Source organism: Autumnicola aciditolerans, from assembly GCF_041679265.1.
Classification (GTDB): domain Bacteria; phylum Bacteroidota; class Bacteroidia; order Flavobacteriales; family Flavobacteriaceae; genus Autumnicola.
Window position 1 is genome coordinate 57,672 of sequence record NZ_JBGFSM010000007.1, and the last position, 114,279, is coordinate 171,950.

Here is a 114,279-nt window from a genome sequence, read left to right on the forward strand (position 1 = left end):
TTTATGTTTGCCACCGGGAAAATGCATGATCTAAATGTAAGCTCTTATGTAGATGAGCGTATGGATCCTGTTAAATCTACAGAGGCAGCCGCAAAGTACCTGGCCGCACTCTATAAAACTTTTGGAGACTGGGATCTGGTGCTGGCTTCATACAATTCGGGCCCTGGAAATGTTTCCAAAGCAATAAGAAGAAGCGGCGGATCTGTGGATTACTGGGATTTAAGAAGATATTTGCCTCGGGAAACGGCTGGTTATGTACCGGCATTCCTGGCCACGCTTTATATTTTTGAATATGCAAAGGAGCATAATTTTCAGCCTAACCGTCCGGAGGTGGCTTATTTTGAGACCGATACCATTAGAGTTAAAGATATGCTGGATTTTGATCATATTTCCAGAATCACAGGAACAGATAAGGAGATGCTTCAGTTTTTAAATCCCAGCTATAAATTAAATATTATTCCTTTTGTAAAAGGTGAAAATTATACATTAAGGCTTCCCAGGCCCGCCACCGGAGTTTTTGTAGCTAATGAAGCAGCCATTTATCAATTCGTGGAAAAAGAACTTGCCGAAAAAAAACAGGAACTTCCTAAATACGTGGAAGCAGAAGACAAGGTAAGATACAGGGTACGCAGCGGGGATTATCTTGGCAGGATTGCAGAGAAATATGGAGTGGGCATAAGTGAGCTTAAAAGATGGAATAACTTAAGGAGCAACAATCTTAGAATTGGGCAGTATCTTACGGTTTATCCAAGAAGGCCCGCAGTGGCAAATGCCAGTCCAACCAGTAAAACAAATTCTAATGAAAATAATCCCAAGACCTACACGGTAAAAAATGGAGATTCCCTTTGGAGCATCTCAAAAAAGTTTCCAGGAGTTACGGTACAGAATTTGAGGGTTTGGAATGAAGTGAGTGCTAACAACCTTCGGCCCGGTATGAAACTTAAGGTTTCTAAGGGATAGATTCTAAACCAAAACCAATAAAATGAAAAGCAATTTAATTCTTCTTTTTAGCTTCATCTTTCTTTTTTCCTGTAAAAACGATTCTAAAGAGAATGTGAGGGTATTAGCCGATTCTTCAGGGAATATCAACCAGGTAACGGTGGTAATGGACAACAGCTTATGGGAAGGCGAAGTAGGAGAAGTGGTAAGAGATGAGCTGGCCGCTCCTGTGGATGGTCTCCCCCAGGACGAGCCTTTATTTTCGCTAAGCCAGATTCCTCCCCAGACGTTTTCAGGATTTGTTCGTAAAAACCGCCTTTTCTTTTTAGTTGAAAAAGGAAAACAAAAAGAATTTCAGGTAATTAAAGAGGAATATGCCAAGCCCCAAACCGGGGTGGTAGTTCGCGGTGAGAATAATGAGGAAATAAAGGAGGTGGTACGTGCAAATTCAGATAGTATTATTAAAATCCTTAAAAATACAGAGCTTAAGGAAAAACAGAGAAGAATTGGAAAGTCATTGAAAAATGATGAGAAACTGGAGGAAAAATTAGAGGTATCCATGAAGTTTCCTTCGGCATATCGTTATGCCATGGAGGAAGATGATTTTATTTGGATAAGAAAAGAAATTCCAAAAGGTCTTATGGAAATTCTCGTTTATGAAGTGCCGCTTTCTACAATAGAAAAAGATACCAATGTAATTGGGAATATTATCAAAATGCGGGATTCTATTGGAGAAAAATATATTCCCGGCCCAGTGGAAGGTAGTTACATGCAAACGGAAGAAGCCTATGCACCTTATCTTTTTGAAACAGAAATAGACGGGCATTTTGCCTATGAAACCCGTGGCACCTGGGATGTAAAAAATGCTTTTATGGCCGGCCCTTTTGTAAACTATGCAGTTAGGGATGAAGAAAATAACCGTTATGTAATACTGGAAGGCTTTCTCTTTTATCCATCAATGTCTAAGCGGGACAATATGTTTGAGCTTGACGCCATTCTGCAGTCTGCGAAAATTAACTAAAAATAAAAAACCCAGGCTGCAAAGCCTGGGTTTTGAGTATCTTATAATTAAAAATTTTACTTACGGTCTTCAGGGACTTTGTTAGCTTCAGAAGCTCTGTGTGGCTCGTCCTCATCTTTGGAAGCATCTTTAAATTCTTTTATTCCACTTCCCAGTCCTCTCATCAATTCTGGAATTTTTCGTCCTCCAAATAAGAGCAAGATCACAATTACAATTAATATAATTTGTGGTGCTCCTATTACTAATGGTAATATGAATGCAGTCATGTTTATATATTTTAATGTTACAAACTTAACAAGAATAAAGCAATCTAAGCGTTAAGAAGAAACAAAATTGTATAATTTTAACTTGCAGGAAGGGTTCTTTAGGGTGAAACTGAAACAATTACAACAGGTAAACAGGAAATCACTTGGAGTTTTACCGGCAGGAAAGGCTTCTTTGATGAAGCCTTAAATTTTACCCTATCTTTGTATTATTATTTTAAATAATGGGAGAAAAGAAGAACAGGAAATTCGCTAAAAAGCTATTGCATAAATACAGGCTGGTAATCCTCAATGAAGATACCTTTGAGGAACGGCTTTCTTTCCGGTTAAATAAATTAAATGTTTTTGTAATTGTTACCCTTAGTGCCATTCTGCTAATTGCGGCTACTACTTATATCATTGCCTTTACTCCTTTAAAAGAATATATTCCGGGGTACTCTTCCGCAGAACTTAAGGAAAGGGCGGCAAACCTGGCTTACACTTCAGATTCCCTTCAAAACGTTATTAAGTTAAATAACCAGTATTTGGGATCGATAAAAGGCGTTTTAACAGGAGACCTTGATACAGATAATTTAAACAGAGATTCCCTGCTGCCACCTTCAGAATATGAAGAAGATTATGAGGAAGTAAGCCCTTCCAAAGCAGATTCGCTTTTAAGGGAGGAAGTGGCCCAGGAAGATAAATATAACATTTTGCCCAGTGCTACTGAAAATATCAATTTTTCGCTAATTGCTCCTGTAAAAGGATCCATTTCAGAAGGATTTGACCCTAAAGACAGGCATTTTGCTGTGGATATAGTAGTAGCCAGAAAATCCCCGGTGAAAGCTGTTGCAGATGGGAGGGTTATTTTTTCGGAATGGACGGCGGAGACTGGGTATGTTATTATTATTAAGCATGGTTATGATTTGCTATCGGTATATAAACACAATGCTTCCCTTACCAAAGAGCAGGGAGATATCGTTAGGGCAGGGGAGGTAATAGCAACAGCCGGTTCCACCGGGGAGTATAGTACCGGGCCTCACCTGCATTTTGAACTTTGGAATGAAGGAACCCCTGTGGATCCTACAGAATATATAGATTTCAAATAATTATGTCTTTAAAATCTCTGGGAGCAAAACTTTTTGCAAAACAAATTCAGCATAAAATAAGGCGCTGGTCTTCCCATCCTGAAGAAACTCAAATGAAGGTCTTTCAGCAGATCATTGCCAAAGGAAAATTTACGGCTTTTGGAAAAGATCATAATTTTCCTCGTATTGCCACTTATAGCGAGTTTGCAGATAATGTTCCCATTCGCGACTATGAGGAACTAAAACCCTATATAGAAAGAATGCTGGCGGGAGAAGAAAGTATCCTCTGGCCGGGAAGGCCTCTTTATTATGCCAAAACCAGCGGTACTACCAGCGGTGCAAAATATATTCCTATTACCAAAGATTCCATGCCTACCCATATTGAGGCTGCCCGCAACGCAATTTTGTGTTACATTGCCGAAACGGGTAATGCTTCTTTTGTGGACGGAAAAATGATATTTCTCCAGGGAAGCCCTCAACTGGAGGAGAAAAAAGGAGTTAAACTGGGGCGGCTTTCCGGCATAGCGGCACATTTTGTTCCGGCATATCTTCAAAAAAACCGCCTGCCAAGCTGGGAAACCAATTGTATTGAAGACTGGGAAAAAAAAGTAGATGCCATCATAGAAGAAACACGTGAAGAAAATATGACGGTAATTAGCGGGATACCTTCCTGGGTGCAAATGTATTTTGAACGTTTGCAGAAAAAAACAGGCAAAAAAGTAGGGGAGCTTTTTCCAGATTTTAATCTTTTTATTTACGGAGGGGTAAATTTTGAACCTTACAGGGGCAGCTTTGAGAACCTAATTGGCAGGAAGGTGGACAGTATTGAACTCTTTCCCGCTTCTGAAGGGTTTTTTGCATTTCAGGATAAACAGAAAGAAAAAGGCATGTTGCTTCAGCTGGATTCCGGCATCTTTTATGAATTTGTAAAAGCCGATGAGTTTTTTGATGAAGACCCTGCCAGACTTACTATTGCAGATGTCCGCACAGGCGTTAATTATGTAATGATCATTTCTACTACGGCAGGCTTATGGGCTTATAATGTTGGGGACACCGTACAGTTTACCTCGGTAAGGCCGTACCGCATCATTGTTACGGGAAGAATTAAGCATTATATTTCAGCATTTGGTGAGCACGTAATCGCAAAAGAAGTGGAAGAAGCTATGCATCAGGCGCTTAGCGATACCGGTACACGTATTAACGAATTTACCGTGGCCCCGCAAATTAATCCTGAAGGCGGGGAACTGCCTTACCATGAATGGTTTGTAGAATTTGAAAAAGAACCGCAGGATATGGAGCAGTTTATTTCAATTCTCGATAAAGCCATGCAAAAACAAAATTCTTATTATTTTGATTTGATTGAAGGAAAAATTCTTCAACCTTTGAAAATAACAAAAGTGCCGAATCAAAAATTTCAGCATTACATGAAATCTGAAGGTAAACTTGGCGGCCAGAACAAACTTCCGCGCTTGTCTAACGACAGGATAATTGCGGATAAACTTCAAAAATTGATTGAAAATTAATCTTTTATATGTCTAATTTAAAAATACAGGGCCGCACCCGTGCGCAGGAAAGTTCCAGTGCCATTGAGCGCATGTATATTACCATGCGCCATCTTTTTAACCGCGGCTTTTACAAACCTATGGGGGTTTCCGGAGAGACACTAAGAGAAGCCCTGCTCATTTTACGCCCCGAAATTTATGGTTCTGTTGCCGATGATAAAGCAGAATTAAACGGACTTTTATACGTGATAGACCGCCTTCCCAAAGGCATTGAAGAATGCCGGTATATAAACCTTACCAGTGATGAAGGTTACGGGAATTCGCATTTTAAACCAATTATTCCTCCAAAAAGGCGCAGGAACTGTTACCGCATAGATGAGGAGCAGATGAACATTGAAATTACCCGGGGCCGGTCTGAAATTTATGATATTTTAACCCACCTTACCTTTCTTTTTATCGAATCTCATAAGATCATGCGCCGGGTGGTGATAGATGAAGAAGGAAATGTTACACGGGACTGGCAAAAACTGGAAAAGGCTGTATTGCAAACAGAGGAACTCACCCAGGCAGAACGGGAAGTGGCTTTAACCCATACAGCAAATATCCTTGGAAGAACCTTTAATGAGGTGACCGGCATTTATCCAAAATTTGCCATTCCTGAGAACCAAGAGCGTTTCTTAAGCCTTATCTATTGGTTGGGGAAACTTGCCATTTCTGAAATAGTTGAGAACAATAAGCGCATTATCACCTTTAGCCAGGTGCTTCGGGAACGCCTAGGGCAACATATTCACGGAGAAATTTGGGCAGATAAGATAAAGGAATATTTGCTTAGCGAAAACCTTACGCACAGGCCCATCCACATTATTAGCGCCAACATGCATAGTGTGATGAACACCCTTTATACTCCAATTGCCCTTAAGGCTGAATTAAAAAAGAAATCGGCATTGGGTATTTACGAAGAGTTGAGTGACAGCGGGAACGGTGCTTTACGGAATAAAGTAACCAAAGTGGCACTGGGCAAAGGCATGAAATTTATTGAAGATGAAAGCGGTACCAACATAGATGTGCAGGTGTTTGATACTGCCAAAATGGAAGAAGGATTCCGGATAGAAAATTTTGCTGAAAAAGCCGAAGAGGAAAAACCTGTGATCCTGGTGATGGATTATGCCTTTGGGGAACAGGCTTATGAAACCATGGATGAGCTCTTAAAGCCTTACAATTTTGAAGAAAATGAGATTCACATGAATGTGAAATCTATCTCTATTATGGGAAAAGCGGGAATTCTGGAAGGCGCCAAAGGCGATATTATGATTCCCACTGCCCATCTGTTTGAAGGCACAGCAGATAATTATCCCTTCAAAAATGAACTTACCAAGAAATCCCTGGAAGGCCACGGAATAAGTGTGGTAGAGGGGAGTATGATTACGGTCCTGGGGACATCCCTTCAAAATAAGGATATCCTTAGATTTTTCCATGATTCCACATGGAATGTGAGCGGCCTTGAAATGGAAGGTGCCCATTACCAGAAGGCGATCCAGGCAGCAGCTAAATTGCGGGGCAATATAGACGAAGACGTGAAGGTAAGGTACGCCTATTATGCCTCAGATAATCCCCTGGAAACCGGCAGCACGCTGGCGTCAGGAGGGCTTGGCACCACCGGCGTAAAACCCACTTACCTCATTACAGAGAAAATTCTGGAACAAATCTTTAATTCATAATTACCTATGCAGGTAGAAGAAACTCCTCTAAAAGATTGCTACCTCTTAAAACCTTCTGTTTTTAAAGATAAACGGGGTATTTTCCTGGAGAGCTACAATAGAAAAGTTTTTGAAGAAGCCATCGGCATTAGAGATGAATTTGTACAGGACAATCAATCGGTGTCCCGTTATGGGGTGTTGCGCGGGCTGCATTTTCAAACAGGAGAATTTGCGCAGGCAAAGCTGGTGCGAGTGATCCACGGCAAAGTGCTGGATGTGGTGGTAGATTTACGTCCCGGGTCACCTACCTTTAAGAAGGTTTACAAAGTGGTGCTGGATGATGAGAATTTACTTCAGCTTTACATCCCCAAAGGTTTTGGTCATGGCTTCATCACCCTTTCAGATATTTCTGTATTTGCATACAAGTGTGACCGGTACTATACTCCCGGGGCAGAAGGGGGGATTATTTATAACGATCCAGATTTGGCTATTGACTGGCAGTTTCCTGAAGAGAAAATGATTATTTCAGATAAAGATTTACAGCAGCCAACCTTCAAAAAACTTTTTGAATGAAAACAATTTTAATCACCGGGGCTTCAGGCCAGTTGGGGAAATGTTTTGAAAAACTTTCCTCCCATTATCCTGAATTTGATTTTCTTTTTACTTCTTCTTCTGAATTAGATATCAGAAAAAAATGTGAGGTAAGCCAGCTTTTTGGGGCAAAGCATTTTGATTACTGTATTAATTGCGCGGCTTACACCAATGTTGAAAAAGCAGAATCTGAAGAAGAGAAAGCTTTTGCAATTAATGCCGAAGCGGTTAAAAATCTAGCTGAAGTTTGCCATTCTTCTAATACCATGCTCTTTCATTTTTCTACAGATTATGTGTTCAATGGAGAGGCTAAAATTCCTTATTCTGAAGGAGATAAGACAAATCCCATTAATGTTTATGGGGCTTCCAAGTTAAAGGGAGAAGAAAATATAAAGAAGTTGGCCGATAAATATTTTATCTTCCGGACTTCCTGGTTGTATTCTGAATTCGGACACAATTTTTTCAGGACTATCTTGAAAAAGGCTGAAGAAGGGGCACAGCTTAAGATCACTACCGCCCAAATAGGAACTCCAACCAATGCCAACGATCTGGCCCGGCTGGTGCTACAACTTATTGCTTCAGAAAATGATGAGGTTGGCCTTTATCACTTCAGCAATGAAGGCCAAGCTACGTGGTATGATTTTGCGGAAGAAATTTTAAAAATTTCAGGAAATTCTAAAACCGTGGAACTCGAAAAAAGCAATGAATACAGAACTGTGGCAAAACGACCAGGATATAGTGTATTAAGTAAAAAGAAAGTAAAAGAGAATTTAAATTTTGAAGTGCCGCATTGGAAAAAAAGCCTGCAAGGCCTTTATTTTTCTGCAGTTTCAGCTAAAGAATAACGCCTTTTTTCGCACATAAGGATAAATTATTTTATGAAGCAATCTGCTTTGGTTTCCATTATTATGCCCGCCTACAATGCAGCCCAATTTATCATGAAAGCCATTGCCTCTGTTCAGAAGCAAACCTATACCAACTGGGAACTGCTAATAATTGACGATAATTCTAAAGATTTTACCGTTGCCAATATTAAAAAACAGGCGCGGGAAGATTCCAGGATTAAAATTTTCAGGAATAGCACCAATAGGGGAGCCGGCTATAGCCGTAATAAAGGCATTAAAGCCGCTGAAGGGGATTTTATCGCATTTCTGGATGCAGATGACCTTTGGAAGCCTGAAAAGCTGGAAAAACAGCTGGAATTTATGATAAGCAATGATGTTGCAGTATGTTTTACCAGCTATGAGCTTATTTACGAGAATGGGCAGAAAAAGCATGAAGTGGTACAGGCACTGCCATTTCTCACCTACCAAAAGCTTCTAAAGGCAAATTATGTGGGAAACCTTACGGGAATCTATAAGGCTGCCAAAATTGGAAAAATTTATGCCCCGCAGATCCGCAAAAGACAAGACTGGGCATTATGGCTAAGTGCTGTAAAAAAAGCCGGCATAGCAAAGGGCATGCTGGAATCCCTCGCTTTTTACAGGGTAAGAAGAAACAGTGTCTCCGGCAATAAGCTGGAAATGCTTACCTACAACTTCAATATCTATTATAAATTTCTTGATTTAAGCTTCTGGAAGAGCCTTAAGTGTATGTTGATATTTCTACGGGAACAAATAATTATCAAAAAGAGGCAAATCAAACAGGTTAAATAAGAGAGGTAAATTGTTTAAGTTTCCCGCTTTTACTGCGTTTCAGGATCGCTTTTCTTTCAAAATTTACTTTCAGGTTTTTGCCCACATATTTTTCTATTGCAGCCAGTATTTTTTGCACCTGCTCTTCATTAAACGCCTTATCGCTTACATATTCAATCTTAAAAGCATCCAGGGCGGTTTGGGTAATCACGAATTCCTTTATACTTCCGGTATCGGCTATAATGGTTTTGGTGACATAGTAAAAGGTTAAGCCAGGCACTACTTTTCCATCGGCTAAGTGTGCAATATCATTGGTGCGCCCTATTAGCTTTTGCAGTTTTGGCCGTTTTAATGTTCCTTCTTCAGAAAAAGCCCCGGTATCACCAATATCATAACGTATCATTGGATGTGCTTTATTGTAAAGTGAAGTTACCACCACGCGGCCTTCCCTGCCTGCTGGCAGAATATTGTTTTCTTCATCCAGGATTTCCACATAGAGGTCTTCAGAATTCACGATCCATTCGTTACCGGCATTTTCAAAAGCAATAAGTCCAACCTCGCTGGCGCCGTATTCGTTTACAACGGGCACCCCAAGCGCTTCTTCCATAAGAATTTTGTCGTTTTCAAAGAGCCTTTCAGAAGTAACAATACAAATTTTCAAAGTAGGGCAAACATCTTTCAGCACCACATTTTTATTCCGCAGAAATTTGGCAAACATCAGGATAGCACTGGTGTAACCGTTTAAGTATTCAAAAGGGGAACGCTTAAACCGCTTTAAGAAATTTTCCATTTTCCTGTCGCTGAGGTCAAAAATATTGAATCTTCTCCTTAGGCTAATCCTGTCTTTTACCCGTTCCTGCAGGTTTCCGTAGAAATCTAACGGGATACCATAAAATCTTGCCTGTAGAGATTTATTCAGGTTAATGCCATGCCAATGGTAACGATCGTTAAAATTTGCCCAGCTAAGCGCGTGGGCAAGTCGGTCTTTGGCGAAGATAAAAGGATGGCCGCTGCTCCCCGAGGTTTTGCCTACATAGGTTCTTTTGCGGGTGTTGTAGCCCTTGCTTAAGCGTTTTTGTAGTGGCTGCTGGAGGTGGGATTTTGTCATAACCGGCACATCATTCCACTTCCGGCAATCTTCAGCCTTACAAAACTGCCTGTAAAAGGCATTGTGCTCTAAATGAAATTTTAAAATGGCATCGCGCTGGCCTTCCAGAAATTCCTCATATTCCTTTTCAGGAATTTCCTGGATCTGGCGCAATAAAGTTTCGGCCCGGGTAATGGGGAAATTATTAAGCTGCAAAGAAAGCCGGAACCATTCCAAATGATAAATTTCTTTTTTTAGTGAAATTATTGGTGCTTCAATTTACAAACAATTATTTTTGACTCCATAACTAAAATTCCTCCAGATGAAAATTTTAATTCTTGGTGCCGGCGGTCGTGAACACACTTTTGCCCATATGATTTCAAAAAGCCCTAAATGCGATAAATTATTTGTTGCTCCGGGCAATGCGGGCACCGGAAAAATTGCTGAAAATGTTGCTCTTAAAGTTACCGATTTTGAAGCGATTAAAAAATTTGTTCTGGAGAAAGACATAGCAATGATGGTGGTGGGGCCGGAAGATCCTTTAGTTGAAGGAATAGCCGATTTTTTCATGCATGATGAACAGCTTAAACATGTACAATTAATCGGGCCTTCAAAGCGTGGTGCTTTGCTGGAAGGCAGCAAGGAACGTGCAAAGGAATTTATGCTGATGTACAATATTCCCACAGCTGCCTATGAAAGTTTTACTGAAGCAAGCCTTGAAGCCGGCAAAAATTTCCTTGAGAAATTAAAATCTCCTTATGTATTAAAAGCAGACGGGCTTGCCGCAGGAAAGGGGGTACTTATTTTAAATGATCTGGATGAAGCCAAAGCAGAGCTGGAAACAATGCTTGCGGGGGAAAAATTTGGCGCGGCAAGCAAAAAAGTAGTAATAGAAGAATTTCTTGACGGGATAGAATTGAGTGTATTTGTTTTAACCGATGGCAAAAACTATAAAATACTGCCTACGGCCAAAGATTATAAGCGCATAGGTGAAGGAGATACCGGTTTAAATACGGGCGGAATGGGCGCCATTTCTCCGGTTCCGTTTGCAGACGAGGAATTTATGCAGAAGGTGGAGGAGCGCATTGTGAAACCAACTGTGGGCGGGCTTAAGGAAGAAAATATAGATTATAAGGGGTTTATTTTTATTGGGCTTATTAAAGTTAAAAATGAACCTTATGTAATTGAATATAATGTGAGGATGGGAGACCCTGAGACTGAAGTGGTACTGCCAAGAATAAAAACGGACCTGGTTGAGGTGCTGGAGAAAACTTATCATTCAAAATTAGATGAGGTAAACCTTGAAATTGATGAACGGGCGGCGGCTACGGTCATGCTGGTATCTGGCGGATATCCTGAAAATTACGAAAAGGGAAAAGAAATAACCGGGATAGAAAAAGTGGAGGATTCCCTGGTGTTCCATGCCGGCACAAAAATCGAAAATGGCAAACTTCTTACCAGTGGAGGGCGGGTAATCGCTATTACCTCCCTGGCGGAAGATTACAAAAAGGCACTAAAAAAATCTTATCAAAATGTAGAAAACCTACAGTTTGATAAGATGTACTATAGAAAGGATTTGGGATTTGACCTATCCTAAATATGGAGAATGTTTAGAAGATTTTTTCTCTTCTTCATCCCTGTCCTGAAATTTTTTAAGCTGCCCCAGCCAGTACCCAAACGCTGCAATTCCAATTAGTAAAAAGATAAAGTTTAGAGCATTGGCCAACCACCATGAATCCATTTGCAATTCACGTAAAGCATCAAGAGGGATAAAAAGAACTTCTTCAAAAAGCCATTCAATCCCTTCAAATAAATCTCGCATCATTTTTAACCTGGTATTAGTTAATATTACAAAAATATAAAAAACAGCCATGCTAACAAGCTTTTTTGGTAAATCAACTCCCGTAAATATTATAGCAGTAGTGCTTTTTATGGCGTCGTTTTTTGTATTTGCCAATTCTAACGAATGGATTTTAAGTTTTGCCTTGTTGCCGTTCCTGGAAAAACTTGGAGTTTTGCTTTGTTTTATCCTGAGTGTGCTGGTGCTTAACTTTATTGCCAAAAAGAACGAACTCACCAAAAGAAGTGCCTATAAAATACTTCTTTTTGCTATTTTTAGCAGTTCTTTTTTTGCCCTGCTGAAAAATGAACAGGCTATTCTGGCTAATTTTTTCATCCTGCTGGCCTTTAGAAGAATCATTAGCCTTAAATCCCGAAAAGTGGTTCAACAAAAGATCTTTGACGCCACGTTTTGGATTTGTATCGCCTCCTTATATTATTTCTGGTCTATTCTGTTTCTATCAGTAGTGTTTGTTGGAATTGTTTTTTATGCTTCTTACTTAAAAAACCTGCTTATTCCACTCGTAGCTATCCTGGGGGTGGTTTTGCTCACAGAATGCTTTCACCTGCTGGTGTACGATAATGTATATACTCTTGCCCAATGGTACCAGCCGGTAAACCTGGATTTTGATAGTTATCAGCAATTAAGACTGCTGGCACCCCTTAGTGTGATTCTCGCCTTGTTGCTCTGGACCCTTATTTCTTATTTTTCTGTGATTCAAAAAGCCAGTGTTACCCGCCGCCCGGTTTTAAACCTCGTGCTTTTTAGCCTTGCCGTAGCGCTTTGCGTCGCCTTGCTTTCCCATCAAAAAAATGGCAGTGAATTCATTTTCTTTTTTGTTCCTTTAAGCATTATCGCCTCCAATTATTTTGATGGCAAAAAAGACAGGATATTTAAGGAAGTACTGCTTATTCTGCTTATTTTAATGCCTTTCGCAGTGCCCCTGTTTTTATAAAATTTTCTCCTGAAAAACTCTGTTTCGGAGCGTGCTTCAACTTAAGCTACGTTAAATTATAATACCTTTGCGTTTTAAACTTCAATGTACAATAACAAGATTAAGAATTAGAATGTTTTCAGATAAAGCCAATAAGATATTTCAGAAAGTGATTGAAAAATATCATGAAAAAGATACTGTAGAGCAGCCTTTTGATAATCCTTATAGCAGAAATAAAGAGTTAATTGAGCACCTTCTTTACCGAAAATGTTGGATAGATACGGTACAATGGCATTATGAAGATATTATTCGCGATACCAATATAGATCCTGCCGATGCCCTGGAGTTAAAGCGAAAAATTGATGCTTCTAACCAGGACCGTACAGATACCGTGGAATATATTGACAGTTATTTCCTGGAAACTTTCAAGGACGTAAAACCAAAGGAGAATGCTACCATAAATTCTGAGAGTCCTGCCTGGGCCATAGACCGACTTTCTATTTTGGCACTAAAGATTTATCATATGCACGAAGAGGCCAACCGCAAAGACGCCACCCAGGAACATATGATGAAGTGCAGGAGCAAACTGGATGTTTTATTGGAGCAGCGGGTAGATCTTTCTTCAGCAATAAATCAATTGTTGGAAGATATTGCCAACGGTGATAAATACATGAAGGTGTACAGGCAAATGAAGATGTATAATGATGAAGAGCTAAATCCCGTATTAAGGAAGAAGTAAGCTAAAAGCAGAAGGATATGAAGCGGGGTTCAGCAAAAAAAGGAGCATCTTTTTCGGGGAAAGAATCCGCCGCCGGGGAGAAATTACCGCACATTTTGGTGATACGCCTGTCTGCTATGGGAGATGTTGCCATGGTGGTGCCTGTTATTCGCGTTTTAACATCTGCTTATCCCGGTCTCAAAATTACCGTTTTAACCCGGGCGTTCTTTGCGCCAATGTTTGCCGGTATTCCTAATGTTTTGGTTTATGAAGCCGATGTAAATGGCGTGCATAGCGGGATTATTGGTTTGGGCAGGCTTGCAAAGGAACTAAGGGATGAGGAAATAGATCTGGTGGCAGATCTTCATGATGTGCTGCGAAGCAATGTGCTGAATTCTGTTTTTTATCTTTTTGGGATCCCTGTAAAACAAATCGATAAAGGCCGAAGCGAAAAAAAGGCGCTTACACGTGCGGAAAATAAAATATTTAGACCTCTTAAATCTACCCACCAGCGCTATGCCGATGTTTTTGAAGCCCTGGGGTATCCCGTTAACCTTGAAGAACATCATTTTAAACAATCCCTTCCTCTTTCTGCTGAAGTAAAATCTTTTACCGGTGCACATGATATTAAATGGCTGGGAATAGCCCCTTTTGCCCAGCATGCTTCTAAAAGTTATCCTTCAGATTTAATGGAAGAAGTCTTAGAGAGTCTTCAAAATAAGCAGAATATCAGGATTTTCCTTTTTGGGGGTGGCGCTTCAGAACTTCCAAAATTACAGGAATGGGAAAAGAAATTCGCGGAAATTCATTCCGTAGCGGGAAAATTTTCTTTTGAAGAAGAGCTCGCGCTTATCTCTAATCTGGATGTCATGCTTTCTATGGACAGTGGCAACGGGCATATGGCCGCTATGTACGAGGTACCGGTGATCACGGTATGGGGATTAACCCATCCTTATGCGGGCTTTGTACCCTTTAATCAACCAATTGAGAATTCCATTTTGCCAGATTTGGAAAAATACCCGCTCATCCCTACCTCCATTTACGGTAAAACCGTTCCTGAAGGTTATAAAGATGCCATGCGCAGCATTCCCCCAGCAAACATTGTTAATAGCGTTATTGAGGTGCTGGATAATAACCGAATGTAAGCACGGATTATTAATTCTGTTCAATCACCACTTAAACATCATCATAATCCACTTTTAAAGTAGGGCTGGTGGGTTGTGCCTGGCAGGTTAAAATTAGCCCCTCTTCCAGTTCTTCATCTGTAAGGATCTGGTTTTTTCTCATCTTGGCACTACCTTCGGTTATTCTTGCAATACAGCTGCTGCAAATTCCGCCCTGGCAGGAGTAGGGCACATCCAGGTCGTTTTCCAGCGCGGCATCAAGCACTGTATCTCCCTGTTCCATGGTGAAAGTAGTTTCTTCATCATCTACCATTACTGTAAGTTGCGTTTGCCCTTCAAGATCTGCTTCAACCTCCCCTGTGTCTTTACTGGAAAAGAGTTCAAAATGTACCTTTTCCTCAGAGACCCCGTTTTCATTTAAAATTTTAATAACCTGGTTAATCATTTCTTCAGGCCCGCACAGAAAATAAGATTTAAAAGAGTGTTCTTTAAACCTGTTTTTAAGTACATAATTCACCGTGCTTTTTTCAATCCTTCCAAAGTGGGCATTTTCTTCCCTGCTGCGGCTGTACACAAATTCTATAAAAAGCCTGTCTGGATATTTTAGCTGAAGTTCGAGAAGCTCTTTAAAGAAAATGGTTTCTTCAGGAGATTTATTTCCATAGGTAAGCACAAACCGGCTTTTGTCTTCTTCATTTAAAACCGTCTTTATTATAGAGAGCACGGGGGTAATCCCGCTTCCTGCCGCAAAAGCCGCGTAATTATTAAGTCCTTCTTCAGGGTTAAGTACAAATTTTCCTTCCGGCGGATGTACCTCCAGCACGTCCCCGGCTTTTAATTTGTTATTGGCAATAACCGAAAATTTACCACCTTCAACTTCCTTTACGGTTACTTTAAACTCCCCACTTCCAGGTGCAGAACATAGGGAATAGGCTCTTCTTACCTCTTCATTATTCACAGAAGCTTTTATGGTAATATATTGCCCTGCTTTAAAGCTGAATTCTTCTTTTAAATCCTGCGGGATTTCAAAAGATATACTAACCGCACGGGGAGTCTCCCGAATAACTTCCTTAACTTTTAGCGGATAAAATTTACTCATCAAAAAATAATTTGTTTGCAAAAATACAAAGTATGACTGTTTTAAAAGTGTAACAAATCGCTAAATTTCGCTACTTGTAGATAAACACCATCCAAATTATGTTTAGGCTTTTTTTATCTCTTGAATGGAAATCGTTTTTTAGGTCAGCCAGTTTTGGTAAAAGCCTGGGGATTAGAATTTTGCTTATCTTCCTGGGGCTTTATTTTGCAGCAGTTTTCCTTGTAATGGGAATTGCTTTATACCCTGGAATTCAGGAGTTGTATCCAAACCGGGATCCGCTGGAGCTGGTGAACAGCTATGTTTTATTATGGCTGGGCCTGGAACTGCTTTACAGGTTTTTCCTGCAAACTCTCCCCGTTTTAGACATAAAACCTTTACTTATACTTCCCCTAAAGCGGCGTAAAGTGGTGAATTTTGTGCTGTTAAAATCTCTGTATTCATTTTACAATATTCTCCCCCTGTTTTTAATTCTGCCCTTCGGAATTTATTGCATGGTTAAAGGAGACTATCCAAATATAAAAATTATCGCCTGGATGCTGGCTATGTATTCTCTTGCCCTGTGCGTAAACTATATTAATTTTATTATCAAGAAAAAGTTTACAGATAACCTGAAGGCTTTAATTCCCATAGCCTTGGTGGTGATAACTTTGGCCGCACTGGAATATTTTGAAATTTTTAGTGTTACCCAATGGTTTGGAAGTATGCTGGATTTCCTGGTTTTACATCCTTACCTGGTAATTGTGCCCGTAATTCTGCTTGTTCTTCTTTATAAATGGAACCAGTTTAACCTGGAAAAGAAATTTTATCTGGATGCCGGCCTTAAAGGCAAAGCCAAAACAGCAGACACAAATGATTTTGTATGGACCAGGAAATTTGGCAGTATAGCACCTTTTCTTCAGCAGGATTTAAAGTTAATCTGGAGAAACAAAAGGCCAAAAACCACCATTTACCTCTCTTTCTTGTTCCTTTTGTACGGCCTTATTTTTTATCCTAACGATGCTTATGAAAATATGCCGGCTTTCTATGCTTTTGTAGGAATCTTTATCACAGGGGTTTTTATGATCAATTTCGGGCAGTTTATTCCAGCCTGGGACGCAGCCTATTATCCCATGATCATGGCACAAAACATTCCGCTGAAGCAATACCTGGCTTCAAAAGCGGGATTAATTACTTTTAGTGTGGTGGTGCTGGCCATTCTTTCTACTCCCTACGTTTACTTTGGCTGGAGAATTTTATTGCTGAATATGGTTTGCGCGCTTTACAATATTGGAGTAAATATTCCCGTGCTTTTATACGCCGGCTCCTTTAACAAGAAAAAAATAGACCTGGATAAAAGCCCGTTTATGAATTACCAGGGCACGGGAATCACCCAGTGGTTAGTGGCCATTCCCCTTATTGGAGTGCCCGTATTGGTTTTCTACATTTTCTATAAGTTTATAAGTTATGATGCCGCCCTTATCGCGCTGGCCGTTTTAGGAATTATTGGAGTTTCCCTGAGAGGAAAAATTCTTGATTTTCTAACCAGGATGTACAAAAAACGAAAATACCAGATGATTAGCGGATTTAAACAAAGCGGCGAATAAAATTTCAATTGATATGATAACAGCTACCAATCTTTCCAAAGTATATAACGGTACAAAAGTGCTGGAAATTGAACATCTTGATATCCCTTCCGGTCAAAATTTTGGCCTCGTGGGAAATAACGGGGCGGGAAAAACCACATTTTTCAGCCTTCTCCTGGATTTGATCCAGCCCACATCCGGCAATATTTTCAATAATGAAATTACCGTTAGCCAGAGTGAAGACTGGAAACCATTTACCGCTTCTTTTATAGATGAAAGTTTTTTAATTGGCTATCTTACTCCTGAAGAATACTTCTATTTTGTGGGGGAATTGCGCGGCCGGAATAAGGCCGATGTGGACAGTTTTGTCGCACAGTTCGAGGAATTTTTTAATGGTGAAATTATAGGGCGCAAAAAGTATTTGCGGGACCTTTCTAAAGGAAACCAGAAAAAGGTAGGTATAATTGCCGCGCTTATTGGCAATCCTGAAGTGGTGATTTTAGATGAGCCTTTTGCCAACCTGGACCCCACCACTCAAATCAGGCTAAAGAAAATTTTAAAGGAACTTTCTGAAATTTCCGGTACCACGGTGCTCATTTCAAGCCATGATCTTATTCATGTGACTGAAGTTTGCGAGAGAATTGTGGTGTTGGATAAAGGGATAATTGTAAAAGATATTCAAACTTCAGAAGCTACTTTAGCTGAATTGGAGTCGTATTTTTCCGGGGAGCAGGTTGAGGTAAAGTCTTCTGAAGATTTAAACCCGTTGCCGTAAACTTTGTGTTTCTAAAAAGAAGCGTATTTTTACACACTAAAATAGCTGTTATTCAGTTATTCAAGGAATTAAGAAAACGCTGATTTTGAAGATATTTACCAGAATACTTTTCCTTATTTTCATTGCCTGCCTTGGCCTAAGCTGTTCGCGCAAGAAGAACACTTTTCTTAGCCGTAACTGGCATGCCATGACTACCGAATACAACACGCTCTATAATGGCAATCTTGCCCTGGAGAAAGGCCGTGAGGAACTAAATAACAATTACGCCGATAATTACTGGGATATTCTGCCGGTGGAACGCATGCAGATTGATGAAAATATCACGCTGCCGGACAGTGTTAGAAACCAGAATTTTGGGTATGCTGAAGAAAAGGCCGTAAAAGCCATTCAGCGGCATTCCATGCTAATTAAAGGCAAGGAAAAAAATCCTCAAATAGACGAAGCTTACCTGCTGCTGGGCAAAGCACGTTATTTCGATCAGCGGTTTATTCCCGCGCTGGAAGCTTTCAACTATATTTTGCATAAATATCCTGCCAGCGATAATATTAATCATGCGCAGATATGGAGGGAAAAAACCAACATGCGCCTTGATAATAACCGGCTCGCTATTGACAATTTAAAGAATATCCTGGAAAACTTCAACCTTGAGGAACAGGATTATGCCGATGCCAATGCAGCGCTGGCACAGGCTTATATAAACATGAACCACCCCGATAGCGCTATGGTGCCGCTGGAACGCGCTGCGGAATTCACCGGGAAAAACAATGAAAAAGGAAGGTATTATTTTATACTGGGGCAGCTTCATAATCAATTAAATGAGCCGCAACTGGCAAATGCTGCTTTTGATGAGGTGATTGCCCTCAACCGAAAATCGCCTCGCGTATATACGATTAATGCTTACATCCAGAAAGCGCGTAATTTTGAGTATAACCAGGGTAATGATTACCAGTTAAGGGAAATGCTGGCAGAACTTGAAGAAAATCGTGAAAACAGGCCTTTCCTGGATAAAATTTATTTTCAGATTGGGGAATATTACAGCAGGCTCGATTCTACTGAAATTGCTACAAAATATTACAACAAATCGCTTAGGGCGCCCTCAAGTGATAAGTACCTGAAATCCATCAATTACGAGATTTTGGCTAATATGAATTTTGATAACTCCAATTATCGCGCGGCCAGCTTATATTTTGACAGCACTTTAGCCAATATGTCTCCGCGTTTGCGGGAATTCAGGAGCATCAGCAAAAAAAGGGACAACCTGGAAGACATTATTCAGTATGAAGATATTGCTGAAAAAAACGACAGTATTCTAAGTTTGGCAAATATGACCCAGGAAGAACGGATCGCTTATTTTAGCAGTTATACCAATAAATTAAAGGAAGCTTATACTGAAGAAGTGCTGGCCGGGCAGAATGATCTTGCATTATCTCAAAATAACTTTGGGCCCGCCATTCCTGTTGCCGATGCTGCCGGCCCTGTAAACACTTTCTACTTTTATAACCCCGCCAGGATTGCCAACGGGGCAAGGGAATTTTTGCGAATTTGGGGCAGGAGAACTTTAGCCGATAACTGGCGTTGGGGAGATAATACTATTAATGTGAGCCAGGAACAGGTGCAGCAGGAATTTTTAAATATAGATATTCAAACCGATCCTCGTTTTGATGCCATGACATATGTTAGCCAGATTCCTGATGATCGTTACACCCTGGACAGCCTTACCCGCGACCGTGATTTTGCCTATTATCAGCTGGGGATTATTTACAGCGAGAAATATCATGAATATGCACTTGCTGCCGAAAGGCTGGAGGCTTTACTTGAAAATGCTCCCGAAGAAAGGCTTATTTTGCCCGCAAAGTATAATTTGTATAAATCTTACCAGGCCACGGGAAGGCTTGTTGAAATGGAAGAAGTAAAACAGGATATTTTAAGGAATTATACGGATTCCCGTTATGCAGCTTACATCAGGAATCCACAAAGCCTTACAGTAGGAGGCAATTCACCCGATGCCGCCTACGATGAGGTTTATAAACTGTTTGAAAACCAGCAATATGCTGAAGTTATTGATGAAAGCAATGAGCTTATCACCCAATATACCGGGGACGAAATTGTGCCTAAATTTGAACTGCTAAAAGCAATGGCAACCGGCCGTCTCTATGGTTTAGAGGAATATAAAGCTGCATTGAACAAACTTGCCCTGGATTATCCCCAATCTGAAGAAGGGAAAAAGGCCCAGAATCTTTACAATACCGCCATTCCGCAGTTGCAGAAGCTGGAACTGGTTGCTGAAGATAGCGGTACCTATAAACTGTTGTATTCTTTTGGCACAGGCCAGCAGGAAGAAATTTTCGCTCTAAAAGAAAAAATTGACAAAGCACTGGAAGACCTGGAATATGATGAAATTTCAACGTCTGTAGACACTTACGATCCGGATATAAAATTTGTTACCGTGCATGGCCTTCAGAATAAAATGGCTGCTTTAGGTTTTGCTGAATTGCTGGGAAAAAATGATAATTATAGAGTAAAGCGTGAAGCAATTCCTATATCAGATCAAAATTACAGGATCATCCAAATAAAGAAGAATCTCCAAACCTACTTAGATAAGTTTAATTAAAACCCCAAACACCATGTTTTCAGACCAAAAAAGACTTAAATCTACATCAGAAGCAGGCAAAGACCAGAACCGTATTGCTGCAGGAACTTTAATAAAAGGCGAAATTACCGGAAAAGGAGCCTTTAGGATTGAAGGGACCTTAGAAGGAAATTTAACTACCCAGGGCAAGGTTGTAATTGGAAAAGGTGGAATAATTAACGGCAAACTGGAATGTGAGAATGCCGATGTGGAAGGAAGAATTACAGGTAACCTGCACGTAAAGGAAGTGCTGAGTTTAAGAAGTTCAGCCATAATAGATGGTGAAGTGACCACAGGAAAACTTGCCGTGGAGCCAGGCGCCAAATTCAATGCCAGCTGCGCCATGCATGCAGGGATAAAGTCCATAAGCAAGAATGATGAAAAACGATCAGCGTAAATACCTGGAATTTGTAAATATTGCTTTCCAGATGGGTATTATCATTGCAGCCGGTGTGTTTTTGGGAATATGGCTGGACGGGAAATTCCCCAATAAATATTCGGGTTTCACCATAGGAGTTTCATTGCTGGGAGTTTTTATAGCATTGTACCAGGTATATCGCGGCATTAGCAATATGAGTAAAGACGATTAGGATGAAGATAAAATTATTGCGGTTTTTAAAATATTTTCTTCCGTTTACTTTTCTGCTGATGCTTCTCCAGTATTTTATCATAAATTATTTTGTGGAAGAAGAGCTGTACTACAGCACGTGGTCTATTTATACTTTCCACTTCCTTTCCACTTTTATAATTTACCTGTTACTGCTCTGGATACATGAGAATTTTCCAGATAAAACCGGTTTTGTATTTATGGCTGCAGGCCTTGTAAAAATGTTTGCAGCAGTTTTGTTCCTTTTACCACTGCTGCTGGCTAAAGTTGCCCATCCGTTTAACAATATCCTGGCATTTTTTATTCCCTATTTTTTATTCCTGATCTTTGAAACCTTTTTCGCGGTAAGATTAATAAATTCAAAATAAGCGGCTGAATATCAATAACATTATCAAAAATTGCGATATTGTCAAAAAAATGAAGAGGGTACTTTCAGATAAAAATTAAAAGTATACCTTTGCACGGAAATTTAGAGGCCACAATTTTAAGTAGAACAGGTACTATGACAGCACATAAATCTTTAATGATTAGAGTGTATTTAACACTAGCTTTTGCCATAATTCCTTTATTCACCTTTGCACAGGAACATGAATCCTTAGAAGAAGCTGAAGAGGGTTTTGATGCCACAGAGATGATCATGCACCATATTGGTGATGCGCATGGGTGGCACTTTTTTGGAGAAGGTGAGAATTCCTTCACAATACCTCTGCCGGTTATTCTGTGGACTGAAGATGGCCTCGTAAGCTTTATGTCCAGCAGGTTTCATCATGATAACACCGGCCACCACGTGGTGGAAGCAAGCGGAATGCGATTTGTAAACCTTCATGAGGATATCTACCGTTTAGACGAAGGTGCCGAAACGGTAGAATTTGACGCGGAACACCATCCTGTAAATGCCAGCAAACCATGGGATATCTCTATCACCAAGAATGTGGCGGCAATGTTTTTAACGGTTATATTAATGTTGTTGTTTTTCCGCAGCCTTGCCAGCCATCATAAAAAGAATGCTCATGCGCCCAAAGGTTTTAATAACGTGCTGGAGAGCCTGGTATTGTTTGTGAGAGATGAAATCGCTATACCGCAAATTGGAGAGAAAAAGTATATGAAATTTATGCCTTTTCTACTCACGGTTTTTTTCTTTATCTGGATAGCAAACCTTTTAGGGCTATTGCCTGGTGCAGCTAATGTTACCGGGAACATTGCCGTAACCGTTTCACTGGGTCTTTTTACCTTAGCCCTTATTATTATTAACGGAAATAAAGATTACTGGAAACATACCTTCTGGATGCCGGGTATCCCAACATGGGTAAAACCTATCCTGGCTATAGTAGAAGGGCTTGGATTAATAATTAAGCCATTAGCGCTTATGATTCGTTTGTTTGCGAACATTACCGCAGGGCATATTGTTATCCTTAGCTTAATTGGATTAATATTTATATTGGAAAATGCAGGGGTTGCAGGAGTGTCTGTACCTTTTGCATTATTTATAACAGTACTGGAATTGCTTGTGGCATTCCTTCAGGCGTTTATTTTTACAATTCTGTCTGCCCTGTTCATCGGGATGGCAGTTGAGGAACATGAACATCATTAATTTTAATTTTTAATTTTTTCAACTATGGAATTATTGTATGTAGGTCTTGCAGCTTTAGGAGCTGGATTAGCGGTTCTTGGAGCCGGAGTTGGTGTAGGTAAAATCGGTGGTTCTGCCATGGATGCTATCGCCCGTCAACCGGAAGCTTCAGGAAAAATCCAAACAGCTATGATTATTGCTGCTGCACTTGTAGAAGGTGTTGCCCTTTTTGGGGTGGTTGCTTCTTTATTAGGTGTACTAAGATAATCAAATTGAAAAACCCATTCGTAACGGTTGGTTGCGAATGGGCTTTTACTAAAATGATGTTGTAAAATTACTATTTTTAAAAAATATGGACTTAATTACTCCTGAATTCGGTTTATTTTTCTGGCAGACTATCGTCTTCCTGATCCTGATTTTCTTAATGGCAAAATTTGCCTGGAATCCAATTTTAAATTCCGTAAGAAATAGGGAAGAATCCATTAATAACGCGCTTTCTTCAGCAGAAGATGCACGTAAGGAAATGCAAAACCTAAAGGCCGATAATGAGAAGCTTTTACAGGAAGCCCGTGCCGAGAGGGATGCGATTCTTAAAGAAGCACGCCAGCTAAAAGAAAAGGTTTTAGCCGATGCAGGCGAAGAGGCCCAGAAGAAAGCAGATAAAATTGTTTCCCAGGCCAAGGAAAGTATTGAGATGGAAAAAAGGGCGGCAATGGCCGATATCAAAAATCAGGTAGCCAGCCTTTCTATAGAAATCGCTGAGAAAGTGGTGCGAAAAGAATTATCAAGTAAGGAAAAACAACACCAGATGATTGATGATATGCTGGGTGATGTTACCACTTTAAATTAAGTTAGCAATGAAGGGAACAAGAGCTGCACAACGCTATGCGAAAGCCATAATTTCTTTGGCCAGAGACAAGAGAATGGCTGAAGAGGTGAAAAGCGATATGAGCGATATTTTAAAAACCATTGCGGGTAGTGACGATCTAAAAAATCTCCTAAGCAGCCCCGTTGTTAAAAATAGCATTAAAAAAAATGCGTTGAAGGAAATCTTTAAAAGCAGTAATGCGGTAACTCTTGGAGCTTTTGATATTCTGCTTGAAAATAACCGTATCAATATATTAAATGCTGTTGCAAAGGAGTATTTAAAAATATATTATGGTACCAGCGGAATGCAGGAAGCCATAGTAACCACTGCAGTTGCTCTTAATAAAGAACTGGAAGAAAAAATTCAGAAGAAAATAAAAGAATTAACAGGAGCCGGAGCTATCATTAAAAATGTTATTGATGATAGCATTATTGGCGGATTTATATTGAGAGTGGGAGATTTGCAATATGATGCAAGTATCGCGAGGAATCTCAATAACCTGAAAAGAGAATTTAAAGACAATACATTCGTTTCAAAAATTTAGAAAATTTACGCAATTGGGCGTGTTATTATATAACAAGTAATTATGGCAGAAGTAAATCCTGCTGAAGTATCAGCAATATTAAAGAAGCAATTATCGGGTTTTGAGGCAGAAGCCTCTCTGGACGAAGTTGGAACCGTGCTTACCATTGGGGATGGGATCGCAAACGTTTATGGCCTTGCTAACGCACAATATGGAGAACTGGTTCAGTTTGAAGAAGGACTGGAGGGAATTGTATTAAATCTTGAAGAAGATAATGTTGGGGTAGTACTTTTAGGTTCCTACAAGCATGTAAAAGAAGGTTCTGTAGTAAAAAGAACCCGGCGTATCGCCTCAATTAATGTTGGGGAAGGTATTGTTGGCCGCGTGGTAGATACCCTTGGTAATCCTATTGACGGGAAAGGTGCTATTGAAGGAGAAACTTTTGAGATGCCTTTGGAGCGTAAAGCTCCCGGGGTAATTTACCGGGAGCCGGTTACGGAGCCGCTTCAAACAGGGATCAAGTCTATAGATGCAATGGTGCCAGTGGGAAGGGGTCAGCGTGAGCTTGTAATTGGTGACCGCCAAACGGGTAAAACTACTGTTTGTATTGATACCATTCTAAACCAGAAAGAATTTTACGATGCCGGTGAGCCGGTATATTGTATATACGTGGCCATTGGGCAGAAGGCTTCTACAGTGGCAGGAATTGCCAAGGTACTTGAAGATAAGGGAGCTTTAGCTTACACCACAATAGTTGCGGCAAATGCATCAGATCCTGCGCCAATGCAAATTTATGCTCCGTTTGCCGGTGCTGCTATTGGTGAATATTTTAGAGATACCGGCCGTCCGGCACTTATTGTTTATGATGATTTGTCTAAACAGGCGGTAGCTTACCGTGAGGTTTCTCTTTTGCTTCGTCGTCCACCGGGGCGTGAGGCCTATCCTGGGGATGTTTTCTTCCTTCACTCAAGATTACTTGAGCGTGCGGCAAAAGTTATTGATAATGATAAAATTGCCAGCCAGATGAATGACCTTCCTGATGTGCTAAAGGACAAAGTAAAAGGAGGAGGTTCGTTAACCGCGCTTCCGCTTATTGAAACACAGGCAGGAGACGTTTCGGCATATATCCCTACCAACGTAATTTCGATTACTGACGGGCAGATTTTTCTTACTTCAGATTTATTTAACTCAGGGGTGCGTCCTGCCATTAACGTAGGTATTTCGGTATCCCGTGTGGGTGGTAACGCGCAGATTAAATCAATGAAAAAAGTTGCGGGTACCCTTAAACTGGACCAGGCACAGTTTCGGGAACTGGAGGCGTTTGCCAAATTCGGTTCAGATCTTGATCCGGCTACCATGAACGTGATTGAAAAAGGGAAAAGAAACGTGGAGATTCTTAAGCAGGGACAAAACGATCCTTATCCGGTAGAAAACCAGATCGCGATTATCTTTGCAGGTTCTAAAAACCTTCTTAGAGATGTTCCTGTGGATAAAGTAAAGGAGTTTGAAAGAGATTATCTGGAATATCTAAATGCAAAGCATAGAAATGTTTTAGACACGCTGAAGGCTGGAAAATTAACTGATGAAGTTACAGATACTTTAGCTTCAGTAGCAAAAGAGCTTTCAGCGAAATATAAGAACAATTAAGAGTTAGGAGTTCAGAGTTATAAGTTCTTATAAAATTGGTTGCTGATGTCTAAGATGAGCGAGAGCCCGATTAGGATTAAAAGTTTTGCTTTTGCTGTTGACATTGTACAATTTTCAAAAACTCTGAAGACTGATAAAGAGTATGAGTTGGCATCCCAGCTAATGCGGTCAGGTACTAGTATCGGTGCAAATGTTAGGGAAGCTCAAAGAGACGTAAGTCTTAAGATTTTAAAAATAAATTTGGAATTGCTCTTAAAGAAGCTGAAGAAACCCAGTATTGGCTGGAACTCATTGACGCTAGCATAAGAGAGGTTCCTGAAGATTTGAAAATGAAGTGTGAATAGTTAATCAAAATTTTAGTTGCAATAATTAAAAACTCTTAACTCATCACTCGGAATTCATAATTATTAAGAATGGCAAACTTAAAAGAATTACGTAGCAGGATTACCTCGGTTTCTTCAACCATGCAGATCACCAGCGCCATGAAAATGGTTTCTGCTGCAAAGTTGAGCAAAGCCCAGGACGCCATTGAGGCAATGCGTCCTTATTCTGAAAAGTTAACCCAGCTTTTGCAGGATCTTAGTGCCACACTGGATGATGATTCTAGCAGCAAATTTGCTGAAGAAAGAGAAGTGAAAAATGTATTAATTGTCGCCATTTCTTCCAACAGGGGGTTGGCCGGTGCATTTAACACTAATATTATCAAAGCGGTGAGGCAAAGGGCTAAAGAGAAACATCCTGGTAAAAATGTTGAATTTTACACTATTGGTAAAAAAGCCAATGATATTCTTAGGAAGAACTTCTCAATTTATAAGAATAATAATGGGATTTACGATGATTTAAATTTTGATCATGTTGCTGAAATTGCCGAAGAATTAATGCAGTTGTTCCTTGACGGCAAGTACGACAAAATAGAAATTGTTTACAATCAGTTTAAAAATGCGGCTACGCAAATTGTAACTGAAGAGCAGTTCCTGCCAATTCCAAAGTTTGAAGGAGAGACCAATAAACAGCTGGATTATATTTTTGAACCCTCCAAAATTGAAATTGTAAGGGAATTGATTCCGAAATCCCTGAAAATGCAGCTTTATAAAGCATTGCGCGATTCTTTTGCTTCTGAGCACGGAGCGAGAATGACCGCCATGCACAAAGCTACTGAGAATGCCACAGAGCTTCGGGATGATCTTAAACTTACCTACAACAAAGCGCGTCAGGCTTCCATCACCAACGAGATCTTAGAAATTGTTGGAGGTGCCGAGGCACTGAGCAATTAGACGCAGCGTAGCGGAGTCAAATTTCTCCATCGCGAGGCACTGAGCAATTAGACGCGGCGTAGCGGAGTCAAATTTCTCCATCGCGAGGCACTGAGCAATTAGACGCAGTATAACGGAGTCAAATTTCTCCAGCACTAATTCGCTCCTTCCCTTTCAAGGGAAGGTGGCCCGAGAGGGGCGGAAGGGTTAGAAGTAGCCAACCGTCAAATTCAATAATACAAAAGAAACCCGCGGCCAAAAGTTGTGGGTTTTTCTTTGGCATCTGTTTTGCTTTCTTAGTTTAAAATCAATAAGATTATATATCATGAAGCACGTTTACTTTCTTTTTAGCAGCATTTTTATTTTCAGCCTTTTCACTAATTGCGGCAGCAACAAAAATCTTCAGGAAAAGGCCCCGGCGCAGTTTGGTGATGCCTATACCATCTTAAACGGGCAGTCTTTATCGTTACATATTCCTGTGGTAAACATCCAGGAGAACCAGGTCTCTCTTGAAAGTGTTTACTTTCGAGGGATGAAGTCTCCGCTTAAACAAAATGAGCAAATCCCGGGAGAATATGTGGCCAGATTCAACACCAAAGACCCTGCTATGGTAATGAGCAGTGACCCAAAAGAAGAATACGGGAATAAGCCACCACAAAAACCGGAAAAAAGCCCGGTAAAGCTGGAAAATAATGAAGCCCTGCTGGTTTTTGTCCAAAATGCAGCTACAAAGTTCTACAAACTGGAAGGAATTGTGGAAAAGGATTAATTCCAGGCGCCATTACTTCTGATTTATTCAGATATTTGTAAGAAATCAAGGCATTCCCATTGGGTACTTTCAAAAAATTATTTCAACATACTTTTCTTTACGGGCTGGCCACGGTGCTGCCAAGAATGCTTAATTTTATATTAGTACCCCTGTATACCGATGTTTTACCGATGGAAGAATATGGGGAAATTTCGGTGATATTCGCTTATTTTGTACTCTTTAATGTGATCCTGGCTTATGGTATGGAAACCGCCTTTTTCAGGTTTTATAACAAATCTGAAAACCGGGAAAGCGTTTTAAGCACCTCTGCCTTGTCCCTGCTGGGAACTTCGGTTTTATTTCTGGCACTTGCATTTCTTGTCCGGTCTTATGTTTCACACCTCATAAATATTCCGCTTAAATATATAAATCTGGCGATCTGGATCTTATTCCTGGATGCGCTGGTTATTATTCCTTTTTCATGGCTTAGAGCTACAGAAAAGCCATTAAAATACGCGATCATTAAAATACTTAATGTCGCCATCAATCTGGGATTGAACGTTTTTTTTCTTATTTATCTGGAAGACCTGGCAAGGGAATCTTCCATTTTCGCATCGATATATCGTCCCAATTTCGAGATATCTTATGTTTTTATTTCAAATCTCATTGCCAGTGCGGTGACCTTAGTTTTAATGTTATCTTTTTATCTTAAGATTAGTTTTACCTTTAATAAGCTGTTGTGGAAAAAGATGCTGGCCTACGCCGTTCCGGTATTAATTGCCGGGATTGCTTTTTCAATTAATGAGGTTTTTGATCGGATTATTCTGGATAGAATGCTTCCGGCAGATATCGCCAAAGCAAAAATTGGAGCCTATTCTGCCTGCTATAAACTGGCACTTTTTATGACGCTTTTCTCCACGGCTTTCCGTTTGGGAATAGAACCTTTCTTTTTTAGCCATGCTTCTTCAAAAAATGCGCCTAAAACCTATGCTCAAATTACTAATTATTTTACCATCTTTGGCAGTATTATCTTAATAGCTGTGCTTGTTTTTTCAGATTTATTAAAGCGGCTGCTCATTCAAAATTCAGAGTATTGGGAGGCGATGAAAATCCTTCCGCTAATCCTGCTTGCCAACCTGTTTTTAGGGATTTACCATAACCTCTCTGTATGGTACAAAATTACCGACAGGACTAAATTTGGCGGATTCATTTCTATAGGAGGTGCCATTGTCACTATTCTTCTTAATGTGCTGCTCATCCCAGGGATTGGCTATATGGGTTCTGCCATCGCAACGCTTGCGGCTTATGGCGTGATGATGTTCCTTTCTTATTTCTACGGAAGAAAATATTATCCAATTCCATACAATCTCAAGAAAACATTAGGTTTCTTATGCCTGTCAATTTTATTATCTTCCGTATCATTTTATATATTTCCCGGAAATTATTTAGTGGGAATCCCGTTATTGATACTGTTTATAGGAATAGTGTATTTTTCAGAAAAAAATCAAATTCAACAAATCATTCAATCATAGTTTATGAAAATCAAAATTATCAACAAATCTGAACATAAACTGCCGCATTACGAGACCGAAGCTTCGGCGGGAATGGACCTTAGGGCAAATATTTCCGAAGAAATCACTTTAAAACCTTTGGAGAGAGCAATAGTAAAAACGGGGCTTTTTATAGAATTACCTGTGGGTTATGAAGCCCAGGTAAGGCCAAGAAGCGGCCTGGCTGCCAAAAAAGGAATTACCGTTCTAAACGCACCCGGTACCATAGATGCAGATTATCGTGGCGAGATTGGAGTAATTCTTGTGAACCTTTCCAATGAAGAATATACTATTGTAAATGGAGAGCGCGTGGCACAGATGGTTATTGCCAAACACGAACATATTTCCTGGGAAGAAGTAGATATTCTTGGAGAAACCTCCCGGGGTGCAGGAGGTTTTGGAAGCACAGGGCATCAATAGGCAAATTACAATACTTACTTGATGAAGTTTGATAAAGAGTTTAAAGAAGCTATTAGTCATCTTCCCGATAAGGAGAAAGATAAACTGATTTTGCGCTTGCTAAAAAAAGATTTGATGCTGGCTAACCGGCTGCATTTTAAATTGGTAAATACTGAAAGTGTAGAAGATCAGCGTGAAAAAATGGAGAACAGGATTATTGAAAGGGCTAAGCAGATGCAGAAATCTTTTTATTCTGTAGGATACCTTAATATGGATGTTCGATTTTTAAGTGGGGATATCACTGAACATGTAAAAATTACAAAAGATAAATTTGGGGAAGCCAGCCTAAACCTGTTAATGCTAATTGAAGTTTTAAAACAAAACAAGGAGAATATACTATCGGCAACTCCTGGAAAAGCAAGAAAATTTTGTGTTGCGGTAGTGGCCAGGGTTTTTAAAATAATGCTTCTTATTCAAAAATTGCATAGTGATTATATGCTGGAATTTAAAGAAGATCTTAAAGAGTTGGGTAATTTAATAGGAGATAACCCATATCTCATGAAAGCGGCAATTAATAACGGGCTCGATGTAAACTGGCTTATACAGAGCGAAATCCCGGAAGATATTGTAGCAATGCATAAAGACCTTAGAGCCAGGGGTTATTTAAAATAGAAATAGTAAATAAAAAAAATTAAAATGAAAATTATCGTACCAATGGCAGGCCGTGGATCAAGGCTTCGCCCTCATACTTTAACCGTTCCAAAACCATTAATTCCCATTGCGGGCAAACCTATTGTACACCGGCTGGTAGAAGATATTGCCGAAGTACTGGATGAGCAAATAGACGAAGTTGCCTTTATTATTGGTGAAGATTTTGGAGAGAAAGTGGAAAGCGATCTCAAAAATATAGCGGAAAGCCTTGGTGCAAAAAGCAGCATTTACTATCAGGATAAGCCGCTGGGCACCGGCCACGCGATTATGTGTGCCAAGGACTCGCTTGGCGGCCCTGCAGTGGTTGCTTATGCCGATACCCTTTTTAAAGCCGATTTTACGTTAGACAAAGAGGCCGACGGCGTGATTTGGGTAAAGCAGGTGGAAAATCCCAGTGCGTATGGGGTAGTGAAACTCAACGAAAAACGGGAAATTACAGATCTTGTGGAAAAACCCCAGGAGCAGGTTTCAGATCTGGCGGTAATTGGTATTTATTATTTTAAAGATGTTGCCGTGCTTAAAAAGGAGTTGCAGGGTGTGCTGGATAACAATATAATTCGCGGTGGCGAGTACCAAATAAACGATGGGATTGAAGCCATGAAACAAAAAGGCATGCGGTTTGTTCCTGGAAAAGTGGATGAATGGATGGACTGCGGAAACAAAAACGTAACCGTGGAAACCAACGGCAGGATGCTTAACTTTTTGCATCAGGATGGCAAAAAGCTGATGTCCGATTCAGTTAAAATTGTGGATTCTGAAATTACCGAACCATGCTACATTGGGGAAAATGTAGAGCTGAAAAATGCCAAAATTGGCCCTAATGTATCTATAGGGAACGGTACAAAAATTGAAAATTCAGAAATTAAAAACAGCCTTATCCAGACTTTTGCCGAAGTTAAAAATGCCAAACTGGATAACGCCATGATTGGAAATTTTGCCCGTTTTGACGGCGAATTTAAGGAGATAAGCATTGGGGATTATTCTGTGTTGGAATAATCTTCTGTTTTACATACACGCAGGCTTTCAAAAGCTGTAAGGAATATAGAGGAAGAGGAAGATTGGTTGGATAAAATGAAAAAGAGCATCATCATATTTGGCTTTTTGGCAGGTTTGCTTGTGAACCAGCAGCTGTGGTCACAGGAAGAGCAGATGGCCAAAGTGGTGGTTAATGATGATTTAGGCAATGTTTCAGATGAGTTTCAGGAGTATTTTTTTGAAGCGCTAAAGCAAAAAGCAATAGAAAACTATGAGAAAGCGATAACGGCTCTGGAAAAATGCGAGCAGTTGCAACCTCAAAATCCGGTGGTTTTCTTTGAAATGGCCAAAAATTATAAGGCGCTTAGAAATTTTGATTTAGCCGAAGAAAACTTCAGCAAAGCCATCAATCTTGCTCCAAAAAGGGAAGCGGTCCTGGCCGAATTGTACGATATGTACATGCTCACCAACAATTATGAAGAGGCCATTTCCGTAGTAAAAAAGCTTATTCCGCTGGAAGATTCGTATAACGAAGACCTGGCGAATTTGTATATGCTCAGTGGGCAGTATGAGAATGCGCTTCAGCTAATAGATGAGCTGGATAAAAAGCTGGGGAGTAGTTCTTACCGCGAAAAAATGCGGCGCCAGATTTTTGCGCTAACCAATAATACCGCGGCACAAATAAGCAATCTTGAAGAAGAAATTTCCGCAGATCCTGAAAATGAACAAAACTATCTTAACCTAATTTATGTTCATAGCCAGGAGGGAAACGATGAGGAAGCTTTTAAAATTGCCACGGAATTGCTTGAGGCCAACCCCGGCTCTACCCTGGTGCATCTCGCGCTGTATAAATTTTACCTGGAAAGAGAAGAAACTGAAGCCGCGGTGAATTCCATGAAAACCGTTTTCCGCAGTGAAGAGATCGATCCTGATTCAAAATATAAGGTTTTGAACGATTTTCTTCTTTTTGCTGAAGAAAATAAAGAATATGAAGAGGATGTAATGGAAATGGCGCAGCTGCTTTCTGAAGTTGAAGAGCGGCCGGAACTTTACCAGGAACTCGGGCAATTTTATTTGCGGAATGGCAGGAAAGAAGAGGCGCTGGATTATTTTGAAAAGGCACTGAAGCAAAATCCTGATAATTTTGAACTCACCAGGAGCACGTTGTTGTTGCAGATTGACTTTAATAGATTTGAGGCAGCCGCCAGGGTAAGTAAAGAAGCCCTTGAAATTTTCCCTGCGCAGCCCGTTTTTTACTTACTGCGTGGAGTTGCTTTAAATGCGTTAAAGCAGTTTAAGGAAGCAGAGGAAATTCTTACTTTTGGGCTTGACTTTTTAATTGATGATAAAAAAGTAGAATCAGATTTTTATAATCAGCTCGCTTTGGCAAATGCAGGATTGGGAAATAAAGAAGAAGCTGCCGGTTTTTCCAAAAAGGCAGAGTTAATATTAAAAGAAATAAACTAATGTTTAAAAATAGTATTGCCCTTTGTTTTTTAATGCTTGTGCTGGTTTCCTGTGGAGGGGGCAGGGCAGCTAAAGGCATCGCCACCAGGAATGCGAAAGCTGCCAATGTGATTGCCCGCCATTATGATAATGAGGTAGATTTTGAAACCGCTTCAGGCAAATTGCGGGCGGTTTATCAAACCGAAGACAGGACACAGTCGGTGAACCTTAGTTTTAGAATGGAAAAAGATAAAGCCATCTGGATGAGCGCGTCTGTGCTGGGTTTTCCTGTAGCCAAAGTTTATATTACGCCCACTTCAGTAAGTTACTATGAGAAAATAAGCAAGAGCTATTTTGACGGGGATTTTAGCCTGGTGAGTGACTGGCTGGGAACTCCGCTGGATTTCCAGAAGCTTCAGAATCTTTTAATTGGGCAGGCCATTTACGATCTTAGGGAAGAACCATATAAAATGGAACAATCTGCCCGCGGCTACCAGTTTTTACCGGAAGAAACCGGCGCGGTGGAAAAAATGTTCCTTATTAACCCTTCAAATTATAAAGCGACAGCACAGCAGCTTGCGCAGGCTTCGGAGAATCGTAGTGTGACCATTACTTATTCTGATTATCAAATGATTAACGGGCGCCTTTTTCCCGATAATATCAAGATTATTGCTAATGAAGGGGGAGAATCTACCAATATAGATATCACATACCGCTCTGTAGATTTTAATGAGGAAGTTAGTTTTCCGTTCGACATTCCTTCAGGATATGATGAAATTAGCGTGAAATGAAAATAAAGAAATTTGCATATATCTTTTGGTTTTTTACCATTTTCGGCCTAAGCCAGGCGGCATCTGCACAAACCAACAGGGAAGAGTTGGAGAAGAAACGCCTGGAACTGCGCAAGGAAATCAGTAAAATTAATGAACTGCGCTCCAGCAATAAACAAAAAGAGAAGTCTGTCCTTACCCAGGTAGAGGATTTAAACCAGCAAATTAAGCGCACCGAGAACCTTATAAAAGTCACCAACCAGCAGGCAAATTTGCTTACGCAGGAAATCAATGCCAACACGCAAAAAATTTCCAGCCTGCGTGAGGAGCTTCAGCAATTAAAAGACGATTACGCCAAAATGATAAGGAGGTCTTATAAAAGTAAATCCCAGCAAAGCCGGGTGATGTTCTTATTGTCTTCAGAAAGCTTTTTGCAGGCTTATAAGAGGCTTCAGTATATGAAGCAATATACAAACTACCGGAAGGAGCAGGGAGAGCAAATACGTTCCCGTACTGAAGATTTGCAGCGTTTAAATAAGAACCTGGCAGATCAAAAGGAAGAAAAGGAACAATTAATAGCTGAAAATCGCAAAACCCGGCAACAGCTTGAGGAGAACCGTAAATCCCAGCAGGCCTTAATGGCTACCATTAATAAGAAGGAAGGGCAGTTTGCAGCACAAATAAAAGAGCGGCAGCAGGAAATTAACAGGATAGACCAGCAAATTGAGGAGATGATCAGGGCTTCTATTGCTAAAGCCAATGAAGAAAGCGGTTCTACCTCTCGCGATGTATATAAGCTTACTCCCGCGGCTAAGGCCCTTGCAGCCGATTTTGCCAAAAATAAAGGAAAGCTGCCCTGGCCGGTAAAGTCTGGTGTGGTAACCATGTCTTTCGGGCAACATCCGCATCCAATAGTGCAAACTGCCATTATTAACAATAACGGAGTGAATATCGATACCGATCCCGGCGGGAAAGCGCGTGCGGTTTTTAATGGGACAGTAAGCGAAGTCCAGCTTTTAAAAGGAGCTAACAAAGCGGTTATGGTAAGGCACGGAGATTATATTACCATTTACGATAACCTGGATGAAGTTTATGTAAAAAGGGGGGATGTGGTAAGCACCGAGCAGGAGATAGGAGAGGTGGCCACAAACAGGACTACTGGTAAAACCACGCTTCATTTTCTAATCTTCAGGAATACTCAAAAGATGAATCCGGCAGACTGGATTTATCAAATGTAATTAGGTTAGACGCAACTTTTTAGCTTTCGTGCATCTGTATAATATATAATTATCCATCTGCTTATGTCCAAGGTTGTATTTCTCTGTGCTCTGTTTCTGGTTTTGTACAGCTGTACACCGGTTTCCATTGCAGATAATAAAAGGCTGCAGGTAAAGGGTAAAATCGGTAATATTGCCGGTGAAAATTTGCCGGATATGGGCGTGGAAACCAGAACTTATGTGGGGAGCAATTTTATTCTTGCTTCCTCTCATCTGGAAAGAATAAATGGATCTGCTACAAATTCTGAAGGGGATTAATTTTACTTCCCTGGATGTTGATGCGGGGAGGCTTTTTGTACAAATAAACTCCGGCATTGCGGGGAATGAATATCAAAGCCTTACCTTCCTGGATAACAGGTTTAGCCGTAAAGAAAGTCTCCTTGACCTGGGAAACATCAATTTGAAAAAACGAGTTAATGTAAGAATTATCTTTAATATTACTGAGCCAATGGGAGTAGAGGTGAATTACCTCAATCCGGAGCCGGTAATTACTATTGATAATTGGACAGAGATGCAGGAAGTTCCTGAAGAACCCGAATATTCCAAAAATATTACCAATTATCTTTTGGTAGAACCTAACGAAGAAGGAGACTACCAACTAAGCTTTGAAACCCTTGAAGATTCTGAAGTTCTTATCAAATATGCTGTAGATGGAATTACGCGAGAAGCGGTAATACCTATTTCTGGGGAAGAAGAAAATCCGTATGAGTTTAATCCTTAAACTATTTTTAATACTACTGCCGCTAAGCATGTTTACCTCTTTTGCCCAGGAGCAGGAAAATATTTATACCGCGCCTCACGCCGGAAAACTGCAGATTGAAGTAGGGATACATCAAAATTTTGCTTTAGGTAAAAATTTTCTTGGAGATGCTTATAATTTAAATACTGGTCTGGAGTATGGCCTGGATGTTTTTGTAGATCCAAACTGGCTCGTTGGATTTAAGATTGACCATGTTGGAGGGGAAGTTGAAAAACCCGAAAAACTGGGAAATGTGAAATCCACAATAATAAATACTGTTGCCCTTAACGGGGGGTATAGCTGCCAGGTGAATCCCAGAATTGACCTTTCTTTATTCGCGGCTTTTGGCTATGCTTCGTATGTAAACACCTCTTTTTTTGACACTAAGTTTCATGATAATGCCTTTGTTTTCTGGCTACAGCCAAAGATTGGGTATAGGATTACAAAAAATATGGGAATATTTGGAGCCGGGAAATGGCGAAAAGATTTTACCAGCATTAAAACTTCTCCTGAACTGGAAAAATATTTTGGCAGCGCTACTATTGCCAGCCTGTCTTTAGGGATTAGAATAACTACTAATTAGGGTATTTATTCAAATAGTGCCTTTAGTTCTGTAGCTTCATTCGGCTTCATTTTACCAGCTAAAACCAAACTGAGCTGTTTTCTTCTTAAAGCCGCAGCAAAACGTTCTTTTTCAAGATCGGTTTCCGGTTTTAGTGGCGGGATTTGGATTGGCGTGCCGGTTTCATCTACCGCAACAAAAGTATAGATGGCTTCATTGGCTTTACTACGCTGGCCGCTTTCCCGGTCTTCCACCCAAACATCAATAAAAATTTCCATAGAAGATTTAAACGCGCGGGAAACGGCTGCCTCTACAGTTACCACACTACCTAAGGGTACCGCCTTGTTAAAGGCCACGTGATTTACAGACGCAGTAACAACAATCCTCCGGCTGTGTCGGCGTGCAGCGATACTGGCGGCGCGATCCATACGAGCCAATAGTTCTCCTCCAAAAAGATTGTTTAGCGGATTTGTTTCACTTGGTAATACAAGATCGGTAAGGGTAGTTCTTGATTCTGCCGGAGTTTTAGCTTGCATATTTTAAATTTTCGGCAAAAATACGGTGCTTCTGGCTTTTTCCGGTTAAAGAAGTATTAAAGTTCCTGGACGAGCAACCATGCAGCATCATTGGTTTTTTTAACCTCCCGCAGCATATTAATCGCTTCCCTTCTTGTTTGTAAACTCGCATACACTACCTGGTGAAGGCCATATTTATTTTCACCAATAAGCCGCGCTTTATATCCTTCGGCTTTAAGTTCTTCTACCTTTTTTTCGGCATTTTCCGGCATTCTAAAAGCGCCTGCAACAATATGATAATCACCAGATTGCTTTTCAACATTAAGGGTTACCGCAGGCAGCGGATTATCTATAATAAAGGTTGCCTGTTGAATTTGCTGCTGAAGCTGGTTTTCAGCCTCCTGCTGTTCCGCAATATTATGTTCTGAAACCTGGTTGCTGTACAGGTTCAATCCTGCAAAACCTGAGATTCCAAGAGCCAGTAAGCCTATGGCTGCATATTTTAAATAAGTGGTACTTTTTCTTCTTTCCGGAGTAAAAAGGAAGGCTGTCTTTTCTTCCAGTTCCTGCACCTGTTTTTTATAAACTTCCCTGTTTACCACACTGCTCTGGAAAGATTGTAATCCAAAGGAATCGGTAAGGAAGTTTATATCGGCATACGGTTCGAACTGCAAATTATTTTCAGCAGAAAAACTGAGCTTCCCAATATTTTCCAGTTCCGCGTGTTTATCATCTTCAAGTGATTTTTCAAGGGAAGCTACAAATTCGCTGATTTTATAAACAGCATTGCTATAAGAAAGTTGCTCTGCTTCAGCCAGATAATTGGCTAATAGGCCATCATTTTTAACCAGTTGCCCGTTAAAGGAAACTACCTTTTTGGGCGGATAAAAAGTCTTGGTCTTTTGATCTATAAAAGCCGGTTGTTTTTGGGATAAAAAGGCCCCAAATCCGGGTACTATTACGCATTCGTAACGATATAGTAAATCCTGAATATGCTTTGCTATGTTCATCGGGACAAAAATAAGAGTTCCAGCCTTCTGATAAAGTTACCCAAAGAATTTTTATTAACAAATCTTTTTTTGTGTAATTTTAAAAGATGGATTTCTCTCAACTCATTTATGCCCTGGCCTTACAGCATGTTCCAAACCTGGGGGATAGCAATGCTAAAAAACTTATCCGGCATTGCGGTTCTGCGGAAGCGGTTTTTAAAGAAAAAAAGCAGCATTTACTTAAACTGGATGGAATTGGTAAAACCAGGATTGCCGATCTTCAGAATGCCGTACATTTTAAAGCTGCGGAAAATGAGCTGAAATTTATAGAAAGGAATAATATCCAGGTTTCTTATTTCCAGGAACAGGATTATCCGGATAAATTAAAGCATTGTTTTGACGGCCCGCTGCTGCTTTTTAGCAGGGGAAATATAAAGTTTGATCAGCAAAAGATGATCAGTATCGTTGGTACCCGTAATATTACAAACCATGGCGTTACATTTTGTGAAGAACTCGTGGCAGAACTTGCTCCTTTGAATCCGGTTATTGTTTCTGGTTTTGCCTATGGTGTAGACATTACGGCTCATCGGGCAGCTGCCAGAAACAAGCTTCAAACTATAGGTTGTCTTGCTCACGGATTAAACCAGATTTATCCCAAAGCGCACCGAAAGTACATGCAGGCAATAGAAGAAAATGGTGGTTTTTGCACCGACTTTTGGAGCACAGACAAATTCGACCGGAACAATTTTCTCAAGAGAAACAGGATTATTGCCGGATTAAGTGAAGCTACCATTGTGATAGAAAGTGCCGAAAAAGGGGGTTCCCTTGTTACGGCAGATCTGGCAAATTCTTATAACCGGGAAGTTTTTGCCGTTCCCGGGCGCCCCGGGGATAATTACAGCAAAGGCTGCAATAACCTTATAAAATTCCAGAATGCGCATGTACTAACTTCTGCAGCAGACCTTATCTATATTCTAAACTGGGATCTTCCTGCTTCACAAAAGGCAGTGCAAAAGCAACTGTTTGTAGAGCTGGAACCCGAAGAAGAAATTATAGCACAGTATCTTCAAAATATGGGCAAGGCCGAACTTGATCTTATAGCTCTTAATTGCAAATATCCCACTTTTAAGGCCGCTTCCGTTTTGCTGAATATGGAATTAAAAGGGCTGATAAGGCCCTTGCCGGGGAAGTTGTTTGAATTAATCTGAAATAGCGTTTTCCAAAACTTTTTTGAACTTAAAAACCTGAATTTCAGAAAAATGATTAAAAAAAAGTACAAAGTTGGAAGTTAGAAATTAGAATCCCATAACCAAAAGCTTTTTTATCCTGAATTCCGCATACCTAAGCTTTTATTGCAGAAGGAACTCATAACACATAACTCACAACAGCATACCTCTTATAAACTCCAACTTTAATATCCCATTTTCTCCCTCACTCTCTTAAGGACGGTATTCGCAACTTCCGAAGCTTTTTTAGCACCGTGGTCTAAAGCTTTGTCCAGTTCCGGAAGGTTGTTCATATAATACTCATATTTTTCCCTTGGTTCCCGGAATTTGTCTTTTAAAACTTCAAACAATGCCTGTTTGGCATGGCCGTAACCGTAATTTCCGCCTTCATAATTCTTGCGCATTTCGGCAATCTGCTCTTCACTGGCAACAAGTTTATATAATCCAAACACATTGCAGCTGTCCGGGTTTTTAGGCTCTTCCAGCGGAGTACTATCGGTCTGGATGCCCATCACCTGTTTTCTCAGCTTCTTGTCTGTTTGAAAAATATTGATGTAGTTGCCTTTAGATTTACTCATTTTCTCACCGTCTGTTCCCGGCACATACATGGTATTCTTCTCCACTCGGGCTTCAGGCAGCACAAAGGTTTCTCCTAGTTTGGCGTGAATACGGGAAGCCACATCGCGGGTAATTTCCAGGTGTTGCAGCTGGTCTTTTCCCACGGGCACAATTTCAGCATCATAAAGCAAAATATCTGCCGCCATGAGCATGGGATAATTAAACAACCCTGCATTTACGTCTTCCAGCCGGTCTGCCTTGTCCTTAAATGAATGAGCCAGCGTAAGGCGCTGGTAAGGAAAAAAACAGCTTAAATACCAGGTGAGCTCGGTCACCTGCGGGATATCGCTCTGGCGGTAAAAAACGCTTTTTTCAATATCCAGCCCACAGGCGAGCCAGGTAGCTGCTACAGAGTAGGTGTTGTTCCTTAGAGTCTCGGCATCCTTAATTTGAGTAAGGGAATGCATATCTGCAATAAATATAAACGAATCGTTCCCGGGTTGGTTGGCCATATTAACGGCTGGTAAAATTGCTCCCAATAAATTGCCTAAATGTGGTGTTCCCGTGCTTTGTACTCCTGTAAGTATTCTGGACATTTACTTTTTCAGTTTTTTTACAAAGTTAGCGTTTTTGTAGAATTCAGTCGAGTCATTTTAGTACTTTTGGATTCTATGGGCATACTTAAAAAGCTGGCAATACTGTTATGGCGCATCTGGTTCTACATCTTATTAGGATTGCCCATAATAATTATGCTGCCGGTGCTTCTGGTGGTTGCTTCTGCTGAACGTTTTTATCCCCAGTTCTACATATGCGCACGTATCTGGGCAAAATGCATCCTTTACGGCATGGGTTTTTATCCTAAAGTAAAATATGAGGAAAAGATGCAGAAAAGAAGAAGTTACATGATTGTGGCAAATCATACTTCTATTATCGATATTATGCTCATGATTGCGGTAAACAGGCATCCTTTTATTTTCATAGGAAAAATGGAACTCGCTAAAATTCCCCTTTTTGGACATTTTTATCGTAAAACTTCTATTCTTGTAGACCGGAAAAGCCAAAAAAGCAAGCAGGATGCTTTTAATGAAGCCCAGCGCCGTTTAAAGCAGGGAAATAGTATTTGCATTTTTCCGGAAGGTGGTGTGCCAGACAATCACTCCATTGTACTGGATGAGTTTAAAGACGGCGCCTTCAGGCTGGCCATAGAGCACCAGATACCTGTAGTGCCAATGACTTTCCATGACTGTAAAAAAAGGTTTTCCTATAAATTCTTCAGTGGAGGGCCGGGAAAACTTCGGGTAAAAGTTCATCATTTTCTTCCTACAAAAGGAAAGACCATTGCAGATAAAAGGGCGCTAAAGGAGGAAACGAGAAAAATTATTCTACAGGAACTGGAGAATCCTTCCGTGCGTTAGAATTTGTAGCTAAACCCGGAATAAATTCCGAAGAAGAAAGGCTGCACGCCGCTGGTGCCTTTAAAAGTATTGAGCTGGTATTTAAAGATAGGTTCTACATTTAGCCTGAAATCTGGCATAAGTTCATATCCCAATCCCAATCCAATATTGGTGCTAAAACTCACTTTATTAATATTATTGGCTTCTCCAAGTTCGGTACGCTGGTTATTTGCCAGAATACTCACCGAATTTTGATCTAGAAAGAGGCTGCTTCCCCCGCCAATAAGGTTTAAATCAAACTTTTTATCGATAAGGGCATATTCAATTTCCAGGGGAACTTCAATAAAACCATACTGCTGGTTAAGTTCTCCGGAAACGTAATTTGGAGCAATTGCAGAACTACTGTTGGAGAATTCTTCACCGGAAAGCCCGCCAAAATCTGGAATGCGGATGCCAGGGCTCTCATCCTGCACCTGTATGGCATTGTTAGAATTGTAATCTATGCTTTGAATGCTTTGCGCAAAGGCAGAAGGAGCATAGGAAATTTCCTGAATATCATAACTAATATTCACTTTGCTAATCCCGGTTCTAATGCTAATTTTCTCAGTTATGGGATAAGCGATATTAAGCCCGTAAGCTACTGTTACCTGCGCCTGGGAATTATTATCATTAAATTCCGGAGAAATAGCATTACCATTACCAAGATTATCGTAAAAAATAGGTGCCGCAAAGGTGCTTAGCCTTACTTTTTCCTTTGCAGGCTCTGCAACCGACTCCCGGTCGCCATTCTTTTGGTCAGCTAATTGGGCAAGGGCGTTTTGATTTTCTTCAATACTATTTTCATTAGGTTTTTCTTCAGAAGCGGACTTTTGTGTGTCTTCGTTTTCTATGGGTTCATTCCCTGCAATTGCTGAAGAATTGTTCTTCGCATCATTCAGATTGTTCTCCTCATTTTCTTCGGAAACCTGATTTGGATTATCCTGAATGGCAAGAATTTCTTCTTCTGCTTCAGTATTCTCTTCAGCCTGATTTGAGTAAGAATTTGATTGTTTTGAAGCAGGGCTTTTTCCGCGGGAAGAATTGTCAGAATTAAGGGTGTACTGGCTGTTTTGAGTATTTTTATCGCTTCGGGATCTTACAGAATCCAGAAGCCTGGAAGCTTCCTGAAGTCTTGTATTACTTAAAGGAACATCTATGGAAGGCCGTGCAGAATCTTCAATTTCAAAAACCACTTCGGTACCCGGATTTATGCTATCCTTGTTCATTAGATAAGCAAGGCCAAAAATTACGGCAACCGCAGCGGCTATGCCTCCCAGCTTGTACCATAGCGGAATGAGAAAGGGCTTTTTTTCCTCTTTCTTCTGAAGCCTGGCCGCAATATTTTGCCATGCTTCTTCCCGGGGAGTAGCTTCAAAATCTTTAAAGTTCTCCTGGTAAAGCCGGTCTATGTTTTTTCTTTCTTTCATCTTCATCAATTTGCGGCAGCAAAAAAATTAGCTGTCATAGGGATTGCACGGAATTATTGTTTTGATGATTTTCAATTTTTTCCTTTAGTATGTTCCTGGCGCGGGCAAGGTTAGATTTAGAGGTTCCCACAGAAATTTCCAGCATTGCAGCTATTTCTTTATGGGAATAACCATCCAGCGCGTAGAGGTTAAAAACCTGCCGGTAGCGATCTGGTAATTCCTGGACGGTTTGTAACAAAAAACTTTGTTCCAGGGTTTCCTCATCAACTTCTACCTCGGGTTCTTCAATTTGATTTTCGTTAATAATTTGTAATAACTTGGTCTTTCGGTGTTTTTGCAATGCGGTATTAATCATTATACGTTTCATCCAGCCTTCAAAAGAACCTTTGTTCTTGTACTGGGAAATTTTTTCAAAAATGGTAAGGAAGCCATCCTGAAGGTTGTCTTCAGCCTCATGATAACCTGAAGAATATTTAAGGCACAGGCCAAACAGCTTATCGGCATATAACCGGTAAAGCGCCTCCTGTGCCTTAATATCCTGTTTTTTGCAGTTTTTTATGAGCTTCTCTAGACTCACCAAGGTTTCTTATTAGTTGCTGCTTTCTTCGGTAGTTTCCTGGGTGTTATCACCTTCATCATCAGGAGCGCCAACAGGTATTTCTACCTCTGTATACTCGGCATCGCCGTCTTCATCCTGGCCTGATAAAAGGAAAAAGGTGTAAACGTCACCATCATCTGCTGTAGTTGGGATACGGAAATTTTCAATAGTCCTGTCTCTGCTTAGGTCGTCATCCTCTTCATCACATACTTCTAAATTTGGATTGTAAGTGGTAAGTGCTCCCAAATAAATTTCCACACCGCCTGATACTTCTTTAGAATTTCCGTCTATTCCTACAAAGTTATGACATGCGTCGGGAAGCTCGTATGTAACCTCAAGATCATAAGTTTCCCCGGCTTCAAAAAATTCAGGAAAATCATAAGCTGTAATTGGCGCATATTCATAAGCAATATTTACCCCATCATCATCATTGCAGCTTACAATTGTTAAAGCCAAGATCAATAATAAACCAAGTTTTTTCATTTTTATTTTCCTATTTAAAGTTAATGTTACTTTATAGATGCATAAAAAGGGGAAAGGTTGCGTAGGGCGCAAAAAAAATCCCTTAAAAAAGGGATTTAAATTTGGGTTTATTCGTTGGCGACTTTTATCGCCTCTTTTATTTTGGTTTCCAGCTCGTCCATGAGGTCCGGATTGTCTTTCAGGATGGTTTTAACGGCATCGCGCCCCTGGCCTAATTTAGTGTCTTCATAACTAAACCAGGAACCGCTTTTCTTGATGATCTCGTAATCTACTCCTATATCTATAATCTCCCCAATTTTAGAGACCCCTTCTCCGTACATAATATCAAATTCTGCAGTTTTAAAAGGTGGCGCAACTTTGTTTTTAACCACTTTTACACGGGTCTTGTTTCCGGTAACATTGCTGTTACTATCTTTAATTTGCGTAGACCTTCTAATGTCCAGCCTCACTGAAGCGTAAAATTTAAGGGCATTACCCCCGGTGGTGGTTTCCGGATTCCCAAACATTACCCCAATTTTCTCCCTTAGCTGGTTGATGAATATTACGGTGCAATTTGTTTTGCTAATGGAAGCGGTTAGCTTTCTTAAGGCTTGTGACATTAAGCGGGCGTGAAGCCCCATTTTTGAATCTCCCATTTCTCCCTCAATCTCACTTTTTGGAGTTAGTGCGGCAACCGAGTCAATTACGATAATATCTATCGCGCCGGAACGTATTAAATTATCGGTTATTTCCAGGGCCTGCTCCCCGTTATCGGGTTGGGAAATGATAAGATTTTCAATATCTACATTAAGTTTTTCAGCATAAAACCGGTCAAAAGCATGCTCCGCATCAATAAAAGCAGCAATGCCACCGGCTTTTTGAGCTTCAGCAATGGCATGAAGTGTAAGGGTGGTTTTACCAGAAGATTCCGGGCCGTAAATTTCGATCACCCTTCCTCTTGGATAACCTCCTACTCCCAAAGCCAGATCCAGCCCTAAAGAACCGGTAGAAATGGCATCAACATCTACAATAGCCTGGTCGCTCATCTTCATTACGGTACCCTTGCCATAGGTTTTATCCATTTTGTCAAGGGTAAGCTTTAGCGCCTTTAATTTGGCCTCTTTTTCTTTATCGTTGCTCATGATTTTTTCTGTTTTTAAGTGCCGCTAAAATACTATAAGTTTTGCTGCATCACAATTTTATAAAGGGAAAGAGTTTACCGCCAGGTGTATAAGTTCAGCATAAAATTTTGATACAGATTTCAGAAAACCTATAGATTCCTCAATAACTTTACAGAATTTATTTACCACCGGCAGAAAACTTTTTTAAGATTCCTTTAAATAGTATCTTTGCACAAATTTCTTTAACTCTTAAAAATTAGTATAGCATGCAACTGTACAATAAATTAAGCGCTAAAGAAAGGGAAGCTTTAATAGAAGAAGCCGGGGAAGACCGGTTGACGCTCTCTTTCTACGCCTACGCCAAAATAGGAAATCCGCATTTATTTAGGAATCACTTGTTTATTGCCTGGGACCAGATGGATGTACTCGGGAGAATTTATGTGGCACATGAAGGGATAAATGCCCAACTTTCAGTGCCTGCCAAAAATTTTGATCGTTTTAAGAATTTTATCGATAATATCTATTTTCTTGAAAATGTAAGGCTGAATATCGCTATTGAGCACGATGCTAAAGCATTTTTAAAACTGAAGGTAAAAGTGCGTAAAAAAATTGTGTCTGATGGCTTAAATGATGCCAGTTTTGATGTGACCAATAAGGGCATTCATGTTGATGCGGAACAGTTTAATAAACTGCTGGAAGATCCCGACACGGTTCTTGTGGATATGCGCAACCACTATGAAAGCGAAATTGGCCATTTTAAAGGAGCCATCACGCCAGATGTGGATACCTTCAGGGATTCATTGCCAATTATTGAAGAAGATCTGAAAGAACATAAAGAAGACAAAAACCTGGTAATGTATTGTACCGGTGGGATTCGTTGTGAAAAAGCCAGCGCTTATTACAAACATAAAGGCTTCAAAAAAGTTTTTCAGCTGGAAGGCGGTATAATAGAATACGCCCGGCAGGTGAAAAAGCAAAACCTTGAGAATAAATTTTTAGGCAAAAACTTTGTTTTTGACCATCGCCGTTCCGAGAGGATTTCAGAAGATATTATTGCGCACTGCCATCAATGTGGTAAACCTTGTGATACCCATGTAAATTGTGCAAACGAGGCCTGCCATTTACTGTTTATACAGTGTGAGGAATGTGCGATGGAGATGAACAATTGCTGTTCAGAAGCGTGTATGAAAATTAATTCCTTACCTTACGAAGAGCAGAAGGCGCTTAGAAAAGGCAAAGGGAACAGCAATAAGATATTCAAAAAAGGACGGTCTGAAGTTTTAAAATATAAAGTCTAACTTCCCGTTCTATAAACGGTAGTGCCAATTAATATTGGTATCTTTACGGTAGATTTTTTTATGAACCCAAAACTCCGCAAGGCAAATTGGCTTTGAAGGAGTTTCAACATATATAGTTTATGGCTTGCACTAGTTGCTCGACCGGTAAAGACGGTCAGCCAAAAGGATGTAAAAATAACGGAACCTGTGGAACAGATGGTTGTAACAAACTAACTGTTTTTGACTGGCTTTCCAATATGTCTCTTCCCAACGGCACAGAACCTTTTAATTTTGTGGAGGTCCGCTTCAAGAATGGGAGGAAACACTTTTTCCGGAATTCAGAAAACCTTAGCCTAAGCATGGGAGATGTGGTAGCCACAGAAGCCAGTGCCGGGCATGATGTTGGGATGGTAAGCCTTGCCGGGGAACTGGTAAGAGTACAAATGAAGAAGAAGAAAGTTTCTCCAGATAGTGATGAGGTATTAAAAGTGTACCGTAAAGCAACCCAAAAAGATATAGATGTCTGGCAGGAAGCACGGGACAGGGAAGAAAAAATGAAGGTACGTGCCCGGGAGATTGCCATAAGGCTTAACCTGAGCATGAAAATTAGCGATATCGAATTCCAGGGAGATGCCTCCAAAGCCACCTTTTATTATACTGCCGATGACCGCGTAGACTTCAGGGAATTGATAAAAGAATTTGCACGCGAATTCAACACACGCATTGAAATGCGCCAGATAGGATTGCGCCAGGAAGCCTCCAGGCTGGGAGGTATTGGTTCCTGCGGAAGGGAGCTTTGCTGTTCTACCTGGCTCACAGATTTCAGGTCTGTAAGCACTTCTGCAGCCAGATATCAGCAGCTTTCCTTAAATCCGCAGAAGCTGGCGGGACAATGCGGAAAACTGAAGTGTTGCCTTAATTATGAACTGGACACCTACCTGGAAGCATTAAAATCTTTCCCACGTACAGATACTAAACTGTACACCAAAAAAGGAACGGCCGTATGCCAGAAAATTGATATTTTTCAGGGTGTGTTATGGTACGCCTATGAAGGGGAGTGGATGAACTGGCATAAACTCACTGCAGAGCAGGCCAATAAAATCATTGCTTCCAATAAGAAAAAGGAGCCTGTGGGCAGCCTGGAAGAATTTGAAGCCGTACTGCAAATGGAAGAAACCAGGAAGCCAGATTTTAATAATGTAGTAGGGCAGGATAGTCTTACCCGTTTTGATAAACCAAAGGGATCTACAGGCAAAAGGAGAAGAAAAAAAAGGAAAGGTAAACCTTCAAAAAATGCGTAAAGCTTTTTTTTTACTGCTGGGATTTCTTACCATTTGCAGTCTCTTTTCCTGCGATAAGGAGCGGGTTTTTGATGAATATAAATCTGTCTCCACATGGAATAAAGATTCAGTTATCACGTTTAAACTTGAACACCTGGATTCTGTGAGGGCCTATAACCTTTTTATAAATATTAGGAATAATAATGATTACAAGTACAGCAACCTTTTTCTTATTACGCAGCTTGAATTTCCTCACGGAAAGGTTATAAGCGATACATTAGAATATGAGATGGCTGCCCCAGATGGAACCTGGCTTGGTACGGGTTTTGGTGACGTGAAGGAAAGCAAGCTCTGGTACAGGGAGAATGTAACATTCCCTGAACAGGGAGTATATGAGGTGCGTATAAAACAAGCCATGAGAAAAAATGGCGAGGTGGAAGGCATACAAAATCTTGAAGGTATTACCCATGTGGGCTTTCGTATAGAAAATAGCGCACAGCAATAGTAAAATAAATGGCAACTTCTAAAAAAAAGGAAACATCTCCAAAAAAGAGCAACAGGTCTTATATTCTTGGTTTTTGGACCCTCTTTGGACTTGGATTATTAATAGTAGTGGTGCTCTTTTTAATGGCCGGATGGGGAGCATTTGGTAAAATGCCCACTTTTGAAGAACTGGAAAATCCTGAAACTAACCTTGCAACTGAAGTTTTTTCTTCAGATGGGAAAACCCTGGGGAAATATTATAACGAGAACCGCACTCCGGTAAAATATGATGATTTGCCTGAAAATCTGGTTCACGCCCTGGTATCTACTGAAGATGAACGGTATTATCACCACTCCGGAATTGACGCAAGGGGGACCTTAAGGGCAATCGCTTATCTTGGTTCCAAGGGCGGTGCAAGCACCATTACCCAGCAATTGTCAAAACTTCTGTTTTCTGATGTGCCTGAGAGTAAAGTAGAAAGGGTATTTCAGAAAATGAAAGAATGGGTGATCGCGGTGAGGCTGGAAAGGCAGTACACCAAACAGGAAATTATTACCATGTACCTTAATAAGTATGATTTCTTGTACCAGGCCGTGGGAATTCGTTCCGCCTCCCGTATTTACTTTGGAAAAGAACCCAGAGAGCTTAAAACTGAAGAAGCCGCTGTACTGGTGGCTATGCTAAAGAATCCAATCTTATACAATCCCGCAAAAGAAGAGTTTAAAGAAAATGCCTTAACCCGAAGGAACCAGGTGCTTAAGCAGATGGAAAAAAACGGGTATTTAACGCCTTCCGAAAAAGATTCACTGCAATCCCTTCCTTTAAAACTCGATTTTTCTCCTGAAGGCCATGATGAAGGCATGGCCACATATTTTCGTGCCTACGTACAAAAGTTTTTGGGGGAATGGATAGATGAAAATCCAAAACCAGACGGTTCAGAATACAATATTTACCGCGATGGCTTAAAGGTTTATACCAGCATAGATTCAAAAATGCAGGAATATGCTGAAGACGCGGTGGAGAAACATATTTCCCATCTTCAGAAAGAATTCGCCAGGCAGAACAAAAATAATCCCACTGCTCCATTTAGAGATGTGGATAAGAGCGAGGTGGATCAGATTATAGAGAGTGCCATGAAACGTTCAGATCGCTGGAGGCAAATGAAGGCCAAAGACATGTCTGAAGAAAAAATAAAGGCTTCTTTTGATAAAGAACGTGAAATGAGAGTTTTTAGCTGGACAGGTCCCAATCATACAAAAGATACGGTCATGACGCCTCATGACTCTATTCTATATTACAAATCTTACCTTCAGGCGGGAATGATGTCTATGCGCCCACAAACCGGGGAAGTAAAAGCCTGGGTGGGCGGTACAGATTTTAAACATTTTAAATACGACCACGTTAAGCAGGGAAAACGCCAGGTGGGATCTACCTTTAAACCTTTTGTGTATGCAACCGCAATAGATCAGTTAAAGCTTTCGCCCTGTGATACGCTTCCCAAGAACCGATTTACTATTGAAGCCGGAAAATATGGGCTTTTGGAAGACTGGTCTCCTAAAAATGCCACAAATGACCCGGATGGGTACGTGGGAATGATGACGCTTAAGGATGCCTTGGCTAATTCTGTGAACACCATTACCGCCAGGCTTATAGATAAAACCGGCCCCCGCCCTGTGATAGATCTTATTGATAAACTGGGTGTAGACACACGAAATATTCCTGCCGTGCCTTCTATTGCCCTGGGAACAGCAGATTTAAGCCTCTTTGAAATGGTTTCTGCCTACAGCACATTCGCCAATGAAGGAGTTTATGTAAAACCCGTCATAGTTACCAGGATTGAAGATAAGAACGGTACGGTGCTTTATCAAAATGTGCCGCAAACCCGGGATGTCTTAAGCAAAGAAGCCGCTTATGTTACCATTAAATTAATGGAAGGGGTAACACAGTCAGGTTCAGGGGTAAGGCTTAGGGGAACATATGCTGCCAATTTAGATCATTATAAGCGTGCAGTTACCGGTTATCCTTACGATTTTAAAAATCCTATCGCCGGAAAAACCGGTACTACTCAAAACCAGAGTGACGGCTGGTTTATGGGAATGGTTCCCGATCTGGCTACAGGGGTCTGGGTTGGAGCGGAAGACCGTTCAGTGCATTTCCCAAATATCACGTATGGACAAGGGGCAACTATGGCGCTCCCAATCTGGGGAATGTATATGAAAAAAGTTTATGCCGATGATGATTTAAAAGTTTCACAGGAAGATTTTGAACGCCCTGAAAATCTTTCTATCGAGGTGAATTGTGCTGATTATGGGAAATCTCAAAACCCTGATACTACTGTACCAGACGAACTGGATTTTTAGAATAATTCAATTCTAAGATAATTTTTCTGAACAAATCTTAATTTGCACCGGTTTTTACGTTGTAACAGCTTTTTAATTTTCGTATTTTTCGGAATAAATCCTGAAAAATGATTCGAAAAACTGTAGAAAATGTACAGGAAGCCCTCCGCGGAGTTAAAGATGGAATGACCATGATGCTGGGCGGCTTTGGCCTTAGCGGTATTCCTGAAAATGCCATTTCAGAACTGGTGCGGCTTAATGTTAAAAATCTTACCTGTATTTCCAATAACGCAGGGGTAGACGATTTTGGCCTGGGGCTTCTCCTTCATAAAAAACAAATCGATAAAATGGTTTCCTCTTATGTGGGGGAAAATGCGGAATTTGAAAGGCAGATGCTTAGCGGAGAGTTGGACGTAGAGCTAATTCCGCAGGGAACACTTGCCGCCAGGTGCCAGGCTGCACAACAGGGTTACCCAGCCATATTTACTCCCGCGGGATACGGAACTGAAGTAGCCGAGGGTAAAGAAACCCGAGAATTCAACGGGAAACATTATGTGCTGGAAATGGCTTTTAAAGCAGATTTTTCTTTCGTAAAAGCATGGAAAGGTGACAAGGCCGGAAATCTTATTTTTAAAGGAACTGCCAGGAATTTCAATCCGCTAATGTGCGGTGCGGCAACAGTTACTGTTGCTGAGGTGGAAGAACTTGTTGAACCTGGAGAACTTGATCCTAACCAGATCCATATTCCCGGTATTTTCGTTCAGCGAATTTTCCAGGGAGAAAAGTATGAAAAGAGGATAGAGAAGAAAACGGTACGTTTATAAATTTGAAGATTAATTAATGTGTTAATGTGAAGATGAATCCTGCTAAGGAAAATCTTATTTTGAAGTTAAGTTTCGAGTTCTCTTTGGGAATAATTGCATTTTCCGAAAAGTTGAGAGAACATAAAAAATATGAAATGGCTTCTCAAATCTTTAGAAGTGGAACTTCTATTGGTGCTAATGTACATGAAGCGCAAAATGCTGAAAGTAGGGCAGATTTTATTCATAAGTGCAAAATAGCCGCAAAAGAAGCTGATGAAGTTTTGTACTGGCTGCTGCTCTGCGAAAAATCTGAATTTTATTCTAGACCAGGCCAGTTACTGTTTGATCAGTTAAAATCTATTACTCTCATTCTATCGAAAATAATTTCAAGTAGTAAAAAGAAATCAGCAAATTGACACATTTTCAAATCTCCTAATTAGAAAAAGATGTTAAACAAAGAAGGAATAGCAAAACGTATAGCAAAAGAAGTTAAGGACGGATATTATGTAAACCTCGGAATTGGCATTCCTACGCTGGTGGCTAATTTTGTTCGGGATGATATAGAAGTTGAATTCCAGAGCGAAAATGGCATTTTGGGAATGGGGCCTTTTCCTGTGGAGGGTACAGAGGATTCCGATTTAATTAATGCCGGAAAGCAAACCATTACCGCCTTGCCCGGCGCCAGCTTTTTTGATTCTGCCACAAGCTTCGGGATGATTCGCGGCCAGCATGTAGATTTAACCATTCTCGGCGCTATGGAAGTAGCCGAAAATGGGGACATCGCCAACTGGAAGATCCCGGGAAAAATGGTTAAAGGTATGGGCGGCGCTATGGATTTAGTGGCTTCCGCAGAAAATATTATCGTGGCCATGATGCATACCAACAGGGCAGGAGAATCAAAATTGCTGAAACGCTGCAGCCTTCCGCTCACCGGTGTGGGCTGTGTAACCAAAATTGTGACTAACCTTGCGGTAATAGAAGTAACTAAAGAAGGTTTCAAGTTACTTGAAAGGGCTCCCGGTGTTTCTGTGGAAGACATTAAAAAGGCTACAGAGGGCAAACTGATAGCAGAAGGGGAAATTCCTGAAATGCAGTTGTAAATTTTCCTGGTTGGAATGTTCAAAGAGGGCCTGCAAAGTTTTTTCAATTCAAAAGTAGCAAGGTAAAATTTTTAAGTCCAGCTTCAGGCGTTTAGATGCTGGTTATTTCTTCAGGAGAAAGTAGTTTTTCACGGCGGAATTTCAACACAATCTGGGCAATGGCAATTACATCTTTTTCGCAATAAGTAATGATTCGCGGCAATTCGTTATTGTAATAGCAGTTTCTAACCTGTTTTCCGTCAATATCATCTTTAGGGGTAGGGATGCCAAGAATATTGGTAAGCAATTTTAAGGAGGTAAAATGTTTATAATCACCAAATTTCCATAACTCCATCGTGTCTAAATGAGCAACTTCCCATGGCTTTTTGCCTGAAAGGTGCAGCTTTGGCGGTAAAGCAACCTCATTTATAATCATTCTCCTGGCAATGTAAGGGAAGTCGAATTCCTTGCCGTTATGGGCGCACATAACATGCTCCGGTTTATTGAAATGGGTGTTTAATAATGCTGAAAAATCCTGAAGCAGTTGTTTCTCATCTCCATGAAAAGTAGTGGTGCGGAAGTTTCTCTTACCTTCTTTTATTTTGAAGTGCCCTACAGAAATACAGATTATTTTTCCAAACTCTGCCCATATTCCCGCGCGTTCATAAAATTCTGCCGGAGTAAATTCTTCTTTCCGCTGGTAGCGGGTTTTTTCTTCCCACAACAACTGTTTTTCTTCCGGCAAATTCAGAAAAGATTCTTCTTCAGGAACGGTTTCTATGTCCAGGAAAAGTATATGTTCAAGATTGATTTTTTCCAGCACTTTTCAACATTTTGTACGTTTCATCAATATACATAAAGAAATCGGGGGAATGTATTGCGCCTTCTTCTTTTCTAATAAGATCCTGGCCAAGCCTCACAATAATCAAATCATCTTCAGGAATTACAATCACATACTGCCCGCGGATGCCGCGCATGTAAAAAATTTCTTTGTCCCGGTAATCGCTAAGCCAGAAGCCGTAGCCATACTGCGGGCTATCTGCAAACCTTGGGTGTATGGATTTGGATACAAAAGCAGAATCCAGCACTTGCTTTCCGTTCCACTTTCCATAATTTTTATATAGCTTCCCAAATCGGGCAAAATCCCTGGCGTTGGATGCAATGCAGCAATAGGCTTTTTCCATCCCGCTCTTCCTGCTATCAAGCTGCCATAAAGCATCATCTTTCATTCCTAATGTTTTCCAGTAGCTTTGGCTCAGGTATTCAGATAGGGACATTCCCGTGGCCTTTTCTATGACCATTCCTAAAAGCTCGATATTGCCACTGAGGTATTTAAATTCCTCTCCGGGTTTCTCCACTACCTTCAGGTTTAAAATAAGCTCCCTTATATTATCATCAAAATACGTCCTGGCGGTCATCCCAAAAGGGTTGTAGTAATCTTCTTTCCAGTTCAAACCGGAAGCCATAGAAGCCAGGTCTCCAACTTTTAAAGAGGAATCAAACTGAGGGAAAAAATCAGCCACCGGCTGGGAAAGGCTTTTAATATAACCTTCCATAATTGCTTTTCCCAATAAAGCCGAGACAATGCTTTTAGCCATTGAAAAGGAATTGGTTTTGGAAGAAGGGCCGTAATCCTGATAGTATTTCTCAAACCAGATGCTGTCATTTTTAATGATAAGAAAAGCAGCCGTACCCAATTCTTCATTTAGTTCTTCCAGTTTTTCAGTGGCTTCAACTTTGTTATAATTCTTATGCTCAGGCCAGGACTGCGGTTCATTGGAAGCTGCAATTTTTCTATTTTCAAATTCCGGGTAATCATCAATATATGCGGTTTTATGGCCCTGCAGGTAAGTTACCTGGATTCCCCTGAGCAAATAGTCATACCCAAGCAGGTGAAGAAGCAACACTGCTGCCAAAACAAATCCTACTATAAAAACTATAATTTTAAGAAGCTTTTTCATTTGAAAATTTTAAAAAAGCGATTGTTGCAAAGGTGGATTTTCATGTTCCAACAGCCATTTTTTCCTATGAAGGCCGCCCGCATATCCGGTTAGAGAACCATCGCTGCCAATTACGCGATGACACGGGATAACAATCCAGAGCGGATTTTTCCCGTTTGCTGAAGCGACCGCTCTTATTGCTTTTACATCGCCTAACTGTCTGGACAATTCCTGGTAAGACCATGTTTTTCCAAAAGGGATCTCTTGCAGCGCTTTCCACACTTTCCTCTGAAAACTGGTTCCGGAAGGATTCAGTTTGAGGCTGAAGTTTTTGCGTTTTCCCTCAAAATATTCATTTAGCTGAAGAATTGCAGGTAAAAGGACTTCAGGAATATTAGGAGTAAATTCTTTTTCTTCCTCAAGAATTTTAATTTCTGAAATACCATTTTCATCTCCTCTAACTTCAGCTAAACCAAGAGGAGTTTTAAGTATCGCTGTCTTCATTCTCTTTATCATCCTGTTTTTTCTGTTGCATGAGGCCAAGCCTTTCTGCACGCTTTTCCCAATTTTTCCTGGCCAGCACCTGCATATCTTCAATATTGTCACTCTCATCCATAATTTCAAGGCCCAGCAGGGTTTCAATGATATCTTCCATGGTAACAAGGCCCACAGTATTGCCATATTCATCTACCACCATAGAAATATGGGTTCTCTTCTGAACATAGATTTCAAAGAGCTCAGGAATAGGTGTGTGGGCATCGGTAACCGAAATATCTCGCTTTAAGGAGCTTAAAGGTTCCTGCCCTTTTTCTTCAATCATTTGCTCCAGCACATCATCTTTAAGGATAAACCCGGTAATGTTATTCGATTTTTCCTTGTACACCGGGATGCGTGAAAATTTGAGGTTTTTGTGATTATCGTGAAAAGCTTCAATGGTGGTGGCTTCATCTTCAGTAACCGCCACAGAAAAAGGCGTCATTACATCTTTGGCCTTGACCGATTTAAAGACGAGCAGGTTTTTAATTACCGTGGTTTCGCTTTCTTCAAAAACCCCTTCTTCTTCCGCTGCGTCTGTAATGGCGGCAAATTCTTCCTTGCTCATGGAATGTACATGGGCAGATTTGCCAATTAAGCGCGTGGTAAGCATCATAAGCCAGAGGATACCGGTATACTTCAGCGGGAATATCATTATTTTAAGTGCCTTTGCTGTAAAATTGCCGAGAGATTTCCAGTAGGTAGCACCAATAGTTTTCGGGATAATTTCAGAAAGGATAAGAATAGCAAGCGTCATAATCCCAGAAACTATTGCAACGGCGTTGCTGCCGTCTCCAAAAGTTTTTTCGGCCTGTACACCTACCAGGATTGCCCCCACGGTATGTGCAACAGTATTTACGGTAAGAATGGCAATAAGAGGTTTATCGATATCCTGTTTAAAATTGGAAAGGGTATTCGCATACTTCTTGCCTTCCTTCGTTTTAATTTTAATATAGGAGGGTGTAAAACTAAGCAGTGCGGCTTCCAGAACAGAACACATAAATGAAAAGAAAATGGATAGGAATGCAAAGGTGAGAAGTAAACCCATGTTTAAATTTAGAAGTTTTAATCCTCTAAGTTATACATTCTGCTTTCAAATTCTTTCAAAGAAAATATAAAAAAGGAGCAAAAGATTATAAGCTTGCGGTTTTTTCAGATTCATGACGAGGCCCGGTAACAATTTCCTTTTGGATCATGAAATCTGTTAGTTCCTGGGTAAAATCATCCAGGTCCTGTATGGGCTGTCTTAAAAACAGGCTGATTTCTTTTAATTCCCGCTCATCCAAATTTGGATGATCCAGCAGGATATTGAGCCCCTGTATCTGGCTGATGGACTGCCTTACCTTATGATTGGTGATAAAAAGCATTTCTTCCACCACCTCCATTCTCTGTTTTTTGTAGTTGTTGTGTTTTTCTGAAAGAGAACGGTAGCGCAGCCCAATAAGGCAGGAAGCCCAGATACAAAAAACCGAAATAATGCGGTCGGAATACACCGAATTTTCATGGATGATGTCCCTGAAGAGATACACATTCAAGAGGATTAAAAATGTTGAAACCAGCGAACATAGTAAAATTACTTTCTTCTCCTGGTTAAAAACGATGGTAATAGAAGTAAGGTACAAGGCACCAATGGCAGTACCAGGCGGGATATAGCAATCAATAATAAAAACAATAATAATAATACTAATTGCAGCTACAGCGCGGGTAAAAAAAGAATTGGTCATTTTTTGAGGCTTTAAAAACCCTGAAGTGGTAGCCATACCACTTCAGGGAGGTAAAAAATTATGCGGAAAGGTTCATGTGGATTAATTTTTCCCACCTTTCTGCCAGGAACAGCCTTGCTGCCATATCTGAAGATTCCGGGCCGTCTTCATCATAAAAAAGAATTTCCGCAACCTTATCTTTTCCATGATTTTCCAGAAGTTCTATGCTAATTTGAATAATCCTTTCACGCCCCCTGGAACGATCGGCATTAGGAACAGCTTTCTTTAAGATCTTGCTGTTATCTATTTTAGACAGATCAATGATGTCATACTGCATATTATTTTCAGGCTCAATAATTACAAGTTTCCTGGCCTGAGCATCCAGCCCTAATAACAGGCTATTTGAAATTTCTATATAGTCATATTTCAAATTTTGGGTAGAACCAATTTCATTTAATTTTTTCATGCGTTTCTTGTCCTTGTGGTTTTGCATCCAAATTGCATAAAGAATTGGTCCTACAAACAGCAGCAGCAGTGTGCTGCCAATAATAATTGATGGTGTATCCATTTTTAAAATAATTTTGGTGAAGAATTGCCGGCAGGGCTTTCATCATGTGTTATTAACAGCATTAATTTAGCCTGCACATACGGCTTTTGCCGCACGGCCTTAAGAATCAGCTATAAGATCTTATCACCAAAAAAAGTTAAATGGAAAAATTTGCAGTTCCAGAAGGTTCTTTAGATTCAGGAGATAAACCCAGGAATCATAATCTGCAGAAGTTTCTTCGGAAAGTAGTTTGTATTGAAAGCCTTCCTGAAGGTAAGCTGTCCCGGCCAACAGATCTTCGATAATTGAAGATGCCGGTTCTGCACTTAGCTCTTCCAGAAACACCGCCTGCCGGTTTTGATCGCCTTGGAGATAACTATAATCCCTGGAATCAAGATCTACGGAATTTAATGGAATAACAACAGTATCTGCATGGCTACTCAAGCTGTAAAGCAAGGCCAGCAAAAATAAAAGCAGACTATTTAACTCCCTGAATTTCACTGCACAAATGTACGCAGAAAGTAGATTCGATGTTCAGATTCAGCAAAAAATAACAGTTAATATTTTCACTGAAATTATTCCAGGTATTGTTCGTCAATAAAACCTGTGAAGGTTTAAATATTTCAGGAAATTAATTTCACCGCATCTTTTGCAAAGTAACTGGCGATCATATTGGCGCCGGCACGTTTAATGGCCGTAAGCTGTTCCAGCATTACGGCGTCATGATCCAGCCAGCCTTTTTCGGCAGCAGCTTTTATCATCGCGTATTCCCCGCTAACCTGGTAAACCGCAACGGGCACATTTACGGCATTTTTAATATCCCGTACAATATCGAGATAGCAGAGGCCGGGTTTTACCATCACAATATCGGCACCTTCCTGTATATCCAAAAGGGTTTCCTTTACCGCTTCATCACGATTGGCGGGATCCATTTGATAAGTTTTTTTGTCTTTTGGAATATCCTGAGCGTCCACAGGGGCCGAATCCAGGGCATCGCGAAAAGGCCCGTAAAACGCCGAAGCAAATTTTGCGCTGTAGCTCATAATCCCGGTATCATAGAAACCTTCATCTTCCAGGAGGCTTCTCATCTCAAAAATGCGGCCGTCCATCATGTCACTCGGTGCTACAAAATCGGCTCCGGCTTTCGCATGAGATAAGGCCATTTCAGCTAAAACCGCGGCAGAATCATCATTAAGGATTTTACCATCTGCCACAATTCCGTCATGCCCATAGGAAGAATAAGGATCCAGGGCAACATCTGTCATCACCAGCATTTCGGGTACGGCATTTTTTACTGTCTTTACCGCTTTCTGCATCAACCCGTCCGGATTTAGTGCTTCAGTGCCTGCATTGTCTTTTAGATCATCGGGAACTTTTACAAAAAGCAGGACAGATTTTAATCCAAGGTTCCATAATTCTTTAACTTCTTTCTCGAGCAAATCCAGGCTTACCCGGTAATAATCAGGCATTGAAGCGATTTCTTCCTTTACGTTTTTTCCCTCCACCACAAAAAGCGGCACAAGAAAATCATTAGGAGTTATGGCAATTTCCCTCACCAGGCTTCTTATGGCTTCATTTGTTCTTAATCTTCGGTTTCGTATTAGCATGGCTTTAAGTTATAAGCTTTAAGCTGTAAGCTTCAAGCGGTTCTACAAGTTATTTTTGATTTTTTGGATTAGTGAAAATAGCATTTTCTTTATTTCATTAATTGCTTCGGTGAGTTTATCAAAGCGATCTTTATAAATGAAATACAAATCTTTTGAAACTAAAATTAAATATTCAAGTTCAAAAGCAGAACCGGATGAAATATGCAAAAACCGCAGAAATTCTTTTTGCGTTTCTCTTCCACATCCCTCAACTATATTAGTTGGGATCAAAAGGGCAGCTCGGTTCATCTGGGAAATAAGATTAAATTTTTCGTCTGCAGGAAAAGTCCTGGTGATTTTATATATCTCAAGAACCAATGCATGAGATTTCTGCCAGACCTTATAGTTCTTATAATCAACCATATCAAATTTTTTAAAAAAGCATAGAGCTTATTGCTTTAAGCTTATAGCTACTCAACCCATCCCCTTGGTTCCATAAGCACTTTCAACAGTTTTTCCTCTTCGCTTCCGGGCTGCGGATGGTGGTCGTAAACCCATTGTACCTGTGGAGGCAGGCTCATTAAAATACTCTCAATCCTCCCATTGGTTTTTAAACCGAATAAGGTGCCTTTATCATGAACAAGATTAAACTCCACGTACCGGCCTCTTCTTATTTCCTGCCAGTTGCGTTGTGCTTCAGAATAAGCCAGGTCTTTTCGTTTTTCAACTATAGGCACATAGGCGTTAAGAAAACTATCCCCTACTTCCGTAACAAAATCGTACCATTTTTCTATGCTCATTTCTTCGGAAGCTTTGCAGTAATCAAAGAATAGTCCTCCAATTCCGCGGGCTTCGTTGCGATGGGAATTCCAAAAATAGTCATCGCATTTTTGCTTGTATTCCGGGTAAAATTCAGGTTTAAATTTATCACAGGCATTTTTACAAACCTGGTGAAAATGCGCCGCGTCTTCCTCAAAAAGGTAATACGGGGTAAGGTCCTGACCCCCGCCAAACCACTGGTCAATCGTATTTCCTTCTTTATCGTACATTTCAAAATAGCGCCAGTTGGCATGCACTGTAGGCACCATGGGATTTTTTGGGTGGAGCACAAGACTAAGTCCACAGGCGAAAAAATCGACCTCCCCAACTTTAAAATATTTTTGCATGGCGGGAGCAAGGGGCCCGTGCACTGCCGAAATATTGACCCCACCTTTTTCGAACACCTCCCCATTTTCTATCACTCTGGTCCTTCCACCGCCACCTTCAGGACGATCCCACAAATCCTCTTTAAATTTAGCTTTTCCATCAAGTTCTTCCAGTTTTGCAGTTATCGCATCCTGAAGTTCTTCAATGTATTGATAAAATTTCTCTTTCATTAAATTAAAGATTTGGCCTCATTTATTTTCTGAATAAGAGAAAAGGAAAAGGTTTTGCTCTCCTGCTGGGAATATTCGTAAAGTGCTATAGCTTTTTGGGCAAGGGAACTTTCAAGTTCTACGGGTTCAACTTCAGCCATTTTAAGAAAAAGGTCACCCATTTTTTCATAATTTGAAGGGTGAAAATCTTTTTCCTGAAGCATTGTAAGCACTTCCCGTGGTGCTGAATTTTCTAATCTTAGCAGCTCCAGGTCAAATTTTTCTTTTAGCCGGTTGTTTAACTTTTTCCGCTGCTCTTTTTCCCATAAATCGGGCACCATTTCCCACTCCAGCAAATCCTCTAGAACTTCATTCAGCTTTCGTTCCTCTTCGTCTTTAAAGCCTTTCCTTAACATATCTTTTCTGTTTAAATTTTATATTCTTTTACTGCATCCACAAAAGCCCTTGCATTATCCACCGGAATATCTGGCAAAATGCCATGGCCAAGATTTGCGATATAGGCATCTTTTCCAAATTCATCTATCATTTGGTGTACCATTTTTTTAATCTGGGCAGGAGGCGAATATAACCTGGAAGGATCAAAATTTCCCTGTAGCGTAATTCTTCCACCGCTTAAATAGCGGGCATTCCTGGCGGTACAGGTCCAGTCTACGCCCAGCGCCGCGGCACCAGACTGAGCCATTTCATTTAAAGCGAACCAGCAACCTTTACCATAAGCAATTACCGGGACTTCTCCTTTTAGCGCATCAATAATCTGCTGCATATATTTCCATGAAAAGCTTTGATAATCTGTTGGGGAAAGCATCCCACCCCAGGAATCAAAAAGCTGCACGGCATCTACACCGGCTGCCACTTTTGCCTTCAGATAAGCGATTGTGGTATCGGTAATTTTTTGAAGTAAAGCATGTGCAGCCGCAGGATTGGTAAAACAGAATTTTTTGGCAAGGTCAAAATTCTTACTTCCCTGGCCCTGCACGGTATAGCACAAGATGGTCCAGGGAGAACCGGCAAATCCAATTAAAGGTACTTCATCATTAAGCTCCTCCTTGGTCATTTTTATGGCATCAAAAACGTACTGAAGTTCTTCGTGAACAATCGGGACACGCACTTTTTGAACATCTTCCAGGGAACGAACGGGATTGGGTAACCACGGCCCCACGCCTGGTTTCATTTGTACTTCAATATTCATGGCCTGAGGGACCACAAGAATATCGCTGAATAAAATTGCGGCATCAGGTCCAATTTGTCTTATAGGCATCACGGTAATTTCGGTGGCAAGTTCTGGGGTGCGGCAACGCGTAAAGAAATCGTATTTTTCTTTAAGCTGCATAAAGTCCGGCAAATATCTTCCCGCCTGGCGCATCATCCAGACCGGGGGCCTTTCTACCGTTTCCCCTTTTAATGCTTTAAGTAATAAATCGTTTTTGATCATGTTTCTATTTTCTTTCTCTTAATTTTTATACCTACAAGGTTTTTTAAACCTTGCAGAAATTATTGCTATCCTTCAAGGTCTTTTTTTGACCTTGTAGGTTTTAATTTAAATTATAATTGCTATTTATTATTCAAGTCTAAATTTTTCTTCTATTTCCACATTTTTATTTCGGTGTGTGATTATAAAATTTTCCCTGTTTTCAAATAAGTTCAACACTTCCTCTCGTTTTAAAAGCGTTTCTTTTTTCGAAATTAATGAAGAATAAGAAGAAAAAATGTAGTTTTCAAAATCTTCTCCAAAGTGCATTTTTGGGTTCAAGGGAACATATAAAATTAGACTTTGAAGGTGTTTTTCCTGTGTAAGTTCAATTCTCTTAAAATGTTTTTCAAATAAGCTTCCCGTCCTTTCCTCCCGTTTATTAAAAGTCTTGGCATAAGCATTAAATAAATTGGAAAAAGCCTGAGTGACTAATTTTGGTTCGGCTTCAATACGTATTACAAGATGAAAATGGTTGCTTAAAAGACAATATGCGAAGGGAGAGACGTAAGTGGAAAGGTATTTTTTGAACAGATTTAGAAAGTATTGCTTATTGGCATTATTGGTAAAAATTACACAACCATTAATCCCTCTGTTGTAGATGTGATAGTATTTATCTTCTATTAATGATTCCAGTTTCATTGGCTTTTCTTAAAACCTTTGGTTATCTAAGGACCTACAAGGTTTTGTAAACCTTGCAGGAGTTCCTGCTGTCCTGCAAGGTCTTTTTTTGACCTTGTAGGTATATCTTTCGTTCTAAATTTATTTTACTAATTCCATTTTTCTATCTTATCATCTTCTAAAATATTTCACCACCTGTACAATTACATTTTCAATACTGGGCGTGGTGGCAACAACAATATTTCCGATATGTTTTTTTGCTTCTGATGCCGTTGTTTTCCCAATGCAAAAAGCAACTGAATCTTTCAGTCCGTTTTCCTTTATAAAACTCTTTACCGCGCTCGGACTAAAAAATAAAATTCCATCAAACTCCTGACTAAACTTTTGAAAATTCAGGCTGGTTTTATACACTTCTATTTCTGTAAAATCCACCTGATTGTTCCTGAGGATGGCAGGAAGCTCCTCCCTTCTTTTATTTCCGCAGAAAAAAATAAATTTTTCATGCTTATACTTATTTGTAATAATATTGGCCAGCTCTGCTGCATGAGTCGCTGTTTCCAAAATTTTAAACTTTTCATTTTTTAAAAAAGAAGAAGTTTTTTCACCCACGCAAAAACAATTTTCTATAGAAACTCCTTTCTTCAGGATTGCTTTGCCCGCATTTTTACTGGTGATAATAGCATTTTTCACATTAGGAGCTTCAAAACCGATAAAGTCGATTTTTATAGCCTCATAATCGACATAGGCGAGTCCGGCATTTAAAATGAGGTTTTGCTGGGAAGAAGTTAATATTTTTGTAGACAGAATGGTAGCCATCACTGCTTTATTGCTTTTTTAAATTCCGCCATGAGTTCGCGGCCACCATTATTCAGGATTTCTTCAGCACAGCGGCTTCCAAAGCCATCAATTTCTTCAACAGCAACTTCTTTTTCCACTTCAAATTTTTGGCTTCCGTCCATGCTAAAAAGGGCACCTTTAAAATGCACAATTTCATCTTTAAGGGTAGCCAAGGCTCCGATAGGAGCGGTGCAGCCACCTTCAAGTTTTCTCAGAAACTCTCTTTCTATGTGCACTGCAATTTGGGTTTTCCTATGATTAAGGGCATTAAGCGCATCTCTGCAAAACGTATCACTTTCCATAGCTACCACCAGCATTGCACCTTGGGCGGGCGCAGGGATCATCCAGTCCAGGTCTATAAAATTATCTGGTTTTAACTCGATTCTTTCCAGCCCGGCTGCGGCGAAAATTGCTCCATTCCAGTCATTGTCCTGTAGTTTTTTCATTCGCGTGTTCACATTCCCGCGAAGGTCTACCACCTTATGTTTTGGGTAATTGTGCAGCCATTGTGCCCTGCGCCTGAGGCTTCCGGTGGCAATAGTGCCTTCAGAATTTAAAAAATCCAGGCCTTTATGAACCAGGATATCTTTGTAATTTGCCCTTTTCATCACTGCTGCTTCCACAATACCTTTGGGAAGGGCTGTGGGCACATCTTTCATGGAATGAACGGCGATGTCTATTTCACCTTTTATCATGGCAACATCCAGCGTTTTGGTAAAAATCCCGGTGATGCCCATTTCATATAAAGGCTGATCCAGGTTGAGGTCGCCGGAAGATTTTACCGGAACAAGTTCGCTTTTATGGCCAAGCTTTTCCAGCGCGGCCTGCACGGTTTTTGCCTGCCAAAGAGCAAGTTCGCTGTCCCTGGTGCCAATTTTTATGACTCTGTTCATTTCTGAAGCTCTTCAAGCTGAAAAACCTTTTGGATAAGTTCCAGGCTTTCATCTGTAGTATTGGAATCTTCCTTGAGATGGTTGGCAAAATGCTTCATTATTTTCTGAATGATGCGATTGCTAACAATTTCAGCTTGTTCATTATTAAAGTCGGCTATTTTTTTACGCTGAAAGTCCAGTTCTGCATCTTTCATCGTTCTTAGCTTTTTCTTTAAAGCTTTAATGGTAGGAGCAAATTTGCGGGTTTCCATCCATTTATTGAATTCCCCTTCAACCTCCTCAATAATAAGTTCGGCCTGCGGAATAAATTGTTTCCGGCGCTCCAGGGTTTCATCGGTCATCTTAGAAAGCTGGTCTAAATGCACGAGTTTCACATTTTGGAGTTCTTCAACATCTTCTGAAACATTCTTGGGAATAGAGAGATCCAGCACTAAAAGTTCCTTTTTACAGTAAATAAGCTCTTTGGAGACCGTCGGATTTTGTGCGCCCGTAGCAACAATAAGAATATCGGCTTTTCTTATTTCTGCCTGTAAATCGGCATACTCTTTTACCACAAGGTTAAACTTCCCGGCTATTTTTTCAGCCTTACCTTTGGTGCGGTTAATAAGGGTGATGTGATCATTTTGCGTATGCTTAATTAAATTCTCACAGGTGTTTCTTCCAATTTTTCCTGTTCCAAATAGAAGAATATTTTTTTCTGAAACATTTTCGATATTATTCAGGATATACTGAACAGAGGCGAAGGATACTGATGTTGCCCCGCTGGAGATTTCAGTTTCGTTCTTAATACGCTTACTCGCCTGGATCACCGCGTTAACCAGCCTTTCTAAAAAAGGATTGGCAACGCCCATTTTTTTGGAGCGGATAAAGGCTGTCTTTAACTGGCTGATAATTTCAAAATCTCCCAGTATCTGGCTATCCAGGCCGGTGCCAACTCTAAAAATATGGGAAATCGCTCTATTGTTTTTATGTACATAGGCAACTTTCTCAAATTCTTCAACGGTGCCGTGGGTATGCTCGCAAAGTAATTTTATAAGCTGAAAAGGATGCTGTGCAAAACCATAAATTTCGGTACGGTTGCAGGTAGAAGTCACCAGAATGCCGTCAATTCCTTCATTTTTAGCCTGTTGCAAAAGCCTTACTTTAGCATCTTCATCAAGGCTAAAATGTCCTCTTATTTCAGCATCGGCCTTTTTGTAACTTAAGCCAACGGTATAAAAATGTTTTCCTTTTGAAAATTGATAATCTTCCATGTACCTATTTAGGGTATGAGCAAGCAAAAGTAATATAATGAAAAAGGAAAAAATAACGCTGTAGGTACTAAATATGTCGATAGATGATTAATATGTCAAAATCAAAGCTATAAATCTGAAAATACTTTACTTTTGTGATAGTACAGGAGCTTTTTAGCTTAGTTGTTTAGTATGATTCTAAATAATAATTCTTGATAGATATGGATATTGAAGAAAAAAATACCGCTGTAGGTTTAACAGAGGAAATAAAGGTGGAGGAAGGCTTTTTTGTTCTAAAGTTTCAAAATGATGGGAAAGAAGCACAACAGTTTGTACGCGAAATAGATAGCAGTTTTATACAATTTCATTTCAGCGTAAAAGGACATGGAAAATTTATGTTCAATAATAACAATTATGAACTTCCATTAATGGAGGAAAATTCGTTGTTGCTCTACAATCCGCAGCGTAATTTGCCGTTAAATTTGTCTCTTGCCGCCGATTCCTGGCTGGTTTCCCTGGTGATTTCCATTAAAAAATTCCATTCGCTTTTTTCACAGGAAGCGGATTACATTAGTTTTTTAAGTACCGAGAACAGGGACAAAAAGTATTATAAAGATGCTCCAATTTCGCCTTCTATGGCAATTGTCCTTAATCAGCTAATGAATTTTAACTTAACGCCCAGCATTAAAAATCTTTATTTTAAAGGAAAAGCTTTTGAATTGCTGAGCCTTTATTTTAACAGGACTGAAGATCCAGACGTGGAACAATGCCCATTTTTAAGCGATGAAGAAAATATTATAAAAATAAGGAAAGCCAAGGACATTGTGATTTCCCGAATGGCAGAACCTCCTTCTTTACAGGACCTGGCCGATGAAATAAAACTTAGTCTTAAAAAGCTTAAAGAAGGTTTTAAACAAATCTATGGGGACTCGGTTTATAGTTTTCTTTTTGATTACAAAATGGAATACGCGCGTAAACTCCTGGATAGTGGGGAATATAATGTAAATGAAGTAGGCCTTAAGGTAGGATACAGCACTTCCAGCCATTTTATCGCGGCCTTTAAAAAGAAATTTGGCACCACGCCAAAAAAATATATAATGTCATTACCCTCATCGCTGTAAATTGGGTGGAACTTATACGACCATAAAAAAGTACAATGCCAGGCTGCTTTACCTCTAAAATTATAGCCATATTTTTGTGCTGAAAAAGAAAAGTTATGAGTAAAGGTGTACTCCTTGTTAATTTAGGCTCGCCCGATAGTACCGATCCTAAAGACGTAAAAAAATATCTTGGTGAATTCCTGATGGACGAAAGGGTAATTGATGTGCCGCTATGGGCGCGAACGCTTTTGGTAAAAGGAATTATACTTAACACCAGGCCAAAAAAATCGGCCGAAGCTTATCAAAAAATCTGGTGGGACGAAGGCTCTCCTTTAATTGTTCTTTCTGAAAGATTACAGGAAAAAATAGATGATATTACCTCGGTTCCTATTTCGCTGGCGATGCGTTATGGAACTCCTAATATTTATAATGGCCTTAAAGAACTGCATGAAAAAGGAGTAGATGAAGTACTGCTTTTCCCGCTCTACCCGCAATTTGCGATGGCTACTACAGAGACCATTCTGGTTCTCGCAGAAGAACTTCGGAAAAAGCATTTTCCGGACATGAAATTCACAACCGTTCCCCCGTTTTATAATCATCCCGATTATATTAGAACTCTGGCCCACAGTATTTCAGAAAACCTGGAAGGAGTAGATTTTCAGCATTTACTTTTTTCGTACCATGGAGTGCCTGAAAGGCATATCCGCAAGAGCGATATTACCAATTCGCATTGCAAGATTGATGGTTCCTGCTGCCAGACAGCTTCTACGGCACACCAGTTTTGTTACCGCCACCAGTGTTTTGAAACCACGCGACTGGTTGCCGAATACCTGGAATTAAAAGAAAATACGTATAGCGTGTCTTTCCAGTCGCGCCTGGGCTTTGATCCATGGTTGCAACCGTATACTGACAGGACTATAGAAAGATTTGGAAAACAGGGCATGAAAAACCTTGCTATTGTAACGCCAGCTTTTGTATCAGATTGCCTTGAAACCCTGGAAGAAATCGCCATGGAAGGAGAGGAGATTTTCCATGAAGTGGGAGGTGAGCAATTTACCGTAGTTCCATGTTTAAATGATCGTAAAGACTGGGTGAATGTGCTTTCAAGGTGGATTGATGAATGGGCGCATCAAAAGCCCGTTGAAGCATAATGGCAAAAATCAATTCGGCGGCACTGGGAAAGGAGCCAATTGGGAGATTACTCATACAACAGGCGGCACCCGCTTCCATAGGCATCCTGGTAATGTCGCTGAACATTCTTATCGATACCATTTTTGTTGGAAACTGGATAGGCCCCACAGCTATTGCCGCAATAAATGTGGTTTTACCGGTTTCTTTCTTTATTGCCGCCCTGGGAATGGCCATAGGAATTGGCGGGTCCTCTATAATCTCCCGGGCACTGGGGGCAAACCAGCAGCAAAAAGCGCTCAAAACTTTTGGAAATCAAATTACACTCACTTTACTGCTATGTATTAGTATGGTGATTGTTGGGTTGATCTTTATAAATGAACTTATTCCCGCCTTTGGTGGAAAAGGCGAAATTTTTGAACCGGCTAAAATCTATTACAGGGTGGTACTTTACGGGATTCCATTCCTTGCCCTTTGTATGATGGGGAATACGGTAATAAGGGCTGAGGGTAAACCAAAATTTGCCATGATCGCCATGATTATTCCCTCTGTTGGGAACCTTATTCTGGATTATGTTTTTATTAATCAGATGGAAATGGGAATGCTTGGCGCCGCCTGGGCAACAACCGCTTCTTATTTTTTCTGTTTTGGATACATTCTCTGGTTTTTTCTTTCAAAAAAATCAGAATTAAAAATTAGTCTGCCGCATTTTGGGATAGACTTTCCCATTTTAAAAGAAATCTCCTCCCTTGGGTTTGTGACTCTTGCAAGGCAGGCAGTGGTAAGCATCACCTACCTCTTGATGAATAATATCCTTTTTGAACTTGGCGGGGAAAATTCGGTTACGGTTTATGCCATTATTGGGAGGATGCTCATGTTTGCCCTTTTTCCGGTTTTAGGAGTAACGCAGGGATTTTTACCTATTGCAGGTTTTAATTATGGCGCTCAAAATTATCAACGGGTTCGTAAAACCATTAATACCGCAGTGCTTTATGCAGTTGGATTGGGGATTTTGGTTTTTGTCGGGATCATGTTTTTTGCTGAAGATATTGTTGGAATTTTTACCGATAATGCCGTTATAATTGCTGAAACTCCCGGCGCCATGAGATGGGTATTTGCCGCTACGCCAATTGTAGCGCTTCAGCTTATAGGAGCGGCATATTTTCAGGCCGTGGGAAAAGCTATTCCTGCATTTTTGCTAACCTTGTCCAGGCAAGGCTTCCTTTTTATTCCGCTGGTATTAATCCTTCCGCAGTTTTATGGCGAAATTGGGGTGTGGATTTCATTTCCAATTGCCGATCTTCTTTCCACCATGGTTACGGGATATTTCCTCAACCGGGAAATTAGGAAAAATTTAAAGCCGACGGTTTAAATAGATTAAATTTGTAATTTTAAGAAACACTGAAAACCTAATTCTTGATAGAATATTATAATTACATAAAATCGCTTCATCTTATTTTTGTGATAACCTGGTTCGCCGGGCTTTTTTATATTCCACGGCTTTTTATCTATCATATTGAAGCTTTGCAAAAACACGAACCCGAAAAGTCTATTCTCTCCTCCCAATTTAAATTAATGACCAGGCGCCTATGGTTTATTATTACCTGGCCTTCTGCAATTCTCGCGAGTTTATTTGCTTTTTGGATGCTTTTTTTAATGCCTGCATGGTTGCAGCAGGACTGGATGCTGGTAAAACTGGGCTTTGTGGTGCTGCTTTATGCCTATCATTATAAATGCCATCTTATTTTTAAGCAACTTCAAAATGATGTGGTAAAGTGGACTTCCAACCAGATGCGGCTCTGGAACGAAGGTTCCACACTAATCCTTTTTGCCGTAATATTCCTGGTGATTTTGAGGAATGCCTTAAATTGGATCTACGGGGTTTTAGGTATTTTTCTACTGGCTGGAATGTTAATGCTGGGTATAAAAATATACAAAAGGATACGATCAAAAAACCCCGATGCCTAGACTGGTTCAATAATTGATGCAACCTGCAGGAAGAATAATTTTATGAGGCTCTTAAAACTTTCCTTACGCACCCGTATTTTCATAGCCATGATCTTGTTGGTTTTGGGGGCGTCTATTCTTATAGCCGGCGTTACCGTTTACCAGTACAAGCAGGAGGCTGAAAGTTATCATAAAGAAAGGCTGGAGCGCAAAGAACAGGCTATTAAGGAAAATATCAGGTTTGTCCTGGCAAGTACCACCTACCTTGTGAACACAGAAAATATTCCTGCGATTTTTAAGGAACGCCAGAAGATTTACGAAATGGCCACAGTGCACGAAATGCAAATCAATATTTATGACCTTAAAGGCCGGCTGCTGGTAAAATCTGAAGAATCCTTCTTTCGGGACACCATTAATACCCGCATTGATCCGGCAATTGTTAAAAAGCTGGATGCCGCTTCAAATAAAAGGGTGCTCAGAAAAACTGAAGTCAACGGGCAAAAATATCAGTCTTCCTACAGTTATATTACCGATCATAAATTTAAACCACTGGCTATATTGTATTTGCCATATCTTCAGGATGACAGTGTATTAAACCGCGATCTTCACAACTTCCTGATGCGCATGGGGGAAATTTATCTCTTTATGCTCGTGCTGGCAATTATCATGTCTTATTTCCTGTCCAGCTACATCACCAAATCCCTGAAGATTATTTCTGAAAAAATAAACCAGACGCGGCTGGATAAAAGAAACCAGAAAATTGAGCTTAGCAATGCCACCGAAGAAATTTACGCCCTGGTATCAGCATATAACAGCATGATAGACGAGTTGGAAGAAAGCGCGGTGAAACTGGCCACAGGCGAGCGGGAACAGGCCTGGCGGGAAATGGCAAAACAGGTGGCGCATGAAATTAAAAATCCGCTAACGCCAATGAGGCTTAGTGTGCAAAGTTTTGAGCGGCAATTTGATAAAAACGATCCTAATATCGAGCAGAAGGTAAAGGAATATAGCGCTACCCTTATTAACCAGATTGATACCATGAGCTCTATTGCTTCTGCTTTTTCAAATTTCGCCAAAATGCCGGCGCAGCAAAACGAGACGCTTAATGTGCCGAAAATTGTAAAACTGGCCCTGGATATTTTTAATGAAAAATACATCATTTTCACTTCAGAAAAAGAAGAAATCCTTGCGAAATTTGATCGTACACAGCTCATAAGGGTGATTACCAACCTGGTGAAAAATGCCGTACAGGCCCTTCAGGGAAAGGAAAATCCGAAAATTATGGTGAGCGTGGAAGAAGAGGAGGAAGAAGTTTGTGTAACAATTTGCGATAATGGTTCGGGTATTTCCGAAGAAAACAAGGATAAGATCTTTGAACCTAAATTTACCACTAAATCCAGCGGGATGGGCCTTGGGCTTGCTATGGTAAAGAACATTGTGGAGACTTATAACGGGACCATTAGCTTTGTTTCCAATCCCAATAAAGGCACTATCTTTAAGGTGAGGTTTCCAAAATAAACAACCAACAAAAAATATGTTATGGAGTACAACAACATTATTGTAGAAATTGGCGGCGGAATTTTGCAAATTACCATTAACCGGCCGTCAAAGCTCAATGCACTTAATAAAGAAACCATTGCTGAACTGCATGATGCTTTTGCAGATGCAAAGGAAGATGAAGAGGCAAAAGTGATTATTTTAACCGGAAGCGGCGAAAAAGCCTTTGTAGCAGGCGCCGATATTAGTGAATTTTCAGACTTTTCTACGGAAGAAGGAAAACAACTTGCTGCAGAAGGCCAACAAAAGTTGTTTGATTATGTGGCCAATTTTCCAAAACCCGTAATTGCCGCAATTAATGGTTTTGCCCTTGGCGGCGGACTCGAACTGGCCATGGCGGCGCATTTTAGGATTGCCAGTGACAATGCTAAAATGGGCCTTCCCGAAGTCTCTCTTGGGGTAATACCCGGGTATGGTGGTACGCAGCGTTTGCCCCAATTGGTAGGGAAAGGCCGGGCGATGGAGATGATCATGACCGCAGGGATGATAGATGCCAACCAGGCGCTGCAGTACAATCTTGTAAACCATGTAACAGAGCAGACGGAATTATTGGATTTTGCTGAAAAGCTTGCTGAAAAGATTATGAAGAATTCCCTTGTGGCTATTAGTGCCGCTATTAAAGCCATTAACGCCAATTACGAGGCCGGAGTAAATGGTTTTGATACTGAAATTGAAGAATTTGGGAATTGCTTTGGTACTGAAGATTTTAAGGAAGGGACTTCAGCATTTCTGCATAAAAGAAAAGCAGAATTCCCAGGGAAATAACAGGTTTTTCTGCCCTGTTAAAATTTGAAATAGTACCTGTTTCTTAGCTGAAAAAATTTTATGCCCAAGGGTGAAAGTTTTGTTAAGGCTGTGTATATTGCGCCATAACAAAATTAATCCACCATGAAATTTTTAAAAGCCTATGTGATCCTGTTTTTAATAGGATGGAGCACCTGTGCCCAAATTAAACCTATTCAGGTTCAAAAAAGTGAAATTCAGAAAGACGATAAGAAAGATTCTGAATTAATGTTTACCGCCTACGATGGGAATGGCGGTTTTTATACCGCCAGGATGTACAGCGGCGGACTCATTAAAAGCCCTAAAGGTTACCTTCTACAACATTACGACAAGTCACTGCAGCAAATTGGGGAATATGATTATGAAATTGATGACAGCAGTATTAAAAGCTTTTTTGTAAAGGATGGAAAGCTCAACATTATAGAATACAAAAGAGATAGAAGTGCCAATGTTAATGATTATAATTTGCTAACTACTCCGGTAGGCGAATTCAGCTTTGAAAAGAAGAAAATCTTTTCGGTCTCCAGAAAAGATGTAAAAAAACCTTTCATGATTCTGGTAGGCATCTTGCCTATTACCAACATGGGAAGCGTAGACCATGATCCTACGGGAGAAGTTTACCTTTCTGAAGATAAGAACTTTATCACCTTTAATTTTGATCTTAAGGACGACCAGGAGGAAACCCACCTGGTAAAGGTCTATAATGATAAACTGGAACTGGTATTTGAGAAAGAGTTTAAGCAGGAAGGAATTAAGGACAGGTTGTTTGAATATAATTCGGTTACAACAGATAATGAGGATGGCACGGTTTACTTCTTAGGCAAACAATATGAAAGTGAACGTGCAAAGAAAGACGGGAAGGCTAATTATGAATATAAACTGTTTAGCCTTTCTGCTGAAGGGATGCGTGAACTCTCCTTCAACACAGGCGAGAATTTTGTTGGTTCTATGGAATTGGTCAATAACCAGGATAATTTGGTTTGTGTTGGTTTTTATTCAGAAAAAAATGATTACCGCTATAAGGGAACGGTCTATTATAACATAAATAAGGAAAATTTTAGTTTAAGAACCTCTTCTTTGAATCCATTTACCGAGCAATTCATGGTTGATAAATACGGTGAAAAAAGAGGAAAACGCAAGAAAGAGAAAGGAAAGGAATTAAGGGATTTCACCTACAGGGGCTTCCATATTGATGAAGAGGGAAATACCTATTTTACGGCAGAAGAATATTATGTGGTTACCCACATGATGAGCGGTATGAATGGCATGATGACCACTACCACCACTTTTTACTTCAAAGATATTTTTGCCTGTAAAATAAATACTGAGGGCAAAATGCAATGGGCCCGTAATTTCAACAAATCCCAGGCTACAGCAGGTAAGGCTATAGACTATTATTCATGTTTGTCTACCTATAAAGATGATCGCTTAATTATTTTGCTGAATGGTTCTGATAAGGTTAAAAAACTAAAGGATAACAGGATAAGGTTTGACGATAAAAAAGTTAAAAAACTCAGCCTTTATGCTATTGAAATTCTGCCGGATGGCGACTTTGATTATGAGCAAATCATAAATAATAAAGAGTCCAAAGTTACCTATAAAGTGGCTGAAGGTATAGTTACCAATAATAAAGATGCGATTATCCTTGAAGGTAATAAGGGAAAAAAGAAGCGCATTGTAAAACTCACACTTTAAAATAGAGGAGTAAAAGACTCCCTGATCCTGATTTCAAAACATTGCTTTAAAATTAAAAGGTTCAACTGATATTCGGTTGGACCTTTTTTGATTAAGCCAAGGTGCCAAAAATATTTTGAGTTAAACATAAATAGGAATAATTCCAATATAAAGGATTTATTCCTTATTTTTGTTTTATGTCTAAGCAGGATTTTATTAAAGGAAGAGGAGCGCAATTAAATGTCCATAACAGGTTTGATGCGCACAGCCATGAAACCAGGGATGATTTTTTAAATTATTGCATTGTGGAAGGAGAAGAAGCCTATCAAAACAAAACAACACTCATAGATACCTTTCCTAAAAGCATTATAAATAAAGTGGAAAGTCCAGATGTGGGAATGGGATATTCCCTTAATCCTTACCAGGGCTGTGAACATGGCTGTATTTATTGCTATGCCCGCAATTCTCACGAATATTGGGGATTTAGCGCAGGCCTTGATTTTGAACAGAAAATCCTGGTAAAGCGAAATGCAGTGGAATTGCTGGAAAAAAAGATAAGCAGCAAAAGGTGGGATGCGCAAACCATAGTGCTTTCAGGAAATACAGATTGTTATCAGCCCATAGAAAAGAAGCTTGAAATTACCCGAAAACTGCTTCAGACTTTCCTTAAATATCGCCATCCGGTGGGGATAATCACCAAAAATGCGCTCATCCAGCGGGATATTGATATTTTAAAAGAACTTGCCGCAGATAACCTGGTGCGGGTAAACCTTTCTATTACCTCGTTGCATGAAGAAACGCGGCGAATCCTGGAGCCCCGCACGGCCAGTATAAAAAAACGCCTGGAAACGATCGAAAAACTCGCTAAAGAGAACATCCCGGTGAGCGTAATGATGGCACCTATAATTCCCGCTATTAACAGCCATGAAATTATGCCGCTGGTAAAGGAGATTGCCCAAAGGGGTGCGCAAAGTGTTGGCTATACTATTGTAAGGCTTAACGGGGCAATTGGCCAGATCTTTACCGATTGGATTAAAAAGGCGATGCCAGAAAGGGCAGCCAAGGTGTTGCATCAAATTGAAGATATTCATGGAGGAAGTTTAAACGATAGCAGGTTTGGGACCAGGATGAAAGGCGAAGGAAAATTTGCAGAGCAGGTGGAACAGCAATTTAAGATAGCCCGCAAGAAATATTTGAAGGATATAGATCGTAAACCACTCAATTTCGATTTGCACCGGCAGTTTAAGGACGGGCAGTTAAAACTTTTTTAAAATTCCGCTTTTTCAATCTTTTGGTTTCTGCTTAGCAGCAATTATTCAGTAACTTCAGGTAAAACCATGAATTATTAGTTATGCCTGAATTACCTGAAGTTGCTTATCAGAAAAAATATGTAGATGCCACTGCGCTGCACAAAAAAATTGTAAAGGTGGAAACGGGGGTTGCAAAACTTTTTCAGTCACCGCAAAAGGATTTTAAGAAGGCCCTGGAAAATCAAAAATTTGAAGAAACCACTCAGCTGGGAAAATATCTGTTTCTGAAGATAAGTTCCGGCCAGCAGCTTGTACTTCATTTTGGGATGACTGGGAAAATGGAATATTATCAGCATGATGAGGTTCCCAAGCATGCGCAATTAACCACGATTTTTGATGATGATTCCAGGTTATCATTTGTATGTCCGCGAAAATTCGGAAAAATTTATATGGCTGATGGAGTGGAAGATTTTCAGAAAAAACATTCCCTCGGAAACCATGCGCTGGATATTGAGGAAAAGGAATTCCTGGAACTGCTTCAGGAGAAAAAGGGAAGCATTAAAGGCGCGTTGACAGACCAGCATGTTATTGCCGGAATTGGGAATTTGTATGCCGATGAGATGCTCTACCAGTGCGGTATTCATCCTAAATCTAAAACTGAGAATCTTTCAGAAAAAGATAAAAAATGTCTTTTTAAAGAAATGGATAAAGTTTTGAAAAGGGTGATAAAAAGTAAAACTGAAGATTCCAGGCTCCCGGAAAGCTATCTTACCAGGCATAGAAAAGAAGGCGCAGATTGCCCTAACTGCAAAGGCAAAGTGAAAATGATAAAGGTTTCCGGCAGGAGCACTTATCTCTGCCCAAATTGCCAGAAAGAGAAGTGAAAAATTTGAAAAAAGTTCTCCTCTTTTTAAGGAGGGCCCGCCTGAATGACTCCGTTGGGCAGGGTGGCCGAAGGCCGGGGTGGTAGATAACATCTCGACTGCGCTCGAGTTGCCATTTTAATGCTAGCTAAAAAGTGAAGTAATGAAGATTTTTATAGGTTGTTCAGGTTGGAATTACAAAGACTGGCGCGGGACATTTTATCCTGAAAAACTGGCTCAGAAAAACTGGCTGGAATTTTACACCCAAAAGTTCAATACGGTAGAGGTGAACAATACCTTTTATAGATTTCCGAAGGAATCCACCCTGGAAAAATGGAAGAAAACCGCTCCAAAGGGATTCAACTTCACCTTAAAAGGCAGCCGTTACGTTACCCAGATGAAAAAGCTTAACGATGTGGAAGAGCCGGTAAGGAATTTTGAGGAAGTGGCAAATGTGATGAAGACCAAGCTTAGCTGCATTCTTTGGCAATTGCCGCCCAGCCAGCACCGGGATGACGAAAAGCTTATCAATTTTTGTAAAATGCTAAAAACTTCTAACCGAAATATAATTGAGTTCCGCCATAAATCCTGGTTTGATGAGGAGGTTTATGAAATTTTGAGAAAAAACAGCGTTAGTTTTTGCTCCATTTCGGCTTCGGGTTTTCCCGATGATATGATTGTGACCAGGAAAAAGACCGCTTATGTTCGCTTTCATGGTTTGGCAAAAGACTGGTACCGCTATCATTATTCAAAATCTGAATTACGGGAATGGTACGAGAAGATTAAAGATTGCGGTGCCAGCGAAATCTATATTTACTTTAATAATGATTATGAAGCTAACGCTCCCAAAAATGCCATGGAGTTACGGGAGATGTTTGGTTAAAAGAGGCATTTAAAGATTTCCTCCTTCAGGCTTCGCCATTCCATTCTTTATAAAATTGCTCCAGATAAATCTCCATAAACTCATGACGCTTTTCGGCAATTTCTTTGCCTGTTTGGGTATTCATCCTGTCCTTCAGCAATAAGAGTTTTTCATAAAAATGATTAAGAGTAGGGGCGGAAGAAGCTTTATATTCCTCTTTGCTCATGTTAAGGTTTGGCTTAATTTCAGGATTGTATAAGCCGCGGCCTTTATAGCCGCCGTAGTTAAAAGTGCGTGCAATGCCAATAGCTCCCAAAGCATCAAGCCTGTCCGCATCCTGGACGATGTCCAGTTCTAAAGAGCTGAACTCCCTGTTCACATTCCCGCCTTTGAAAGAAATATTTTCGATGATCTTTATTACATGTTCAATTACTTCTGAAGAAACCTGTTGAGAATTAAGAAAATCTTCAGCGGTTTTAGGACCTATCGTTTCATCACCGTTATGAAATTTGGAATCGGCGATATCGTGAAGCAAAGCGCCCAGGGCTACTATAAAATCATCAGCATTTTCCCCTTCAGCGATTAATTTTGCATTGTTGTAAACTCTCTGGATATGAAACCAGTCATGGCCCCCTTCAGCATTTTTAAGAGTTTCTTTTACAAAAGCAATGGTGTTTTCTATAATTTCAGCTTGTATTGTGGTCATGCAATAGTGGTTAAACCTCACCAGTTTTAAAAGTCGGCAAAGTCGAGTTATGTTTAATAATTATAATGGTTATTCAATATCCCCAATTATCGTTCTTTCGGTAAGGGCGATAAGGCTTTCAGGATCATCAGAATTCACGGGAATTGGTTTGTGAACTTTCAGTTTAAAGTGAATGCCCAATCCCAATGGAAACATCCCGTAACGAAATAATTTCCAGGAATTATTAATGGTAAGCGGCACAATAAGCGCATCGGGCATTTGCTTGATGAGGATTTGCAGGCCGCGTACGGCGAATTTCTTTGGCTTCCCCGTACGGCTCCTGGTGCCTTCGGGAAAAATAACCGCCGAGCGATTGGTCTCCTTGAGATATTTGGCAAAACCGGCCATTTTCACCAAAGATTCCCTGGCGTTCTTCCGGTCTATCAATACAGAGCCGCCATGCCTTAAATTAAAGGAAATACCGGGAATTCCTTTGCCCAGTTCTTTCTTGCTTACAAATTTAGGATGGTGCTTTCGCAAATACCAGATGATAAGAGGGATATCATACATTCCCTGGTGATTGGCCACGAAAATGCAGGGTTTATCTGCGGGAATAGGATGCGGATTATCACAGCTAAAACGGGAGCCCAGCACATCCAGGCATCGCATTAAAACGAAATTAAAATAATCTACGCTTTTCTTGTGAGCTTCATACCCGCCAAGCTTCAGGCTAATCCACTGGATCACATGAAAAACCAGCAAAGTGATAAAAAAGAAGAGATAACTTATTACCGAAAGCGGGTAGGAAAGTATTTTTTTCATTTTAATGTTTAAAAGCACAAAAATATGCTTTTAAACCAACACAGGGCAAGTGCAGAATCAGTCTTCTCTCTCTATGCAAATTCCGTTTTCACAGCGCAGGTTAGCGGGCGGTGCCGGGATACTGCAATCGGACGGAATATGGTATCTCTCGTTGTAGCTTTCTTCAGCTTCGGTATAATTGGCTACCATAGCTTCAAGTTTTGCTTCATCAATGCCTGAAGGATAGATCAGGTATCCGCGAGGGCCTCCGCAGGATTTGCTTCCGTAGGGAATGTAGGTGCAATTCCCATCTGCAGTACAGGAAGCTTCGGCAATAAATTCATTTATTTCATTTAATTTAAGCTGAAGTTGTGCTGAGGCTTCTTCCCTGGAAACGGCATCGCCTTGTGTGGAACATCCAAAGCAGCTTAAAAGCAGGAAAATTAAATACAGAAAAATAGATTTCATGGAAAGCTTGTTTTCACCAAGATGAACAAACTCCGCAATGGTTGCGTCTAAAAACTAAAAAACCGTTTAGAAATACATCCAAACGGTTTTTAATATTATTCTTTTTAAGAAAGATTTTAGCAGTACTCGTTATAAGCACCGGCAAGATTTTCTGCGATCATTTCTGCAGGACGTCCTTCAATATGGTGGCGCTCTAGCATATGAACCAGTTCCCCGTCTTTAAACAATGCCATAGATGGCGAAGAAGGAGGGAAAGGCACCATAAACCCACGGGCGTGGTCTGTTGCGTCTTTATCTACTCCCGCAAAAACGGTGTAAAGGTTATCTGGTTTTTTTGCATTCTGCAAAGAAATTCTGGCACCTGGACGGGCATTAGCAGCGGCACATCCACAAACCGAATTCACCACTACCAGAGTAGTTCCTTCTTTTTTCATCGCGGCATCAACCTCTTCTACAGTGTGCAATTCTTCAAAACCGATATTGGTCAAATCTTCACGCATCGGTTTTACTAATTCTGCTGGATACATATATTGATAATTTATATTATACTTAAGTGAATTGCAAAGATACAAATTAACTTTAAGTGCGCGTATCTCAAATTCCTATGAGCGAATAGGTTGAATTTATGCAAACACTGCTTTAAAAAACCTTCTACGGCCCTAGACTTTAGCTAAAATGTTATCTTTGCCCTGGAAAGAAAAATTGCCTCATGATTAAATGGTTGCTGGCCATACTCGGCCTGATTTACTTTAGGATCCCCGGAGCTGTTGCAGGCTTTTTAATAGGAACTTTACTGGACAACTACACCCGCTCCACCGGCGGGCTGCTTAGCGGCCTTTTTGGAGAAGAAAAAAAGCAAACCGTTTCCCCGGGAGATTTCGAGCTTAACCTGCTTTCCCTGTGCGCATTAGTAATAAAGGCAGACGGGCAGGTTTCCCAGCGGGAGCTGGATTATGTGCGCTCTTATTTTGTAAGTTCCTATGGAAAGGAAAGAGCCAATGCCACCTTCCGAACCTTCAATGAAGTTATCAAAAACAGAGAACTCTCTGCCTACAGAATTGCCCAATACCTGGCGCACCGTACCAAATATCCCACCCGGCTGCAAATAACCCATTTTCTCTTTGGGATTGCCCAGGCCGATGGAAATGTAAGTCCTGCCGAAGCAAAAATAATCCAGGAAATTGCCGGCTACCTGCGCATCTCCAGGATGGATTTTGAGAGTATCAAGGCAATGTTCCTTAAGAAATCTGCCGAGAGTGCTTATAAAATCCTTGAAATTGAGAAAAATGCCAGCGACGCCGAAGTTAAAAAAGCATACCGTACCATGGCCAAAAAGTACCACCCAGATAAGCTGGGCCATATGGATGAGGCCTATCGCAAAGGAGCACAGGAAAAATTCCGAAAAGTGCAGGAAGCCTATGAGCAGATTCAAAAGGAACGCGGAATGTAATATTTTGGGCGTTGCCTGCGGCCCGGGCTTTATGCTGCAATCTTTTGCTCGTGCCTCGCAAAAGGATTTTCGCTGCAATCCCTAACGCGAATTTTGCTGTTTTAATAGTTTGTTTTCGTGTAACTCACATGGTTTTACCAAAAAATTTCTTCTTCTATTAAATATCTTTAGCGGTATTTGTTCCTGAAAACTCATATTAATGGTGCCGCAAAAGAATTTTTAAAAAACCCGAACCTCCTTCAACCATAGATAATGCCGGCTTAAAATAAAAATTTAGACTTGCCTAAATTTTTATTTTTATTCTATAAAATATTTCGCATCTTTGACTTTCAAAGAATTAGGAATGATAAAGAAGCTTTTATTTGCAGGATCGTTAGTTGCCGGCAGCCTGTCTGCAATAGCTCAGGAAACTTCCAAAGAATTTATTACCGACCGGCCAGACGCAACAGAATCTCCGCGGCTTGTCCCGCATAAATCTTTTCAGGTGGAAACCGGTTTTCTTTATGAAAATTATGGCGAAAAGGAGCTAAGGCTCAATAACTACACTTACAGTACAACTTTACTTCGTTACGGGTTATTGGAAAATCTGGAGTTGCGGTTGGGAGCAGACCTTTTTCAATCCCAGCCTGGCAGGAGCAGTGCTGTGGCAGAGATAAGCACCGGTTTTTCACCACTTTTGGCTGGTGTAAAAATTGGTGTTGCCGAAGAAAATGGATGGCTGCCTGAAATTGGGTTTTTAGGCCACCTGTACCTGCCTTTTTCGGTTTCCGAAGAGTATCGTCCTGAAAGCACGGGAGTCGATTTTCGTTTTGCCTTTTCCAATAACCTGAGTGACAGGAGCGCATTATCCTATAATCTTGGTGCTGCATGGGCGGGAGCGCAACCTGCGGCGGTTTACTTATATACGGTTTCTTATTCCTACAGCTTAACTTCAGGTTTAGGCGCATATGCCGAACTCTATGGCGAAATACCTGAAGCAGGCATGGCAGCACACTTTTGTGATGCAGGTTTGACTTATGCAATTCAGGATAATCTGCAATTAGATGCTTTAGCAGGCTTTGGGATTAATAACGAACAAAATCTGATGCTGGGTGCCGGCCTTAGCTTCAGGTTACCAAATTAGATTAATATGTTCAGCCTTTCAGAAGAAAATTATTTAAAAGCCATTTTTCACCTGGAGAAAAATTACAGGAACGGGGTAAGTACAAATGCCCTGGCAGAAGAAATGGAGACCAAAGCATCTTCGGTTACCGATATGGTGAAGAAGCTTTCAGAAAAGAAACTGGTAAATTATAAAAAATACCAGGGCGCTAAACTTAGTGATTCGGGACGTAGAACAGCAGTAGAGATTATCAGGAGGCATCGCCTTTGGGAATATTTCCTGGTGGAAAAATTAAATTTTAGCTGGGATGAGGTGCACGAGGTGGCCGAAGAACTGGAACACATAAAATCTGAAAAATTAATCACAGAGCTGGATAAATTTCTGGATTATCCGCGCCGGGACCCACATGGGGATCCTATTCCAGATGCCCAGGGAAATTTTGTCCAAACCTCCAAAGTTTTGCTTTCTGCCTGTAAAAAATCAGATTCAGGAAAAATTGTTGGGGTAAAGGATTCTTCGGCGGCTTTTCTTCAGTACCTGGATAAACTGGATATTGGCCTGGGGAGCATTTTAGAAGTTCGTCATATAGAAGATTTTGACCAGTCTATAGAACTGGAGGTAGATTCCAATACGATCACCCTTTCTCATAAAACCGCTTCTAATCTTTATATTCAGCTGGAATAGAATGGAAAAAAGAAGTACAAAATCTTTGGAAGAAGTACATGGCTCTGTAAAAACATCAGGCAAGAAAACCGGCTGGAGAAAAATTCTGGCTTTTTTAGGGCCGGCGTATTTGGTAAGTGTGGGTTATATGGATCCCGGCAACTGGGCCACAGATCTTGCGGGCGGGAGCCAGTTTGGTTATAGCCTTATTTGGGTTTTGCTTATGTCCAACATCATGGCCCTGCTCCTGCAAAGTTTTTGTACAAGATTAGGAGTGGCTAGCGGGCTGGACCTGGCCCAGGCTTCAAGAAGGGAATATCCAAAAGCGGTAAATTTTATCCTTTACATTTTAGCTGAAATCGCTATCGCCGCCTGTGACCTGGCAGAGGTGGTGGGTATGGCCATAGGGCTCCAGCTGCTTTTTGACATTCCGATGGTCTGGGGCGTGTGTATCACCGTATTAGATAGTTTCCTGCTGCTTTTCCTCATTAATAAAGGAATAAGAAAAATGGAAGCTTTTATCGTCGCGCTAATTGCTGTAATTGCCTTATGTTTTTTTCTTGAAATGTTTTTTGCCAAACCCGATGTTGCTGAGATTGCCACCGGCTTTATACCTTCTATTCCAGATAGCCGGGCCCTATATATTGCTATTGGCATCATAGGGGCTACGGTGATGCCACATAATTTATATCTGCATTCTTCCCTGGTACAAACCCGGCGCACAAAAAAAACCAGGCATGGGATACGGCAGGTATTAAGGTTTAACTTTTTAGATTCGGCCATAGCACTTAACCTGGCATTTTTGGTAAATGCGGCCATACTTATTCTCGCCGCGACTGTCTTTTACAAAAACGGCATGTACGAAGTTGCCGAAATTGAAGATGCACATAAATTACTGGAGCCATTGCTCGGCACCTCCTGGGCACCTGTGTTGTTTGCCCTTGCTCTTATAGCCGCAGGCCAAAGCTCTACCTTAACCGGGACCCTGGCCGGGCAAATTGTGATGGAAGGTTATCTTAATTTAAGGATTCAGCCATGGGTACGCCGGTTGGTTACCAGGCTTATAGCCATTGTGCCGGCACTTCTAACGGTAATTTATTTTGGGGAAGGAGCAACAGGAGAGCTGCTGGTTTTAAGCCAGGTAGTGTTGAGTCTTCAGCTGGGATTTGCCGTAATTCCACTGGTTCATTTTGTGAGCGATAAGAAGCTGATGAAAGGTTTTGCCATAAACTGGCCGCTGCGAATTGCCGCCTGGTTAATTACCGCTGTTATTGTTAGCCTTAATGCCAAACTGGTAATTGATGAACTTGCCGGCTGGATAAGAATTTCAGATCATCCGGTGTATATCTGGATATTTATTGTTCCAATTGCCGTTGCCGCTGCCTTGCTTCTTGTTTTTATCGGGGTTTGGCCATACTTAAAAGATTCATACCAAAAAAGATCAATGGTGCCACATATAACCAAAGCTGAAATAGGGGAATTGTCTATGCCGGAATCTTATAAAAAAATTGCTATTGCCATAGATTTTTCTGCCTCAGATAAAAAATGTATTTCTTCAGCATTACAAATAGGAGGTAAAGAGGCAAACTATACTTTAATTCATGTGGTGGAAACTGCCGGAGCTTTAATTTATGGCAGTGATATAAAAGATCATGAAACCTTTAGTGATAATGAATATCTTGAAAGTTATAAGGAAGAATTGCATTCCCATGGCTACAAAGCTCAAGTTGAGCTGGCTTTTGGTGTGCCCAAAAAGAACATTCCAAAAATAGTGAATGCGGCAGAATTTGATTTACTCGTTTTAGGAAGCCACGGGCATTCTTTCTTTAAAGACATGATATTTGGTACCACAGTAGAAACAGTAAGGCATAAGGTGAAAATCCCGGTTTTTATAGCCTGACTTATAAATGTGAAAAAATAATAGAAAAGATGAAGTCAATTATAGAATACTTTGAACAACTTGACCCGGTACTGGCCGCTTTATATGCAACTTTATTTACATGGGGCCTTACCGCGCTTGGAGCTTCACTTGTATTTTTCTTTAAAAAAATGAACCGGAAGGTGTTTGACGGGATGCTGGGATTTACAGGAGGGGTAATGGTTGCTGCAAGTTTCTGGAGCCTCCTTGCCCCGGGTATTGAAATGAGTCCCGGTGAAGGCTTTGTAAAAGTGATTCCGGCCGTGGTTGGTTTTGGTTTGGGGGCATTGTTTATCTTTGCTTTAGATAAGATACTTCCGCATTTACATGTAAACTTCCAGATGAGTGAAAAAGAGGGGGTAAAAACAAAATGGCATAAATCTATTCTTTTAACCCTTGCCATTACCCTTCATAATATTCCTGAAGGTTTGGCCATAGGGGTGCTTTTTGGAGGTGTTGCTGCGGGATTTGAAGGAGCAAGTATTGGTGGTGCAGTCGCACTGGCTATGGGAATAGGCTTGCAGAATTTCCCCGAAGGCTTTGCCGTTGCCATGCCTTTAAGAGGGCAGGGCCTTAGCCGTTGGAAAAGTTTTAATTATGGCCAGCTGTCTGCAATAGTGGAACCTATAGCAGCCGTATTAGGTGCCTGGGCAGTAATGACTTTTCAGCCGGTTTTACCTTATGCCCTGTGTTTCGCAGCCGGAGCCATGATGTTTGTGGTAGTGGAAGAAGTAGTGCCGGAATCTCAGCAGGAAAGTTATACCGATATTTCCACTCTTGGGTTTATAGGTGGTTTTATACTCATGATGACGCTGGATGTTGGACTGGCCTAATTTGTAACGCCGGTGGTTTTTGGTCGTCTTTAGGGAAACAGAAGTATGAAAAGTTTGTTATTGGGGTTGCTGCTGGTTAATTGCAGCTTGCTTTTTTCACAGCAAAAGGAGGCGGAATATCAATATTTCCAGGAAACACTTTGCCCTGGGGATGTTTTTTCCCTTGGCAAAAATGCCGTAAAATTTAAAAAAGTAATTTCAGATTCCCGTTGTCCTGAAAATGTAACCTGCATCTGGGCAGGAGAGGTGAAAGTATTGCTGGAGTTTTTTGAAAATGGTAAATCTGTTGGAGAGCAGTTGGTTGCCGGTGTCAATTTTCCTTTAGATAATTTCTTCGGAAAATCTTTTGCTCTTTCAGGCTTTGCAGTTTATCCATATCCTGAAAGTCCTCAGAAAATACAAGCTTCAGAATACAGCCTTCAGCTAAAAATTACAGAAAAGCGAGAAAATTAGTGGCAACCACAATCTGATACTCCGCAGGCCTTCTCTTTTTTATTGCTCCTGGACGGGGTTAGGAAAGCAGGCTTCCATATAAATTTGGTGATAAGGTATCCTATTGCAATTGCAAAAGTTATAAAAACTAATATGTGTTGTATCAATTCCATAATCGATGAGTCGGGATTAAGGTGTATTCCTTACATGTTATTTTAGGAGCTGAAATGCAATTAATGCCACAAGGTAAGCAAAAGAACTCATAATTACCAATTGCAGTACCGGCCACTTCCAGGTGTTGGTTTCTTTTTTAACAATGGCCAGCGTACTCATACACTGCATTGCAAAAGCATAAAAAAGCAGCAGGCTTATGCCGCTTGCCAGGGTAAACAAAGGTCCTCCCAGGATGGGATTCACTTCTGCTGCCATACGGTTTTTAATAGTCTCTTCTTCATCACTTCCCACGCTGTATATTGTGGCCAGGGTTCCTACAAAAACTTCGCGCGCTGCAAAGGAACTTATAATGGCAATTCCAATTTTCCAGTCATAACCCAGTGGAGCCACAACAGGTTCTATCCCTCTTCCCATAATACCAATGTAAGAATGCTTCAGTTTATAGGAAGCCACCTCGCCCTGGAATTTTTCTGTAGAAACATTGGCGCCGGATTCATAATTTGAAGCTACTATTTCTTCAGCATTGCTAAAGTTTTTTCCGGGCCCATAGCTTGCCAGCACCCATAGAATAATGGAAATAGCGAGAATAATCTTTCCGGCGCCAAGCACAAACGATTTTGTTTTTTCAACTACAGTAATCCCTACGTTTTTAAGCATGGGCATTTTGTAATTGGGCATTTCAATTACAAAATAGGTACGGTTCTTCACTTTCAGGATTCCGTTTAAGATCCATGCTGAAAAAATGGCCGTTCCAAAACCTATAAGATAAAGCAACATTAAGGTAAGTCCCTGGTAGTTAAAGCCCAGAAAAGTTCCTTCAGGAATTACCAGCGCTATAATGATAAGGTACACCGGTAATCTGGCAGAACAGGTGGTAAAGGGCACCACCAGAATAGTGATAAGGCGTTCTTTCCAGTTTTCAATATTACGAGTGGCCATAACCGCAGGAATGGCACAGGCGGTTCCCGAGACGAGCGGGACTACACTTTTGCCACTAAGCCCAAATCTTCGCATGATCCTGTCCATTAAAAATACCACCCGGCTCATGTAACCTGTTTCTTCCAAAATTGAAATGAACAGGAAAAGAAATGCGATTTGCGGGATAAAAATGATGATTCCCCCAAGGCCGGGAATAATTCCTTCTGCAACCAGGTTGGTAAAGACACCCGGGGGCATAATATTTTTAGCAGATTCACTGAGAGAGGCAAATGCGGCATCTATAAGATCCATGGGATAGCTGGACCAGTTATAGATCACCTGGAAAATAAGCAGTAAAATGGTGAAGAAAACTACGTAGCCCCAAACTTTATGAGTAAGGATCCTGTCTAACCTTGTTCTTAAATCTGTCGCGGCATTTACATCTACCGTCATGGCTTCCTTAAGGGTGCCGTTTATAAACTGGTAGCGCAAAATGGTTTCTTTCTGCTGAAGTCTTTTTAGGTCGCTGGCAGATTTAGGATTAAAATCATGGCTTTTATTTACCTCGTGCCGGTTAATTTTTCCGAAGTTCACATCCTGCGTGATTACCAGCCATAATTTATATAAAGACTGGTTTGGAAAAGCCTTCCTGAGGCGTCCAAAATATTCAGGATCTATAACTGATGCGTTTACACAGGGCTCTGTGGTAATGTGCCGGTAATTTATAATAAGCTCTTTTAATTCCTCTATCCCTTGTCTTTTTCGGGCACTTACCAGGGCAACTTTGGTTTTAAGACGTTCTTCCAACAAATTTACATCCAGGGAAATTCCTTTGCGTTCCATACGGTCTGCCATATTCACCACCAGGATAGTGGGAATCCCCAGATCTTTAATTTGGGTAAAAAGAAGAAGATTGCGTTTTAGATTTTCAACATCGCTTATTACCACGGCCACATCTGGATAATCCTTATCATTTTTATTAAGCAGCAGCTCAATAACAACATTTTCATCTACAGAAGAAGCATTAAGGCTATAAGTTCCCGGCAGGTCCAGGATATGTGCTTTTAGCCCTCTCGGTAATTTGCATATTCCTTCCTTTTTTTCTACCGTAATACCGGGATAATTCCCAACTTTTTGGTTAAGACCGGTAAGGTGGTTAAAAACCGAAGTTTTTCCAGTATTAGGGTTTCCTATTAACGCAACATTAATTTGTTTCGCCATGCTACTCTATTATCTCAATTTCAATCTCTAATGCGGTTTCTTTTCTAATGGCAAGATGGCTTCCGTTTATGTTGAGGTACATGGGATCTTTAAAGGGAGCGGTTTGCACCAATTCCACCTCATTGCCCGGGAGACAGCCCATTTCCAGGAGTTTTAAGGGAACAACATCAGCAGAAAATTCTTTGATAATTCCACGTTGCCCTCGTTTAAGATCTGCTACCGTAAGCTTCAAATTTTATTTAGATTGAATTTAAACAAGGCAAAAGTAAGGTAAATAAAACTAGTAGAAAAGCCTGTAGCTCAAAAACTCCTAATCCTCATATTCCCGCTTTAGGATCTTGATGTCTTCCATAAGATTTTCTATAGCTTCAGGGTCTGTACCGTCATAAAAACCCCTTATTTGCTGGTGTTTATCCACCAGTACAAAATTCTCGGTATGTACCATGTCATACTTGCCACCATCGCCGGTGCTTTTTGTGGCCAGGTAAGACTTACGGGCCAGGTCGTAAATTTGCTTCTTATCGCCGGTAACCAGGTTCCATTTTTCATCAATCACGCCTTTTTCTTCAGCATATTTCTTTAAAACCGGTACGCTGTCTGTCTTGGGAAAAACAGTGTGCGAAAGCAGGAAAACTTCAGGATCATCTTTTATTTTTTCCTGGATTTTCACCATGTGGTCTGTCATGATTGGGCAAATAGTAAGGCAGGTAGTAAAAAAGAAATCGGCTACATAAATTTTGTCCTTGTAGAAATCCTGGGTAATGGTATCTCCATTTTGGTTTACCAGTTTAAAGTCAGCAATCTTATGATATTTTCTTACGTATTGCACCGTGGTATCCACCAGGTCTGCATTTACCATATCTGGCTGATACACAGGCAGGGTCTTCTCCGGCTTCAGCAGCGAATAAATGCTGATGACAATAATAACCGACAGGATAAAAAACACAATGGCAAAGAATTTGTAACGTGCAAAAAACTTTAGCATAATTCTATATTTAGTGCAAAACTAAAGGCTGGCGCTCAAATAGTCACATTTTGTATATTAAAATTTCAGAATAGCCCTTTGCCTTTCTATATAAACTTTTTTAGGAGTTTTTAAAAAGTTACTTTTGTGCGATTAAAATTTGAAGATTAGAGAATGGATCCATTTGCAGTTAAGGCAATTCAACTTTTACTTAGTTTGTCATTGCTTATTGTATTACACGAATTCGGGCATTATATCCCGGCAAAAATATTTAAGACCAGGGTAGAGAAGTTCTTCCTGTTTTTTGATGTGAAATTTGCTCTGTTTAAGAAGAAAATAGGCGATACTGTTTACGGGATTGGATGGTTGCCTCTGGGCGGTTACGTGAAGATTTCCGGGATGATAGATGAAAGTATGGACCGGGAGCAAATGGAAAAACCTCCGCAGCCATGGGAATTTAGAAGTAAACCTGCGTGGCAAAGATTAATCATTATGCTTGGCGGGGTTACGGTAAACCTGGTGCTGGGTTTCCTTATTTTCATGATGATATTATTTGTTTGGGGCACTAATTACGTAGGGCCGGAACAAATGCCACAGGGCTTCGCGGTAGCCAATGAGTTTAAGGAATTTGGATTTCAGGATGGCGACCGTATTCTGAAAGTAAACGGAGAAGATTTCGAAAACAGCCTGGATATTAACCGGAATCTTTTTATGCGGGATGTAAATTCTATTACTGTTTTGCACCAAAACGGGCAGGAAGAAACTATTACTCTGCCTGAAGAAATTGGGAGTACCATGTTCCAGAGCGGGGTGCTCCAGCCTTTTGTGCCTATTCAAAGGCCGGTATTAGATACGGTTGTTGCCGATATGGCCGCCGGGTTGGCCGGGCTTAAAAAGGGAGACAGCATTATTTCCATCAATAAGCAGGAAATTGGATATTGGCATGAAATTTCACCGGTCACCAGAGAAAATAAGAACAAAGAAATTGAAATTGTTTACGAAAGGGATGGTGAAATAAAAGGCACCATGGTTACGCCAGATGAAGAAGGCCTGTTAGGAGTTAGGCAAAAACGTGGTTTTAAAGTTGCTAAACGCGAATATGGTTTGGCCGAAAGTATTACAGAAGGTTTTGAAGACGGATACTGGACCTTACGGGATTATGTGTACCAGTTTAAATATGTTTTCACTAAAAAGGGAGCTTCCCAGCTAGGAGGCTTTGGCGCTATAGGTGGCCTTTTCCCAGACACATGGAACTGGCAGGGCTTTTGGCATACCACTGCTTTAATTTCCATAATCCTGGCTTTTATGAATATTCTGCCAATTCCTGCCCTTGACGGGGGGCATGTGACTTTCCTGCTTTATGAAATTGTTACCGGTAGAAAACCCAATGATAAGTTTATGGAAATAGCACAACTGGTTGGCTTTGTACTCATCCTGGGCCTTGTACTTTATGCCAATGGGAACGATATCTATAAATGGCTTTTTGAATAAAATAACAGGAACTTAATAAAAAAGCCGAATGCCCATTTCGGCTTTTTGGTTTTTAAGGAATTCCTAAGATTAGATTTGGTAATTTTGAAAAGTTGCAAAATTAAAACATTATGAAGCATTTCCTTCTGAGCCTTTTTCTTCTATTATCTCTGCAGTCCTTCTCACAGATCTACGATCCTGTGGACTGGTCTGCTTCTGTTGAAAAAGTTGCAGGTACTAAAAATGATTATAGTTTTGTTTTCTCTGCCAAAATCGAAGAAGGATGGCACCTATATGCGCAGGATGTTCCTGAAGGAGGCCCCATTGCCACAACGTTTTCCTTTAAAGAAAATCCGGCGTATGAGGTAATAGGAGAAACTGAAGAGGAAGAAGGGAAAACGATAGAAGATCCCGTATTCGAAATGCGTATTAAATTTTTTGAAGACCAGGCTACCTTCCGGCAGCGTATAAAATTGCTGAAGGAATCTGCTGTAGTAGAGGCTTCGGTAGAGTTTATGGTTTGTGATGACGAACGTTGCCTGCCACCTTCAGTAGAAGAATTTAATTTCAGCATTCCGGAAAGAGCAGGAATAGCAGCTTCAGCAGATCCCAACGTTTTTAATTCTGCACCTGCCGGAAATGAAAATACAGATACTACCACCATTTCAGAAGAGAAGAAAATTCCCAATCAGGTCGAAACAGGAATTATCGCAGATAATGAAGGGGAAAAAGGCTTATGGGGAATTTTCATTGTGGCCTTTCTTTCCGGCTTCGCGGCTTTGCTAACACCCTGCGTTTTTCCTATGATCCCTATGACGGTAAGTTACTTCACCAAACAAAGTAAAAACCGTGCGAAAGGAATAAGAAACGCGATAATTTATGGAATTTCCATAGTGGTGATTTATGTGCTGCTTGGTTCGGCAGTTACGGCAATTTTTGGCGCCGATTCCCTTAATGCTTTGGCCACTAATGTTTGGTTTAACCTTGCTTTCTTTATCATTCTGGTGGTTTTTGCCATTTCCTTTTTTGGGGCTTTCGACATCATGCTGCCCAACTCCTGGGCGAACAAAGTAGATTCACAGGCAGACCGGGGAGGGATAATTGGTATTTTCTTTATGGCCCTTGCCCTGGCCATAGTATCCTTTTCCTGTACCGGGCCAATTGTGGGCACATTGCTGGTGCAGGCAGCTTCCACAGGTGGCCTTGCTCCAATCATCGGGATGCTTGGCTTTTCGCTGGCAATCGCCTTGCCCTTCGCGCTCTTTGCCGCTTTCCCTGGCTGGCTTAACAGTCTTCCACGCAGTGGCGGCTGGTTGAATACCGTAAAAGTTTTTCTGGGATTCCTGGAACTGGCCTTGGCTTTTAAATTTCTGTCTCAGGCAGATCTTGTACTGCAGCTGCATTTGCTGGAAAGGGAAATTTTTATAGCCATCTGGATTGCCATTTTTGGCGCTTTGGCTTTTTATTTATTCGGAAAAATACGCCTGCCGCACGATTCTCCTTTAGAACATATTTCTGTTGGCAGAATGCTGATGGGGCTTTTGGTCCTTACGTTTACCATATATTTAATTCCCGGACTTTGGGGTGCTCCGCTGAATTTAATCAGTGCTTTCCCACCGCCAATGGAATATAGTGAATCGCCTTATGGTGTTGGTAATAGCCGAAATTCTGTAGCGGCAAATCCAGGTGCCAACACTGAAATTCCCGAAGGGGCACATTTGCTCCCGCCGCACGATATTATGGCTTTTAACGATTATGAGAAAGGAATGGCCTATGCGAAAAAGGTCCATAAACCGGTAATGCTGGATTTTACAGGTTGGGCCTGTGTGAACTGCCGCAAGATGGAACAAAACGTATGGCCGAAACCACAAATTTTGAGTAAGTTAAAAAACGAAGTGGTGCTTATCTCGCTTTATGTAGATGATAAAAGGGATTTGCCTGAAGAAGAGGCTTATACTTCAGAAGTTACCGGAAATAAGGTGAATACAGTTGGAAAGAAGTGGAGCGAACTTCAGATTAAAGAATACGGTGCAAATGCGCAGCCTTTTTACGTTTTGCTAAACCACGAAGGGGAAAAACTGAATGAACCCGCCGCCTATACGCCAGATGTTGAAGAATACAACCAATGGCTGCAGGAAGGGATTGCAGTCTTTGAAGATTAGCAACAGAAGCTTACTCCTGTTCGAATTAGATATTATAAAATCGGAGAGCGTTTTCGTAAAATATAGCTTCTTTTTCTGATTTGCTGAAAATGGAAGTGTAATCTGCTAAAAGCGCTGTCACGGCATCATAATCCCCGGCAAGATTACAAACAGGCCAGTCAGATCCAAAAAATACTCTCTCCGTTCCAAAGAAGGTAAAAACCGTATCGAGATAAGGCTTAAAGTTTTCGGGCTTCCAACTTTTCCAATCTGCTTCGGTTATCAATCCAGATAGTTTACAGTGCAGGTTAGGAAATTCTGCAAGCCGTTCTATATTTTTCTTCCATTCCTGGAATTTGATATTTTTGATATCTGGTTTTCCAAGGTGGTCCAGCACAAACGGCTGCCCGGGAAAATCCTTAACCAGATGGATTACCGAATTCAGCTGGCGATGATCTACCAGAATATCGTAAGTAAGTTCGTATGCCTGTAGTTTAGAAATTCCGCTTAAAAAGGTTTTATTCAGACAAAAATCATTTTCCTTATCCTGCAGGACGTATCTTATTCCTTTTAAATAAGGGTTTGAGCTGAAACTTTCCAGTTTTTCAGCCACATCTTCCGCAGTTAAATCTACCCAGCCAACAACTCCTTTTATTATATCATGTTCTTCTGCCAGTTTGAGGAGGAATTCTGTTTCTTCTTCCAACTCCGCTGCCTGTACGGCCATGCATCCCTGTACCTCCTGGCCCTGAACCGCTTGCTGGTAATCTTCAGGAGAAAAATTTCTTTTTATGGCCTCCATATTTTCGTTAATCCATATATCCCTTTGCGGATTATAATTCCAGAAATGTACATGGGCATCAAAAATCATGAGCGGTATTGTTTTGCTATTGTATAGATATACCTGAAGATACAAAGAATGGAATAATCCGGCTTTAGAATTTTTATAATTGTAAAGCCGGATTCCCTGTTTTCTTTCTGCTCTTGAATTAGGGCAGTTTAGCAGCAGTATTTTTTATTGTACTTCTACTGTAACTTCATCTTCAATATTACGCGAAGAATTTCCGAGTTTTAATGTGTAAGTTCCCGGTTCCACCATCCAGCTTTTGCTGTCCACATCATAATAAGCCAGTTCTTTAACGGGAAGTTCTATAGTTACTGTTTTAAAGCCTCCCGCAGGAACCATTACTTTTTTAAAGCCTTTCAGTTCTTTGGCCGCACGCTCTACTTCTGAATTTGCCTTGGAAACATAAAGCTGGACCACTTCTTTCCCATCCATCTCCCCGGTGTTTTCAACATCTACTGAAACATTAATGGTTTCGCCCTGGCTGTAAGCTTCTGCTTTATCAATCCTTGCATTTAAAATATCGAAATTGGTATAGGAAAGCCCGTAGCCGAAGGGATAAAGCGGCTCTACATTTTTGGTGTCGAACCAGCGGTATCCAACCAGAATCCCTTCCTCATAAGAAACAGTATCGTCCCCGGGAAAACTGTTGGTGGCATGGGCAGGAGAATCTTTAAGCTCTTTAGGCATCGTCCAGGGCAGTTTTCCGGAGGGATTAACATCTCCTAATAGCACATCTGCAAGGGCGTTACCACCTTCAGAACCATTAAACCAGCTCCACACCAAAGTTGAAGTTTTCTGGTTAATGTTTTCAATATTGAAGGGCGCCCCGGCGATCATCACAATAATAGTGTTGGGATTTGCCTCCAGTACTTTTTCAATAAGCTTTTGCTGTCCAAAAGGAAGATCAAGAGAAGCCCTGTCTGAGGCTTCGGTTTCGTAATCTCTATTGGAACCAGCAAAGAAAATGGCCGCATCGGCTTTTTTAGCGGCATTTACGGCTTCTTCCACCATTTGTGGATCGAGTTCATTAATAGTTACCGGGCCGTCCAGGGTAACATCGCCAAATTTTCCTTTTTCACTCTTGGAAAACCGCTCCTGGTATCCTTGCGCATAGGTAATCTCCACAGATTCCGGCAGCCTGTTTTTAAGACCTTCCAGTGGGGTTACTTCACGCCTGGTTTTTACTCCCGCGCCAAAACCGCCCAAAGCATTTTTCTTTATAGCATTGGCACCAATTACCGCTAAAGTTTTTATACTGTCAGTTTTAAGAGGGAGCATATTTTTATCGTTTTTAAGTAATACTACAGATTCTGAAGCAATGTTATAGGCATCTTTAAAATGCGCTTCTGTAGCCAAACTTCCGTCTTTCCTGCCATTATCTGTAACGCTGTTTAAGGAGTACATTACCCGCAATACGCGTTTTACATGTTCGTCCACTTCAGCTTCTGAAATTTTTCCAGCTTTAACCGAATCAATTAAAGGTTGGGCAAGGTAAAATTCATCAAAAGGTTTGGGCGTTCCCATTTCCACGTCCAGTCCGCTTTTTAAAGATTCCACAGTGCTATGCACTGCGGCCCAGTCTGAAATTACAATACCCTTAAAGCCCCATTCTCCTTTTAGTATTTCGTTGAGCATATAATCGTTTTCACAAAGAAATTCTCCACGGAATTTGTTGTAGGCGCCCATCATACTGTAGGCATTGGCCTCTTCTACCGCAGCTTTAAAAGCAGGCAGGTAAATTTCCCTTAAGGCGCGTTCATCTATTTTCACATTTACATAATCCCGGTGTGTTTCCTGGTTATTGGCGGCATAATGTTTTACGCAGGCAGCAACATCATTATCCTGTACTCCCACTATAAATGGTACGGCAAGCCTCTTGTTAAGGAAAGGATCTTCAGTAAAATATTCATAGGTCCTTCCACCAAGTGGGGTCCTGATGATGTTAATGGCGGGAGATAGCAACACATCTTTGTCCCGTGCGCGTGCTTCAGAACCCACACTGTTTCCAAAAGTGTAAGCCAGCTCCGGATTCCAGGTAGCCGAAAGGCCGGCACCGGCAGGGTAATACGTGGCGTAATCTTCATCTCCTCCCACAGGAGTCCAGGAATCTTTAGAAATTTCTTCCCTTACCCCTAAAGGTCCGTCTGTCATTTTTAATTCCGGAATTCCTAATCTTTCCACGGCTGCTGTGGCAAACATTGTAGTGCCGTGCAGCATTCCGGTTTTTTCTTCTAAAGTCATTTGGGCAACCAGGCTATCGATTTTAGCGTCATATTCCTTAGTTATAGGGCTTCCCTTAGAAATGGAATTTTCTTCGGAATCTTTGGTAACTTCAGAAGGCTTTGTTTCTTCTTTACAAGCTGTAAACGCGATAAGACCAAGCGCAGCTACTAAGGACATTATTCTATTTTTCATAATTTTGATTTATTTTAATTTGAGTAAGGCTGATTCTTTTGTAATTCTATTTTAAAACTGGTTTTTCCTTTTAACGGATTCTCTTCCATTTCAAAAGTGTTTCCTTTTCTGCTGAGGTTTAGGGTTTGCAAAGCATCACCTTCCGGAAGAAAAACTTTTCCGGTAGCCGAATTGGTACCTTCCGCTGCATAAACTTTTAAATCAAGTTTGCTCCAGTCCATATCCTGTGTGGATTGCGCCAGTTTTATATGCGGAATAACCGTGCCGTTTTTAACCAGGGCGATAATTGGAATTTCCCCGGCTTCAATAGTATGCCAGCCGCTTTCGTATACTTTGCCGGTCTGGTAATCTATCCACTGGCCTTCCGGCAGGTAAACATCTTTCTTAGTTACTTCTTCAAAAAGCGGGGCTACCAGAATGCTTGAGCCTAATAAATATTCATCGTCAATCAGCCAGGAGCCGGCATCATCGGGAAATTCCACAAATAAGGCACGCATCATGGGCAGGCCTTTTTCTGAACTTTCTTTGGCCTGCGCATAGATGTAAGGCATTAGTTGGTACCTCATATTATCGGCTTTTCTGAAGTCTTTCAGGAAGCTGTCACTGTATTCCCATGGCTCTGTTGGCGGTGCGCCGTGGCTTCTCACATGCGAAGAAAGCATTCCGAAAGGCGTCCACCTTCGGTATAAATTTTCTGGTGATTTAGCTACAAATCCGCCCACATCGTGGCTCCAGAAGCTAAAGCCGCTTAATCCTAAAGACAATCCTCCTCTTAAAGTCGCTGCCATGGCAGAATTTGTGGTCGCTGCGTCGCCGCCCCAGTGGAGTGGATAGCGTTGACTACCGGCCCAGGTGCTCCTGGCCCAGATTAGAGTATAGCCTTTTTCCTGTTTGGTGATATCAGCTACCGCTTTATTGTATCGCAACGGGTAAAGGTTATGTTCGTAAAAACCGGTACGGCCGGAATGGTAAATTCCGTTGGCAGGCGCTGCTTCTCCAAAATCGACTTTAAAAACGCTTACGCCAAGGTCAAACAAATTTTTCAGTTTATTCTGATACCAGGTAACGGTTTCAGGATTGGAAAAATCCAGCACGGCATCTTCGTAAGGAATATTGCCTTTACGGTCTTTTACTGCCAGGTCATTTTCAATTATTTCATCGAAAAGGGTGTTTTTCGGCGTAAAATATGGCAATTGCCATAAACTTACATGAAAGCCCTGATCTTTCATATCGACAAGCATTTTTTCAGCGTTATCAAAACGATCGGCGGCGAACTCATAATTATTTCTCCAGTCCACATCAAACCAGCCGGTATCGAAATGGATCACGTCGCTGGGGATTTTATATTTTCTGAGGTTATCAGCCACTTCGCGGCCTTCTTTTTCAGAAAAATAAGTGATGCGGCTCATCCAGAACCCGAACGACCAAAGTGGTGGCATGGCGGCTTTCCCGGTAAGATTGGTATATTCATCTAAAACATCTTTAGGTTCTCCAATGAAAATGAAAAGATCTGCCACATCATCGCCCAGCATCATTTTATTGGCAGCACTAAAATATTTACCAAAATCGACCGCAATAGGAGAGGAGGTATGCATAAAAACGCCATACCCGCGGCTGCTCATATAAAAAGGGATGGGTTTGTACATAGTTTCATTCTGCACCCCGTTGGCATCATCTGTCCATAAAACCACTTTTTGGCCTCTTTTGTTGAATTGCGTAAAAGACTCCCCGCAACCAAAGATCTTTTCTCCCGGCTCGAGGGTAAATACCGGTGCAAAACTCCTGGAGTAATCGCTGCTCCTGCGCACGTAGGAAAATGGCAGAACAGGAGTATAAGTATTGGTGACATCTGCACTGTGTAAAGTGCTGGTCAATAATTTCCCATTTTCATCAAAGATCTTCACATGCCAGGGTTTGGATTGAATTTCTACGGAACCATGGGCGCTGGTAAATTTATAGCCGCCCTCAATTTTTGAAGATTTCCATGCTTCAGGGTGGTTAGGCGCCGTGCCATCCACCAGCATCAGCGATTCTTCCTGCTCGTGAAACTGTGGCCCGGAAGCCATTTTAATGCGGATAGTGCGATCTGAAACAAACTGGATTTCGAAAGGCAATTCCGGGGAAGCTTCATATTCGGTAGTTGGGAATTCGTTCGCTTCCGCAGGAACCGGCCGCATAAGCATATTGTTAAAAGCCTGGCGGGTTTCGTAATTATTACGTAGATATTTTATGGTTCCCTTACCCGTTGCAGGATCAAATTTGGTAAGTTCATCTGCAAAGTAAAAGGTGTTTAGGTAATTTTCAAAAGTCTCGCTCATATCTGGCGGGGCATTCAGGATATCGGCATTTTGATCCTGGGCGTTGAGGTTTGAAACTGCCAATATTCCCAGAATTAAAGTCATGGAAATTCCGGCAATATATTTATTTCCGAATAGGTAAGATTTTAGGTTCATATTGTTGAATTAATTAGCTGTTATGGTTATGCTGGCTTTTTGCAGTCCTTCAGAAGTTGCAGTAAGTATTAAATTTCCCGCTTCTTTTCCTGACTGAACAATCACCAGGGCTTTGCCGTTCATCGCGCTGTGTTCGGTGCCTTTAAAGGATTCATGGTTGGTTGGATCTCCGCTGGCCACGCCTACAATTTTTCCATCCCCTTCAAGGCTGAATTTTATCAGGTTACCGGCCCGTGGCGCAAGGGTTCCTTCTTCATCGGTTATAGTAACCGTGATAAAGGAAAGGTCGTTATTATCGGCCTTTATTGTACTTCTGTCTGCTGAAAGTTCCAGTTTTAAAGGTTCTCCGGCGGTTTTCACTTCAGTTTCTTTAACCACATTGCCGTCTTTCCTGGATATCGCTTTTAAGGTACCGGGTTCAAAAGGGAAACGCCACATCACGTGCAGGTCATCACCTTCTTTGCTTTTTGTGCCCATAGATTTTCCATTCAGAAATAATTCCACTTCATCGGCATTGTTATAATACGCCCAAACATCTACGGCCCGGCCTTTTTGCCAGTTCCAGTGCGGCAAAATATGAAGTACATCTTCGGTAGTCCATGCACTTTTGTACATATAATAAACATCTTTGGGAAAACCGGCCAGGTCAACAATTCCAAAATATGAACTTCTGGAAGGCCAGATATAAGGAGTAGGCTCACCTATATAGTCAAACCCGGTCCAGATGTAAAACCCGGAAAGAAAATCGTATTTTTTGATCACTTTCCAGGTGGCCTCATGGAGAGAACCCCATGGCGCCCTTACCTGGTCAAAGGCCGAAACAGTATTATCGGGATTCCCACCTTCAAAGACCTTGTCCCAGCTTACCGGCCAGATTTTGGTGGTATCTGAAGGGAATTCATAATATCCCCTGGTTTCAAGAGCCGAAGTGGTTTCCGTAGCGATAAATGGCGTATTGGGGAAATTCTTTAAATGGTAGGGGTAAGTTTCGTGGGCATAATTGTAGCCGATGATATCCAGTGCGCCCGAACCTGCCAAAGCATTAGGCTGCGCCCGGTTTTCTTCAAACTGTATGCTGATGTCTTCGTTACTGTTTATTGCAATTGGCGGATTCATCGCGGCGATCACGGGGCGGGTGCTGTCCAATTCTTTAACTATTTTCGCCAGTTCCCAACCTATTTTTGCGCCTTTTTCGCTCCATTGTTCGGGGATTTCGTTCCCGATGCTCCACATAAAGATGCTGGGATGGTTACGGTCCCTTACAATCAGGTCCGTAAGGTCTTTTTCGTGCCACTGTTCCCAGTTTTGGGCATAGTCATTTTCCGTCTTGTGTTGCGCCCACATGTCAAAAGCCTCGTCCATAACGATAAAGCCCATTCTGTCACAAAGGTCCAGCAATTCCGGCGCGGGAGGATTGTGGGCGGTGCGTATGCCGTTAACGCCCATTTCCTGCAGGATTTCCAGTTGGCGTTCTATCGCGCGGGTGTTAATGGCCGCGCCAAGAGGGCCAAGATCGTGGTGCATGCAAACCCCTTTTATTTTTACCTGATTCCCGTTCAGGATAAAGCCTTCCTTTACATCAAATTTGAAGCTTCTTATCCCAAAGGAAGTTTCATACCTGTCCAGCACTTCTCCGTCTACCAAAATTTTGGTAACTGCAGTGTATAATTGTGGATTTTCAACCGACCATAATCCGGGATTTTCAATAACGACTTTCTGGTGGATTTTTTCTTCGGAAGAAGCCGCGATATTTATTTCTTCGGAAACTGAAGCGACTTCATTTTCGCCATTTAAAAAAGAAGTCTGTATAGTTGCGGTTTTTGCTTCAGCATAAGCATTTTTGAGACTGATTTCAACTTCAACTGAAGCACTTTCTGAAGTTACCTGCGGAGTAGTGATAAAAGTACCCCATTGCGGGATGTGCAGTTTATCGGTGGTTTTTAGCCACACATTCCTGTAAATGCCAGAACCGGAATACCATCGGGAATTAGGCTGACTGGAATTGTCAACTTTAACCAGGATCTCATTTTCTTCCTCGCCGTAATTAAGGTAAGGTGTTAAATTGTATTCGAAGCAGATGTAGCCGTAGGGCCTGTTGCCAAGCTGCTGCCCATTAATCCAGACCTCACTGTCCTGGTAAATCCCGTCAAAAACAATGGAAGTAAGTTGGGTGCTGTCTTCAGCTTCAATTTTAAATGTTTTTTTGTACCAGCCCAATCCTCCGGGCAAGGCACCGCCGCCCACGCCTGAGGGATTCTCAGGATTAAACTCCCCTTCAATACTCCAGTCGTGCGGCAAATCCAGTTCCCGCCATTCGGTATTTTGGTTAATGGTATCCTCAATGGAATCGTTCAGGTGGAATTGCCATGCCGAATTAAAGGCAATTTTTCTACTTTCTGCCAGGCCTTGAGCTTCCTGAGCTTTACAGTCGGCCAGCGCAGCAAAAAGGAAGAACAAAACAGGATATAATTTTATAGTCTTCATTGTGTAACTTCAGAAGAGGTGATGTTCTAATAGTGATCCTAAAAAGATAAAGTTTTTGTTTTAAAACTGTGTGATTTAAAATTTAGAGGGTTTAACCAGATACTTTAGCGATAAAAATCAACCGCAGAATTTGTTATTGTTAAAAAACCATGGCTAAGTTCTTTAATTTTTGGATTTTAAGAGGGTTTTTATTAGAAAATCACAATCTGTCTCAAATATAATTAGAGAAGAGAGGATGCACTGAATCTATTTTTGCAAAGTATAGTACTATTTTGCCTCCGGGTTTTAAAAAAGCTAAAAGCCCGGCATTTCCGCCAGGCTTTATTTTGCTCCCCCTCTTGGGCTCGAACCAAGGACCCTTTGATTAACAGTCAAATGCTCTAACCAACTGAGCTAAGGAGGAATTTCAGTATGTCCAGAATTTTTAAAAAAGCTTTCTGTTGCTCTTTGCTCCTCCTCTTGGGCTTCCCTCGACTCCGTTTCACTCGCTCGGGACAGGCTTCTCGCCCAATAGAATTTTGCCTTAAACTTTTGCTCCTCCTCTTGGGCTCGAACCAAGGACCCTCTGATTAACAGTCAGATGCTCTAACCAACTGAGCTAAGGAGGAATTTTCGCAATCAATTTTGCGGATGCAAATATAATAGAATTTTTAAATTCCTGCTAAAAATTATAAAGAAAAAATAGGCCTTTTTTAAATCTTATCGGAGGGATTTTTTAAATAAAAAGTCATAAGAGGCTCTCCAAAAGCCAGACCTGTATATTTTTCCTGTCAAAATTAAGATTTTCATTTTTTATCATGCAAAAAAATATTAGATTCATAAAAAATTTATGATATGGAAGTTACAAATGCCAAAATAAGCATTGAAGCCGTAAAAGGAGGAATTACACAGCAGCCAGATGTAGAAGCTATAGTAAATGCGGCTAATGCCGAGTTAACCACCGGGGGTGGAGTGGCAGGTGCTATTCATCATGCCGCCGGGCCAGACCTTTATAAGGAGTGTCAGGATTTTGCTCCCATTCGTCCGGGAGAGGCCGTTATTACCGGAGCGCATAAACTTCCAAATAAATACGTGATCCATTGCCTGGGCCCGGTTTATGAAAGAAAAAAAAATCACGAAGAGCTTCTTGCTAATTGTTATAAAAATGCCCTAAAGCTCGCTGAAGAAAATACTATTACCTCTATCGCTTTTCCCGCAATCTCTACTGGTGTATTTGGTTATCCCATGGAAGAAGCGGCTGAAGTTGCCGTAAGGACAATTTTAGGAGAATTACCCAGGCTAAAGCAGGTAGAAAAGATTAAATTTGTCCTGTTCACACAGGCAGATCTGGAAATTTACCAGAAAAAGCTTGAAGAACTTCAATAAGTTCAATATCAAGACAAAATATATTATGTTCAACTTTACTGCCACGTATACGGACCAGTACCAACTGGCCATGGCTCAGGTTTATTTTGAAAAAGGTCAAAAAGATGAGCAGGCTGTATTTGAATATTTCTTTAGAAAATTACCTTATAATGGAGGGTATGCTGTATTTTCTGGCCTGGAAAACCTGCTTAAAATTATTGAAGAGCTAAGGTTTGATCCTGCGGATATTAAGTTCCTAAAGACTAAAGGCTTTAAAGAAGACTTTCTTAACTATTTGCAGGAGTTTCGGTTTAGAGGTAATATCATTTCAGCAAAAGAAGGGGATGTTGTTTTTCCTACCCGGCCTGTGCTGCAGGTGGAAGCAAATATGATTGAAGCCCAGCTTATAGAAACCCTCCTGTTAAACCTTTTGAATTTCCAGACGCTTATCGCGACTAAAGCCAGCAGGACCAGGCTGGTGGCAGGAGATAAAAAACTATTGGATTTTGGGTTGAGAAGATCTCAGGGGCCGGGAGGTTATTATGCTACGCGTGCAGCAGTCACCGGGGGATTTGATGGGACCAGTAATGTAATCGCGGGAATGGATATGGAAATTCCGGTTTCCGGGACGATGGCTCATTCTTTTGTTCAGAGTTATGATGACGAGCTGGAAGCATTCCGGGACTTTGCTAAAGGCCGTCCGGAGAATTGCGTACTTTTAGTGGATACCTATAATACCTTGAAGAGCGGCATTCCCAATGCCATTAAGGTAGCAAAAGAAATGGAGGAGAGAGGGCAGAAGCTGCTGGCGGTTCGGCTGGATAGCGGAGACCTGGCTTATTTTGCAAAAGAAAGCCGAAAACTTCTTGATGCCGAAGGCCTGGATGATGTAAAAATTGCGGCTTCCAATCAACTTGATGAGTATGTGATAAAAAGCCTTTTAGAGCAGCAGGCGCCAATAGATATTTTCGGGGTGGGCACTAACCTTGTAACCGGCAGCCCAGATGCCGCTTTGGATGGGGTTTACAAATTGGTATATTCCGGAGGAAAACCAAGGATAAAAATTTCAGAAAGCCTCTCAAAAGTAACACTTCCGCATAAAAAACAGGTTTTTAGAATTAAAAATAAAGATGGGAAATGTATAGGTGCAGATGCCATTGGCCTTTCTGAAGAAACCCATGTAACGGAAATGTTTCATCCTTTTGAGCCCTATAAGTCGTTGAAAATAGAAGATTATGAGCAGGAGCCGCTGTTGGAGAAGGTGATGGAAAACGGGAAAAGTTTGCTGAAAAAACGCAGCCTACAGGAAATTGCAGATTACAGCCTTTCCAGGGTTGCCGAGCTGCCTATAGAATATAAACGCTTTAACAATCCTCATATTTATAAAATAGGCTTGAGCAGCCGCCTGAAAGAAGAACGGGACCTTTTAATTAAAGAATATAAAAGCAAAGCATGAAAGCCTTACTCATTATAGATGTACAAAATGATTTTATGCCCGCTGGGGCTTTGGCTGTTCCTGAGGGAGACCAGGTGGTGCCGGTAATAAACAGGCTTCAGGAAAAGTTTGAACTTGTTATTGCCACTCAGGACTGGCATCCTGCGGGGCATGCCAGTTTTGCAAAAAGCCATGCCGGAAAAATGGAATTTGAAAAGATAGAATTAGACGGAATAGAGCAGGTGCTCTGGCCGGAGCATTGCGTGCAGAATTCTGAAGGTGCTGCCTTTCACAAGGATCTGGAAACTTCAAAAATTGAAGCTATTTTCAGAAAAGGCACAGACCTAAAAATTGACAGTTATAGCGGGTTTTATGACAATGCACATTTAAAATCTACCGGCCTGGCAGGATATCTAAAGGAAAAAGGGGTTGAGGAAATCTATTTCAGCGGACTTGCTGCAGAATTCTGTGTGTTTTTTTCCATTCAGGATGCTCTACAGGAGGGATTTTCAGCACTATTAATTGAAGATGCCACCAGAGCACTAAATCCTTTGGAATTTGAAAAGGCAAAAAAAAGCATCCTTGCAAATGGTGGAAAAATAATAACTTCAGAAAAAATTTCTAAAAATTAATATAAAAAACATAACCCACATTCAGCCAGAAAATCCAGTCGTTGTACTTATTCTGAGGCCCTTGCACATCTAAGCCATCAATAAAATCTGAATTATAATAATTCCAGCGCGCGTCAATAAGAAGATCATGTTGCATGCCCAGCCGGTACCTAACACCTACACTTCCTGAAATGGCAAAAGTGGTACTAGGCTCCAGATCCAGCCCTCCCTGGAAGCTTGGGAAAAGTATCTTTGGGTCGTCTACCGGACCCAGATCTGAATATGCAGTAGGGGTGTAGTATACATAATGTACTCCAAGACTAACATAAGGGCCAAATAATACGGCAAAATTTGTAAAATCTTTAATGCGCATAAAATGATACTCCAAATGTGTTCCCAGCTCATAAGTTTCGGTAAAGCCATGCATGGCTCTCAATTTTCTTGCTCCTTCTCCTTTGCCATTGGCTACCGGCCCAAAATGCTCCAGTTTGGACCTAAGGTAATCAAACTCATTTCTAATTCTAAAATGATCACTGAACCAGCTTTCAGATCTTTCACAGGTACATCTTGCTTTGTATGCAAAACTTAGGTAATGCACCACGCCAACGCCAAAACCTTCATTTTCCAAATTATTCCTAACGTTCCACCTTTCTCCATAATCGGTAAAAAAACCAGCCGGCCCGGCGAGCACCCCAACTTCATTAGAGACATGTATTTGTGCGATGCCATTCCCCTGTGTAAGAAACAAAAGGAAAAACACCATTAAAAATACTCTGGTATTTTGCATATGGACGCACTTGAAGTACTGACAAATATATAAAAAGAAGTTTAAGATATAATTTAAATAAATTATGGGGATACAAGGAAATGATTTGTACGTTAATATTATATCAAAAAATAAAAATCATCGCCTATCTTTTAGAGAACCTCTATATTTGCACCGCATAAAAGTAAAATTTTTTAATAAACTTTATTAGCACCACACATTATGGAACAAAATGTAAAAGAGTTCTTAGATAAAGTATCAAAAAGAAATCAAAACGAGCCGGAATTTATGCAGGCCGTTCATGAGGTCTCAGAAACTATAATTCCTTTTATAGAAAAAAATAAAAAGTATCAGAATGTTAAACTTCTGGAACGCATGGTAGAACCTGAGCGGGTAATTATGTTTAGGGTCTCCTGGCTGGATGATGAAGGGAATATCCAGGTAAATCGCGGGTTCAGGATTCAAATGAATTCTGCAATAGGACCCTATAAAGGCGGTTTGCGTTTTCATCCCACGGTGAACCTGAGCATATTAAAATTCCTCGCCTTTGAGCAGGTTTTCAAAAACTCGCTTACCACCCTTCCAATGGGTGGCGGTAAAGGAGGATCAGATTTTGATCCCAAAGGAAAATCAGATAATGAAGTAATGCGTTTCTGCCAGAGTTTTATGACAGAACTGGCAAAACACATTGGTGCAGATACCGATGTTCCTGCCGGAGACATAGGTGTAGGTAGCCGTGAAATTGGTTACTTGTTTGGCCAATACAAGAGACTGCGAAATGAGTTTACTGGTATTTTAACCGGAAAGGGAATTTCTTACGGAGGATCGTTAATTCGTCCTGAAGCTACAGGTTACGGTAACGTCTACTTTACGCAAAATATGCTTTCCAGGAGAGGGGAGAAAATTGAAGATAAGAAAGTAATTATTTCCGGGTCTGGAAATGTGGCGCAATTTGCGGCAGAGAAGGCCATCCAGCTAGGCGCCAAAGTACTCACCATGTCAGATTCAAGCGGATATATTTTTGATGAAAAAGGAATTGATGAGGAGAAGCTTGATTTTATCATGAAACTTAAAAATGAGCGGCGGGGCAGAATCAGCGAATATGTAGACGAGTATCCCGATGCCAAATATTATGAGGGCGAAACCCCGTGGGGTGTAAACTGCGATATAGCACTTCCCTGCGCCACACAAAATGAACTACTGGAAGAAGATGCGAAAAAGCTGGTAGATAACGGTTGCATATGTGTTGGGGAAGGCGCGAATATGCCATGTACCCCGGAAGCTGTGGAAGTTTTCCAGAAGGCGAAAATTCTTTTCTCACCGGGTAAAGCTTCAAATGCAGGTGGTGTGGCCACTTCAGGTTTGGAAATGTCTCAAAATTCATTACGATATTCCTGGACTTCAGAAGAAGTGGATAAAAAGCTACATGAAATTATGAATAATATCCATTCAAAATGCGTGGAATATGGGACAGATGACGATGGATATGTAGATTATGTAAAAGGGGCAAATATTGCAGGTTTTGTAAAAGTTGCTGACGCTATGCTCGCCCAGGGCGTGGTGTAGCTTCTGCTTTATAACATTATATTAAGCCGCTCCTTTTGGGCGGCTTTTTTAATATCTTTGAATTTCAAATTTCTCCCGATGCTTATTAAAACAGAAGCCATAATCTTAAGTGCGCTTAAATATGGCGAGGCAGATCTTATTGTGAGGGCTTATACCCTGGAGAGTGGTGTGAAAACGTATATGTTACGGGGAATCTTAAAATCCAGAAAGGGTAAGTTGAAAGCATCGCTCTTTCAGCTACTAACCCAACTGGAGGTGGTTGCCAGCCATAAAGATAAAGGTACGCTGGAGTACCTCAAAGAAGCTAAAGTTTTACACACATACCAGTCGCTTCATACTAATATGATAAAAGGCTCCATGCTCATGTTTTTAGCTGAAGTTTTAAGGAATGCCATAAAAGAAGAGGAACCTAATCCTGCCTTGTACCAATATCTTAAGCTCAGCCTTAACTGGCTGGACCTGCATGGCTCCATTGCTAATTTCCATTTGATTTTCCTGTTGAAGCTTACCCGGTATCTCGGCTTCCAACCGGAAGACTCCTCGGCAGATTTGTCATATTTCAATATGCTGGATGGGGTTTTTCAGGAAATCAGGACAAATGAATATTGTGTAGAAGGAAAAAACCTGGATTTTTTGAAGCAGTTTCTTTCAGCCGATTTTGATTCTTCAAAAGATATAAAGCTTAATCAACAGAGCCGCACAGGATTTCTGAACCTGCTTTTGCTTTACTACGAACTGCATATTGAAGGTTTCAGGAAACCAAAATCCCTGGCGGTTCTAAATGAAATTTTTAATTAAGATTTTCTGTTTTACTTTTTTATGAAGCTATGCAAGCAGTGACTGCTGCGGAGCGACCAGGAAAGATCTTAAAAGCTGGTGGGCAGGACGTTTTCTGTAGGAACATGAAACAATCCTTCTGTAATTTCAATTTTCCCGTTAGCTCCTTTCAGCGTGCCCGAAAATACCCCGCTTATCCCCTCTTCATCAATTTTGGTAAACCGTATCCTCCAGTTATACTTTTCAGGATCATGAGCTAAATGTTCTCCATAAAGCAAGTTGCCTTTATAAAATAGAAAATCCATATAAGCAAATGGGCTAATAGTATATTCTTTATTGGTTTCAATCTCTTCAGGAGTGTAAAGATTAAGCTGAAATTGCTCCGGGGAAGCATCATCATTTAAGATAGCGCTTATGGAAGTGGTGTGTACAGGAATATCAGCTCCCCAGAATTCTAATGCAACAGGTGTGTTTGCAAATCCTTCAACATCAGAGTAGGGGTTGCCGGTTTCTCTCAGCTGAATAATACGGTATTCCTTTAAAACCCCACTTTCCCTGAAGCGTAAGAAGTACGCTTCCTCTAAAATTCTAATGGGTTCCAGAGGAGAATCCACAGTAGTACAACTGCAGGCCAAAATTGTTATACATGCTAGGTACAAAGGAAGGTTTTTGCTCATCTACTTTATTTATTTCCATGAATAAGCCGCAGGTTGAGCAGGTAAATTTGTAGGGATTATCCAAATTAGGGAAAGTTTGTAGAAAAAGCAACAGTTTTTAGCCACTTTGCAGCCTATGCTAACAAATAGGAAGATCATTTTAAATTAATTGATTTTGATGTAAGAATTATATGTCAGAATAAATCATGAATGTCAGGAAACACTGCTGTAATAAGTAAGGCACGAGCAAAGGTCTTATTTTCCATTATAGGGGACTTCTCTTTTACGAAAATTGATTAATTTCGCACATCATTAGAAATTTCAAGAAAATGAGCAATAAGTTCCCTGAATATAAAGGACTTGACTTACCAAAAGTTGCAGAAGAGACGCTTGGCTGGTGGAAGGAGAACAGGATTTTTGAAAAAAGTGTGGAATCCCGGGAGGGAGAGGAGCAATTTGTGTTTTTTGAAGGCCCGCCTTCGGCAAATGGCTTGCCTGGAATTCACCACGTGATGGCGCGTGCTATAAAAGATATTTTTTGCCGTTACAAAACCCAAAAAGGTTTTCAGGTAAAACGTAAAGCAGGCTGGGATACCCACGGCTTACCGGTGGAGCTTGGAGTAGAGAAAGAACTGGGAATCACCAAAGAAGATATTGGAAATAAAATTAGTATAGAAGAGTACAACCACGCCTGTAAAAATGCAGTGATGCGCTATACAGATGTGTGGAATAACCTTACCGAAAAAATGGGATATTGGGTAGATATGGGCGATCCCTATATCACCTACAAATCTAAATACATGGAAACCGTCTGGTGGCTGCTTTCTGAAATTTACAAGAAAGGCCTTATTTATAAAGGTTATACCATCCAGCCATATTCCCCAAAGGCCGGGACCGGCCTTAGTTCACACGAGCTTAACCAGCCGGGAACTTATCAGGATGTTTCAGATACCACGGTAACGGCAATGTTCAAAATAAGCAATTCTAAAGCCTCCCCTGTTGGTGAAGGTTTGGAGGGGGCCTATTTTATCGCCTGGACCACCACTCCGTGGACTTTGCCATCCAATACCGCGCTAACCGTGGGGCCAAAAATTGAATATGTTACGGTAAAAACATACAACCAGTACACCTTTGAACCAATAACAATTATAGTGGCCAAAGATCTTGCTGAAAAGCAGTTTGATAAAAAATTCAGAAAAGTTGAAAATGAAGAGGAGCTAAAAAATTATAAAGCAGGAGACCAGTCTAACAGCAAGGCAGGCAAAATTCCTTATTTTATTGGGAAGGGTTATGTTGGTGCAGATCTCGTAGGAATTCGCTATGAGCAGCTTATGCCTTATGCGCAGCCTTACCATAATCCTGAAAATGCCTTCCGCGTCATTGCCGGGGATTTTGTAACTACAGAAGATGGTACGGGAATCGTTCATACTTCTCCCACTTTTGGTGCAGATGATGCCCTTGTGGCGAAACAGGCAACTCCCGAGGTTCCACCGTTGCTGGTTAAAGATGATAATGATAATCTGGTTCCGCTGGTGGATTTACAGGGGAAGTTTAGAAAAGAAATGGGCGAATTCGCCGGGAAATATGTGAAGAATGAATACTATAATGATGGCGAAGCCCCGGAAAAATCTGTAGATGTTGAAATAGCTATTAAGCTGAAGGAGGAAAATCGCGCTTTTAAGGTTGAAAAGTACGTCCACAGTTACCCAAATTGCTGGAGAACAGATAAGCCAATTCTCTATTATCCGCTGGATTCCTGGTTCATTAAGGTGACCGATGTTAAGGACCGTATGTACGAGCTAAACCTTGGCATAAACTGGAAACCTAAAGCTACAGGGGAAGGCCGCTTTGGAAACTGGCTGGCCAATGCTAACGACTGGAACCTTTCCCGAAGCAGGTACTGGGGAATCCCGCTTCCAATCTGGAGAACTGAAGATGGGAAAGAAGAGAAAATAATAGGCTCTATTGCACAACTTAAAGAAGAAATAACACATGCTGTAGAGGCAGGGGTTATGGATAAAAATATCTTTGAAGCCTTTAAGGCAGGAGATATGAGTGACGAGAATTATGATAATGTAGACCTGCATAAAAATGTAGTTGATGAGATCGTGCTGGTTTCAGAAAGTGGCAAACCCATGAAGCGGGAAGCAGATCTTATAGATGTATGGTTCGATTCTGGTTCTATGCCTTATGCCCAATGGCATTATCCGTTTGAAAATAAGGAAAAAGTAGAGAAAACCTGGCGCAAAGCTGATTTTATTGCGGAAGGTGTGGACCAGACCAGGGGCTGGTTTTATACACTACATGCCATAGCTACCATGATTTTTGATGACGTGGCGTATAAAAATGTGGTTTCCAACGGACTCGTGCTGGACAAGAACGGCCAGAAAATGTCCAAAAGGTTAGGGAACGCGGTAGATCCTTTTGAAACTCTGGCAGCTTTTGGGCCGGATGCCACCCGCTGGTATATGATCTCTAACGCGAACCCGTGGGACAACCTTAAATTTGACATTGAAGGAATTGGGGAAGTGCAGCGAAAATTCTTCGGAACGCTCTACAATACTTATTCGTTCTTTACTTTGTATGCCAATATTGATACTTTCACTTATGCTGAAGAGGATATTCCGCTAAGCGAACGGCCTGAAATTGACCGCTGGATACTTTCAGAATTGCATACACTCATAAATAAAGTGGATGCATTTTATGGAGATTATGAGCCTACAAAGGCGACCAGGGCTATTTCAGAATTTGTCCAGGAGAATCTTAGTAACTGGTTTGTACGCCTTAGCCGCAGAAGGTTTTGGAAAGGTGATTATGGTCAGGATAAAATTTCAGCATATCAAACTCTTTATACCTGCCTGGAGACGGTAGCAAAATTAGGAGCTCCTGTTGCGCCTTTTTATATGGAACGCCTTTACAGGGATCTTAATAAAGCTAGCGGGAAAGAAAAAGTGGAATCTGTTCATATCTCTAAATTCCCTACATTTGATAATAAGTTTGTTGATAAAAAATTAGAAGGCAAAATGGAGAAGGCACAACGCATTTCTTCATTAGTGCTTTCGCTTCGCAAAAAGGAGATGATCAAAGTTCGTCAGCCCTTGCAACGTGTAATGATTCCGGTACTTTCCAGGGAACAGGGGGAGGAAATTATGGCCGTTCAGGAGCTTATAAAAAGCGAGGTAAATGTAAAAGAAATCGAGCTTATAGATGATGCTTCAGGCATACTGGTGAAGCAGGTAAAACCTAATTTCAGGGTTCTTGGCCCAAGATTTGGTAAGGATATGAAGCTGGTTGTCAATAAGATAAATAAATTCACCTCAGAAGATATTGCCAAAATAGAGCAGCAGGGCAGGATAGAGGTTGAAATTAATGAAAAAATGATTACTTTGGCGGCCGAAGAAGTGGAGATTACTTCTCAGGATATTGAAGGCTGGCTGGTGGCCAGCAGCGGTAACATAACTGTTGCGCTGGATGTTAGCATTTCACCTGAATTGAAAAAAGAAGGAGTGGCAAGGGAATTGGTTAATCGTATACAAAATATGCGTAAAGACTCCGGTTTTGAAGTTACAGACACTATAAACGTGACCCTACAAAAAGATGGCATGGTCGAGGATGCCGTTAATGAGAATATAAATTACATTAAAAATGAAACGTTAACCGCAAATCTCGAATTTGCAGATGTGGTTGAAGACGGCACCCAGGTGGAGTTTGATGATATTACCACAAAATTGTTTATTAAAAAACAGTAGCCTTATGTCAACAGATGTTAAAGAACGTTACAGCGATGCTGATCTGGCAGAATTCAAAGCCTTAATTCTAAAAAAGATAGAAAAGGCCCAGGAGCAGCTGGAAATCTATAAAAGCGCCTATAAAAATGATGGGAACAATGGTACAGATGATACTTCCCCAACATTTAAAGCTTTTGAAGAAGGTAGTGAAACTATGAGCAAGGAAGCGAATTCACAACTTGCCATCCGTCAGGAAAAGTTTATCAGGGATTTGAAGAATGCTCTTCTTAGGGTAGAAAATAAAACCTACGGAATTTGCCGTGTCACCGGGAAATTAATTGCAAAGGAGCGTCTTTTACTGGTTCCTCACGCAACTTTAAGCATTGAAGCGAAAAATCTTCAGCGATAATTTAAAGATTAAAAATAACAAAAACGCTCCTGTTGATTCTTCAGCCAGGAGCGTTTTCCGTTCTAAAATGAAGCAGGTTCTTAGCATCTTTTTTATTTTTTTCAGCCTGATTAAAATTCAGGCTCAAAAGGACGTTGCTAAGATTATAGATGCTTCTAACATTGACATTATTGAAATTAACAGCGATGAAGTTTACAAGATCAGTTTAAAAACTGCTGCTGTTTCTAATATTAGTATCACCACCCATTCTGAAGGAGAATATTTCAACAACATTTTTTTAAGATCCGAGATAAACGGGAGGAAACTGCTGCTTTCTTCTGAATATCCCGAATCCTATACCGGCGGATTCGATAAATTAAGCGCTCATAAAGTTTTTTCGCTTGAGGTAACTATAGAAATACCTGCAAATAGGCAGGTATTCCTTAGATCTAATATTGCCTCTGTAATTGCTGAAGGAGATTTTAAAGATTTTGAAGCCAATCTCAAGCAGGGCTACTGCAGGCTTTTGGATTTTAAGGGCAACGCTACCATTAACACTTTTGAAGGGGATATTTTTGTTAAAACCACTAAGGCTACAGTAGAGGCCAGTACAAGAACCGGAAGCCTGGAACTGGCAAATCTTTCCCCTGGAACTAACCTCTTAAAACTCACCTCTATTAATGGGGCTATAAGTGTGCAGAAAACTAAATAATATTAGTATTTTTGGTGCGTTTTTAACCAAACTATTCCATGTCTTTAAAAAAAGCCAGCTTAATTATTGTCCTGATCCTCATCATAGATCAAATATCAAAGATTTATATTAAAACACATTTTACTTTAGGAGAGGAAATTAAGGTTTTAGACTGGTTTCATATTCTTTTTGTGGAAAATGAAGGAATGGCCTGGGGCACAAAAATTCCGGGTGCCTATGGAAAACTGATTCTCACTTTGTTTCGACTGGTGGCGATTTTTGGGATTGGTTACTGGCTTTGGGATTCAGTAAGAAAAAATGCTTCCAGAATTTTAATAATTTCCGTAGCACTTATTTTTGCAGGAGCAATGGGGAATATTATCGATTCAGTTTTCTACGGAATTCTTTTTGACGACAGTTACAGGCACGTTGCAAGCTTCTTGCCGGAAGCAGGGGGCTATAGCAGCCTTTTTCATGGGAAAGTGGTAGATATGCTTTATTTTCCATTATATGAAGGATACTTACCGGGGTGGATCCCAGTATGGGGAGGCAACTATTTTACTTTTTTTGAACCTGTATTTAATATTGCAGACAGTTCTATAACCATAGGAGTGGTTCTCATGCTTATTTTTAATAAAAAGGCGTTTCCCAAACATAAGGAAGGCGAAAGTAAATCCTAGGCGGCAGTGGTCCTTTTCTCAAAAATTTTCTCAAACTTTTTAAGTTCAATAGGTTTTATTAAATAATCGGTCACCATATTAATGGATTTTGCTCTTTCCAGGTCGCGCGGGTCTATGGAAGAGCTTACCACATAAAGAGTAATCTTTTTATTAAAGTTGTTTTTAATCTTAATGAACTCGTTCAAAAATTCCCATCCGTCCATTACTGGCATATTAAGATCCAGGAATATAATTTCAGGCAATTTATCTTCAGTCATATTGCCTAGAATAAGCTTGAAATAATCCAGCGCTTCTTTTCCGTTTTTATAAACCAGAAGGTTTTCTGAAAGCTTCTTGATCTCAATAATTTTTTTCACCAAATTGACATATATCTTATCATCATCAATAATACATGCCAGCTCTACTTTTTGCCCCATATCAAAACTTAATTTTAAAAGTTGTCCCTACATCAACAGTGCTGGTGACTGAAATTGTGCCCCCAAGCGCCTCCACCTGGTTTTTGGTTATAAAAAGGCCAATTCCCTTAGCCTCGGGATTGCCGTGAAACGTTTTATACATTCCAAACATACTATCCCCGTGTTGATCGAGATCAATGCCCATCCCATTATCACTTACCTCAAGAAACTCTTTCCCGTTGTCTGTATAAGACTGAATAAAGATTATTGGTTTCCTGCCTTGTTTTTTATATTTAATGGCATTGCTAACTAAATTTAGTAAAATACTTTCAAGATACTCAGGGATATACAGAATTTCTTTCAAGTTGTGAAATTCAGCGACAATTTTTGCATTTTCCCGATTAATCAGGGAAGAAATAGAAGCAAGAACAAATTCCAGGGCTTCATTAAAGTTAACTTTAACCCTTTCTTTGTGTAGCGAAGTTTGTACGCTTACCACTTCATTTAAATGTGCAATAGCGGCATCTAGATTTTCAGAAACATATTCCACATTAGCCAGCAGTTCCAGCTTATCGGCATCTGTTCTGGCTTCTTTAAGAAGCTCCACTATTAAACTAAGGTTGCTGCTGTGGGACCTTAGATTATGAGAAACAATGTGTGCAAAATTAAAGAGCCGTGAATTCTGGGTTGCTATGATATCCAGAGAATCCTGCAGGTTGATCTCATTGGTTTTATTCTCATCTATATTTTGAAAGACCCCTCGTATGCCAATTATTTCCTGTTCTTCGTTATATACCGGTTTGCCTGTGGCCCTAACCCAAAACTCGCGGTTATATAGGGTGAGCATTTTTACTTCAATTTTAAAGGGAATACCATATAATTCACACTTGCTGAAGGCCTTAGTCATGAGGTGATGGTGCTCAGGGGCGTAAAAGCGCATCCTGTCTTCATAATTCACCTGGAAATCCTGGGGGCAATCCATTATTTTTTTAGTTACATTATCCCAGTAGATGTTTTTGTCTATGGTATCCAGGTACCAGCCCCCGGTACTCGTCATTTCTGCCGTTTCCCGGTAGTAGAAAAAATTTTCTTCAATAGTGTACTGGTCTCTTTTGCTTTGGTGGATATTCACGAACAAAAGCACGGCGGTTTCCCGGAAACCTTCTTCTTTGCTCTGAAGGTTTTTGCATTCGAACCAGCGGAATTTGCCATTTTTAAGCTTTAATTTCAGCTCAAAATTAAAGCTTCCGGTTTCAGTAATAAGTTTATCAAAATTAACCCTGAAGTCGTAACGGTAATCGGGATGCAGAATTTCTTTTATAAAGTACTCAAAAGAATCTTCAGAAAGATCTGGATTACCCACCATCGCATTAAACTGCTCAGACCATGTAATTTCTTTACTAAAGAGGTTGATCTTCCAGTAAAAAATATCAAAATCTTCTAAAATATAGTTAAGCTGTAGGTCACTAAGCATTGTAGGTATGGTTGGGGGAAAATATATTTATATAAAAATATTCTTTTCTGCGCTACAAATTGTTTTAATTATTTCCTAAAAGTATAGATTAATTCCGGAGTAATACAAAAATCCAGTGGGATATCAGATGAAAGGACGTTTTTTATCCGTGATCCGGCTTCGAAGAAAGACAATCCCACCTTTAAAACCTCTTTTTTACATTCTGAAAGGAACTTATCATAAAAGCCTTTTCCGTATCCTACACGATGGCCCATTTCGTCGAATGCCAGGAGGGGAATAAAAACCACATCAATTTTTTGTGGTTCAATTTCTATACCGCCCTCGGGTTCAGGGATGTTCCATCGGTTTTTTCTGATAGTTGTAGTATCGGTAAGCAGGAAATTTCTTAACTTGTTATTTTGGAACTCGGTTTTAGGAAGTACTACATGTTTATCTTTTCCCAGCAGGATGTGCAGCAATGGCTCAGTATCTACTTCCTTTTGTTCTGCGATGCTTAAAAAAAGATGGTAAAAGCTATACTCCCAAATGGGCAGCTCCAGGGCTTTATTGGCAATTTTTAGACTTAGCTCCTCAATTTCTTCTTCTGAGAGAGCCAATCTTAATTCTTTATATTTCTTCCTGAGCGCTGTCTTCTTCATGGGATTTAGGAGGTAAAGAAATATGAAAAACGGCATCTCCCTGGTACACAATAGGAGATTCATTTACGTTTA

116 protein-coding genes, 2 tRNA genes and 1 pseudogene (2 of these 119 running past the window's edge) are annotated in these 114,279 nt (G+C 40.7%); 73 read left to right on the forward strand and 46 right to left on the reverse strand.

Annotation, left to right across the window (positions count from 1 at the left end; translation table 11 throughout):
* Positions 1-960, forward strand: partial view of a LysM peptidoglycan-binding domain-containing protein gene (locus AB8M93_RS08980; protein WP_373057239.1) — the 3' portion only. Its footprint begins 627 nt before the window's first position; 960 of the gene's 1,587 nt are visible here — the last part of the coding sequence; the start codon falls outside the window, past its left edge; it ends in the stop codon at positions 958-960.
* A 22-nt stretch (positions 961-982) separates the two neighbouring features.
* The gene (locus AB8M93_RS08985) at positions 983-1,960 is read left to right on the forward strand and encodes a DUF4837 family protein (protein WP_373057240.1); all 978 of its coding nucleotides are present in this window, start codon (positions 983-985) and stop codon (positions 1,958-1,960) included.
* Positions 1,961-2,016: 56 nt separating this feature from the next.
* On the opposite strand, the gene tatA is transcribed toward AB8M93_RS08985, so the two are convergent.
* Positions 2,017-2,226, reverse strand: coding sequence for a twin-arginine translocase TatA/TatE family subunit (gene tatA / locus AB8M93_RS08990; protein ID WP_373057241.1), 210 nt, complete (start codon positions 2,224-2,226; stop codon positions 2,017-2,019).
* A 221-nt stretch (positions 2,227-2,447) separates the two neighbouring features.
* Between tatA and AB8M93_RS08995 the strand changes: the two genes are divergently transcribed.
* Genes AB8M93_RS08995 through AB8M93_RS09020 form a run of 6 tightly spaced genes read left to right on the forward strand, consistent with a single transcriptional unit; the run spans position 2,448 to position 8,735 of the window.
* Positions 2,448-3,311, forward strand: a complete 864-nt coding sequence (locus AB8M93_RS08995) for a M23 family metallopeptidase (RefSeq protein ID WP_373057242.1) — start codon at positions 2,448-2,450, stop codon at positions 3,309-3,311.
* A 2-nt stretch (positions 3,312-3,313) separates the two neighbouring features.
* Entirely contained in the window at positions 3,314-4,813 is a 1,500-nt protein-coding gene (locus AB8M93_RS09000) for a GH3 family acyl-acid amido synthetase (RefSeq protein WP_373057243.1), read from the forward strand.
* Positions 4,814-4,821: 8 nt separating this feature from the next.
* Positions 4,822-6,510 (forward strand): DUF6909 family protein, encoded by a 1,689-nt coding sequence (locus tag AB8M93_RS09005; RefSeq protein ID WP_373057244.1) that lies wholly within the window; start codon positions 4,822-4,824, stop codon positions 6,508-6,510.
* 6 nt (positions 6,511-6,516) lie between these two features.
* Positions 6,517-7,062, forward strand: a complete 546-nt coding sequence (rfbC, locus tag AB8M93_RS09010) for a dTDP-4-dehydrorhamnose 3,5-epimerase (RefSeq protein WP_373057245.1) — start codon at positions 6,517-6,519, stop codon at positions 7,060-7,062.
* Positions 7,059-7,925 (forward strand): dTDP-4-dehydrorhamnose reductase, encoded by an 867-nt coding sequence (gene rfbD / locus AB8M93_RS09015; RefSeq protein WP_373057246.1) that lies wholly within the window; start codon positions 7,059-7,061, stop codon positions 7,923-7,925. The genes rfbC and rfbD overlap by 4 nt, the downstream gene beginning before the upstream one ends.
* Before the next feature lie 33 nt (positions 7,926-7,958).
* Positions 7,959-8,735 carry a glycosyltransferase family 2 protein gene (locus tag AB8M93_RS09020; RefSeq protein ID WP_373057247.1) on the forward strand — a complete coding sequence of 259 codons (777 nt, stop codon included), beginning with the start codon at positions 7,959-7,961 and terminating at the stop codon, positions 8,733-8,735.
* Here the strand turns inward: AB8M93_RS09020 and AB8M93_RS09025 are convergent.
* Positions 8,728-10,038: a phenylacetate--CoA ligase family protein gene (locus AB8M93_RS09025; RefSeq protein WP_373057248.1), complete on the reverse strand. Its 1,311-nt coding sequence runs from the start codon at positions 10,036-10,038 to the stop codon at positions 8,728-8,730. The genes AB8M93_RS09020 and AB8M93_RS09025 overlap by 8 nt on opposite strands.
* Positions 10,039-10,123: 85 nt before the next feature.
* Here AB8M93_RS09025 and purD point away from each other — a divergent pair, with 85 nt between their 5' ends.
* A complete protein-coding gene (purD, locus tag AB8M93_RS09030; RefSeq protein ID WP_373057249.1) occupies positions 10,124-11,398 on the forward strand; it encodes a phosphoribosylamine--glycine ligase in 1,275 nt (424 codons plus the stop codon).
* Here purD and AB8M93_RS09035 read toward each other — a convergent pair.
* Positions 11,390-11,626 (reverse strand): DUF6341 family protein, encoded by a 237-nt coding sequence (locus AB8M93_RS09035; protein ID WP_373057250.1) that lies wholly within the window; start codon positions 11,624-11,626, stop codon positions 11,390-11,392. The genes purD and AB8M93_RS09035 overlap by 9 nt on opposite strands.
* A 46-nt stretch (positions 11,627-11,672) precedes the next feature.
* On the opposite strand from AB8M93_RS09035, the gene AB8M93_RS09040 reads away from it, so the two are divergent.
* The 3 genes from AB8M93_RS09040 (at position 11,673) to AB8M93_RS09050 (ending at position 14,438) form a co-directional block, all read left to right on the forward strand.
* On the forward strand, positions 11,673-12,596 hold the full coding sequence (locus tag AB8M93_RS09040; protein WP_373057251.1) for a DUF6427 family protein: 924 nt from the start codon (positions 11,673-11,675) through the stop codon (positions 12,594-12,596).
* 112 nt (positions 12,597-12,708) lie between these two features.
* Positions 12,709-13,314, forward strand: a complete 606-nt coding sequence (locus AB8M93_RS09045; RefSeq protein WP_373057252.1) for a DUF4254 domain-containing protein — start codon at positions 12,709-12,711, stop codon at positions 13,312-13,314.
* A gap of 17 nt (positions 13,315-13,331) precedes the next feature.
* The gene (locus AB8M93_RS09050) at positions 13,332-14,438 is read left to right on the forward strand and encodes a glycosyltransferase family 9 protein (protein ID WP_373057253.1); all 1,107 of its coding nucleotides are present in this window, start codon (positions 13,332-13,334) and stop codon (positions 14,436-14,438) included.
* A 31-nt stretch (positions 14,439-14,469) separates the two neighbouring features.
* Here AB8M93_RS09050 and AB8M93_RS09055 read toward each other — a convergent pair whose 3' ends face one another.
* Entirely contained in the window at positions 14,470-15,516 is a 1,047-nt protein-coding gene (locus AB8M93_RS09055) for a 2Fe-2S iron-sulfur cluster-binding protein (RefSeq protein WP_373057254.1), read from the reverse strand.
* A gap of 98 nt (positions 15,517-15,614) precedes the next feature.
* On the opposite strand from AB8M93_RS09055, the gene AB8M93_RS09060 reads away from it, so the two are divergent.
* From AB8M93_RS09060 to AB8M93_RS09180, 25 genes and pseudogenes are all read left to right on the forward strand, one after another.
* A complete protein-coding gene (locus AB8M93_RS09060; protein ID WP_373057255.1) occupies positions 15,615-17,099 on the forward strand; it encodes a DUF5687 family protein in 1,485 nt (494 codons plus the stop codon).
* Between the two features lie 13 nt (positions 17,100-17,112).
* Positions 17,113-17,853 carry an ABC transporter ATP-binding protein gene (locus AB8M93_RS09065; RefSeq protein WP_373057256.1) on the forward strand — a complete coding sequence of 247 codons (741 nt, stop codon included), beginning with the start codon at positions 17,113-17,115 and terminating at the stop codon, positions 17,851-17,853.
* An 85-nt stretch (positions 17,854-17,938) separates the two neighbouring features.
* Positions 17,939-20,464: a type IX secretion system periplasmic lipoprotein PorW/SprE gene (porW, locus tag AB8M93_RS09070; RefSeq protein WP_373057257.1), complete on the forward strand. Its 2,526-nt coding sequence runs from the start codon at positions 17,939-17,941 to the stop codon at positions 20,462-20,464.
* Positions 20,465-20,477: 13 nt separating this feature from the next.
* A complete protein-coding gene (locus tag AB8M93_RS09075; RefSeq protein WP_373057258.1) occupies positions 20,478-20,879 on the forward strand; it encodes a bactofilin family protein in 402 nt (133 codons plus the stop codon).
* Positions 20,857-21,072, forward strand: a complete 216-nt coding sequence (locus tag AB8M93_RS09080; RefSeq protein WP_373057259.1) for an AtpZ/AtpI family protein — start codon at positions 20,857-20,859, stop codon at positions 21,070-21,072. The genes AB8M93_RS09075 and AB8M93_RS09080 overlap by 23 nt, the downstream gene beginning before the upstream one ends.
* Before the next feature lies 1 nt (position 21,073).
* A complete protein-coding gene (locus tag AB8M93_RS09085; RefSeq protein ID WP_373057260.1) occupies positions 21,074-21,457 on the forward strand; it encodes a hypothetical protein in 384 nt (127 codons plus the stop codon).
* A gap of 134 nt (positions 21,458-21,591) precedes the next feature.
* A complete protein-coding gene (atpB, locus tag AB8M93_RS09090; protein ID WP_373057261.1) occupies positions 21,592-22,680 on the forward strand; it encodes a F0F1 ATP synthase subunit A in 1,089 nt (362 codons plus the stop codon).
* Positions 22,681-22,704: 24 nt separating this feature from the next.
* The gene (gene atpE, locus AB8M93_RS09095; RefSeq protein WP_011711113.1) at positions 22,705-22,926 is read left to right on the forward strand and encodes an ATP synthase F0 subunit C; all 222 of its coding nucleotides are present in this window, start codon (positions 22,705-22,707) and stop codon (positions 22,924-22,926) included.
* A gap of 85 nt (positions 22,927-23,011) precedes the next feature.
* The gene (locus AB8M93_RS09100) at positions 23,012-23,509 is read left to right on the forward strand and encodes a F0F1 ATP synthase subunit B (RefSeq protein ID WP_373057262.1); all 498 of its coding nucleotides are present in this window, start codon (positions 23,012-23,014) and stop codon (positions 23,507-23,509) included.
* Between the two features lie 7 nt (positions 23,510-23,516).
* Positions 23,517-24,071, forward strand: coding sequence for an ATP synthase F1 subunit delta (atpH, locus tag AB8M93_RS09105; RefSeq protein ID WP_373057263.1), 555 nt, complete (start codon positions 23,517-23,519; stop codon positions 24,069-24,071).
* 42 nt (positions 24,072-24,113) lie between these two features.
* The gene (atpA, locus tag AB8M93_RS09110) at positions 24,114-25,697 is read left to right on the forward strand and encodes a F0F1 ATP synthase subunit alpha (RefSeq protein ID WP_373057264.1); all 1,584 of its coding nucleotides are present in this window, start codon (positions 24,114-24,116) and stop codon (positions 25,695-25,697) included.
* A gap of 54 nt (positions 25,698-25,751) precedes the next feature.
* Positions 25,752-25,856: pseudogene (locus tag AB8M93_RS09115) on the forward strand (four helix bundle protein); the annotation flags it as partial.
* A gap of 86 nt (positions 25,857-25,942) precedes the next feature.
* The gene (locus AB8M93_RS09120; protein ID WP_373057430.1) at positions 25,943-26,041 is read left to right on the forward strand and encodes a hypothetical protein; all 99 of its coding nucleotides are present in this window, start codon (positions 25,943-25,945) and stop codon (positions 26,039-26,041) included.
* A gap of 69 nt (positions 26,042-26,110) precedes the next feature.
* Positions 26,111-26,971: an ATP synthase F1 subunit gamma gene (gene atpG, locus AB8M93_RS09125; protein ID WP_373057265.1), complete on the forward strand. Its 861-nt coding sequence runs from the start codon at positions 26,111-26,113 to the stop codon at positions 26,969-26,971.
* 304 nt (positions 26,972-27,275) lie between these two features.
* A complete protein-coding gene (locus tag AB8M93_RS09130; protein WP_373057266.1) occupies positions 27,276-27,719 on the forward strand; it encodes a hypothetical protein in 444 nt (147 codons plus the stop codon).
* Between the two features lie 59 nt (positions 27,720-27,778).
* The gene (locus tag AB8M93_RS09135; protein WP_373057267.1) at positions 27,779-29,230 is read left to right on the forward strand and encodes a lipopolysaccharide biosynthesis protein; all 1,452 of its coding nucleotides are present in this window, start codon (positions 27,779-27,781) and stop codon (positions 29,228-29,230) included.
* A gap of 3 nt (positions 29,231-29,233) precedes the next feature.
* Positions 29,234-29,668 (forward strand): dUTP diphosphatase, encoded by a 435-nt coding sequence (gene dut, locus AB8M93_RS09140; RefSeq protein ID WP_373057268.1) that lies wholly within the window; start codon positions 29,234-29,236, stop codon positions 29,666-29,668.
* Between the two features lie 21 nt (positions 29,669-29,689).
* On the forward strand, positions 29,690-30,319 hold the full coding sequence (locus AB8M93_RS09145; RefSeq protein ID WP_373057269.1) for a hypothetical protein: 630 nt from the start codon (positions 29,690-29,692) through the stop codon (positions 30,317-30,319).
* Positions 30,320-30,343: 24 nt separating this feature from the next.
* Positions 30,344-31,354, forward strand: a complete 1,011-nt coding sequence (locus AB8M93_RS09150) for a sugar phosphate nucleotidyltransferase (RefSeq protein WP_373057270.1) — start codon at positions 30,344-30,346, stop codon at positions 31,352-31,354.
* 75 nt (positions 31,355-31,429) lie between these two features.
* Positions 31,430-32,800 (forward strand): tetratricopeptide repeat protein, encoded by a 1,371-nt coding sequence (locus AB8M93_RS09155; RefSeq protein WP_373057271.1) that lies wholly within the window; start codon positions 31,430-31,432, stop codon positions 32,798-32,800.
* Positions 32,800-33,570, forward strand: a complete 771-nt coding sequence (gene lolB1, locus AB8M93_RS09160) for a lipoprotein insertase outer membrane protein LolB1 (protein WP_373057272.1) — start codon at positions 32,800-32,802, stop codon at positions 33,568-33,570. The genes AB8M93_RS09155 and lolB1 overlap by 1 nt, the downstream gene beginning before the upstream one ends.
* Entirely contained in the window at positions 33,567-34,787 is a 1,221-nt protein-coding gene (locus tag AB8M93_RS09165) for a murein hydrolase activator EnvC family protein (protein ID WP_373057273.1), read from the forward strand. The genes lolB1 and AB8M93_RS09165 overlap by 4 nt, the downstream gene beginning before the upstream one ends.
* Before the next feature lie 63 nt (positions 34,788-34,850).
* Entirely contained in the window at positions 34,851-35,084 is a 234-nt protein-coding gene (locus AB8M93_RS09170; protein ID WP_373057274.1) for a hypothetical protein, read from the forward strand.
* The gene (locus AB8M93_RS09175) at positions 35,053-35,547 is read left to right on the forward strand and encodes a hypothetical protein (RefSeq protein ID WP_373057275.1); all 495 of its coding nucleotides are present in this window, start codon (positions 35,053-35,055) and stop codon (positions 35,545-35,547) included. Before AB8M93_RS09170 ends, AB8M93_RS09175 begins: the two co-directional genes overlap by 32 nt.
* Positions 35,531-36,148: a hypothetical protein gene (locus AB8M93_RS09180; RefSeq protein ID WP_373057276.1), complete on the forward strand. Its 618-nt coding sequence runs from the start codon at positions 35,531-35,533 to the stop codon at positions 36,146-36,148. The genes AB8M93_RS09175 and AB8M93_RS09180 overlap by 17 nt, the downstream gene beginning before the upstream one ends.
* A 5-nt stretch (positions 36,149-36,153) precedes the next feature.
* Here the strand turns inward: AB8M93_RS09180 and AB8M93_RS09185 are convergent, their stop codons facing one another.
* Positions 36,154-36,663, reverse strand: coding sequence for an acyl-CoA thioesterase (locus AB8M93_RS09185; RefSeq protein WP_373057277.1), 510 nt, complete (start codon positions 36,661-36,663; stop codon positions 36,154-36,156).
* Between the two features lie 56 nt (positions 36,664-36,719).
* Positions 36,720-37,652 (reverse strand): HU domain-containing protein, encoded by a 933-nt coding sequence (locus AB8M93_RS09190; RefSeq protein ID WP_373057278.1) that lies wholly within the window; start codon positions 37,650-37,652, stop codon positions 36,720-36,722.
* Between the two features lie 86 nt (positions 37,653-37,738).
* On the opposite strand from AB8M93_RS09190, the gene dprA reads away from it, so the two are divergent.
* On the forward strand, positions 37,739-38,839 hold the full coding sequence (dprA, locus tag AB8M93_RS09195) for a DNA-processing protein DprA (RefSeq protein ID WP_373057279.1): 1,101 nt from the start codon (positions 37,739-37,741) through the stop codon (positions 38,837-38,839).
* Positions 38,840-39,042: 203 nt separating this feature from the next.
* Here dprA and trpS read toward each other — a convergent pair whose 3' ends face one another.
* Positions 39,043-40,011, reverse strand: a complete 969-nt coding sequence (gene trpS, locus AB8M93_RS09200; RefSeq protein ID WP_373057280.1) for a tryptophan--tRNA ligase — start codon at positions 40,009-40,011, stop codon at positions 39,043-39,045.
* A gap of 75 nt (positions 40,012-40,086) precedes the next feature.
* Here trpS and AB8M93_RS09205 point away from each other — a divergent pair, with 75 nt between their 5' ends.
* Positions 40,087-40,830 (forward strand): lysophospholipid acyltransferase family protein, encoded by a 744-nt coding sequence (locus AB8M93_RS09205; protein ID WP_373057281.1) that lies wholly within the window; start codon positions 40,087-40,089, stop codon positions 40,828-40,830.
* Here the strand turns inward: AB8M93_RS09205 and AB8M93_RS09210 are convergent.
* From AB8M93_RS09210 to recA, 4 genes are all read right to left on the reverse strand, one after another.
* On the reverse strand, positions 40,827-42,275 hold the full coding sequence (locus AB8M93_RS09210) for a hypothetical protein (protein ID WP_373057282.1): 1,449 nt from the start codon (positions 42,273-42,275) through the stop codon (positions 40,827-40,829). The genes AB8M93_RS09205 and AB8M93_RS09210 overlap by 4 nt on opposite strands.
* Before the next feature lie 34 nt (positions 42,276-42,309).
* Positions 42,310-42,852, reverse strand: a complete 543-nt coding sequence (locus tag AB8M93_RS09215; RefSeq protein WP_373057283.1) for an RNA polymerase sigma factor — start codon at positions 42,850-42,852, stop codon at positions 42,310-42,312.
* 12 nt (positions 42,853-42,864) lie between these two features.
* Positions 42,865-43,356, reverse strand: a complete 492-nt coding sequence (locus tag AB8M93_RS09220) for a hypothetical protein (protein WP_373057284.1) — start codon at positions 43,354-43,356, stop codon at positions 42,865-42,867.
* Positions 43,357-43,463: 107 nt separating this feature from the next.
* Positions 43,464-44,477 (reverse strand): recombinase RecA, encoded by a 1,014-nt coding sequence (gene recA / locus AB8M93_RS09225; RefSeq protein ID WP_373057285.1) that lies wholly within the window; start codon positions 44,475-44,477, stop codon positions 43,464-43,466.
* Between the two features lie 245 nt (positions 44,478-44,722).
* Between recA and trhO the strand changes: the two genes are divergently transcribed.
* The 7 genes from trhO to AB8M93_RS09260 all read left to right on the forward strand — a co-directional run bounded on the left by trhO (position 44,723) and on the right by AB8M93_RS09260 (position 51,739).
* Positions 44,723-45,754, forward strand: a complete 1,032-nt coding sequence (gene trhO / locus AB8M93_RS09230) for an oxygen-dependent tRNA uridine(34) hydroxylase TrhO (RefSeq protein ID WP_373057286.1) — start codon at positions 44,723-44,725, stop codon at positions 45,752-45,754.
* A 119-nt stretch (positions 45,755-45,873) separates the two neighbouring features.
* On the forward strand, positions 45,874-47,034 hold the full coding sequence (locus AB8M93_RS09235; protein ID WP_373057287.1) for a PSP1 domain-containing protein: 1,161 nt from the start codon (positions 45,874-45,876) through the stop codon (positions 47,032-47,034).
* A complete protein-coding gene (locus AB8M93_RS09240) occupies positions 47,027-47,518 on the forward strand; it encodes a gliding motility lipoprotein GldH (RefSeq protein ID WP_373057288.1) in 492 nt (163 codons plus the stop codon). Before AB8M93_RS09235 ends, AB8M93_RS09240 begins: the two co-directional genes overlap by 8 nt.
* 8 nt (positions 47,519-47,526) lie before the next feature.
* Positions 47,527-49,857: a penicillin-binding protein 1A gene (locus AB8M93_RS09245; RefSeq protein ID WP_373057289.1), complete on the forward strand. Its 2,331-nt coding sequence runs from the start codon at positions 47,527-47,529 to the stop codon at positions 49,855-49,857.
* 107 nt (positions 49,858-49,964) lie between these two features.
* Complete coding sequence (locus AB8M93_RS09250; protein ID WP_373057290.1) at positions 49,965-50,660, forward strand: CoA transferase subunit A; 696 nt, start codon at positions 49,965-49,967, stop codon at positions 50,658-50,660.
* A gap of 32 nt (positions 50,661-50,692) precedes the next feature.
* Positions 50,693-51,055, forward strand: a complete 363-nt coding sequence (locus AB8M93_RS09255; RefSeq protein WP_373057291.1) for a four helix bundle protein — start codon at positions 50,693-50,695, stop codon at positions 51,053-51,055.
* A 30-nt stretch (positions 51,056-51,085) separates the two neighbouring features.
* Positions 51,086-51,739 (forward strand): CoA transferase subunit B, encoded by a 654-nt coding sequence (locus AB8M93_RS09260; protein ID WP_373057292.1) that lies wholly within the window; start codon positions 51,086-51,088, stop codon positions 51,737-51,739.
* 91 nt (positions 51,740-51,830) lie between these two features.
* Here the strand turns inward: AB8M93_RS09260 and AB8M93_RS09265 are convergent, their stop codons facing one another.
* The 16 genes from AB8M93_RS09265 to hemA form a co-directional block, all read right to left on the reverse strand.
* The gene (locus tag AB8M93_RS09265) at positions 51,831-52,541 is read right to left on the reverse strand and encodes a 3'-5' exonuclease (RefSeq protein WP_373057293.1); all 711 of its coding nucleotides are present in this window, start codon (positions 52,539-52,541) and stop codon (positions 51,831-51,833) included.
* Positions 52,519-53,679, reverse strand: coding sequence for a serine hydrolase domain-containing protein (locus tag AB8M93_RS09270; RefSeq protein ID WP_373057294.1), 1,161 nt, complete (start codon positions 53,677-53,679; stop codon positions 52,519-52,521). The genes AB8M93_RS09265 and AB8M93_RS09270 overlap by 23 nt, the downstream gene beginning before the upstream one ends.
* 9 nt (positions 53,680-53,688) lie before the next feature.
* A complete protein-coding gene (locus AB8M93_RS09275) occupies positions 53,689-54,162 on the reverse strand; it encodes a methylated-DNA--[protein]-cysteine S-methyltransferase (RefSeq protein WP_373057295.1) in 474 nt (157 codons plus the stop codon).
* Positions 54,143-55,240, reverse strand: a complete 1,098-nt coding sequence (locus tag AB8M93_RS09280; protein ID WP_373057296.1) for a CNNM domain-containing protein — start codon at positions 55,238-55,240, stop codon at positions 54,143-54,145. Before AB8M93_RS09280 ends, AB8M93_RS09275 begins: the two co-directional genes overlap by 20 nt.
* 85 nt (positions 55,241-55,325) lie before the next feature.
* Positions 55,326-55,916 carry a hypothetical protein gene (locus AB8M93_RS09285; RefSeq protein WP_373057297.1) on the reverse strand — a complete coding sequence of 197 codons (591 nt, stop codon included), beginning with the start codon at positions 55,914-55,916 and terminating at the stop codon, positions 55,326-55,328.
* A 58-nt stretch (positions 55,917-55,974) separates the two neighbouring features.
* Positions 55,975-56,463 carry a hypothetical protein gene (locus tag AB8M93_RS09290; protein ID WP_373057298.1) on the reverse strand — a complete coding sequence of 163 codons (489 nt, stop codon included), beginning with the start codon at positions 56,461-56,463 and terminating at the stop codon, positions 55,975-55,977.
* A 123-nt stretch (positions 56,464-56,586) separates the two neighbouring features.
* Positions 56,587-56,907, reverse strand: a complete 321-nt coding sequence (locus tag AB8M93_RS09295) for a hypothetical protein (protein WP_373057299.1) — start codon at positions 56,905-56,907, stop codon at positions 56,587-56,589.
* 158 nt (positions 56,908-57,065) lie between these two features.
* Positions 57,066-58,049, reverse strand: a complete 984-nt coding sequence (gene hemB / locus AB8M93_RS09300; protein WP_373057300.1) for a porphobilinogen synthase — start codon at positions 58,047-58,049, stop codon at positions 57,066-57,068.
* Positions 58,050-58,091: 42 nt separating this feature from the next.
* Positions 58,092-58,451, reverse strand: a complete 360-nt coding sequence (locus AB8M93_RS09305; protein WP_373057301.1) for a four helix bundle protein — start codon at positions 58,449-58,451, stop codon at positions 58,092-58,094.
* A gap of 47 nt (positions 58,452-58,498) precedes the next feature.
* Positions 58,499-59,404, reverse strand: coding sequence for an oxygen-dependent coproporphyrinogen oxidase (gene hemF, locus AB8M93_RS09310; protein ID WP_373057302.1), 906 nt, complete (start codon positions 59,402-59,404; stop codon positions 58,499-58,501).
* The gene (locus AB8M93_RS09315) at positions 59,404-59,799 is read right to left on the reverse strand and encodes a hypothetical protein (protein ID WP_373057303.1); all 396 of its coding nucleotides are present in this window, start codon (positions 59,797-59,799) and stop codon (positions 59,404-59,406) included. The genes hemF and AB8M93_RS09315 overlap by 1 nt, the downstream gene beginning before the upstream one ends.
* A gap of 11 nt (positions 59,800-59,810) precedes the next feature.
* Complete coding sequence (hemE, locus tag AB8M93_RS09320; RefSeq protein WP_373057304.1) at positions 59,811-60,836, reverse strand: uroporphyrinogen decarboxylase; 1,026 nt, start codon at positions 60,834-60,836, stop codon at positions 59,811-59,813.
* 126 nt (positions 60,837-60,962) lie between these two features.
* Positions 60,963-61,514, reverse strand: a complete 552-nt coding sequence (locus AB8M93_RS09325; protein WP_373057305.1) for a transposase — start codon at positions 61,512-61,514, stop codon at positions 60,963-60,965.
* Between the two features lie 150 nt (positions 61,515-61,664).
* The gene (locus tag AB8M93_RS09330) at positions 61,665-62,309 is read right to left on the reverse strand and encodes a uroporphyrinogen-III synthase (protein WP_373057306.1); all 645 of its coding nucleotides are present in this window, start codon (positions 62,307-62,309) and stop codon (positions 61,665-61,667) included.
* Positions 62,309-63,223 carry a hydroxymethylbilane synthase gene (gene hemC, locus AB8M93_RS09335; RefSeq protein WP_373057307.1) on the reverse strand — a complete coding sequence of 305 codons (915 nt, stop codon included), beginning with the start codon at positions 63,221-63,223 and terminating at the stop codon, positions 62,309-62,311. Before hemC ends, AB8M93_RS09330 begins: the two co-directional genes overlap by 1 nt.
* Positions 63,220-64,476 carry a glutamyl-tRNA reductase gene (gene hemA / locus AB8M93_RS09340; RefSeq protein WP_373057308.1) on the reverse strand — a complete coding sequence of 419 codons (1,257 nt, stop codon included), beginning with the start codon at positions 64,474-64,476 and terminating at the stop codon, positions 63,220-63,222. The genes hemC and hemA overlap by 4 nt, the downstream gene beginning before the upstream one ends.
* 200 nt (positions 64,477-64,676) lie before the next feature.
* Between hemA and AB8M93_RS09345 the strand changes: the two genes are divergently transcribed.
* The 10 genes from AB8M93_RS09345 (at position 64,677) to AB8M93_RS09390 (ending at position 75,640) form a co-directional block, all read left to right on the forward strand.
* The gene (locus AB8M93_RS09345; protein WP_373057309.1) at positions 64,677-65,576 is read left to right on the forward strand and encodes an AraC family transcriptional regulator; all 900 of its coding nucleotides are present in this window, start codon (positions 64,677-64,679) and stop codon (positions 65,574-65,576) included.
* Positions 65,577-65,671: 95 nt separating this feature from the next.
* A complete protein-coding gene (gene hemH / locus AB8M93_RS09350; RefSeq protein ID WP_373057310.1) occupies positions 65,672-66,706 on the forward strand; it encodes a ferrochelatase in 1,035 nt (344 codons plus the stop codon).
* The gene (locus AB8M93_RS09355) at positions 66,706-68,055 is read left to right on the forward strand and encodes an MATE family efflux transporter (protein WP_373057311.1); all 1,350 of its coding nucleotides are present in this window, start codon (positions 66,706-66,708) and stop codon (positions 68,053-68,055) included. Before hemH ends, AB8M93_RS09355 begins: the two co-directional genes overlap by 1 nt.
* 47 nt (positions 68,056-68,102) lie before the next feature.
* Positions 68,103-68,651 (forward strand): CopD family protein, encoded by a 549-nt coding sequence (locus tag AB8M93_RS09360; protein ID WP_373057431.1) that lies wholly within the window; start codon positions 68,103-68,105, stop codon positions 68,649-68,651.
* 42 nt (positions 68,652-68,693) lie between these two features.
* On the forward strand, positions 68,694-70,148 hold the full coding sequence (locus AB8M93_RS09365) for a sensor histidine kinase (protein ID WP_373057312.1): 1,455 nt from the start codon (positions 68,694-68,696) through the stop codon (positions 70,146-70,148).
* A gap of 21 nt (positions 70,149-70,169) precedes the next feature.
* Positions 70,170-70,952 carry an enoyl-CoA hydratase/isomerase family protein gene (locus AB8M93_RS09370; protein ID WP_373057313.1) on the forward strand — a complete coding sequence of 261 codons (783 nt, stop codon included), beginning with the start codon at positions 70,170-70,172 and terminating at the stop codon, positions 70,950-70,952.
* A 123-nt stretch (positions 70,953-71,075) separates the two neighbouring features.
* On the forward strand, positions 71,076-72,665 hold the full coding sequence (locus tag AB8M93_RS09375) for a hypothetical protein (protein ID WP_373057314.1): 1,590 nt from the start codon (positions 71,076-71,078) through the stop codon (positions 72,663-72,665).
* Positions 72,666-72,841: 176 nt separating this feature from the next.
* Entirely contained in the window at positions 72,842-73,915 is a 1,074-nt protein-coding gene (locus AB8M93_RS09380; RefSeq protein WP_373057315.1) for a PA0069 family radical SAM protein, read from the forward strand.
* Positions 73,916-73,995: 80 nt separating this feature from the next.
* Positions 73,996-74,778: an Fpg/Nei family DNA glycosylase gene (locus tag AB8M93_RS09385; protein WP_373057316.1), complete on the forward strand. Its 783-nt coding sequence runs from the start codon at positions 73,996-73,998 to the stop codon at positions 74,776-74,778.
* A gap of 142 nt (positions 74,779-74,920) precedes the next feature.
* On the forward strand, positions 74,921-75,640 hold the full coding sequence (locus tag AB8M93_RS09390; protein WP_373057317.1) for a DUF72 domain-containing protein: 720 nt from the start codon (positions 74,921-74,923) through the stop codon (positions 75,638-75,640).
* A 25-nt stretch (positions 75,641-75,665) separates the two neighbouring features.
* Here AB8M93_RS09390 and AB8M93_RS09395 read toward each other — a convergent pair whose 3' ends face one another.
* From AB8M93_RS09395 to AB8M93_RS09410, 4 genes are all read right to left on the reverse strand, one after another.
* Positions 75,666-76,325 carry an HD domain-containing protein gene (locus AB8M93_RS09395; RefSeq protein ID WP_373057318.1) on the reverse strand — a complete coding sequence of 220 codons (660 nt, stop codon included), beginning with the start codon at positions 76,323-76,325 and terminating at the stop codon, positions 75,666-75,668.
* Between the two features lie 69 nt (positions 76,326-76,394).
* The gene (locus AB8M93_RS09400) at positions 76,395-77,126 is read right to left on the reverse strand and encodes a lysophospholipid acyltransferase family protein (protein ID WP_373057319.1); all 732 of its coding nucleotides are present in this window, start codon (positions 77,124-77,126) and stop codon (positions 76,395-76,397) included.
* Positions 77,127-77,183: 57 nt separating this feature from the next.
* Entirely contained in the window at positions 77,184-77,573 is a 390-nt protein-coding gene (locus tag AB8M93_RS09405; protein WP_373057320.1) for a hypothetical protein, read from the reverse strand.
* Between the two features lie 116 nt (positions 77,574-77,689).
* Positions 77,690-78,100, reverse strand: a complete 411-nt coding sequence (locus AB8M93_RS09410) for a BrxA/BrxB family bacilliredoxin (protein WP_373057321.1) — start codon at positions 78,098-78,100, stop codon at positions 77,690-77,692.
* Between the two features lie 182 nt (positions 78,101-78,282).
* Between AB8M93_RS09410 and AB8M93_RS09415 the strand changes: the two genes are divergently transcribed.
* The 6 genes from AB8M93_RS09415 to AB8M93_RS09440 all read left to right on the forward strand — a co-directional run bounded on the left by AB8M93_RS09415 (position 78,283) and on the right by AB8M93_RS09440 (position 83,992).
* Entirely contained in the window at positions 78,283-79,023 is a 741-nt protein-coding gene (locus AB8M93_RS09415) for a TerB family tellurite resistance protein (RefSeq protein WP_373057322.1), read from the forward strand.
* Positions 79,024-79,366: 343 nt separating this feature from the next.
* A complete protein-coding gene (locus AB8M93_RS09420) occupies positions 79,367-80,146 on the forward strand; it encodes a transporter (RefSeq protein WP_373057323.1) in 780 nt (259 codons plus the stop codon).
* 6 nt (positions 80,147-80,152) lie between these two features.
* Positions 80,153-80,809 (forward strand): metal-dependent transcriptional regulator, encoded by a 657-nt coding sequence (locus AB8M93_RS09425; protein ID WP_373057324.1) that lies wholly within the window; start codon positions 80,153-80,155, stop codon positions 80,807-80,809.
* Between the two features lies 1 nt (position 80,810).
* The gene (locus AB8M93_RS09430; protein ID WP_373057326.1) at positions 80,811-82,688 is read left to right on the forward strand and encodes an Nramp family divalent metal transporter; all 1,878 of its coding nucleotides are present in this window, start codon (positions 80,811-80,813) and stop codon (positions 82,686-82,688) included.
* 29 nt (positions 82,689-82,717) lie between these two features.
* Complete coding sequence (locus tag AB8M93_RS09435; protein ID WP_373057327.1) at positions 82,718-83,539, forward strand: ZIP family metal transporter; 822 nt, start codon at positions 82,718-82,720, stop codon at positions 83,537-83,539.
* Positions 83,540-83,584: 45 nt separating this feature from the next.
* On the forward strand, positions 83,585-83,992 hold the full coding sequence (locus AB8M93_RS09440; RefSeq protein WP_373057328.1) for a hypothetical protein: 408 nt from the start codon (positions 83,585-83,587) through the stop codon (positions 83,990-83,992).
* Between the two features lie 189 nt (positions 83,993-84,181).
* On the opposite strand, the gene feoB is transcribed toward AB8M93_RS09440, so the two are convergent.
* The 3 genes from feoB to AB8M93_RS09455 form a co-directional block, all read right to left on the reverse strand.
* Positions 84,182-86,284, reverse strand: a complete 2,103-nt coding sequence (feoB, locus tag AB8M93_RS09445) for a ferrous iron transport protein B (RefSeq protein WP_373057329.1) — start codon at positions 86,282-86,284, stop codon at positions 84,182-84,184.
* A 1-nt stretch (position 86,285) separates the two neighbouring features.
* Complete coding sequence (locus AB8M93_RS09450) at positions 86,286-86,516, reverse strand: FeoA family protein (RefSeq protein WP_373057330.1); 231 nt, start codon at positions 86,514-86,516, stop codon at positions 86,286-86,288.
* 78 nt (positions 86,517-86,594) lie between these two features.
* Positions 86,595-87,269, reverse strand: a complete 675-nt coding sequence (locus tag AB8M93_RS09455) for an SCO family protein (protein ID WP_373057331.1) — start codon at positions 87,267-87,269, stop codon at positions 86,595-86,597.
* Between the two features lie 153 nt (positions 87,270-87,422).
* Between AB8M93_RS09455 and rseP the strand changes: the two genes are divergently transcribed.
* A complete protein-coding gene (rseP, locus tag AB8M93_RS09460) occupies positions 87,423-88,739 on the forward strand; it encodes an RIP metalloprotease RseP (RefSeq protein WP_373057332.1) in 1,317 nt (438 codons plus the stop codon).
* Between the two features lie 110 nt (positions 88,740-88,849).
* Entirely contained in the window at positions 88,850-90,880 is a 2,031-nt protein-coding gene (locus tag AB8M93_RS09465) for a protein-disulfide reductase DsbD family protein (RefSeq protein WP_373057333.1), read from the forward strand.
* Positions 90,881-90,905: 25 nt separating this feature from the next.
* On the opposite strand, the gene AB8M93_RS09470 is transcribed toward AB8M93_RS09465, so the two are convergent.
* From AB8M93_RS09470 to AB8M93_RS09495, 6 genes are all read right to left on the reverse strand, one after another.
* Positions 90,906-91,730 carry an amidohydrolase family protein gene (locus AB8M93_RS09470; RefSeq protein ID WP_373057334.1) on the reverse strand — a complete coding sequence of 275 codons (825 nt, stop codon included), beginning with the start codon at positions 91,728-91,730 and terminating at the stop codon, positions 90,906-90,908.
* 144 nt (positions 91,731-91,874) lie between these two features.
* Complete coding sequence (locus tag AB8M93_RS09475; protein WP_373057335.1) at positions 91,875-94,121, reverse strand: glycoside hydrolase family 3 C-terminal domain-containing protein; 2,247 nt, start codon at positions 94,119-94,121, stop codon at positions 91,875-91,877.
* 14 nt (positions 94,122-94,135) lie between these two features.
* Positions 94,136-96,523: a glycoside hydrolase family 31 protein gene (locus tag AB8M93_RS09480; protein ID WP_373057432.1), complete on the reverse strand. Its 2,388-nt coding sequence runs from the start codon at positions 96,521-96,523 to the stop codon at positions 94,136-94,138.
* Between the two features lie 60 nt (positions 96,524-96,583).
* A complete protein-coding gene (gene galB / locus AB8M93_RS09485) occupies positions 96,584-99,058 on the reverse strand; it encodes a beta-galactosidase GalB (protein ID WP_373057336.1) in 2,475 nt (824 codons plus the stop codon).
* Between the two features lie 329 nt (positions 99,059-99,387).
* Positions 99,388-99,461, reverse strand: a tRNA-Asn gene (locus tag AB8M93_RS09490).
* Positions 99,462-99,592: 131 nt separating this feature from the next.
* Positions 99,593-99,666: transfer RNA gene (locus tag AB8M93_RS09495), tRNA-Asn, on the reverse strand.
* A gap of 226 nt (positions 99,667-99,892) precedes the next feature.
* On the opposite strand from AB8M93_RS09495, the gene AB8M93_RS09500 reads away from it, so the two are divergent.
* From AB8M93_RS09500 to pncA, 3 genes are read left to right on the forward strand one after another with little or no spacing between them, the layout of a single operon-like run.
* Positions 99,893-100,423: a macro domain-containing protein gene (locus AB8M93_RS09500; RefSeq protein WP_373057337.1), complete on the forward strand. Its 531-nt coding sequence runs from the start codon at positions 99,893-99,895 to the stop codon at positions 100,421-100,423.
* A 25-nt stretch (positions 100,424-100,448) separates the two neighbouring features.
* Complete coding sequence (locus AB8M93_RS09505) at positions 100,449-101,858, forward strand: nicotinate phosphoribosyltransferase (protein WP_373057338.1); 1,410 nt, start codon at positions 100,449-100,451, stop codon at positions 101,856-101,858.
* Positions 101,855-102,469, forward strand: coding sequence for a bifunctional nicotinamidase/pyrazinamidase (pncA, locus tag AB8M93_RS09510; RefSeq protein ID WP_373057339.1), 615 nt, complete (start codon positions 101,855-101,857; stop codon positions 102,467-102,469). Before AB8M93_RS09505 ends, pncA begins: the two co-directional genes overlap by 4 nt.
* Here pncA and AB8M93_RS09515 read toward each other — a convergent pair.
* Positions 102,459-103,235 carry a THC0290_0291 family protein gene (locus tag AB8M93_RS09515; RefSeq protein WP_373057340.1) on the reverse strand — a complete coding sequence of 259 codons (777 nt, stop codon included), beginning with the start codon at positions 103,233-103,235 and terminating at the stop codon, positions 102,459-102,461. The two genes, pncA and AB8M93_RS09515, sit on opposite strands and share 11 nt — an antisense overlap.
* Before the next feature lie 201 nt (positions 103,236-103,436).
* Here AB8M93_RS09515 and gdhA point away from each other — a divergent pair, with 201 nt between their 5' ends.
* Positions 103,437-104,780, forward strand: coding sequence for an NADP-specific glutamate dehydrogenase (gene gdhA, locus AB8M93_RS09520; RefSeq protein WP_373057341.1), 1,344 nt, complete (start codon positions 103,437-103,439; stop codon positions 104,778-104,780).
* 78 nt (positions 104,781-104,858) lie between these two features.
* Complete coding sequence (recO, locus tag AB8M93_RS09525) at positions 104,859-105,578, forward strand: DNA repair protein RecO (protein WP_373057342.1); 720 nt, start codon at positions 104,859-104,861, stop codon at positions 105,576-105,578.
* Between the two features lie 68 nt (positions 105,579-105,646).
* On the opposite strand, the gene AB8M93_RS09530 is transcribed toward recO, so the two are convergent.
* Complete coding sequence (locus AB8M93_RS09530; protein ID WP_373057343.1) at positions 105,647-106,234, reverse strand: hypothetical protein; 588 nt, start codon at positions 106,232-106,234, stop codon at positions 105,647-105,649.
* Positions 106,235-106,542: 308 nt separating this feature from the next.
* On the opposite strand from AB8M93_RS09530, the gene ileS reads away from it, so the two are divergent.
* Genes ileS through AB8M93_RS09550 form a run of 4 tightly spaced genes read left to right on the forward strand, consistent with a single transcriptional unit; the run spans position 106,543 to position 111,700 of the window.
* Positions 106,543-109,962 carry an isoleucine--tRNA ligase gene (gene ileS / locus AB8M93_RS09535; protein ID WP_373057344.1) on the forward strand — a complete coding sequence of 1,140 codons (3,420 nt, stop codon included), beginning with the start codon at positions 106,543-106,545 and terminating at the stop codon, positions 109,960-109,962.
* A 4-nt stretch (positions 109,963-109,966) separates the two neighbouring features.
* Positions 109,967-110,350 carry a TraR/DksA family transcriptional regulator gene (locus tag AB8M93_RS09540; protein ID WP_373057345.1) on the forward strand — a complete coding sequence of 128 codons (384 nt, stop codon included), beginning with the start codon at positions 109,967-109,969 and terminating at the stop codon, positions 110,348-110,350.
* Positions 110,325-111,041 carry a DUF4097 family beta strand repeat-containing protein gene (locus AB8M93_RS09545; RefSeq protein ID WP_373057346.1) on the forward strand — a complete coding sequence of 239 codons (717 nt, stop codon included), beginning with the start codon at positions 110,325-110,327 and terminating at the stop codon, positions 111,039-111,041. Before AB8M93_RS09540 ends, AB8M93_RS09545 begins: the two co-directional genes overlap by 26 nt.
* A gap of 38 nt (positions 111,042-111,079) precedes the next feature.
* Positions 111,080-111,700: a lipoprotein signal peptidase gene (locus AB8M93_RS09550; protein WP_373057347.1), complete on the forward strand. Its 621-nt coding sequence runs from the start codon at positions 111,080-111,082 to the stop codon at positions 111,698-111,700.
* Here the strand turns inward: AB8M93_RS09550 and AB8M93_RS09555 are convergent.
* From AB8M93_RS09555 to AB8M93_RS09570, 4 genes are all read right to left on the reverse strand, one after another.
* On the reverse strand, positions 111,697-112,116 hold the full coding sequence (locus AB8M93_RS09555) for a response regulator (RefSeq protein ID WP_373057348.1): 420 nt from the start codon (positions 112,114-112,116) through the stop codon (positions 111,697-111,699). The two genes, AB8M93_RS09550 and AB8M93_RS09555, sit on opposite strands and share 4 nt — an antisense overlap.
* Before the next feature lies 1 nt (position 112,117).
* Entirely contained in the window at positions 112,118-113,569 is a 1,452-nt protein-coding gene (locus AB8M93_RS09560; RefSeq protein ID WP_373057349.1) for a PAS domain-containing sensor histidine kinase, read from the reverse strand.
* Positions 113,570-113,637: 68 nt separating this feature from the next.
* Positions 113,638-114,207: a 5-formyltetrahydrofolate cyclo-ligase gene (locus tag AB8M93_RS09565; protein WP_373057350.1), complete on the reverse strand. Its 570-nt coding sequence runs from the start codon at positions 114,205-114,207 to the stop codon at positions 113,638-113,640.
* A protein-coding gene (locus AB8M93_RS09570) for a succinylglutamate desuccinylase/aspartoacylase family protein (RefSeq protein ID WP_373057351.1) crosses the window boundary here: on the reverse strand, positions 114,176-114,279 show its final stretch. The gene runs 904 nt beyond the window's last position; the window shows 104 of its 1,008 coding nt (coding positions 905-1,008); its start codon lies beyond the right edge, outside the window — the gene reads right to left on this strand; its stop codon occupies positions 114,176-114,178. Before AB8M93_RS09570 ends, AB8M93_RS09565 begins: the two co-directional genes overlap by 32 nt.

What these genes read in the sequence shown, in the direction of transcription:
- AB8M93_RS09505 (WP_373057338.1), top strand. Translation starts at nt 100,449, where the DNA reads ATGTTCAACTTTACTGCCACGTATACGGACCAGTACCAACTGGCCATG.
- AB8M93_RS09170 (WP_373057274.1), top strand. Translation starts at nt 34,851, where the DNA reads ATGTCCAAGGTTGTATTTCTCTGTGCTCTGTTTCTGGTTTTGTACAGC.
- AB8M93_RS09020 (WP_373057247.1), top strand. Translation starts at nt 7,959, where the DNA reads ATGAAGCAATCTGCTTTGGTTTCCATTATTATGCCCGCCTACAATGCA.
- AB8M93_RS09045 (WP_373057252.1), top strand. Translation starts at nt 12,709, where the DNA reads ATGTTTTCAGATAAAGCCAATAAGATATTTCAGAAAGTGATTGAAAAA.
- AB8M93_RS09405 (WP_373057320.1), bottom strand. Translation starts at nt 77,573, where the DNA reads ATGAAATCTATTTTTCTGTATTTAATTTTCCTGCTTTTAAGCTGCTTT.
- AB8M93_RS09515 (WP_373057340.1), bottom strand. Translation starts at nt 103,235, where the DNA reads ATGCAAAATACCAGAGTATTTTTAATGGTGTTTTTCCTTTTGTTTCTT.
- AB8M93_RS09205 (WP_373057281.1), top strand. Translation starts at nt 40,087, where the DNA reads ATGGGCATACTTAAAAAGCTGGCAATACTGTTATGGCGCATCTGGTTC.
- AB8M93_RS09400 (WP_373057319.1), bottom strand. Translation starts at nt 77,126, where the DNA reads ATGAAAAAAATACTTTCCTACCCGCTTTCGGTAATAAGTTATCTCTTC.
- AB8M93_RS09420 (WP_373057323.1), top strand. Translation starts at nt 79,367, where the DNA reads ATGATAAAGAAGCTTTTATTTGCAGGATCGTTAGTTGCCGGCAGCCTG.
- AB8M93_RS09085 (WP_373057260.1), top strand. Translation starts at nt 21,074, where the DNA reads ATGAAGATAAAATTATTGCGGTTTTTAAAATATTTTCTTCCGTTTACT.
- AB8M93_RS08985 (WP_373057240.1), top strand. Translation starts at nt 983, where the DNA reads ATGAAAAGCAATTTAATTCTTCTTTTTAGCTTCATCTTTCTTTTTTCC.
- AB8M93_RS09380 (WP_373057315.1), top strand. Translation starts at nt 72,842, where the DNA reads ATGTCTAAGCAGGATTTTATTAAAGGAAGAGGAGCGCAATTAAATGTC.
- AB8M93_RS09555 (WP_373057348.1), bottom strand. Translation starts at nt 112,116, where the DNA reads ATGGGGCAAAAAGTAGAGCTGGCATGTATTATTGATGATGATAAGATA.
- feoB (WP_373057329.1), bottom strand. Translation starts at nt 86,284, where the DNA reads ATGGCGAAACAAATTAATGTTGCGTTAATAGGAAACCCTAATACTGGA.
- AB8M93_RS09325 (WP_373057305.1), bottom strand. Translation starts at nt 61,514, where the DNA reads ATGAAACTGGAATCATTAATAGAAGATAAATACTATCACATCTACAAC.
- hemE (WP_373057304.1), bottom strand. Translation starts at nt 60,836, where the DNA reads ATGATCAAAAACGATTTATTACTTAAAGCATTAAAAGGGGAAACGGTA.
- AB8M93_RS09060 (WP_373057255.1), top strand. Translation starts at nt 15,615, where the DNA reads ATGTTTAGGCTTTTTTTATCTCTTGAATGGAAATCGTTTTTTAGGTCA.
- AB8M93_RS09255 (WP_373057291.1), top strand. Translation starts at nt 50,693, where the DNA reads ATGAATCCTGCTAAGGAAAATCTTATTTTGAAGTTAAGTTTCGAGTTC.
- AB8M93_RS09240 (WP_373057288.1), top strand. Translation starts at nt 47,027, where the DNA reads ATGCGTAAAGCTTTTTTTTTACTGCTGGGATTTCTTACCATTTGCAGT.
- hemB (WP_373057300.1), bottom strand. Translation starts at nt 58,049, where the DNA reads ATGCTAATACGAAACCGAAGATTAAGAACAAATGAAGCCATAAGAAGC.
- AB8M93_RS09145 (WP_373057269.1), top strand. Translation starts at nt 29,690, where the DNA reads ATGAAGTTTGATAAAGAGTTTAAAGAAGCTATTAGTCATCTTCCCGAT.
- AB8M93_RS09540 (WP_373057345.1), top strand. Translation starts at nt 109,967, where the DNA reads ATGTCAACAGATGTTAAAGAACGTTACAGCGATGCTGATCTGGCAGAA.
- AB8M93_RS09455 (WP_373057331.1), bottom strand. Translation starts at nt 87,269, where the DNA reads ATGCTAAAGTTTTTTGCACGTTACAAATTCTTTGCCATTGTGTTTTTT.
- AB8M93_RS09185 (WP_373057277.1), bottom strand. Translation starts at nt 36,663, where the DNA reads ATGCAAGCTAAAACTCCGGCAGAATCAAGAACTACCCTTACCGATCTT.
- AB8M93_RS09475 (WP_373057335.1), bottom strand. Translation starts at nt 94,121, where the DNA reads ATGAAAAATAGAATAATGTCCTTAGTAGCTGCGCTTGGTCTTATCGCG.
- pncA (WP_373057339.1), top strand. Translation starts at nt 101,855, where the DNA reads ATGAAAGCCTTACTCATTATAGATGTACAAAATGATTTTATGCCCGCT.
- AB8M93_RS09415 (WP_373057322.1), top strand. Translation starts at nt 78,283, where the DNA reads ATGATTAAATGGTTGCTGGCCATACTCGGCCTGATTTACTTTAGGATC.
- AB8M93_RS09500 (WP_373057337.1), top strand. Translation starts at nt 99,893, where the DNA reads ATGGAAGTTACAAATGCCAAAATAAGCATTGAAGCCGTAAAAGGAGGA.
- tatA (WP_373057241.1), bottom strand. Translation starts at nt 2,226, where the DNA reads ATGACTGCATTCATATTACCATTAGTAATAGGAGCACCACAAATTATA.
- AB8M93_RS09370 (WP_373057313.1), top strand. Translation starts at nt 70,170, where the DNA reads ATGGAGTACAACAACATTATTGTAGAAATTGGCGGCGGAATTTTGCAA.
- hemC (WP_373057307.1), bottom strand. Translation starts at nt 63,223, where the DNA reads ATGAACAGAGTCATAAAAATTGGCACCAGGGACAGCGAACTTGCTCTT.
- AB8M93_RS09275 (WP_373057295.1), bottom strand. Translation starts at nt 54,162, where the DNA reads ATGAAGACAGCGATACTTAAAACTCCTCTTGGTTTAGCTGAAGTTAGA.
- AB8M93_RS09270 (WP_373057294.1), bottom strand. Translation starts at nt 53,679, where the DNA reads ATGAAAAAGCTTCTTAAAATTATAGTTTTTATAGTAGGATTTGTTTTG.
- dut (WP_373057268.1), top strand. Translation starts at nt 29,234, where the DNA reads ATGAAAATCAAAATTATCAACAAATCTGAACATAAACTGCCGCATTAC.
- AB8M93_RS09290 (WP_373057298.1), bottom strand. Translation starts at nt 56,463, where the DNA reads ATGGATACACCATCAATTATTATTGGCAGCACACTGCTGCTGCTGTTT.
- AB8M93_RS09440 (WP_373057328.1), top strand. Translation starts at nt 83,585, where the DNA reads ATGAAAAGTTTGTTATTGGGGTTGCTGCTGGTTAATTGCAGCTTGCTT.
- AB8M93_RS09395 (WP_373057318.1), bottom strand. Translation starts at nt 76,325, where the DNA reads ATGACCACAATACAAGCTGAAATTATAGAAAACACCATTGCTTTTGTA.
- AB8M93_RS09065 (WP_373057256.1), top strand. Translation starts at nt 17,113, where the DNA reads ATGATAACAGCTACCAATCTTTCCAAAGTATATAACGGTACAAAAGTG.
- AB8M93_RS08995 (WP_373057242.1), top strand. Translation starts at nt 2,448, where the DNA reads ATGGGAGAAAAGAAGAACAGGAAATTCGCTAAAAAGCTATTGCATAAA.
- atpG (WP_373057265.1), top strand. Translation starts at nt 26,111, where the DNA reads ATGGCAAACTTAAAAGAATTACGTAGCAGGATTACCTCGGTTTCTTCA.
- recO (WP_373057342.1), top strand. Translation starts at nt 104,859, where the DNA reads ATGCTTATTAAAACAGAAGCCATAATCTTAAGTGCGCTTAAATATGGC.
- rseP (WP_373057332.1), top strand. Translation starts at nt 87,423, where the DNA reads ATGGATCCATTTGCAGTTAAGGCAATTCAACTTTTACTTAGTTTGTCA.
- AB8M93_RS09100 (WP_373057262.1), top strand. Translation starts at nt 23,012, where the DNA reads ATGGACTTAATTACTCCTGAATTCGGTTTATTTTTCTGGCAGACTATC.
- atpH (WP_373057263.1), top strand. Translation starts at nt 23,517, where the DNA reads ATGAAGGGAACAAGAGCTGCACAACGCTATGCGAAAGCCATAATTTCT.
- AB8M93_RS09330 (WP_373057306.1), bottom strand. Translation starts at nt 62,309, where the DNA reads ATGGCTACCATTCTGTCTACAAAAATATTAACTTCTTCCCAGCAAAAC.
- AB8M93_RS09175 (WP_373057275.1), top strand. Translation starts at nt 35,053, where the DNA reads ATGGATCTGCTACAAATTCTGAAGGGGATTAATTTTACTTCCCTGGAT.
- AB8M93_RS09075 (WP_373057258.1), top strand. Translation starts at nt 20,478, where the DNA reads ATGTTTTCAGACCAAAAAAGACTTAAATCTACATCAGAAGCAGGCAAA.
- AB8M93_RS09130 (WP_373057266.1), top strand. Translation starts at nt 27,276, where the DNA reads ATGAAGCACGTTTACTTTCTTTTTAGCAGCATTTTTATTTTCAGCCTT.
- AB8M93_RS09040 (WP_373057251.1), top strand. Translation starts at nt 11,673, where the DNA reads ATGCTAACAAGCTTTTTTGGTAAATCAACTCCCGTAAATATTATAGCA.
- AB8M93_RS09165 (WP_373057273.1), top strand. Translation starts at nt 33,567, where the DNA reads ATGAAAATAAAGAAATTTGCATATATCTTTTGGTTTTTTACCATTTTC.
- AB8M93_RS09210 (WP_373057282.1), bottom strand. Translation starts at nt 42,275, where the DNA reads ATGAAAGAAAGAAAAAACATAGACCGGCTTTACCAGGAGAACTTTAAA.
- AB8M93_RS09260 (WP_373057292.1), top strand. Translation starts at nt 51,086, where the DNA reads ATGTTAAACAAAGAAGGAATAGCAAAACGTATAGCAAAAGAAGTTAAG.
- gdhA (WP_373057341.1), top strand. Translation starts at nt 103,437, where the DNA reads ATGGAACAAAATGTAAAAGAGTTCTTAGATAAAGTATCAAAAAGAAAT.
- AB8M93_RS09465 (WP_373057333.1), top strand. Translation starts at nt 88,850, where the DNA reads ATGAAGCATTTCCTTCTGAGCCTTTTTCTTCTATTATCTCTGCAGTCC.
- atpE (WP_011711113.1), top strand. Translation starts at nt 22,705, where the DNA reads ATGGAATTATTGTATGTAGGTCTTGCAGCTTTAGGAGCTGGATTAGCG.
- AB8M93_RS09005 (WP_373057244.1), top strand. Translation starts at nt 4,822, where the DNA reads ATGTCTAATTTAAAAATACAGGGCCGCACCCGTGCGCAGGAAAGTTCC.
- AB8M93_RS09430 (WP_373057326.1), top strand. Translation starts at nt 80,811, where the DNA reads ATGGAAAAAAGAAGTACAAAATCTTTGGAAGAAGTACATGGCTCTGTA.
- AB8M93_RS09220 (WP_373057284.1), bottom strand. Translation starts at nt 43,356, where the DNA reads ATGAAAAAACTTGGTTTATTATTGATCTTGGCTTTAACAATTGTAAGC.
- AB8M93_RS09180 (WP_373057276.1), top strand. Translation starts at nt 35,531, where the DNA reads ATGAGTTTAATCCTTAAACTATTTTTAATACTACTGCCGCTAAGCATG.
- AB8M93_RS09345 (WP_373057309.1), top strand. Translation starts at nt 64,677, where the DNA reads ATGGATATTGAAGAAAAAAATACCGCTGTAGGTTTAACAGAGGAAATA.
- AB8M93_RS09245 (WP_373057289.1), top strand. Translation starts at nt 47,527, where the DNA reads ATGGCAACTTCTAAAAAAAAGGAAACATCTCCAAAAAAGAGCAACAGG.
- AB8M93_RS09435 (WP_373057327.1), top strand. Translation starts at nt 82,718, where the DNA reads ATGAAGTCAATTATAGAATACTTTGAACAACTTGACCCGGTACTGGCC.
- AB8M93_RS09385 (WP_373057316.1), top strand. Translation starts at nt 73,996, where the DNA reads ATGCCTGAATTACCTGAAGTTGCTTATCAGAAAAAATATGTAGATGCC.
- galB (WP_373057336.1), bottom strand. Translation starts at nt 99,058, where the DNA reads ATGAAGACTATAAAATTATATCCTGTTTTGTTCTTCCTTTTTGCTGCG.
- hemH (WP_373057310.1), top strand. Translation starts at nt 65,672, where the DNA reads ATGAGTAAAGGTGTACTCCTTGTTAATTTAGGCTCGCCCGATAGTACC.
- AB8M93_RS09410 (WP_373057321.1), bottom strand. Translation starts at nt 78,100, where the DNA reads ATGTATCCAGCAGAATTAGTAAAACCGATGCGTGAAGATTTGACCAAT.
- AB8M93_RS09530 (WP_373057343.1), bottom strand. Translation starts at nt 106,234, where the DNA reads ATGAGCAAAAACCTTCCTTTGTACCTAGCATGTATAACAATTTTGGCC.
- AB8M93_RS09425 (WP_373057324.1), top strand. Translation starts at nt 80,153, where the DNA reads ATGTTCAGCCTTTCAGAAGAAAATTATTTAAAAGCCATTTTTCACCTG.
- AB8M93_RS09480 (WP_373057432.1), bottom strand. Translation starts at nt 96,523, where the DNA reads ATGACTTTAATTCTGGGAATATTGGCAGTTTCAAACCTCAACGCCCAG.
- AB8M93_RS09080 (WP_373057259.1), top strand. Translation starts at nt 20,857, where the DNA reads ATGATGAAAAACGATCAGCGTAAATACCTGGAATTTGTAAATATTGCT.
- AB8M93_RS09155 (WP_373057271.1), top strand. Translation starts at nt 31,430, where the DNA reads ATGAAAAAGAGCATCATCATATTTGGCTTTTTGGCAGGTTTGCTTGTG.
- AB8M93_RS09390 (WP_373057317.1), top strand. Translation starts at nt 74,921, where the DNA reads ATGAAGATTTTTATAGGTTGTTCAGGTTGGAATTACAAAGACTGGCGC.
- AB8M93_RS09550 (WP_373057347.1), top strand. Translation starts at nt 111,080, where the DNA reads ATGTCTTTAAAAAAAGCCAGCTTAATTATTGTCCTGATCCTCATCATA.
- trpS (WP_373057280.1), bottom strand. Translation starts at nt 40,011, where the DNA reads ATGTCCAGAATACTTACAGGAGTACAAAGCACGGGAACACCACATTTA.
- AB8M93_RS09305 (WP_373057301.1), bottom strand. Translation starts at nt 58,451, where the DNA reads ATGGTTGATTATAAGAACTATAAGGTCTGGCAGAAATCTCATGCATTG.
- dprA (WP_373057279.1), top strand. Translation starts at nt 37,739, where the DNA reads ATGGATTTCTCTCAACTCATTTATGCCCTGGCCTTACAGCATGTTCCA.
- AB8M93_RS09355 (WP_373057311.1), top strand. Translation starts at nt 66,706, where the DNA reads ATGGCAAAAATCAATTCGGCGGCACTGGGAAAGGAGCCAATTGGGAGA.
- AB8M93_RS09565 (WP_373057350.1), bottom strand. Translation starts at nt 114,207, where the DNA reads ATGAAGAAGACAGCGCTCAGGAAGAAATATAAAGAATTAAGATTGGCT.
- AB8M93_RS09285 (WP_373057297.1), bottom strand. Translation starts at nt 55,916, where the DNA reads ATGACCAATTCTTTTTTTACCCGCGCTGTAGCTGCAATTAGTATTATT.
- AB8M93_RS09150 (WP_373057270.1), top strand. Translation starts at nt 30,344, where the DNA reads ATGAAAATTATCGTACCAATGGCAGGCCGTGGATCAAGGCTTCGCCCT.
- ileS (WP_373057344.1), top strand. Translation starts at nt 106,543, where the DNA reads ATGAGCAATAAGTTCCCTGAATATAAAGGACTTGACTTACCAAAAGTT.
- lolB1 (WP_373057272.1), top strand. Translation starts at nt 32,800, where the DNA reads ATGTTTAAAAATAGTATTGCCCTTTGTTTTTTAATGCTTGTGCTGGTT.
- purD (WP_373057249.1), top strand. Translation starts at nt 10,124, where the DNA reads ATGAAAATTTTAATTCTTGGTGCCGGCGGTCGTGAACACACTTTTGCC.
- AB8M93_RS09190 (WP_373057278.1), bottom strand. Translation starts at nt 37,652, where the DNA reads ATGAACATAGCAAAGCATATTCAGGATTTACTATATCGTTACGAATGC.
- hemA (WP_373057308.1), bottom strand. Translation starts at nt 64,476, where the DNA reads ATGGAAGATTATCAATTTTCAAAAGGAAAACATTTTTATACCGTTGGC.
- hemF (WP_373057302.1), bottom strand. Translation starts at nt 59,404, where the DNA reads ATGAAAGAGAAATTTTATCAATACATTGAAGAACTTCAGGATGCGATA.
- AB8M93_RS09050 (WP_373057253.1), top strand. Translation starts at nt 13,332, where the DNA reads ATGAAGCGGGGTTCAGCAAAAAAAGGAGCATCTTTTTCGGGGAAAGAA.
- AB8M93_RS09365 (WP_373057312.1), top strand. Translation starts at nt 68,694, where the DNA reads ATGAGGCTCTTAAAACTTTCCTTACGCACCCGTATTTTCATAGCCATG.
- rfbD (WP_373057246.1), top strand. Translation starts at nt 7,059, where the DNA reads ATGAAAACAATTTTAATCACCGGGGCTTCAGGCCAGTTGGGGAAATGT.
- AB8M93_RS09375 (WP_373057314.1), top strand. Translation starts at nt 71,076, where the DNA reads ATGAAATTTTTAAAAGCCTATGTGATCCTGTTTTTAATAGGATGGAGC.
- AB8M93_RS09250 (WP_373057290.1), top strand. Translation starts at nt 49,965, where the DNA reads ATGATTCGAAAAACTGTAGAAAATGTACAGGAAGCCCTCCGCGGAGTT.
- trhO (WP_373057286.1), top strand. Translation starts at nt 44,723, where the DNA reads ATGCAACTGTACAATAAATTAAGCGCTAAAGAAAGGGAAGCTTTAATA.
- AB8M93_RS09055 (WP_373057254.1), bottom strand. Translation starts at nt 15,516, where the DNA reads ATGAGTAAATTTTATCCGCTAAAAGTTAAGGAAGTTATTCGGGAGACT.
- AB8M93_RS09035 (WP_373057250.1), bottom strand. Translation starts at nt 11,626, where the DNA reads ATGATGCGAGATTTATTTGAAGGGATTGAATGGCTTTTTGAAGAAGTT.
- atpA (WP_373057264.1), top strand. Translation starts at nt 24,114, where the DNA reads ATGGCAGAAGTAAATCCTGCTGAAGTATCAGCAATATTAAAGAAGCAA.
- atpB (WP_373057261.1), top strand. Translation starts at nt 21,592, where the DNA reads ATGACAGCACATAAATCTTTAATGATTAGAGTGTATTTAACACTAGCT.
- AB8M93_RS09315 (WP_373057303.1), bottom strand. Translation starts at nt 59,799, where the DNA reads ATGTTAAGGAAAGGCTTTAAAGACGAAGAGGAACGAAAGCTGAATGAA.
- AB8M93_RS09470 (WP_373057334.1), bottom strand. Translation starts at nt 91,730, where the DNA reads ATGATTTTTGATGCCCATGTACATTTCTGGAATTATAATCCGCAAAGG.
- recA (WP_373057285.1), bottom strand. Translation starts at nt 44,477, where the DNA reads ATGAGCAACGATAAAGAAAAAGAGGCCAAATTAAAGGCGCTAAAGCTT.
- rfbC (WP_373057245.1), top strand. Translation starts at nt 6,517, where the DNA reads ATGCAGGTAGAAGAAACTCCTCTAAAAGATTGCTACCTCTTAAAACCT.
- AB8M93_RS09000 (WP_373057243.1), top strand. Translation starts at nt 3,314, where the DNA reads ATGTCTTTAAAATCTCTGGGAGCAAAACTTTTTGCAAAACAAATTCAG.
- AB8M93_RS09560 (WP_373057349.1), bottom strand. Translation starts at nt 113,569, where the DNA reads ATGCTTAGTGACCTACAGCTTAACTATATTTTAGAAGATTTTGATATT.
- AB8M93_RS09235 (WP_373057287.1), top strand. Translation starts at nt 45,874, where the DNA reads ATGGCTTGCACTAGTTGCTCGACCGGTAAAGACGGTCAGCCAAAAGGA.
- AB8M93_RS09280 (WP_373057296.1), bottom strand. Translation starts at nt 55,240, where the DNA reads ATGGGTTTACTTCTCACCTTTGCATTCCTATCCATTTTCTTTTCATTT.